108 protein-coding genes, 1 tRNA gene and 1 pseudogene (2 of these 110 cut by a window edge) are annotated in these 115,343 nt (G+C 43.0%); 52 read left to right on the plus strand and 58 right to left on the minus strand.

Going from position 1 to position 115,343, the window contains the following annotated elements; translation table 11 throughout:
- Positions 1 to 944, plus strand: the final stretch of a protein-coding gene (locus tag CYCPU_RS0110425; RefSeq protein ID WP_020162665.1) for a UvrD-helicase domain-containing protein. It extends 1,060 nt beyond the left edge of the window; 944 of the gene's 2,004 nt are visible here — the last part of the coding sequence; the start codon falls outside the window, past its left edge; it ends in the stop codon at positions 942 to 944.
- 1 nt (position 945) lies between these two features.
- On the opposite strand, the gene CYCPU_RS0110430 is transcribed toward CYCPU_RS0110425, so the two are convergent.
- On the minus strand, positions 946 to 1,425 hold the full coding sequence (locus CYCPU_RS0110430; RefSeq protein WP_015006822.1) for a c-type cytochrome: 480 nt from the start codon (positions 1,423 to 1,425) through the stop codon (positions 946 to 948).
- A 122-nt stretch (positions 1,426 to 1,547) separates the two neighbouring features.
- Between CYCPU_RS0110430 and CYCPU_RS0110435 the strand changes: the two genes are divergently transcribed.
- A tRNA-Arg gene (locus CYCPU_RS0110435) sits at positions 1,548 to 1,624 on the plus strand.
- A 257-nt stretch (positions 1,625 to 1,881) separates the two neighbouring features.
- Here CYCPU_RS0110435 and CYCPU_RS0110440 read toward each other — a convergent pair.
- The gene (locus CYCPU_RS0110440; RefSeq protein ID WP_026362668.1) at positions 1,882 to 2,745 is read right to left on the minus strand and encodes an IS3 family transposase; all 864 of its coding nucleotides are present in this window, start codon (positions 2,743 to 2,745) and stop codon (positions 1,882 to 1,884) included.
- On the minus strand, positions 2,742 to 3,053 hold the full coding sequence (locus CYCPU_RS0110445) for a transposase (RefSeq protein ID WP_020162667.1): 312 nt from the start codon (positions 3,051 to 3,053) through the stop codon (positions 2,742 to 2,744). Before CYCPU_RS0110445 ends, CYCPU_RS0110440 begins: the two co-directional genes overlap by 4 nt.
- Positions 3,054 to 3,304: 251 nt before the next feature.
- Between CYCPU_RS0110445 and CYCPU_RS0110450 the strand changes: the two are divergent.
- Positions 3,305 to 3,499 (plus strand): annotated as a pseudogene (locus CYCPU_RS0110450) (IS110-like element ISCARN57 family transposase); the annotation flags it as partial.
- Positions 3,500 to 3,634: 135 nt separating this feature from the next.
- Here CYCPU_RS0110450 and CYCPU_RS12165 read toward each other — a convergent pair.
- The 4 genes from CYCPU_RS12165 to CYCPU_RS0110470 all read right to left on the minus strand — a co-directional run bounded on the left by CYCPU_RS12165 (position 3,635) and on the right by CYCPU_RS0110470 (position 8,879).
- A complete protein-coding gene (locus CYCPU_RS12165) occupies positions 3,635 to 7,672 on the minus strand; it encodes a retention module-containing protein (RefSeq protein ID WP_020162669.1) in 4,038 nt (1,345 codons plus the stop codon).
- Between the two features lie 93 nt (positions 7,673 to 7,765).
- Positions 7,766 to 8,002, minus strand: coding sequence for a type I secretion C-terminal target domain-containing protein (locus CYCPU_RS0110460; protein WP_020162670.1), 237 nt, complete (start codon positions 8,000 to 8,002; stop codon positions 7,766 to 7,768).
- A gap of 9 nt (positions 8,003 to 8,011) precedes the next feature.
- The gene (locus tag CYCPU_RS0110465; RefSeq protein WP_020162671.1) at positions 8,012 to 8,419 is read right to left on the minus strand and encodes a response regulator transcription factor; all 408 of its coding nucleotides are present in this window, start codon (positions 8,417 to 8,419) and stop codon (positions 8,012 to 8,014) included.
- A gap of 121 nt (positions 8,420 to 8,540) precedes the next feature.
- Complete coding sequence (locus tag CYCPU_RS0110470) at positions 8,541 to 8,879, minus strand: hypothetical protein (RefSeq protein ID WP_015006828.1); 339 nt, start codon at positions 8,877 to 8,879, stop codon at positions 8,541 to 8,543.
- Between the two features lie 122 nt (positions 8,880 to 9,001).
- Here CYCPU_RS0110470 and CYCPU_RS0110475 point away from each other — a divergent pair, with 122 nt between their 5' ends.
- The 4 genes from CYCPU_RS0110475 to CYCPU_RS0110490 all read left to right on the plus strand — a co-directional run bounded on the left by CYCPU_RS0110475 (position 9,002) and on the right by CYCPU_RS0110490 (position 14,616).
- Complete coding sequence (locus tag CYCPU_RS0110475) at positions 9,002 to 11,164, plus strand: type I secretion system permease/ATPase (RefSeq protein ID WP_015006829.1); 2,163 nt, start codon at positions 9,002 to 9,004, stop codon at positions 11,162 to 11,164.
- Between the two features lie 2 nt (positions 11,165 to 11,166).
- Positions 11,167 to 12,438 carry an HlyD family type I secretion periplasmic adaptor subunit gene (locus CYCPU_RS0110480; protein WP_015006830.1) on the plus strand — a complete coding sequence of 424 codons (1,272 nt, stop codon included), beginning with the start codon at positions 11,167 to 11,169 and terminating at the stop codon, positions 12,436 to 12,438.
- Between the two features lie 76 nt (positions 12,439 to 12,514).
- Positions 12,515 to 13,144 carry a response regulator transcription factor gene (locus CYCPU_RS0110485; protein WP_015006831.1) on the plus strand — a complete coding sequence of 210 codons (630 nt, stop codon included), beginning with the start codon at positions 12,515 to 12,517 and terminating at the stop codon, positions 13,142 to 13,144.
- An 86-nt stretch (positions 13,145 to 13,230) separates the two neighbouring features.
- Complete coding sequence (locus tag CYCPU_RS0110490; RefSeq protein WP_020162673.1) at positions 13,231 to 14,616, plus strand: TolC family outer membrane protein; 1,386 nt, start codon at positions 13,231 to 13,233, stop codon at positions 14,614 to 14,616.
- 97 nt (positions 14,617 to 14,713) lie between these two features.
- Here CYCPU_RS0110490 and CYCPU_RS0110495 read toward each other — a convergent pair whose 3' ends face one another.
- Positions 14,714 to 15,415: a transglutaminase-like cysteine peptidase gene (locus CYCPU_RS0110495; protein ID WP_020162674.1), complete on the minus strand. Its 702-nt coding sequence runs from the start codon at positions 15,413 to 15,415 to the stop codon at positions 14,714 to 14,716.
- A 24-nt stretch (positions 15,416 to 15,439) separates the two neighbouring features.
- The gene (locus tag CYCPU_RS0110500; protein ID WP_020162675.1) at positions 15,440 to 17,344 is read right to left on the minus strand and encodes a bifunctional diguanylate cyclase/phosphodiesterase; all 1,905 of its coding nucleotides are present in this window, start codon (positions 17,342 to 17,344) and stop codon (positions 15,440 to 15,442) included.
- A gap of 265 nt (positions 17,345 to 17,609) precedes the next feature.
- Between CYCPU_RS0110500 and CYCPU_RS0110505 the strand changes: the two genes are divergently transcribed.
- From CYCPU_RS0110505 to CYCPU_RS0110520, 4 genes are all read left to right on the plus strand, one after another.
- The gene (locus tag CYCPU_RS0110505) at positions 17,610 to 18,872 is read left to right on the plus strand and encodes a 6-phosphofructokinase (protein ID WP_015006835.1); all 1,263 of its coding nucleotides are present in this window, start codon (positions 17,610 to 17,612) and stop codon (positions 18,870 to 18,872) included.
- Between the two features lie 372 nt (positions 18,873 to 19,244).
- Positions 19,245 to 20,192, plus strand: coding sequence for a bile acid:sodium symporter family protein (locus CYCPU_RS0110510; protein WP_020162676.1), 948 nt, complete (start codon positions 19,245 to 19,247; stop codon positions 20,190 to 20,192).
- A 48-nt stretch (positions 20,193 to 20,240) separates the two neighbouring features.
- Positions 20,241 to 20,834 (plus strand): HvfX family Cu-binding RiPP maturation protein, encoded by a 594-nt coding sequence (locus tag CYCPU_RS0110515; RefSeq protein ID WP_020162677.1) that lies wholly within the window; start codon positions 20,241 to 20,243, stop codon positions 20,832 to 20,834.
- A gap of 7 nt (positions 20,835 to 20,841) precedes the next feature.
- Positions 20,842 to 22,365 carry an FMN-binding glutamate synthase family protein gene (locus CYCPU_RS0110520; RefSeq protein WP_026362670.1) on the plus strand — a complete coding sequence of 508 codons (1,524 nt, stop codon included), beginning with the start codon at positions 20,842 to 20,844 and terminating at the stop codon, positions 22,363 to 22,365.
- On the opposite strand, the gene cobB is transcribed toward CYCPU_RS0110520, so the two are convergent.
- From cobB to CYCPU_RS11970, 18 genes are all read right to left on the minus strand, one after another.
- A complete protein-coding gene (cobB, locus tag CYCPU_RS0110525) occupies positions 22,357 to 23,061 on the minus strand; it encodes a Sir2 family NAD+-dependent deacetylase (RefSeq protein ID WP_020162679.1) in 705 nt (234 codons plus the stop codon). The genes CYCPU_RS0110520 and cobB overlap by 9 nt on opposite strands.
- On the minus strand, positions 23,048 to 23,893 hold the full coding sequence (locus CYCPU_RS0110530; protein WP_020162680.1) for an SDR family oxidoreductase: 846 nt from the start codon (positions 23,891 to 23,893) through the stop codon (positions 23,048 to 23,050). Before CYCPU_RS0110530 ends, cobB begins: the two co-directional genes overlap by 14 nt.
- Before the next feature lie 2 nt (positions 23,894 to 23,895).
- The gene (locus CYCPU_RS0110535; RefSeq protein ID WP_020162681.1) at positions 23,896 to 25,134 is read right to left on the minus strand and encodes a glycosyltransferase; all 1,239 of its coding nucleotides are present in this window, start codon (positions 25,132 to 25,134) and stop codon (positions 23,896 to 23,898) included.
- Between the two features lie 73 nt (positions 25,135 to 25,207).
- Positions 25,208 to 27,292, minus strand: a complete 2,085-nt coding sequence (gene fusA / locus CYCPU_RS0110540) for an elongation factor G (protein WP_020162682.1) — start codon at positions 27,290 to 27,292, stop codon at positions 25,208 to 25,210.
- A 133-nt stretch (positions 27,293 to 27,425) separates the two neighbouring features.
- A complete protein-coding gene (locus tag CYCPU_RS0110545) occupies positions 27,426 to 28,049 on the minus strand; it encodes a glutathione S-transferase family protein (RefSeq protein WP_020162683.1) in 624 nt (207 codons plus the stop codon).
- Between the two features lie 86 nt (positions 28,050 to 28,135).
- Entirely contained in the window at positions 28,136 to 29,434 is a 1,299-nt protein-coding gene (locus CYCPU_RS0110550) for an ammonium transporter (RefSeq protein ID WP_020162684.1), read from the minus strand.
- The gene (locus CYCPU_RS0110555; RefSeq protein ID WP_015006845.1) at positions 29,435 to 29,773 is read right to left on the minus strand and encodes a P-II family nitrogen regulator; all 339 of its coding nucleotides are present in this window, start codon (positions 29,771 to 29,773) and stop codon (positions 29,435 to 29,437) included. It lies immediately after the preceding gene.
- Between the two features lie 138 nt (positions 29,774 to 29,911).
- Entirely contained in the window at positions 29,912 to 31,099 is a 1,188-nt protein-coding gene (locus CYCPU_RS0110560) for a hypothetical protein (RefSeq protein ID WP_020162685.1), read from the minus strand.
- A gap of 16 nt (positions 31,100 to 31,115) precedes the next feature.
- Complete coding sequence (locus CYCPU_RS0110565; protein WP_015006847.1) at positions 31,116 to 31,892, minus strand: outer membrane lipoprotein-sorting protein; 777 nt, start codon at positions 31,890 to 31,892, stop codon at positions 31,116 to 31,118.
- Positions 31,889 to 34,186 carry an efflux RND transporter permease subunit gene (locus CYCPU_RS0110570; protein ID WP_020162686.1) on the minus strand — a complete coding sequence of 766 codons (2,298 nt, stop codon included), beginning with the start codon at positions 34,184 to 34,186 and terminating at the stop codon, positions 31,889 to 31,891. The genes CYCPU_RS0110565 and CYCPU_RS0110570 overlap by 4 nt, the downstream gene beginning before the upstream one ends.
- A gap of 34 nt (positions 34,187 to 34,220) precedes the next feature.
- Positions 34,221 to 36,551, minus strand: a complete 2,331-nt coding sequence (locus CYCPU_RS0110575) for an efflux RND transporter permease subunit (protein WP_020162687.1) — start codon at positions 36,549 to 36,551, stop codon at positions 34,221 to 34,223.
- Positions 36,552 to 37,042: 491 nt separating this feature from the next.
- Entirely contained in the window at positions 37,043 to 38,128 is a 1,086-nt protein-coding gene (locus CYCPU_RS0110580; RefSeq protein WP_020162688.1) for an alkane 1-monooxygenase, read from the minus strand.
- Positions 38,129 to 38,426: 298 nt separating this feature from the next.
- Positions 38,427 to 39,128, minus strand: coding sequence for a hypothetical protein (locus CYCPU_RS0110585; protein ID WP_020162689.1), 702 nt, complete (start codon positions 39,126 to 39,128; stop codon positions 38,427 to 38,429).
- 62 nt (positions 39,129 to 39,190) lie between these two features.
- Positions 39,191 to 40,756, minus strand: coding sequence for a vWA domain-containing protein (locus tag CYCPU_RS0110590; RefSeq protein WP_020162690.1), 1,566 nt, complete (start codon positions 40,754 to 40,756; stop codon positions 39,191 to 39,193).
- A gap of 191 nt (positions 40,757 to 40,947) precedes the next feature.
- Entirely contained in the window at positions 40,948 to 42,123 is a 1,176-nt protein-coding gene (locus CYCPU_RS0110595) for a phosphoglycerate kinase (RefSeq protein WP_016390890.1), read from the minus strand.
- Positions 42,124 to 42,142: 19 nt separating this feature from the next.
- On the minus strand, positions 42,143 to 43,114 hold the full coding sequence (locus tag CYCPU_RS0110600; protein ID WP_020162691.1) for a type I glyceraldehyde-3-phosphate dehydrogenase: 972 nt from the start codon (positions 43,112 to 43,114) through the stop codon (positions 42,143 to 42,145).
- A gap of 12 nt (positions 43,115 to 43,126) precedes the next feature.
- Positions 43,127 to 45,130, minus strand: a complete 2,004-nt coding sequence (gene tkt, locus CYCPU_RS0110605) for a transketolase (protein ID WP_020162692.1) — start codon at positions 45,128 to 45,130, stop codon at positions 43,127 to 43,129.
- A gap of 109 nt (positions 45,131 to 45,239) precedes the next feature.
- Positions 45,240 to 45,404: an oxidoreductase-like domain-containing protein gene (locus CYCPU_RS11970; protein ID WP_083923790.1), complete on the minus strand. Its 165-nt coding sequence runs from the start codon at positions 45,402 to 45,404 to the stop codon at positions 45,240 to 45,242.
- A 190-nt stretch (positions 45,405 to 45,594) separates the two neighbouring features.
- On the opposite strand from CYCPU_RS11970, the gene CYCPU_RS0110610 reads away from it, so the two are divergent.
- Both CYCPU_RS0110610 and CYCPU_RS0110615 read left to right on the plus strand, forming a co-directional pair.
- Positions 45,595 to 46,950, plus strand: coding sequence for an aromatic ring-hydroxylating dioxygenase subunit alpha (locus tag CYCPU_RS0110610; RefSeq protein WP_015006858.1), 1,356 nt, complete (start codon positions 45,595 to 45,597; stop codon positions 46,948 to 46,950).
- Complete coding sequence (locus tag CYCPU_RS0110615; RefSeq protein WP_015006859.1) at positions 46,950 to 47,483, plus strand: aromatic-ring-hydroxylating dioxygenase subunit beta; 534 nt, start codon at positions 46,950 to 46,952, stop codon at positions 47,481 to 47,483. The genes CYCPU_RS0110610 and CYCPU_RS0110615 overlap by 1 nt, the downstream gene beginning before the upstream one ends.
- Positions 47,484 to 47,597: 114 nt before the next feature.
- Here the strand turns inward: CYCPU_RS0110615 and CYCPU_RS0110620 are convergent, their stop codons facing one another.
- The 9 genes from CYCPU_RS0110620 to hslV all read right to left on the minus strand — a co-directional run bounded on the left by CYCPU_RS0110620 (position 47,598) and on the right by hslV (position 54,708).
- Positions 47,598 to 48,029: an ester cyclase gene (locus CYCPU_RS0110620; RefSeq protein WP_015006860.1), complete on the minus strand. Its 432-nt coding sequence runs from the start codon at positions 48,027 to 48,029 to the stop codon at positions 47,598 to 47,600.
- A gap of 63 nt (positions 48,030 to 48,092) precedes the next feature.
- Positions 48,093 to 48,455, minus strand: a complete 363-nt coding sequence (locus CYCPU_RS0110625; RefSeq protein WP_020162693.1) for a YajD family HNH nuclease — start codon at positions 48,453 to 48,455, stop codon at positions 48,093 to 48,095.
- Between the two features lie 94 nt (positions 48,456 to 48,549).
- Positions 48,550 to 49,341, minus strand: coding sequence for a DUF429 domain-containing protein (locus CYCPU_RS0110630; RefSeq protein WP_020162694.1), 792 nt, complete (start codon positions 49,339 to 49,341; stop codon positions 48,550 to 48,552).
- A gap of 52 nt (positions 49,342 to 49,393) precedes the next feature.
- The gene (gene ubiB, locus CYCPU_RS0110635) at positions 49,394 to 51,040 is read right to left on the minus strand and encodes a ubiquinone biosynthesis regulatory protein kinase UbiB (RefSeq protein ID WP_015006863.1); all 1,647 of its coding nucleotides are present in this window, start codon (positions 51,038 to 51,040) and stop codon (positions 49,394 to 49,396) included.
- Between the two features lie 13 nt (positions 51,041 to 51,053).
- Positions 51,054 to 51,677: a ubiquinone biosynthesis accessory factor UbiJ gene (locus tag CYCPU_RS0110640; RefSeq protein WP_020162695.1), complete on the minus strand. Its 624-nt coding sequence runs from the start codon at positions 51,675 to 51,677 to the stop codon at positions 51,054 to 51,056.
- A 5-nt stretch (positions 51,678 to 51,682) separates the two neighbouring features.
- The gene (gene ubiE / locus CYCPU_RS0110645; RefSeq protein WP_015006865.1) at positions 51,683 to 52,432 is read right to left on the minus strand and encodes a bifunctional demethylmenaquinone methyltransferase/2-methoxy-6-polyprenyl-1,4-benzoquinol methylase UbiE; all 750 of its coding nucleotides are present in this window, start codon (positions 52,430 to 52,432) and stop codon (positions 51,683 to 51,685) included.
- 26 nt (positions 52,433 to 52,458) lie between these two features.
- Positions 52,459 to 52,815, minus strand: coding sequence for a gamma-butyrobetaine hydroxylase family protein (locus CYCPU_RS0110650; protein ID WP_015006866.1), 357 nt, complete (start codon positions 52,813 to 52,815; stop codon positions 52,459 to 52,461).
- 7 nt (positions 52,816 to 52,822) lie between these two features.
- Positions 52,823 to 54,154: an ATP-dependent protease ATPase subunit HslU gene (gene hslU / locus CYCPU_RS0110655; protein ID WP_020162696.1), complete on the minus strand. Its 1,332-nt coding sequence runs from the start codon at positions 54,152 to 54,154 to the stop codon at positions 52,823 to 52,825.
- Complete coding sequence (gene hslV, locus CYCPU_RS0110660) at positions 54,151 to 54,708, minus strand: ATP-dependent protease subunit HslV (protein WP_033422306.1); 558 nt, start codon at positions 54,706 to 54,708, stop codon at positions 54,151 to 54,153. Before hslV ends, hslU begins: the two co-directional genes overlap by 4 nt.
- 133 nt (positions 54,709 to 54,841) lie before the next feature.
- Here hslV and CYCPU_RS0110665 point away from each other — a divergent pair, with 133 nt between their 5' ends.
- Positions 54,842 to 55,501, plus strand: a complete 660-nt coding sequence (locus CYCPU_RS0110665) for a DUF4126 domain-containing protein (protein WP_016390876.1) — start codon at positions 54,842 to 54,844, stop codon at positions 55,499 to 55,501.
- A gap of 8 nt (positions 55,502 to 55,509) precedes the next feature.
- Here the strand turns inward: CYCPU_RS0110665 and xerC are convergent, their stop codons facing one another.
- Genes xerC through lptM form a run of 5 tightly spaced genes read right to left on the minus strand, consistent with a single transcriptional unit; the run spans position 55,510 to position 59,333 of the window.
- Positions 55,510 to 56,418: a tyrosine recombinase XerC gene (gene xerC, locus CYCPU_RS0110670; RefSeq protein ID WP_020162698.1), complete on the minus strand. Its 909-nt coding sequence runs from the start codon at positions 56,416 to 56,418 to the stop codon at positions 55,510 to 55,512.
- A 2-nt stretch (positions 56,419 to 56,420) separates the two neighbouring features.
- Positions 56,421 to 57,125 (minus strand): DUF484 family protein, encoded by a 705-nt coding sequence (locus tag CYCPU_RS0110675; protein WP_020162699.1) that lies wholly within the window; start codon positions 57,123 to 57,125, stop codon positions 56,421 to 56,423.
- The gene (gene dapF / locus CYCPU_RS0110680; RefSeq protein WP_020162700.1) at positions 57,122 to 57,949 is read right to left on the minus strand and encodes a diaminopimelate epimerase; all 828 of its coding nucleotides are present in this window, start codon (positions 57,947 to 57,949) and stop codon (positions 57,122 to 57,124) included. Before dapF ends, CYCPU_RS0110675 begins: the two co-directional genes overlap by 4 nt.
- On the minus strand, positions 57,943 to 59,214 hold the full coding sequence (gene lysA, locus CYCPU_RS0110685; protein WP_016390873.1) for a diaminopimelate decarboxylase: 1,272 nt from the start codon (positions 59,212 to 59,214) through the stop codon (positions 57,943 to 57,945). The genes dapF and lysA overlap by 7 nt, the downstream gene beginning before the upstream one ends.
- On the minus strand, positions 59,214 to 59,333 hold the full coding sequence (lptM, locus tag CYCPU_RS11975) for an LPS translocon maturation chaperone LptM (protein ID WP_015006874.1): 120 nt from the start codon (positions 59,331 to 59,333) through the stop codon (positions 59,214 to 59,216). The genes lysA and lptM overlap by 1 nt, the downstream gene beginning before the upstream one ends.
- Before the next feature lie 97 nt (positions 59,334 to 59,430).
- Here lptM and CYCPU_RS0110695 point away from each other — a divergent pair, with 97 nt between their 5' ends.
- From CYCPU_RS0110695 to CYCPU_RS0110715, 5 genes are all read left to right on the plus strand, one after another.
- Entirely contained in the window at positions 59,431 to 60,102 is a 672-nt protein-coding gene (locus CYCPU_RS0110695) for an alpha/beta hydrolase (protein WP_015006875.1), read from the plus strand.
- 199 nt (positions 60,103 to 60,301) lie between these two features.
- Entirely contained in the window at positions 60,302 to 61,996 is a 1,695-nt protein-coding gene (cptA, locus tag CYCPU_RS0110700) for a phosphoethanolamine transferase CptA (RefSeq protein ID WP_020162701.1), read from the plus strand.
- 33 nt (positions 61,997 to 62,029) lie between these two features.
- A complete protein-coding gene (locus CYCPU_RS0110705) occupies positions 62,030 to 62,389 on the plus strand; it encodes a diacylglycerol kinase (protein ID WP_015006877.1) in 360 nt (119 codons plus the stop codon).
- Between the two features lie 48 nt (positions 62,390 to 62,437).
- Positions 62,438 to 63,319 (plus strand): LysR substrate-binding domain-containing protein, encoded by an 882-nt coding sequence (locus CYCPU_RS0110710; RefSeq protein WP_020162702.1) that lies wholly within the window; start codon positions 62,438 to 62,440, stop codon positions 63,317 to 63,319.
- A gap of 109 nt (positions 63,320 to 63,428) precedes the next feature.
- Complete coding sequence (locus tag CYCPU_RS0110715) at positions 63,429 to 63,944, plus strand: peroxiredoxin (protein WP_020162703.1); 516 nt, start codon at positions 63,429 to 63,431, stop codon at positions 63,942 to 63,944.
- Positions 63,945 to 64,020: 76 nt separating this feature from the next.
- On the opposite strand, the gene CYCPU_RS0110720 is transcribed toward CYCPU_RS0110715, so the two are convergent.
- The 3 genes from CYCPU_RS0110720 to argH all read right to left on the minus strand — a co-directional run bounded on the left by CYCPU_RS0110720 (position 64,021) and on the right by argH (position 69,137).
- Complete coding sequence (locus tag CYCPU_RS0110720; RefSeq protein ID WP_020162704.1) at positions 64,021 to 66,861, minus strand: class I adenylate cyclase; 2,841 nt, start codon at positions 66,859 to 66,861, stop codon at positions 64,021 to 64,023.
- 3 nt (positions 66,862 to 66,864) lie between these two features.
- Positions 66,865 to 67,662 (minus strand): GGDEF domain-containing protein, encoded by a 798-nt coding sequence (locus tag CYCPU_RS0110725; RefSeq protein ID WP_016390868.1) that lies wholly within the window; start codon positions 67,660 to 67,662, stop codon positions 66,865 to 66,867.
- Between the two features lie 83 nt (positions 67,663 to 67,745).
- Positions 67,746 to 69,137, minus strand: a complete 1,392-nt coding sequence (gene argH, locus CYCPU_RS0110730; RefSeq protein WP_015006882.1) for an argininosuccinate lyase — start codon at positions 69,135 to 69,137, stop codon at positions 67,746 to 67,748.
- A gap of 91 nt (positions 69,138 to 69,228) precedes the next feature.
- Here argH and CYCPU_RS0110735 point away from each other — a divergent pair, with 91 nt between their 5' ends.
- The 6 genes from CYCPU_RS0110735 to CYCPU_RS0110760 all read left to right on the plus strand — a co-directional run bounded on the left by CYCPU_RS0110735 (position 69,229) and on the right by CYCPU_RS0110760 (position 75,357).
- The gene (locus tag CYCPU_RS0110735; protein WP_020162705.1) at positions 69,229 to 70,284 is read left to right on the plus strand and encodes a sensor histidine kinase; all 1,056 of its coding nucleotides are present in this window, start codon (positions 69,229 to 69,231) and stop codon (positions 70,282 to 70,284) included.
- On the plus strand, positions 70,281 to 71,021 hold the full coding sequence (locus CYCPU_RS0110740) for a LytR/AlgR family response regulator transcription factor (protein ID WP_020162706.1): 741 nt from the start codon (positions 70,281 to 70,283) through the stop codon (positions 71,019 to 71,021). Before CYCPU_RS0110735 ends, CYCPU_RS0110740 begins: the two co-directional genes overlap by 4 nt.
- A 65-nt stretch (positions 71,022 to 71,086) precedes the next feature.
- Entirely contained in the window at positions 71,087 to 72,016 is a 930-nt protein-coding gene (gene hemC / locus CYCPU_RS0110745; protein ID WP_020162707.1) for a hydroxymethylbilane synthase, read from the plus strand.
- Complete coding sequence (locus CYCPU_RS0110750) at positions 72,006 to 72,749, plus strand: uroporphyrinogen-III synthase (RefSeq protein ID WP_020162708.1); 744 nt, start codon at positions 72,006 to 72,008, stop codon at positions 72,747 to 72,749. Before hemC ends, CYCPU_RS0110750 begins: the two co-directional genes overlap by 11 nt.
- Positions 72,750 to 72,871: 122 nt before the next feature.
- Positions 72,872 to 74,125 carry a uroporphyrinogen-III C-methyltransferase gene (locus tag CYCPU_RS0110755; protein WP_020162709.1) on the plus strand — a complete coding sequence of 418 codons (1,254 nt, stop codon included), beginning with the start codon at positions 72,872 to 72,874 and terminating at the stop codon, positions 74,123 to 74,125.
- 11 nt (positions 74,126 to 74,136) lie between these two features.
- Positions 74,137 to 75,357 carry a heme biosynthesis HemY N-terminal domain-containing protein gene (locus tag CYCPU_RS0110760; RefSeq protein WP_083923791.1) on the plus strand — a complete coding sequence of 407 codons (1,221 nt, stop codon included), beginning with the start codon at positions 74,137 to 74,139 and terminating at the stop codon, positions 75,355 to 75,357.
- On the opposite strand, the gene ubiD is transcribed toward CYCPU_RS0110760, so the two are convergent.
- A complete protein-coding gene (gene ubiD / locus CYCPU_RS0110765) occupies positions 75,354 to 76,820 on the minus strand; it encodes a 4-hydroxy-3-polyprenylbenzoate decarboxylase (protein WP_015006889.1) in 1,467 nt (488 codons plus the stop codon). The two genes, CYCPU_RS0110760 and ubiD, sit on opposite strands and share 4 nt — an antisense overlap.
- Positions 76,821 to 76,882: 62 nt before the next feature.
- Between ubiD and CYCPU_RS0110770 the strand changes: the two genes are divergently transcribed.
- Positions 76,883 to 77,113 carry a sulfurtransferase TusA family protein gene (locus CYCPU_RS0110770; RefSeq protein WP_020162711.1) on the plus strand — a complete coding sequence of 77 codons (231 nt, stop codon included), beginning with the start codon at positions 76,883 to 76,885 and terminating at the stop codon, positions 77,111 to 77,113.
- Positions 77,114 to 77,183: 70 nt separating this feature from the next.
- On the opposite strand, the gene CYCPU_RS0110775 is transcribed toward CYCPU_RS0110770, so the two are convergent.
- From CYCPU_RS0110775 to CYCPU_RS0110790, 4 genes are all read right to left on the minus strand, one after another.
- Positions 77,184 to 77,819 (minus strand): TIGR04211 family SH3 domain-containing protein, encoded by a 636-nt coding sequence (locus tag CYCPU_RS0110775; RefSeq protein WP_020162712.1) that lies wholly within the window; start codon positions 77,817 to 77,819, stop codon positions 77,184 to 77,186.
- Position 77,820: 1 nt separating this feature from the next.
- Complete coding sequence (prlC, locus tag CYCPU_RS0110780) at positions 77,821 to 79,896, minus strand: oligopeptidase A (protein WP_020162713.1); 2,076 nt, start codon at positions 79,894 to 79,896, stop codon at positions 77,821 to 77,823.
- 101 nt (positions 79,897 to 79,997) lie between these two features.
- Entirely contained in the window at positions 79,998 to 80,936 is a 939-nt protein-coding gene (locus tag CYCPU_RS0110785) for a hypothetical protein (protein ID WP_020162714.1), read from the minus strand.
- A complete protein-coding gene (locus CYCPU_RS0110790; protein ID WP_015006894.1) occupies positions 80,936 to 81,508 on the minus strand; it encodes a LemA family protein in 573 nt (190 codons plus the stop codon). The genes CYCPU_RS0110785 and CYCPU_RS0110790 overlap by 1 nt, the downstream gene beginning before the upstream one ends.
- Positions 81,509 to 81,560: 52 nt before the next feature.
- On the opposite strand from CYCPU_RS0110790, the gene CYCPU_RS0110795 reads away from it, so the two are divergent.
- The gene (locus CYCPU_RS0110795; protein WP_020162715.1) at positions 81,561 to 82,097 is read left to right on the plus strand and encodes a gamma carbonic anhydrase family protein; all 537 of its coding nucleotides are present in this window, start codon (positions 81,561 to 81,563) and stop codon (positions 82,095 to 82,097) included.
- 59 nt (positions 82,098 to 82,156) lie between these two features.
- Complete coding sequence (locus tag CYCPU_RS0110800) at positions 82,157 to 83,329, plus strand: EAL and HDOD domain-containing protein (RefSeq protein WP_016390858.1); 1,173 nt, start codon at positions 82,157 to 82,159, stop codon at positions 83,327 to 83,329.
- Between the two features lie 31 nt (positions 83,330 to 83,360).
- On the opposite strand, the gene aroE is transcribed toward CYCPU_RS0110800, so the two are convergent.
- The gene (gene aroE / locus CYCPU_RS0110805) at positions 83,361 to 84,173 is read right to left on the minus strand and encodes a shikimate dehydrogenase (RefSeq protein WP_020162716.1); all 813 of its coding nucleotides are present in this window, start codon (positions 84,171 to 84,173) and stop codon (positions 83,361 to 83,363) included.
- Positions 84,173 to 85,186: a porphobilinogen synthase gene (gene hemB / locus CYCPU_RS0110810; RefSeq protein WP_016390856.1), complete on the minus strand. Its 1,014-nt coding sequence runs from the start codon at positions 85,184 to 85,186 to the stop codon at positions 84,173 to 84,175. The genes aroE and hemB overlap by 1 nt, the downstream gene beginning before the upstream one ends.
- Before the next feature lie 305 nt (positions 85,187 to 85,491).
- Here hemB and CYCPU_RS0110815 point away from each other — a divergent pair, with 305 nt between their 5' ends.
- Positions 85,492 to 86,157: an MlaC/ttg2D family ABC transporter substrate-binding protein gene (locus CYCPU_RS0110815; protein ID WP_016390855.1), complete on the plus strand. Its 666-nt coding sequence runs from the start codon at positions 85,492 to 85,494 to the stop codon at positions 86,155 to 86,157.
- Positions 86,158 to 86,169: 12 nt separating this feature from the next.
- On the opposite strand, the gene hemF is transcribed toward CYCPU_RS0110815, so the two are convergent.
- From hemF to CYCPU_RS0110850, 7 genes are read right to left on the minus strand one after another with little or no spacing between them, the layout of a single operon-like run.
- Positions 86,170 to 87,084 carry an oxygen-dependent coproporphyrinogen oxidase gene (hemF, locus tag CYCPU_RS0110820; RefSeq protein ID WP_020162717.1) on the minus strand — a complete coding sequence of 305 codons (915 nt, stop codon included), beginning with the start codon at positions 87,082 to 87,084 and terminating at the stop codon, positions 86,170 to 86,172.
- 17 nt (positions 87,085 to 87,101) lie between these two features.
- On the minus strand, positions 87,102 to 87,656 hold the full coding sequence (locus tag CYCPU_RS0110825) for an L-threonylcarbamoyladenylate synthase type 1 TsaC (RefSeq protein ID WP_016390853.1): 555 nt from the start codon (positions 87,654 to 87,656) through the stop codon (positions 87,102 to 87,104).
- A 7-nt stretch (positions 87,657 to 87,663) separates the two neighbouring features.
- Complete coding sequence (gene purE / locus CYCPU_RS0110830) at positions 87,664 to 88,179, minus strand: 5-(carboxyamino)imidazole ribonucleotide mutase (RefSeq protein WP_015006902.1); 516 nt, start codon at positions 88,177 to 88,179, stop codon at positions 87,664 to 87,666.
- Positions 88,180 to 88,197: 18 nt separating this feature from the next.
- Entirely contained in the window at positions 88,198 to 90,489 is a 2,292-nt protein-coding gene (gene topA / locus CYCPU_RS0110835) for a type I DNA topoisomerase (RefSeq protein ID WP_016390852.1), read from the minus strand.
- 8 nt (positions 90,490 to 90,497) lie between these two features.
- Positions 90,498 to 90,974: a Smg family protein gene (locus tag CYCPU_RS0110840; RefSeq protein ID WP_020162718.1), complete on the minus strand. Its 477-nt coding sequence runs from the start codon at positions 90,972 to 90,974 to the stop codon at positions 90,498 to 90,500.
- Between the two features lie 21 nt (positions 90,975 to 90,995).
- Complete coding sequence (gene dprA / locus CYCPU_RS0110845) at positions 90,996 to 92,156, minus strand: DNA-processing protein DprA (RefSeq protein WP_020162719.1); 1,161 nt, start codon at positions 92,154 to 92,156, stop codon at positions 90,996 to 90,998.
- A 2-nt stretch (positions 92,157 to 92,158) separates the two neighbouring features.
- Complete coding sequence (locus CYCPU_RS0110850; RefSeq protein WP_020162720.1) at positions 92,159 to 93,175, minus strand: LysM peptidoglycan-binding domain-containing protein; 1,017 nt, start codon at positions 93,173 to 93,175, stop codon at positions 92,159 to 92,161.
- 140 nt (positions 93,176 to 93,315) lie between these two features.
- On the opposite strand from CYCPU_RS0110850, the gene def reads away from it, so the two are divergent.
- The 23 genes from def to CYCPU_RS11785 all read left to right on the plus strand — a co-directional run.
- A complete protein-coding gene (def, locus tag CYCPU_RS0110855) occupies positions 93,316 to 93,846 on the plus strand; it encodes a peptide deformylase (protein WP_015006907.1) in 531 nt (176 codons plus the stop codon).
- 13 nt (positions 93,847 to 93,859) lie between these two features.
- Positions 93,860 to 94,783: a methionyl-tRNA formyltransferase gene (gene fmt / locus CYCPU_RS0110860; protein ID WP_020162721.1), complete on the plus strand. Its 924-nt coding sequence runs from the start codon at positions 93,860 to 93,862 to the stop codon at positions 94,781 to 94,783.
- A 1-nt stretch (position 94,784) separates the two neighbouring features.
- Complete coding sequence (gene rsmB, locus CYCPU_RS0110865; RefSeq protein ID WP_020162722.1) at positions 94,785 to 96,101, plus strand: 16S rRNA (cytosine(967)-C(5))-methyltransferase RsmB; 1,317 nt, start codon at positions 94,785 to 94,787, stop codon at positions 96,099 to 96,101.
- Entirely contained in the window at positions 96,083 to 96,679 is a 597-nt protein-coding gene (locus CYCPU_RS0110870) for a DUF4390 domain-containing protein (protein ID WP_016390847.1), read from the plus strand. Before rsmB ends, CYCPU_RS0110870 begins: the two co-directional genes overlap by 19 nt.
- Positions 96,661 to 98,808 carry an ATP-binding protein gene (locus CYCPU_RS0110875; protein WP_015006911.1) on the plus strand — a complete coding sequence of 716 codons (2,148 nt, stop codon included), beginning with the start codon at positions 96,661 to 96,663 and terminating at the stop codon, positions 98,806 to 98,808. Before CYCPU_RS0110870 ends, CYCPU_RS0110875 begins: the two co-directional genes overlap by 19 nt.
- A 28-nt stretch (positions 98,809 to 98,836) precedes the next feature.
- A complete protein-coding gene (locus CYCPU_RS0110880) occupies positions 98,837 to 100,204 on the plus strand; it encodes a sigma-54-dependent transcriptional regulator (protein ID WP_015006912.1) in 1,368 nt (455 codons plus the stop codon).
- Between the two features lie 12 nt (positions 100,205 to 100,216).
- The gene (gene trkA, locus CYCPU_RS0110885) at positions 100,217 to 101,617 is read left to right on the plus strand and encodes a Trk system potassium transporter TrkA (RefSeq protein ID WP_287017738.1); all 1,401 of its coding nucleotides are present in this window, start codon (positions 100,217 to 100,219) and stop codon (positions 101,615 to 101,617) included.
- A gap of 2 nt (positions 101,618 to 101,619) precedes the next feature.
- Positions 101,620 to 103,059 carry a TrkH family potassium uptake protein gene (locus tag CYCPU_RS0110890; RefSeq protein WP_015006914.1) on the plus strand — a complete coding sequence of 480 codons (1,440 nt, stop codon included), beginning with the start codon at positions 101,620 to 101,622 and terminating at the stop codon, positions 103,057 to 103,059.
- Positions 103,059 to 103,655: a class I SAM-dependent methyltransferase gene (locus CYCPU_RS0110895; RefSeq protein ID WP_015006915.1), complete on the plus strand. Its 597-nt coding sequence runs from the start codon at positions 103,059 to 103,061 to the stop codon at positions 103,653 to 103,655. The genes CYCPU_RS0110890 and CYCPU_RS0110895 overlap by 1 nt, the downstream gene beginning before the upstream one ends.
- A 46-nt stretch (positions 103,656 to 103,701) precedes the next feature.
- Positions 103,702 to 104,100, plus strand: coding sequence for a rhodanese-like domain-containing protein (locus CYCPU_RS0110900; protein WP_016390842.1), 399 nt, complete (start codon positions 103,702 to 103,704; stop codon positions 104,098 to 104,100).
- Between the two features lie 66 nt (positions 104,101 to 104,166).
- The gene (gene typA, locus CYCPU_RS0110905) at positions 104,167 to 105,987 is read left to right on the plus strand and encodes a translational GTPase TypA (protein WP_015006917.1); all 1,821 of its coding nucleotides are present in this window, start codon (positions 104,167 to 104,169) and stop codon (positions 105,985 to 105,987) included.
- 338 nt (positions 105,988 to 106,325) lie between these two features.
- Positions 106,326 to 108,185 carry an aldehyde ferredoxin oxidoreductase family protein gene (locus tag CYCPU_RS0110910; RefSeq protein WP_015006918.1) on the plus strand — a complete coding sequence of 620 codons (1,860 nt, stop codon included), beginning with the start codon at positions 106,326 to 106,328 and terminating at the stop codon, positions 108,183 to 108,185.
- Positions 108,186 to 108,246: 61 nt separating this feature from the next.
- Complete coding sequence (locus CYCPU_RS0110915; protein ID WP_015006919.1) at positions 108,247 to 108,501, plus strand: MoaD/ThiS family protein; 255 nt, start codon at positions 108,247 to 108,249, stop codon at positions 108,499 to 108,501.
- 86 nt (positions 108,502 to 108,587) lie between these two features.
- Complete coding sequence (gene hisB, locus CYCPU_RS0110920; RefSeq protein WP_015006920.1) at positions 108,588 to 109,181, plus strand: imidazoleglycerol-phosphate dehydratase HisB; 594 nt, start codon at positions 108,588 to 108,590, stop codon at positions 109,179 to 109,181.
- 20 nt (positions 109,182 to 109,201) lie between these two features.
- Positions 109,202 to 109,864 carry an imidazole glycerol phosphate synthase subunit HisH gene (hisH, locus tag CYCPU_RS0110925; RefSeq protein ID WP_020162725.1) on the plus strand — a complete coding sequence of 221 codons (663 nt, stop codon included), beginning with the start codon at positions 109,202 to 109,204 and terminating at the stop codon, positions 109,862 to 109,864.
- Between the two features lie 64 nt (positions 109,865 to 109,928).
- On the plus strand, positions 109,929 to 110,663 hold the full coding sequence (gene hisA / locus CYCPU_RS0110930; protein WP_015006922.1) for a 1-(5-phosphoribosyl)-5-[(5-phosphoribosylamino)methylideneamino]imidazole-4-carboxamide isomerase: 735 nt from the start codon (positions 109,929 to 109,931) through the stop codon (positions 110,661 to 110,663).
- Between the two features lies 1 nt (position 110,664).
- Complete coding sequence (gene hisF, locus CYCPU_RS0110935; protein ID WP_015006923.1) at positions 110,665 to 111,438, plus strand: imidazole glycerol phosphate synthase subunit HisF; 774 nt, start codon at positions 110,665 to 110,667, stop codon at positions 111,436 to 111,438.
- Complete coding sequence (gene hisI / locus CYCPU_RS0110940; protein ID WP_016390840.1) at positions 111,435 to 111,821, plus strand: phosphoribosyl-AMP cyclohydrolase; 387 nt, start codon at positions 111,435 to 111,437, stop codon at positions 111,819 to 111,821. The genes hisF and hisI overlap by 4 nt, the downstream gene beginning before the upstream one ends.
- On the plus strand, positions 111,818 to 112,135 hold the full coding sequence (locus CYCPU_RS0110945; protein WP_015006925.1) for a phosphoribosyl-ATP diphosphatase: 318 nt from the start codon (positions 111,818 to 111,820) through the stop codon (positions 112,133 to 112,135). Before hisI ends, CYCPU_RS0110945 begins: the two co-directional genes overlap by 4 nt.
- Positions 112,136 to 112,171: 36 nt before the next feature.
- On the plus strand, positions 112,172 to 112,384 hold the full coding sequence (gene tatA / locus CYCPU_RS0110950) for a Sec-independent protein translocase subunit TatA (protein ID WP_015006926.1): 213 nt from the start codon (positions 112,172 to 112,174) through the stop codon (positions 112,382 to 112,384).
- A gap of 42 nt (positions 112,385 to 112,426) precedes the next feature.
- Positions 112,427 to 113,167 (plus strand): twin-arginine translocase subunit TatC, encoded by a 741-nt coding sequence (gene tatC / locus CYCPU_RS0110955; RefSeq protein ID WP_020162727.1) that lies wholly within the window; start codon positions 112,427 to 112,429, stop codon positions 113,165 to 113,167.
- A gap of 65 nt (positions 113,168 to 113,232) precedes the next feature.
- Entirely contained in the window at positions 113,233 to 113,595 is a 363-nt protein-coding gene (locus CYCPU_RS0110960; RefSeq protein ID WP_015006928.1) for a DUF1499 domain-containing protein, read from the plus strand.
- Positions 113,595 to 115,343: the 5' portion of a YgiQ family radical SAM protein gene (locus CYCPU_RS11785; protein WP_096910809.1), read on the plus strand. It continues 411 nt past the right edge of the window; 1,749 of the gene's 2,160 nt are visible here — the first part of the coding sequence; it begins with the start codon at positions 113,595 to 113,597; its stop codon lies off the right edge, out of view. Before CYCPU_RS0110960 ends, CYCPU_RS11785 begins: the two co-directional genes overlap by 1 nt.

The raw sequence follows: 115,343 nt of genomic DNA on the forward strand, positions 1-115,343 counted from the left end.
ACCAAGCAAGACTGTTAGAAAAAAGCCTACGGGAACTATCGTTACCGTATGCCATCAGCGGCGGCACTTCATTTTTTTCCCATGCTGAGATAAAAGACACCCTGTGTTATATCAAACTGCTTATTAACCCAGATGACAACAGTGCTTTTCTCCGAGTTATTAATACACCCCGCCGTGAAATTGGCACCAGCACTGTCGAAAAACTCGCCCTTTATGCCAATAGTCGCCACATTAGTTTATTTGATGCTTGTTTTGAAATAGGGCTTGAACAACAGTTAAATGAACGAACCTATTACAAACTGCGCTCTTTCTGCGACTGGATTGTTAGCTTATCTGATAGAACACAACAAGAAGACCCGATTGCCATCCTTCATGAGATGCTTCAACACATTGAGTATTACGATTGGATTAAAACTCACGCCAATAGCGACAAACAGGCAGAAAGAAAAATAAACAATGTATTAGAGCTAATAAAATGGATTGAAAACAGCGCTAAAAAATCACAAGAAGAGCGCAGCTTGGGCGATATTGTGTCACGCATGATGTTGCTCGACAGCTTAGAGCGCAACGAGGAAGAAGAAAAAACTGACCAAATAAAACTCATGACCTTACACGCCGCAAAAGGACTTGAGTTCCCTTACGTCTATTTAATTGGCATGGAAGAAGGCATCCTGCCTCATCAAAACAGCATTGATACTGATCAAATTGAAGAAGAACGACGACTGGCTTACGTTGGCATTACAAGAGCCCAACAACAGCTCACCTTTAGTTATTGCGCGCAACGAAAGAAATACGGTGATGTTTCATCAACAGAACCCAGCCGTTTCTTAACCGAACTGCCCGTCGACGATTTAGATTGGGCCGCCGTCCAAAAGAAAAACCCAGAAGAACAAAAGAAAAAAGGCCAGGAAAGCCTGGCCCTTATGAAAAGTTTATTAAATTAAATTACTGACTTCTCTCAACCATATAATCAATAGCGGCGGTCACATCTGCATCAGATAATTGAGCAGAACCACCTCGTGCAGGCATGCCTTTAAAACCTTTGGTCGCGTGCTCAAAGAGCACTGATTCACCTTGTGCAATACGAGGTGCCCAAGCTGCCACATCACCTGTTTTAGGTGCGCCCGCAACTCCTGTTGAATGGCAAGCCATACACGCCGTATTATAAACTTGCTCTGCGGACATAGGTTCCGTTGCAACCACCACTGGCGGCTCAACAATTGGACTAGCTTTTTTAGCCTCGGCTAACGTCGTTGCTAACTCACCTAAAGGTTTAATTCTATCTAAAACCTTTTTTTCTGCTGCTGCAGACATCGGTTTCTCGTCAACCAGGCCAATCGCTACAAAAGAAATTACAATAGCAATAATAACTAACACACCTATCGTGACACCTAGGTCACTTAAAATTTTCTTATCTTCACTCACGTACTAACTCCAATTTAGTGATATTTTTTCAGGATTATAAACCCTAAGCCTATAAACCCGAAGTAAAAACAGTTCAATATTTCATCAACATATCACGTTATAATACCGCAACAATATACAAAGCGCTCGTAGCTCAGCTGGATAGAGTGTCGCCCTCCGAAGGCGAAGGTCGTGGGTTCGACTCCCGCCGAGCGCGCCAATTTAGCAAACAATATATCCTTAGATAAAAAAGAAAATAGTCACCCCCCCTATTTAAGACTGCGTATCCATGTAAAAACTATCTCCCAAGTATGATGCAATGAACAATTGGTACGCTTATCTAACCAACAAAAATTAGACGCAAATATCTCAATTGACTAATATCAAGCTGGCTAACCGGTTGATACCCTTTATTTAGAACAGGCAAAAAAATAGGCAGGTCACATTGAGGTTCCCCTAAAATAACGGAGGGATTAATTAAAGGGCATTAGCCCGTTCATATTCATCTGGACTAACATAGCCTAGATACGAATGCCTTCGTTGTCGATTGTAAAATACTTCGATATATTCAAATAAGCTTTGTTTAGCTTGTTCTCTAGTCCGGTAATCTTCGTCGTCGACCAATTCAGTTTTAAGTGTACCAAAAAAGCTCTCCGCGACAGCATTATCATAACATTCACCTTTTCGGCTCATGCTCGCTAGCATGTTGTTTTTCCTCAGTAACCGCTGGTAATCACCTGATGCATAGGTGCTTCCTTGATCAGAATGTACGACAACAGATTGTTCACTACAGTCGCGACGAACTGCAGCCATTTGCAAGGCATCAACAACTAACTTTGTGTTGTTACGATCACTCATGCCCCAGCCAATAACTTGACGTGAATATAAGTCGAGTATCATTGCGAGGTATAACCAGCCCTGACGTGTTCGGATAAACGTTGTATCCGACACCCACTTTTGATTTGGTTTCACGGTAAAAAAGTTTCTTTTCAATCGATCAGATGCAGGCGATAACGTATTCTTAGAATTTGTCGTGACAATATATCGTTTTGTCATTTTAGATTGTATGCCTGCTGACTTCATCAGCCTTGCAACGCGGTTAACGCTAACGTGTTCACCTGCCGCTAAGAGATCTTGATGAACCCGAGGTGAGCCATAGGTTTGTCGGCTTGATTGGTGGAAGCAACGTATCTTGGTTAAAAGTCGCTGGTTTGTGCGCTGAGTCTTGCTGACGGGCCTATCTAACCAATCATAATAACCACTAGTCGATACGTTGAGAGTCGAACATAAACGGTTTAACGGATGTTTATGTTGCTGAGACTGAATGAATGCGTACCTCACTTGAGTTCCCTGGCAAAGTACGCTGCGGCCTTTTTTAAAATCTCAACTTCCTCCTTCAGTCGCTCGTTCTCCTGTCGAAGGGTGACTAACTCGCTTTGATTTTCTTTTCGAGGACGCCCAAGATTATTAGAAAAGGCTTTGTCACCTTTATCCTCTAACTGGGCTTTCCATTTATACAGCTGATTACGTCTAACACCTAACTGAGCGGCTAGCTCTGAAGAAGGGATATCTGATGCATTCATGAGTCGAACAGCTTCGACTTTGAACTCTTTCGTGTATGTTTTGTATGGCTTTCTTTTACTATTCATTTGGATACTCCTAAGCAACATTGTCGCTTATTAAATGTATCCGTTAAACTAGGGGAGCCTCAATCTGACCCCTTGATTTCTTTTCTTAGTGAAAAAGAAAATATTCATTCCCCGTTTAAGGCTGCATATCTACGTAAAAACGAAACTATCACCCAAGTATGACGCAATGAACAATTGATAGACTTACCTAGCCAACAAAAAATTAAGCAAAAATATCTCAATTGACTAATATCAAGCTGGCTGACCCCATGATTTTTTCTATGCCCGCTTTAGTCGCCGTTAGGCATAACCCTCTTATGAGGGGTTTTTACGAGCGGCTACAAGCCAAGGGAAAACCTAAAAAAGTAGCTATAGTAGCCGTGATGCGAAAATTACTGGTACTCGCTTATGGGGTGCTAAAGTCAGGTAAACCGTTTGATATTAATTATCAACAACAGGCCATTTAAGCTTGTTTTTTAAGACAGTATCTGACCCCTTGATTTTTAGCAAACATAAAAAGCCCCGACACAATATGCCGAGGCTGAATTATTTAACTGTCAGTTAAAATCATTTGAGTCTGACCTCATTGATTAAACTAGTCATTAACTATCAATATTGATGTGTCCCAAAGAAATCATTTGATCAACAATGTCTGCTTGGGTCGCACCGGTTATACCCAAGTCTACAAAGGTAGTATTTTCTAATGTAATAACTTGTGAATCACCTGCTCCACCCTCCGTGCTTACATTAATCACCACAGCACCACCACTTTCGTTAACGCTTAGGTAATCAGTCAATGTTCCAGATTCTTCTCCGATTAACAAATCAGACAAGTCTAGGACATCAGTTTCGCCAGCGTCATTAAAGTCCGTAATAATATCTGCTGGCGATCCAGCTGCATCACCAGCGTTCCAGACAAATGTATCAGACTCAGTGCCGCCAGACATTGTGTCACTACCTAAACCACCTACGAGTATGTCATTAAGGTCAGCACCATTTAGACTGTCATTACCCGCGTAACCAATCAAGGTAGCAGCCTGCCCTGGAGTAGCATCGAGAGAGTCAACCCCGTCATCATTACCCGGCGTTCCCTCAATAATAACGTGGTCATCTGGGCTAATACTTAGAACAATGGCATCTTCAACAATAACAGTATCGCCATCTCCATCCTCAACTTCCAAGTCTAAATCTATTCTGAGTAGCTCGCCAGGAACAGGAATTGCCGCACCAAATCCAGATAAAAGGAATGGAGTACCAGCAACATACTGATACTCAACAGTGGTTAGACCATCCTCTGTAAACACCTGAACTTGATCACCGTCCCCAATTCCTTCTACTAAAACGCTACCATCAACGTTCCAAGTAACAGAATAACCAGATTTTGTGTCATTACCATCAGCAATTATAAAATTAACTCCGCCGACCACAACTGTAGTTATGACATCTAGGGTACCGTCACTCACCATATCATCGTCATCGTCATCGTCATAGGCTCTAATAGCTACATCTGTAGTACCATTATTAAGAAGAAAACCTGCAGTTGCACCGTTCACAGTCACATTATCACCAAGGGTATGATCAGCTGGTTCAACGTAAGCAAGATTCGACAAAGGCACACCTGATACCGTATCAACATAACTGACACGAATTGTTTCATTAGTACCAATAGACAGACCATTACCGCCACCTTTTATACCAATACCGTTATCGCTCGTATTGATCGATGTGCCATCTCCTGATGGTGTAACTAGCGCGGTTGGATTCACGCCTGTTGTGTCAGTATAAAAGGTGTAATTAGTATTACCACCAGTGATATCAAAGATACTGTCACTCGTATCAAAAGTTGCTGTTGCACCATCAATTTGTTGGAACATAGTGACAGAATAGCTATCTGTCATCGTAGCTAAGTCACTATCTAAATTTAAGTCAACAGTAAAAACTTTGTTACCTACATTATCAGGGTGAATTGCATCAGCATACGTCCCAGCTACTAATGTAGAACCTATAACAATAGTCCCATTTGTGTAGAGGTAAATAATTGAACCGCCTGCTGTTTGGCCACTATCAGTACCACTCACCGCTATATTTGCAAAAGTAACCGTACCTGGTTGATCGGCACCATAATTATCATCAACATTATTATCAAAGTCTAACGGTATAAGTAGAGCTGAAGCAGAACCAGAGTTAGTCACATAAGCAACCTCAGGAGCGATTACTGTAGGACCATCATCTTCAAAGGTAATCTGATCACCAATCGCAACGCTATCTGTCGCTACGTCTAAGTCACCATCGGTCACGGTAACGACCGCTGATAATTCACCCGCTAAATCGACTGCCTCATCATACTCATTAGGACTTTCTGGGTGAACCATCGCCACATTTTGTGTAACGGTTAATACTCCATCACTGTCGATAGACACTGTAAAAGCTGTTTGTAAAACATCATCTCCATCGGTGTATTGACCAATCACTTCACTGTCACTTGAACCTTCAACTAAGGTAATCGGATAACCACCATCGGTGACCTTTAAGCCAGTTGCTGCACTAGTAATGCTTAAGGTCACCACTGTCGTGCCACCATCGGCACCTGCCGCTGCGGCAACAACATAGCTAAAGACAGAAGTTGAACCTGTGACTGCTACACTAAGTTGACTCGTTTCATCTGTCACTACAGCACCTTCAGATGAAACTTCAATATCTACTACTGGAATATCATCCACAATTTCGACCGAAATTGAGCTATTTGCTGAATCACCGTCTGTATCTGTTAATACAACAGGGAATGTTTCAAAAACACTATCTTCTTGATTTGCTGTTGGATGGTCTTCATTGCTTTCCAATGTGTATTGATAGGTCACTTCACCAGTAATAGCGTTATATCCAGTTACAGTAAATGTATTTCCTAGCCCTGTTATAAAACTTGGGCTTGCTACTAATACACCACCACTGATTATTAAATGACCATCAATTGTTACTGAACCTACACCATCTGGTGCATCAATTATGAAGTTCCCTGTTGCTGTAGCACTTTCAGTACTATCTGTTTCTCCTGGACGTGACGCGTCAACTACAGCGCCTTTAAGACCATCTTCATCCACAACAAGATTATCTACACCTCGTATTTCTACACCACTGTCACCACCAAAAATAGTGATGGTTAGTGTTGTTGTTTGTGGCTGATTGTAAGTGTCCGTTACGGTGTATGTGAATTGATCTGTTTCTTCTTGGCCAAACGTGAGCTCTGATGTTGCTGGGCCAGCTACATATTCATAGCTACCATCCGATTGTAAAGTTAACGTGCCCCATTTACCTGCCAATGGGTCACCAATCGAACCAACTGTGTCATCTCCACCGCTCAGCGCACCATCTTCACCGTGAGCAATCACTCCAGTAACAACCAATGCATCACCATCTTCATCAGTATCGGCCATATCTTCAAAGAAGACTTCATCACCATCATCGCCTGGAGTTGGATCAAAAGTGTGGTCAATATTATTTAAGACATTACCTGTTGTTGAACCAAAAAGTGGCATCTCTTGATCTAAGAGCTGAGATTCTTTAACGTAGTAATCTTCACCGCTATCTAAATCAATAAAATTAGTATCCGGGTTTGCCTCTGGCGTGGTGTCATCATCAAAGATTGTAATAAATGCAGTATCTGCAGCAGGGTTGATGGTTACGATACCACCTTCTGATTCAGCCGCTAGCAACACAATATTAAAATTACCATTTCCTTCGTCTAAATGATCTTGCCTAATTAATACACTAACAGGTATTTCAGTGGTTCCTGCTGGAATGAGTATTTGTTGAGGATCAAGCGTGCCATCTACCCAATCTTCTGGGTAATCAGAACCATCGCCGTTTACCACTGGTTGCAACTGATAAGTAACCAGAACATCAGACTCAAACAATTTATCTAGGCTCAAGATGAAAGTGACCTCTCTAAATTCATCACCTGTTTCTTCATCACCATCGTCCGTGCCTTCCAGAACGACGGCCCCATGGCTATTAACAAACACAGACTCGCCATCTTCACCTGGAAAATCATCAGGTATGTATGGTGGCTTTTCATCCGGGTTTGGTTCTTCATCGATATCAACGCCAACCTCCACTTGCACACTGACGGATACAGAAACCGTAACAACTTCTTCAAGTTCAACCGGTGGTAATTCTTCATCTGGCTGTAAGAACGCTTGGCTAATACCAATGGTATCGAAGCCCGCTTCTACTGGTGCTGTTGGATTTAAGTAATCCACACTAACAACCGTATGGCCATTATTACCATCTGTTCCGCCTGCTGCCGGACCGGCTGCTGTGGCCGGTAATGTGGATGGGTCAAAATTTGGGTCATTGGCTAATGCTTCTTGCAGCGCGGCTACTTCGCTTTCAGCCTCTGATCGGCTTTGCGCGGTTTGCTCGCTTTCTTGATTTAGCACATCATCATTTAGCACGATATTTGAGTTGCTGCCCAAGTCTAAGATGGTGCCATCGGTAAAGGCGATAACGATAACGCCATCACCTGTGATAATTTTCTCATTTTCAGCCACTGTATCGCCGACGCTTAATATGCGTTCCGTTCCATCTTCTGCGATTGCTCTTACAAGCCCTGTTACTGATTGTACTGTGCCTACATTAGCCATGATATTTCTCCGATCCGTTGGTTTCTATATTGTTTATGATTCTAAGTATTGCTTACGTTTACTGATTTTTCTATTGTACTAAGGTACTAATTTTTACGATTCTGTCGGCACATCTACCAAACAATGCAAGTCTGTTAATGTCACGCCTGTTAACGTTGATGAATACGTTGCCGGCTGATCTTCCACCGTGGTGACACTAATTTTTGTGCCTTCACTCAATGTTTCTAATGAAATAGACACATAATCACTCAGAATATCATTGCTTTCGTCAACCAACAGATCCAGCAGGTCTAATGCCTCTGGTTCGTTACTAGTTACATCATTTGCCATAATCTTGTCCTATTTATGCGCCCGCAATGTCTCAAGCAATGTGGCGGTCATTCGACGCGTTATCCATGCCTCACCAGCATTCATGGCCGCCAATAATTTATTACTATATTGCTTTAATTCACTTAATGATTGATAGCCTTGCGCACCAGCCAGTAAGCATGCTAATACCGTCTCTTCATCAAGCTTGTCAGCGATAACAACAACCTTGCTTTTTGCGTTAGTGTTAACGATTAACTTTATATATTCTTCAGTTTGCTCTTTTCGTACATTGTAATGCAGCAATACAACGACTGATGCCGCGTTATCAATGACATTCAATGCCTTAACCTCATCATCAATCGTTTGAATGCAAGCATTATCACCTAACAACAATGAGGTGATTTGATCTGTTGTGTCGATTACCAGTGCATCTATCATTGTTGAGGCCAAACGTTTATTGCTGCTAAGTTAACCGGAATTTTAGGTCAGCCGCTTGAGACTGGCTATTGTACTAAGGTACTAATTTTGAGTTTTTATACCTTAAGACCACAAGAAGTGATTACAAGATATTATCGTCATCCCCAATGAGATTACTTAAGGCGTTAACATCATGGCGTAATTTTTTACGTTTATTAAGCTTATCTTGCACCGCCTCTGGCAATTCAGTAAAAACGAATACCTGCTTTTCCATTAACATATCTACCAAATCCTCAACCACACGTACCATTTCACTATCAGAGCGGCTCAAAGATTCCTTAAGCTTATTGGCTTGAGATGGTTTTCTTAGAAACTCAATAACATCCGCATGGCCGACATCAAGCCACTCTCCATTAGCCTTATCGCAGACATCTAATAATTCCGTCACTTCGCCGTGCTCGTTGCGATTAACATAAGGCATATTGGTAGCTCCGATTGCATTTTCTGAAATTTGTTCTAGTATCACTAAATCAAAAACATTAATCAAACTTAGTGCACAAAATACGGATTTTTGTGCCTTATTTCGTATCAAGTGGATAAAAGATGACCGAAGCAACTTTAAAAAAACCGTTGGATAATATGGCAGGCATAACAAACCAGGATGACCCGCTGCTGTTAGCTTTATTGTCAGTCTGCAAACTACTCAACACGCCTCATTCTGCTGACTCGCTAACCGCCGGTTTACCGTTAGTAGACAATAAACTTAATGCGTCACTTTTCATACGAGCTGCTCAACGAGCTGGATTATCAACAGGGCTTATCCGCCGCCCACTGGCTGAAATATCCAATTTAGTTTTACCTGCTATCTTGCTACTAGATGACGATAAAACCTGCGTTTTAATTTCCAAAAATGATGATAACTGCACCATTATTTTACCGGAAACAGACAGCGGTGAAAAAACAGTCCGTCTTAGCGTATTAGACGAAATTTACACTGGTTCTGCTTTTTTTATTCAAGCAGAGCACACCTTTGATAGCAGAACAGCCAACTCTGTTATCCCTAAAGCAAAGCATTGGTTTTGGGATGTTATTTTTAAATCTTGGCCAATATATAGCGAGGCGCTAGCCGCTTCGTTACTCATTAACTTATTCGCTCTGGCGTCTCCACTGTTCATTATGAACGTATACGACCGTGTCGTACCCAATCATGCACTTGAAACACTATGGGTACTGGCGATAGGCGTCGCTATTGTATTTATTTTCGACTTTATTATGAAAGCACTTCGAGGCTATTTCATTGACGTTGCAGGCAAACGATCAGACATTATTCTTTCAGCGACCATCTTCGAAAAAGTTATGGGCATTAAAATGGAAAACCGCCCTAAATCGGTCGGTGCTTTTGCCAACAATCTTAGCGAATTTGAGTCATTCAGAGACTTTCTAACCTCTGCCACACTAACCACTTTAATTGACCTCCCTTTCTTATTTATTTTTATTGCGGTTATTTATATGATCGGTGGTAACTTAGCGTTTGTGCCACTAACTATTTTGCCCTTGGCTATTTTGGGTGGCATAGCTGTGCAAAAACCTCTTAAGAACACTATTAACGAGCTGTTTAAACACTCTGCTCAAAAAGGCGCCACCTTGATTGAGTCGCTTAACAATCTAGACTCGATCAAAAGCGCTGGTGCTGAAGGGCAAATGCAAAGCAAATGGGAACAAAATATTGGGCAGATTTCTCGTCTAGGCCTTAAGTCACGCTTTTACTCATCTATTGCTGTCAATTTAACCACCTTCTTAACTCAGATGGCTTCTGTATCGGTAGTGATTTTTGGTGTATACAAAATATCTGAAGGTGAACTTACAACCGGTGGATTAATTGCTTGCACCATTTTAACAGGTCGTGCATTAGCACCTATAGGACAGGTCGCCTCATTGCTAACCCGTTACCACCAAGCTCGTACATCACTGGATACACTGACTAATATGATGTCGTTACCGGTTGAACGCGAACCGGGTAAAAAATATTTACACCGCCCAACGTTTAAGGGTGATATTGAGTTTAAAAACATCTCATTTAGCTACCCCGAACAACCGGTTAAAGCACTGGATAATATTTCATTCAAAATTAAAGCCGGTGAACGAATCGCCTTTATCGGTCGTATTGGTTCTGGCAAAAGCACTATTGAAAAACTAATGCTCAGCATGTACGAACCTCAAGAAGGGTCCATTTTGATAGACGGAACAGATATTCGGCAAATTGACCCGTCTGACCTTCGTCGCCAAATTGGTTACGTGCCGCAAGACATCTCGCTGATGTTTGGTAGCGTTAAAGACAATATTACAATGGGTTCACGCTACGCTGACGACGCTTCTATTTTACACGCTGCTGAAATCGCCGGTGTTACCCAATTTGTCAATCGTCACCCCGAGGGATTTGATATGCCCGTTGGTGAACGAGGCGCGTCTTTATCTGGCGGACAACGTCAAAGTGTAGCCGTGGCTCGGTCTTTGTTACTATCGCCACCTATTTTCATTATGGATGAACCCAGCAACTCTATGGATAATAGCACCGAGGCGCGCTTCAAAGAGAAACTATCGGAGCAGTTAAACAACCAAACCCTTATTTTAGTAACTCACCGAGCTTCCTTACTATCACTTGTAGATCGCCTTATCGTACTCGATGGCGCTAAAATCATGGCCGACGGCCCGAAAGATAAAGTCCTAGAAGCATTGAAAAAAGGACAAATCAAGGTTTCAAACTAATAATGTTAAATAAAATTTCAACCGTTAAAAAGAAATACAAGCAACACGCCGAAAATCAGACCTACGTAACTGATGTAAATGCAGCCAGCCTCTATGGCGCATCCATTCAAAGCCACTTGATTTTATGGATAAGTTTTATTTTTGTCATCATTGCCCTTATTTGGGCTAATTTTGCCGAACTAGATGAAGTGACTCGTGGCTCGGGCAAAACAACCCCCTCAAGCCATATTCAAGTTATTCAAAATTTAGAGGGAGGTATTCTGGCTGAAATTTTAGTTCGTGAGGGTGAAACCGTCGAAAAAGGCCAAGCCCTGTTACAACTTGATGCAGTTAGGTTTGCCTCCTCTTTAAATGAAACAAAACTCAAATATCACGAATTACTAGCAGCAACAGCTCGGTTAACCGCTGAGGTCAACAATACAACCCTGGTTATTCCTGATGATGTATTAAAAAACGCCCCTGAGATTGCTAAAAATGCAGTGCAACTCTTTAAGTCTCGACGCAAAGAATTAAATGCCGCCACCCAAACAATAAAAGAACAAATAAGCCAATATACACGTGGCTATGCGTTGTTACAGGAAGAGCTGGAAATGTCTGCGCCTTTGGTAGATGAAGGCGCCATGTCTAAAGTAGAACTCCTTCGTATCAAACGAGAAGCGAACAGCCTAAAAGGCCAATTAACAGAGGCCAGAAATAAACTCCATGAAACCAAGGTGCGCTTCCAAACAAAGGCTCTCGAAGAGCTAAACCAGACCAAAGCAGAGCTAGATAGAACCAGCGAATCGACATTTGCGCTAGAAGACCGAGTAACACGCACACGTGTACTTTCACCTGTGAAAGGTGTTATTAAACAACTAAAGGTCACCACTGTTGGTGGTGTCATCCAACCCGGTATGGATTTAGTTGAAATTGTCCCCATTGACGACCAATTGTTAATTGAAGCGCAAATTCGCCCCGCCGACATTGCTTTTCTTCACCCAGGACAAAAAGCCATGGTGAAGCTAACAGCTTATGACTTTTCTATTTATGGTGGACTTGAAGCAGAGCTAGAGCATATTAGCGCCGACAGCATTACCAATGAAGAAGATGGTGAAAATTACTATATGATTCGATTGCGCACTAAAAAGAATTACCTTGAAAGAAATGGTGTAAAGCTAAGCATTATTGCTGGCATGACAGCAGATGTCGATATTTTAACGGGCAAAAAAACTGTGTTAGATTACTTGCTTAAACCCATTTTAAAAGCGAAAGAACGCGCACTCAAGGAACGTTAACATGTGGTTGCCAAGCAACAATCTTATTTATTCCAAGCGACTAGCACTGATCACCGACTCTAAAGAGGCGAGCTAAATGCACCGCATCGCTATTTATTCAGACAACCCTGATATTGTGAAACTCTGGTCTCACGCCTTAATCAGTCATTTTGACATTTTTACGGCCACCAGCAAAAAGGAATTAAGTAACGCTTCAGTTGTCGTCATTGACTCAAAAAAGGTCGACACTGACGCAGATTTAACCTCTACATTAACCTCAACTTCAGCACGCATTTTGGTGGTAGGGAAAAATTGGTCAGAAAATAAGCAAATTAATGCCCTCGTCCATGGCGCTGCCGGGTATTGCGGTGAATCTGAACCCGCAAAGCTTCTAGTGCAGGCCGTCAACAGTATAATAAAGGGAGACATATGGATTCAGCGTCACCTTGTGCCGCGGGTGATAGGTACGTTGGTCAAAATGAAACCTCAGCCACTTGAAGCAGTTAATAACACCGAATCGATTGAATCTTCTGCTCTATTGGCAACATTGTCGTCACGAGAAAATGATGTTGCGAATATGATTCGAGATGGGGAAAGCAACAAGGCTATTGCAACAGCCCTAAACATATCAGAACGTACCGTCAAAGCTCACCTAACATCTATTTTTAAAAAACTTGGTGTCTCTGACAGGTTACACCTCGCCCTATATATTAAAGAATATAGTTGACCTAACTTGGTGCTTACGTTAAATTCAGCCGTATAATTTGGTATAGATACCTATTTTTACACCACATATTAAAGCAAGAGGGAACTATGAGTCTTAAACTAAAAATAGCTGTAAGTGGTCTGTTGGCACTCAGCTTAAGCACAGCAAGTGCTGAGACATTGCAAGATGCAATTCAACACACTATCAATGAAAACCCACAAATTCAATCTGCCAAATCTGAACGTTTAGCCGTTGAGCAGGAAATCAGTCAGGCTAAAGCTGGCTACTTTCCAACTGTAGACATTGCTGTTGGTGCTGGTTGGGAGCGCTCTTTCAACTCTTCAACAAAGGCAGATGGTTCTGAGTCAAAATCTCTTGGTAGAGATGAAGCCTCTATCCAAGTCAGACAGATGATCTACGACGGGTTTGCGACGGCCAGTGAGGTTAACCGCCAAACGGCTAGAACAAACTCTCGTGCTTATACAGTTTTTGGCCAAGCAGAAATTACTGCCCTCAACGCGGTTGAAGCCTATATTAATGTTTTACGTCGCGAAGAACTATTGGCATTAGCTGAAGAAAACTTAGCGGTTCACCAAAGCACCAACGAACAAATTTCCTCACGGAGTAGTCGTGGTGTTGGGCGCAGGGCAGATGTCGAGCAATCAACAGGCCGTTTATCACTAGCGCAAAAAAATGTTTTATCAGAAGTGGGTAATTTAAAAGACGCTCAGACCGCTTATTTAAGAATAGTTGGCCGCTTACCTTCCGAGTTAGAACCCATCACTCCACCTGAAGACGCCTTACCAGCCACCTTCGACCAAGCGGTTGATAGCGCCATTGCTAACCACCCCATTTTAAAGTCAGCAAATTCAGATATTAAATCCGCTATTGCACAGCACGCAACAGCAAAAACAGCCTTTTTACCACGTGTTGATCTTGAGCTCAGCGCTACGCACAACAAAGATATTGATGGTATTGAAGAGGTCAATGAAGATGCCTCTGCAATGCTTCGCTTGCGTTACAACTTATTCAACGGTGGTAAAGATGCTGCTCGTCGTAAAGAAACCGCTCAACTGGTCAATCAGGCAAAAAGTATAAGAGATAACACATACCGCCAAGCCGTAGAAAGTATGCGACTATCATGGATTGCTCATCAAACGGTGAAAAATCAAATGGCGTTTTTTGAAAGCCACCGTGATTCAAGCATTAAAAGTAATGAAGCTTACCAAAAGCAATTTAATATTGGTCGTCGTTCACTATTAGATTTACTAGACTCTGCTAACGAAATGTTTGTTGCTAAAAGTGCTTATACTAATGCGAAATACGACGAGCTATTCTCACAATTCAGAATCCTTGCCAGCGCAGGCGCATTAAATAATTACCTCAACATTTCATTACCTGAAGAGACTGCCATCTTACCCGAGGTTCAACCTTGGATTGGCGCTTCACAAAGAGGAAAAGTAACGCCTACTTATTCAGCAGCCCCTGAGTAGTTACTAACGTAAACAAACTAAAAGACCATTAACTTTTGTTGATGGTCTTTTTTTTGACTTACTTTTAAAACATATAATCCAAATTCCTATTAGAGAACTAGAATTTATTAACTCTCATTCTGCTTTTCAAACCTCCCCATTTATTTAAACGATCCGAACCTCCCAATTTCTTTCCGGTCCCTCGCGACTTTGCCAACCATAGACCCGAACCGTTAAAGCTATAGACAGGTAATAGGTCTCGCCGCATAGATGCCGGAGAAATAGCTGGTTTTAAATTATCTAACACCGCTGGAATACTGCCTGGTTTTTCAAAGTACGTCAGCACCATATGTGCTTGATCCAACTCAATGGCCTTCACATAGGTGATTCGCATCTTGCTGTCTGGGACACCCAACTCAATAAGCGTAAAATACTTAGCAATTGAGTAATCCTCACAATCCCCCGCCCCTTTAGATAAGGCCTCTAATGGTGTTGCCCAATAATCAACTAATCCCCATAACTCATCATCATCCACAAACTCAAGCTGTTGATTAAAGAAGTCATTAACCCGCTCCAGTTTTTCTTTTTCAGGTAGATTTTTTGCCGACTGAATCAGCCCTTGCCAGGCTAACACCCTGTTTGACGCATGCTTACCATATTTCATTTCCACCTTGGCGATAAGCTCTGAACTAAAATTTAGTGCCGCTGGAGAGACCACAACAACCACCAAGCAAAACAAAAAAACGATAAGCTGTAACCAAGCGCTGCACGGACGCTTAGAACCCCTGTTGGCAAACGCTTGTTGGCAGATCGTGTTCATATAGCAGATCAATCGTTTTATAGACTAACGACTAGCGCCTAAAACACCCATTTTTGTTAAACAGGCAATGTCTTCATCGGCCTGAATATTCTCTGCTAACACCTGAATATCTAATAACTCTCCTATTTCAAGCATTGTTTTTACAAACTCACGTTTCTCAACATCCTGCGCAATACCGTTACCAAGGTCTCGGGCTAGACGAATATAGTCAGGCTTTAACTCTTTAACTGCCTGGGGCAACATTGACTGCGTCTCGAATCGCTTAATAAGAACCTTGGCATTATGTTTACGTATAAAGTGAATAAATTCTTTATACACACCGATCTCTTTATTAACGGCATACGCCGACAAGCTAAAAACTAACTGACCTGCAACCGCCTGGTTTTGATTTAACAAAACTGTCAACCAGCCCCTAAAATCACTACTCTTTACCGTTCTGCTAGATAAGTTAATGGCTATTTGATTGGAAATATTACTCTCTTTGATATGATCAATGACTCGAGACACCACCCCTTTATCGAGGTCTACAATCTTTACAAACTTTTCGGCTATCGAAACAAAGGTGCCAATTGAAAGCACATCACCATTCTTATCAAGTGCTTCAGAAAAGGCATCTTGCATCAACACATCCGCCGTTTGGAGGTTCTCCGTTGTGCTGACATAGGAGACTTTAAAGTCATCATTATCAACAATATCAAACACCAACTCCTTCCATTCAGCCATATCCTTCGCTCGATCTTTACCTTTTCGAAGGTAGTAGCTATTAGCACCAATAAGCTGCGCTTGTTCATACGCTTCATTAGCAGCCAACAAAATATTGTTTTTCGGACTAAATGGGTCAAAGGCCGCAACGCCTATATGTGCGATATCTTTTTTATTATATTGCTCGCCCAATTCAGTAAATGAAGTGCTTAATGATCGAGCTAATCTTTCTGACTGATCAACTGTTGCACCGCGCATTAACAACACAAACTCTGAACCAAAAAAACGATATGCGTCGATATCCACCGAAGAGTCAACGCTCGTTTTTGATTTTAATATTTCAGCAAAATCCTTAATAAATTGATCTATCGTATCAGGGCCTAACTCTTTGACTAAACTTGTTAAAGCATCTATTTTTATCATAAAAACAAAAGCCTCTTCATGTGAGCTTTGCACTTCTTTCAGCCTCAGTTCAAAACTGCTTTTTTTACTTAACCCAGTCAACTCATCCAGTTGAAGTTTCTTCCCAATGTTCTCTAGTTTTGTGTTCAGGTTTTGAATGACACGTTCTAACTTTTTAGACATTACATTCATCGACAAAGCCACCTTTCGAACCTCAGTTGTCCAAGGTAAGCGCTTAATCATATCGAAATGCCCTGTCGATATCGTTTCTGCCATGACGCCAATTCTTTTCAGCGAAGACAAGGTTATTTGCAACACCAACAACAACAAAACAATCGATGCAGCAAAAACCATAAGCGAGTAATAGAAACTCGTTTTCACTTGCTCATAAAGTTTAAAATACGCATAGCCAGGGTTAATTGTTACCGAAACAGTACCACTGATACTCCAACCAGAACTAATTTCACTGTCGGCACGAGCTGTTTGCATGGGCACAAAATCAATAAACCACTGAGGCACTGAGGCAAATGTTTTATCATTCCTCAGTGTTACCAAACTCTGCCCTGTCACATCAACCAGCTTAATTTCCTTATAATACCCACGATCAAATATTGCTTTCATCATTGTTTCAAGCACGGGGTCTTGAGTGTCCACCATATAGGGGCTAAGTGATAAGCCCAATGAGGTCGCCGTATCTTGCGCATGAATTTGTGACTCCCCTTCCAAATAGCTTCTTATATTGTTTACACTCAATACAAAATTCACACTGAAAATAATCAGAAATAGCGCAGAGATAAGAATCAGTAATTGTTTAGATAACGACATGCTTATACACCTTCTCAAGTAGGTTTTGATCGACAATGACTCAATCGTTAACGCAAGTCAACGCATCACCGCCAGACGTTCTTAACTATAGCGCAAATCTGGCATTATTCTTAAACGTTAAGCGCCAATTGTTTCTGTTATTCTAAACAAAAGTTCAGGCTAACCCGCATTACATAGCTTATTAATCACCCCTGTTTTTCAAATATGCTGACGATATGATCATTCAGCATTTATAATGCGCCCTCTACAAATTATCTGGTGATATATGACCACTAAAAATGCTTTTTACGCTCAATCTGGCGGTGTCACCGCTGTTATCAATGCAAGCGCCTGCGGGCTCATTGAAACTGCACGTCAACATGGCGATAAAATAGGCAAGGTATACGCAGGCCGTAATGGCATTATTGGCGCCTTGACCGAAGACCTTATAGACACATCGTTAGAGTCTGATGAAGATATTGCCGCCTTACGTTATACCCCTTCAGGTGCATTTGGTTCATGTCGTTATAAATTAAAAAGCTTTGAAGAAAACCGCGCTGAATACGAACGTCTTATTGCTGTTTTCAAAGCTCATAATATTGGTTATTTCTTTTACAATGGCGGCGGTGATTCACAAGACACCACGCATAAACTCTCCCAATTAAGTCAATCATTAGGACATGACTTGCGTTGTATCGGCATTCCAAAAACTGTCGACAACGATTTACCGCTTACTGATAACTGCCCAGGATTTGGCTCCGTTGCCAAATATGTGGCAGTTTCAATACGTGAGGCTGGCTTTGACGTTGCCTCAATGGCACGCACATCAACCAAGGTATTTGTACTTGAAGTAATGGGCCGGCATGCGGGTTGGATTGCCGCAGCTGGTGGCTTGGCAGCTGAAAGAGAAGGTGAGTCACCACATATTATTTTGTTTCCTGAGATTACGTTTGACCAAGAAAAATTTCTAGCCAAAGTTGAGAGCACTGTTAAAAAACATGGCTTCTGCTGCATCGTTGTTTCTGAAGGAGTTAGGAACCCTGACGGAACGTTTTTAGCGGAAGCTGGCACCCGTGATGCCTTTGGTCATGCCCAACTAGGTGGTGTCGCTCCGGTAGTTGCTGACATGATTAAAACTGCCCATGGCTACAAATACCATTGGGCTGTGGCAGATTATTTACAACGTGCCGCACGCCATATCGCCTCTAAAACCGATGTAGACCAAGCCTATGCGATGGGCAAAGCCGCGGTTGAGCTTGCGCTTAACGGAAAAACCGCTGTCATGCCAACCATTGTTCGCACCAGCAATAATCCATACCAATGGGAAATAGGTGTTGGCGAATTAAAAGACGTTGCTAATGTTGAGCAAATGCTTCCTGCGCATTACATCAGTGAAGATGGCTTTGGCATTACCCCTGAATGTGAAGAATACTTGCGACCTTTAATTATGGGTGAAGACTCTCCTCCTTATGTTAATGGCCTCCCTCAATACGTTCGCTTGAAAAACTTACCGGTTGAAAAAATACTTAACGAGCCGTTTGACCTGTAACTAACGCTGCAATACTTAGCTTCTATGAGACGATGACGTTACCTGCCTATTTAAGCAAGCTAATTATTTCTTATTAGGTAGAAAATCACTTAGTCCTCACTTCCCTGTGAGCACTATAAGCACTTACAGCTAGCGACTGGCCGCTCATTAACCATGCGTAATATTGGTTACAGGATGGCGAACCAGCCCGTCAATTGATGAAGGAGGCAGCTAAATTAAGCGATAGTCTTTTAATGCCCTTATCAACCGCTTTACTCTCTATTGCATAAACCACAGTCCACATACAAAATACTATCGAACCCACACTGCTATTGCCGCGTTTAATCCATAAATAGCTGTGTTATTTGCTGCTAAACACTTATCCTTAAGCCCATGAAACTACTTAACCTCATTTCTCGCGGCATGGCGCCACTAACGCTCATATGCGCTGTGATCGCATTTTATCAACCCGCTATTTTTTTAATTTTTAAAGATTATTTTCTCTGGTTTTTTGCCGCCTCTATGTTTGCCTTGGGCGTAGTGTTAAAACCTGATGAATTAAAAACAACAATAAAAACTCCCAAACCGATCTTAATTGGTATCTTAAGCCAATACAGTATTATGCCCCTACTCGGCGCGACCGCCGCTTGGTTGGCGGGTTTACCAGCAGAAATAGCTTTAGGCGTTATTATTGTCGGTTGCGCACCCGGCGCAATGGCCAGTAATGTTATCGTATTCTTGGCCGGCGGAGCCGTCGCTTTCTCTGTCACGCTCACCACCATAGCAACATTCTTATCGCCTGCCTTAACTCCATTATTAGTTGAATGGTTAGGCGGCACTTACCTGCCAATTCCCTTTTGGCCGATGATGAAAACCATCTTACTAACGGTTTTACTGCCACTCACCTTTGGCATGCTGATTAGAAAAACCCTAGGTCAACATGCAAGGCCGCTCATTGAGTTCGCCCCTTCTATGGCTTCACTGGCCATTATTATTATCTGCGCTTATGCCGTTGCTGCTAACCACGACCGTTTAAATAGCATTACCCCTGAGTTGTTTTTAGTTATTATTTCCGTCAATGCACTGGGTTATTTACTCGGTTGGAGCATTGCAAAGTTTTCTCACTTTAGCGGCCCTTATCGCTTAACACTCGCGATAGAAATCGGCATGCAGAATGCTGGCTTAGGCGTGGCACTTGCCCTTAAACACTTTTCCCCCGAAACAGCCTTACCCGGTGCGTTGTTTGCTGTTTGGTGCATCCTAACCGGTGCGGGTGCTAGCGCTTGGCTACGCCACAAACAACGGTTAAACGCGTTAACAGACGAGGCAGAAAGAACTTAGTTTATCAATGGGTCTATTTTACTGACCGAAATAAATTAAGGACTACCCATGATTAAATGTATTAACAAACTTCAATCTGTCTTAGATAGTACTCGCTCAGTGGATTTTTTGGCACCGTTGGCATTAAGGCTCTATCTTGCACCCATTTTTTGGCTCGCTGGCACCCAAAAATTAGCGGCTTTTGATAGCACTGTCGACTGGTTTGGCAATGCTGATTATGGCTTGGGCTTACCTTTCCCCTATTTTATGGCTGCTGCTGCAACTTGGGTAGAAATTATTGGCGCCGTTCTTTTACTTATTGGCCTTGCTGTTAGGTGGGTTTCTATTCCGTTAATGATCACCATGGCTGTTGCTGCTGTGACCGTGCATTTACCCAATGGTTGGTTAGCCATTGCTGAAGGCGGCGGCTTGTTTGCCAATGAGCGAACTCGTGGCGCTGTTGAGCGTCTCAACGTTGCAAAAGAGATTCTTCATGAACACGGGAATTACAACTGGCTCACCGAGAATGGTAGTGTCGTTATCTTGAATAATGGTATTGAATTTGCGAGCACTTATTTCATCATGTTACTTGTACTATTTTTTATGGGTGCGGGAAAATACCTTAGTTTAGATTTTTGGATTGCTAAAAAATTTAAGGGATAATTAAATTATGGATAGTCTATTTTCAATGAATATTGCACTTTATTTATCAAGATCCATTGAGTTCTTAAGTGCTGCCTTTGTCTTTGCGTTGACCGCATTCCTCATACTTTCGGTTATTCTTTACGTCAAAGACCGCACGCAAAAAAAATCGACTATTTTAAGAAACTACCCGCTCATAGGCCGCTTTAGGTTCTTGTTTGAAAAGGGAGGTGAGTTTTTTCGACAATATTTCTTTGCCATGGACCGTGAAGAACTGCCTTTTAACCGCGCTCAACGAAGTTGGGTTTATCGGGCTGCAAAAAATTTAGATGCCACCGTAGCTTTTGGTTCAACCAAAGACCTACGACAGCCCGGTGCTATTATTTTCGTTAATTGCCCCTTTCCAAAACTGGAACATGAAAACGCTGCCTTAGGCCCAATCATGATAGGCCCCTATTGCAACAAACCATATTCAACGTCATCGGTTTTTAATATTTCGGGAATGAGTTTTGGCGCTATTTCCAAGCCTGCAGTACAGGCGCTTTCACACGGCGCTAAAAAAGCCGGCTGTTGGTATAACACCGGCGAAGGTGGCCTGTCCCCTTACCATTTGGAAGGTGATTGTGACCTGGTTTTTCAAATTGGTACCGCTAAATATGGCGTTCGCGATCAGCACGGACAATTAAGTGATGAGAAACTCGAATCGATTGCCCGACACCATCAAGTTAAAATGTTTGAAATTAAGCTCAGCCAAGGGGCTAAACCAGGAAAGGGAGGCATTTTACCCGGTTTAAAAGTCAGCCAAGAAATTGCCGATATTCGTGGCATACCCGCCGGTATGGATTCAATCAGCCCAAACCGTCACGTTGATGTTAATTCAACCACTGAGCTTTTGGATTTAATTGAACATGTCCGCCATGTAACCGGCAAACCGGTTGGCTTTAAAACCGTTGTCAGTTCGTGGCAATGGCTTGAGGAGCTGTGTGAATTAATCTGTTCTCGTGGCGAAGAATCCGCTCCCGACTTTATCACTATTGATGGTGGCGATGGCGGAACCGGTGCAGCGCCTATGTCATTAATTGATAATGTCGGGCTAACGCTTACTGAGTCATTACCAGCGGTTGAGAATACCCTTCTTAAATATGGCCTTCGTAAACGTATTCGTATTATCGCTTCCGGCAAACGTATTAACCCTGCTGAGGTCGCTTGGGCTTTGTGCGCAGGCGCCGACTTTATCACCTCAGCGCGTGGTTTCATGTTTGCTCTCGGCTGCATACAAGCCCTGCAATGCAATAAAAACACCTGTCCAACGGGCATCACTACACACAACCGTGACCTACAACGTGGTCTCGATCCAGCGAATAAAGCAAATCGCGTTGCTAATTATCAAAAGAACTTAGTTAAAGAGGTGTCTACTATTGCTCATTCGTGCGGTGTTTCAGGGCCAAGACGCTTACACCGGCACCACGCTCGTATCGTCATGCCAGATGGCATGTCCGTTCCATTAAACGAGTTACAGCCTTACCCTGACACCGCTATTAAATTACATTAATTGGCGTAAGTAGCTTGCAACGACTTCACTTGCAGGGCCATAGATTTTTTCTTTAAACTCTGACTCAACTTGAGAGGGCTCAAGGTTAAGCTCTACTGTATGGGCTCCGGCTTGATTAGCCATTTCTACAAAACCTGCAGCAGGATATACATTGCCCGATGTCCCTATTGACAGAAACAAGTCACATTCGATAATCGCTCTGTAAATCTCATCCATTTGATAGGGCATTTCGCCAAACCAAACAATATCTGGTCGCAGGGTCTTTTGTTGCCCGCAGCACTCACACACCGAGTCTTCATTTAAATTTTCATAAACTGTAAATCGTTTTTCGCTCTGCTTACAAAAACACTTCAATAACTCGCCGTGCATATGGATAATATTTTTTGTGCCTGCTCGCTCATGTAAATTATCTATATTCTGCGTTACCACTAATACAGACAGTTCATTGTTTTTTTCTAGCTCAGCGATTGCAAGGTGCGCATCATTTGGTTTCACCTTATCACTTAATAACTGCTGCCGACGCATATTATAAAAATGGTGAACCAATGCCGGGGTTCTTGCAAAGCCTTCAGGCGTAGCCACCTCTTCTATTCTATGCTCTTCCCAAAGCCCATCACTGGCTCTAAAGGTTTTAATGCCTGACTCCGCCGATACCCCTGCACCGGTTAATATAACGATTGATTTAGCGTTCTTCATTCATCAAAGCCTCATAGCCTTGTTCATAGCTCGCATACTTAAACTGGTAGCCGCCCTCGGTTAATTGCCGACTATCTATTCGCTTATTACGACTAGCCGTTTTATCTAATATCTTTGCACTACAAGAGGCTAACCCTAGTTTTTTTGTGATATAGCTTGCCACATTCCATTTTTCGGCAGGATCTAGGTCAGAGGCCAAATAAATACGCTCTAAGCCTTCATCATTCAACTGTTTAGTTAGCAAAAATTCAAGTACGCCGATACAGTCTTCTCGATGAATTCGGTTTGTATAATATGGAGGGACTTTTTGAATCTCTGTGCCTCTTTTAAGCTGATTTATAAAGTAGTTTGAACGCCCATAAATTCCAGAAAACCTAATCACTGTTGCATGCTCATTAAACGCTAAAAACTGATCTTCAGCTTGCAATAAAAGCCGCCCTCTTTCATCCATTGGCTCTGTCGCTGACTGCTCACTCACCCACTCCCCTTGTTGCTGAGCATATACCCTTGTGGATGATATAAAAAAAATCGGTAGTGTAGGGTTTTGCTGCTTTAATGCACTCAGCACATGCTCTACCCCTGTTTTGAACACATCTTTATATGCAGAAATGTCTCGCCCTGTAGGAGACAATATATAAACAAGGCCATCAACATTAAAGTCTAACGCACCCACCTGTTCAGCGTTTGTCAGATCCGCCTGAATAAAATGAATATCTGAGGACTGAGTCTGCAAGGTTCTTCTCACCCCAGTAACTTCATGCCCTGTCGCCGCCAGCCTTTCAGCTAACCCCGTACCTACATCACCACACCCCATCACCATGATTTTCGCCATAATTATTCTTTTCTTTTATTTTTTTCTTCTATCCAAAGAGACATGTATTTTGTGCTTTTCATTAAATGATGTTTCAGCATAGCACCTTGAAAGTTTTGCAGGCGATGGTCTGCTAACTGATTTTTCACCGATATAATCCTTTCTATTAGCGGCTGCATAAACCGTGTTGATGAATAACACTGTTGCAATATATCCATACCTTGCGATTGGCATGTTTGCCACATCGACTTATTTGTATACAACTTCACTGCTAAGTCTGCAAACGCCTGCGGCTCATCTTCAACAAAACCGTTCCATGGCAAATCTCCATGCATAGCCTCTGCCCCTACTGATGAGGTAACGCTCGGTGTACCGTTCTCCATCGCATCTAATAATTTGCCTTTCAAGCCCGCTCCAAAACGCAACGGCGCTAAACATACTCGCGCACGTTGCATCACGGTTTCCACATTATCTGCCCGTCCTTTTATATAGAAACCATCTTTTTCTTTATTCAGCTGAAACGCTTTGGGGGGTGGATAGGCACCATAAATGAATAACTCTGCTGCCGATAACTGTTGCCTAATACGCGGCCATATTTCTTGCTTTAAATACTGCACAGAGTCCCAATTTGGCGCGTGCTTAAAATTACCAATACAGATAAAGCCGTTGCGCTCTTCATAGCTAGGCCAATTGTTAGCCTTATTCTGGGCATCTTTAGTATCTACCATAAAGGGGTGGTAATGAATCAAGGACTCATCCACTTTAAATACCGAGCTCAATAACGTCATCTCATAGCTTGAGATAATTAATGTTAGGTCTGTACGCAAAATACTCGCAATCTCTCGATAAGCGACATCGTTCATTAAATCAGCCTGATTAAAATCCCTAGCTTTTTTTACTGCTATCTCACGTGCACTGCGTAAACAGTGTAGGTCTGATGTTTCCAGCATCGACATCGCTGTTGGGCAATGCTTTTCTACCCGCCAGGAGAATTGTTCTTCCACCATAAATCGGTCATACAGAACGATATCTGGCGATAAATTGCTGATAAATACATCAAATTTAGCATCATTAACCGCAATACTTTGTCGTTTAATATTGAGCGATTCAAGCGGGTAACAATGCTCAGATGCCATTGCTGTGCAAGCATAGGTGATGGACCAGCCTTGCGCGTGAAACTGCTTTAATAAATCCATCATTCGCCGGCCCGCTGCAGACGATGTAGGCTCTGGCCAAAGAGCGGCGACAATTAATACCTTCATACGTTTATTTTATAGTGTTGCATAAAAAAGGGCCGGTAAAAACCAGCCCTTTTATTATTTACCGCGTACTAACTTATTTATTAGCTTCACGCTCTTTGGCTTCTTTAATCACTTCTTCAGCCACGTTTTTAGGACAAGGCATATAGTGAACAAACTCCATAGAGAACTGACCACGGCCTGATGTCATCGTACGTAAGTCACCAATGTAACCAAACATTTCGCTAAGTGGTACTTCAGCCTTAATACGTACACCTGTTGCGCCCGCATCTTGAGACTTGATCATGCCACGGCGACGGTTAAGGTCACCAATAACGTCACCGACGTGATCGTCTGGTGTGAACACGTCCACTTTCATGATCGGCTCCATTAACTGCGCGCCCGCTTTAGGCATAGATTGACGGTACGCACCATTCGCTGCTAATTCAAACGCAACGGCTGATGAATCCACTGCATGGAAACCACCATCCATTAAGGTGACTTTAACGTCTACACAAGGGTAGCCCGCTAACACACCTTTTGCCATTTGCTTTTCGAAGCCTTTTTCAACCGCAGGCCAGTATTCACGAGGAACATTACCACCGGTTACTTTTGATTCAAAACTAAAACCTTCGCCTGTTTCAGCTGGCTCAAGAACATAATCAATTTTACCAAATTGGCCTGAACCACCTGATTGTTTCTTATGTGTGTAGCTATCCTCTAAGCGCTTAGTAATGGTTTCGCGGTACGCCACTTGTGGTTTACCCACGCTAACATCAACACCATGTGTACGCTTAAGAATATCAATTTTAATATCCAAGTGAAGCTCACCCATCCCTTTAAGAATAGTTTCACCACTATCTTCGTCAGTTTCAACGCGGAAGGATGGGTCTTCTTTGATCATTTTACCGATCGCGATACCCATTTTTTCTGAACCGCCTTTATCTTTCGGTGATACAGCAATAGAGATAACTGGATCAGGGAATACCATTGGTTCTAAGGTTGCTGGGTTTTTAGGGTCACATAATGTATGACCCGTTTGTACATCTTTCATACCCACCACAGCCACAATATCACCCGCTGTCGCACCTTCTAATTCAATCCGTTCATCGGCGTGCATTTCCACCAATCGACCGATACGCTCTGTTTTACCTGTAAAGGTATTTAGAACCGTATCACCTTTGTTCATCATGCCTGAGTAAACTCGAATAAACGTCAATGCGCCGAAACGGTCATCCATAATTTTAAACGCTAACGCACGTAATGGACCTTTTTCGTCAACGATCGCAAAATTACCTGTTTCTTTACCTTCGTCATCTGTTTCTGGTTGAGGTTTCACTTCTGTTGGATTCGGTAAGAAGTCTACAACTGCATCCAATACTAATTGAATACCTTTGTTTTTAAAGGCAGAACCACAATATGTTGGGAAGAAGTCAAGTGCGATGGTTCCTTTACGGATACAACGTTTGATGTCGTCCATAGAAGGTTCTTCACCTTCAAGGTATGCTTCCATCAAGTCATCGTCTTGCTCAACCGCCATTTCAATCAGTTTTTCGCGGTATTCTTCAACCTTATCAGCCATGTCAGCTGGAGGCTCACTTACTGTGTAGTTTTCAGGCTGACCAGAATCATCCCAAACGTATGCTTTACGTGTTAACAAATCAACAACACCTGTAAAGTCATCTTCAATACCAATCGGTAGCACCATGACTAATGGGTTAGCATCCAACACATTCTCAACCTGATCAACCACACGGTAAAAATCAGCGCCCATACGATCTAGCTTGTTTACAAAAATAACACGCGCTACTTCAGATTCATTCGCATAACGCCAGTTTGTTTCTGACTGGGGCTCAACACCACCAGAGCCACAGAAAACACCCACACCACCATCAAGTACTTTTAATGAACGATACACTTCGATAGTGAAATCAACGTGTCCCGGTGTGTCGATAATATTCATGCGGTGACCGTTCCACTCACAAGATGTTGCTGCAGATTGAATCGTAATTCCACGCTCAGCTTCTTGCTCCATAAAATCAGTTGTCGCTTCACCATCGTGAACCTCACCCGTTTTATGAATTTTGCCGGTTAATTTTAAGATACGTTCAGTCGTGGTGGTTTTACCCGCATCCACGTGGGCGAAAATACCAATATTTCTGTATTTGGATAAGTCAGTCATAAGTCTACGAAGGTTAAGTTAATAAAATGTTATCCAAACATCGCTTCCACGCTTACACCGAAAGTTAAGTAGTTTGAATGAACTCACTATTGTAGCACCTAAGTTAAGTCTAAGAATAGACCAGAATTTATTATTAATTCGCCGCCGTCTCTCTATCCACGACTCTACCAAGTGATGGCCTTGCGCTAATTCGGTCACGGTAAGCGTCTAACTCTTTAGAGCCGGTGGGCATATCAAACGCCTTTGCCCAAAGAAGCGTCTGCGCCACTAGAATATCAATTGCAGAATACGACTCACCTAAGGCAAACGTTTTATTCTCTAAACGCTGCGCCAATACCTTACAAGCTTTTAAAAACTCCCAACGCGCAATCTCAAGAATTTCTGGTACACGCTTCTCTTCAGGAAAAACAAACGTATGCTTTCCAGTCGTCCATAATGGCTGCTCTAACTCTGTGAGCACAAAGAAACACCATTCGTCATATTTTGCCCTTTGCTTGCTATTTGGCATTGGCACTAAGTTTGACGCGGGATACTTATCTCCCAAGTACGTCATAATAGCCGCTGATTCTGTTAGTACAAAACCGTCGTCATCAATCGCAGGCACCTTGCCATCTGCGTGAACCTTTAGATAATCCTCCGCCTGCCCAGCTCCTTTTAACAACTCTATTTTGATGTACTCATAATCGACACCTAACTCTTCCAGCATCCAAACTACACGCGTGCTTCTCGACCTTGGGTAACCATATAATTTAATCATCGTGCTCTCCTAATTTTTCTTATAGCGTGTCCAGACCTCGCATAAAAAACCCGGCTAAGCCGGGCTTTTTATCTCGCTTATTTTGTTTACAGGTTGTAACCCGTTTCCTCATGCGAAACAACATCCAGCCCTTGCTGCTCCGCTTCTTCATCCACTCGCAGACCGCCGGTTAAAGCACCAACAAGTTTCAAAATAATGTAGGTGGAGACAGCTGTAAACACGATGGTTGTTACTACACCAATTGCTTGAACAGATAACTGGCCTGCTATTGATGTAATACCATCGGCAAAACCATAACCGCTAAAAACACCTAACTGGGTGGATGCAAACACAGCGACCACTAAGGACCCCAAAATCCCCCCAACACCATGCACGGGAAAAACGTCTAATGAATCATCAATCTTCAACACACGCTTAATGTACTGTGTGGCGCCAAAACAAACCATTCCCGCCAACAAACCAATGATAAGCGCACCACCTGGGCCCACAAAACCTGACGCAGGTGTAATCGTACCTAACCCTGCAACCATCCCAGTAACGGCACCCAAAGCACTGGGTTTGCCAAATCTTTTCCACTCAATAGCCATCCAGGTAAAGGCCCCCATAGAGGCGGAAATATGCGTCACAATGATGGCCATTGCTGCATCACCACTGGCAGCCAAGGCGCTACCACCATTAAAGCCAAACCAACCCACCCAGAGCATACCTGCACCAGCAATCGTCATTGTTAAATTATGAGGAGGCATTGCTGTTGCTGGGAAGCCTTTCCTAGGGCCAATAACAAGTGCTGCCACTAAGGCCGCAACACCGGCTGTGATATGCACAACAATACCACCGGCAAAGTCATAAACACCCAATGCGCTTAACCAACCACCACCCCAAACCCAATGGGTAACGGGCACATAAACAACCAACAGCCAGATAGCACTGAATAACAGCATCGCAGAAAATTTCATTCTTTCTGCGAAGGCACCCACGATCAATGCAGGAGTAATAACCGCAAAGGTCATCTGGAACATTGCAAATAATGCTTCTGGAATATCGCCCGACAACGTTTCACGGCTAATACCAGAAAACATCACCCTTGATAAATCACCAATCCACGCATTACCTTCGCCAAACGCAAGGCTATAACCGACAATTAACCATAATACAGACGAGACACAGGTAATCATAAAGCACTGCATAAACACAGACAGTACATTCTTAGTACGTACCAGTCCCGCATAAAACATTGATAGGCCGGGGATGGTCATAAAAAGCACAAGTGCTGTAGACGTTAAAATCCATGCGGTATTGGCACCGTTTAATTCCTCAGCACTGGCTAAAGTCGGCAAAAACAACAGACTTAAAAAGAGACAACTATCAATTCCCCTGATCTTCATTTACAAAGCCTCAACGCCTGTTTCTCCGGTACGAATTCGAATCGCTCTTTCTAGATTCGTTACAAAAATTTTGCCGTCGCCAATTTTCCCAGTATTCGCCGCATTAATAATTGCATCAATCGCACTGTCTAACTGCTCTGTCGAAACCGCAATCTCTAACTTTACCTTTGGCAAAAAATCAACGACGTATTCAGCCCCACGATATAATTCTGTATGACCGCGCTGACGGCCAAAACCCTTAACTTCTGTTACAGTAATTCCTTCAAATCCCGCAGCAGATAGAGCCTCTCGCACATCTTCTAATTTAAACGGTTTGATAATGGCTGTTATTAATTTCATACAAAACCTTTTATTATTAATTTAATTTTTCGATTCTGCATCAAAGCCGAGCATTCATCAACCTATTTTGGTGCAAACTGTTGATAGCCGCCTCTTAGCAAAAGCGGCTAGCAATTAAAAATCGGCAACAAGGGTTGATTAAAAGTGGCGTGCAAACTCCAGTTGAATAACATCGTCCTGGCGAAAAGGTGCAAGTGCATCATTGCTAGCAGCGGATATGAATCGCGCCTCTACACTTAATACCCAACTAACACCAATACGCCGGCTTCCCTCAAGGCTATAGAACTGAGTGTTTTGGTCAACATCAGCAATAACGCCAAATAATAGCTCACTTGACGCCGCGTCATTCATTGCTAAACGAGCACCCACAAATATATCATTATCAAAAGCAACGTCTGCACCGCGATCATCGTACAAATATTCCGCTATCAGGCCAACATCAGCAGCAGATTCCATAACACCCACGAAAGTATATTCAAAACCACCTGTAAACGCGTTAAATGTTTCACCTTGTCCACTACGGTGTATCAATTCAACCTTCCAAAGCCACTCATCGAGCGTTGCTTGTACGTCTAGGCCGCTTTGATTAATAAGGTCGTAAAAAGGAACCAACGCGATACCACCCGCGGTCGCTGTAGGAATAATTCTTGGCTCACGGCTCGTGCCATAAAAGTGGGAGACCCCAACATCCCAATCATCAAACGTTTGACTCCAGCGCACAGCATAATCCACATGCTTATCCTTAGAATCAGATTGATAAGCGGTATGATCGTCTATCGCCGGTGTTGGGCGAAAACGCCCCTCTTTGCCTGAAAAAGTTCGCTCTCTAAAACCCGGCAGTACAAACAAATCAACTGTTCCCCAGTCTTTAATAAGCGACAAGTTAAGCATGGTTTGCCCAAGCTTATCTTCACCATCAAAGTTTTCAACCATATCGGACTGATTAATAATATCCACTAAGTGCTGTGATTCGGTCACCCCCCAAAACACTTTGCCAACGCCTAAGCGCACCTCCCAGTCTCGCTCGGCATGAATCCACATCAGCTCACGCAAATCTATATGTGTGCGTTGAGGATCTTGCTCATCCCAACGAAAAAATGAGCTAAAGATAAAAGCATCATCGCCATCATTCCAACTGTGATAAAACTCCGGCGCGGCTGAAAACGATACGCTTGCATCATTAAACTGCTGCTGATCTAGAGCTGACTGCGTGAAATAGCGATACTCCCCCGCTACATACCCAGACCACTCGCTTGCGAAACCGGACGATAAGAAGGCGACCCCGCCTACCAACAGGCCGCCTACCATTGCTTTTTTAAAGCTCATTACTTGTACTCAGTTATTAGCGCGCTCGTTTTAAGCTGCTTTTATTAAAGTCACGATCAGACAAACCTTTTTGAAACTCGTAGTTTGAAAAATCCAAGCGCGTCTCTTTTTTTGTTTGATGGTTTACTGTGTTTAATGAATCAGGGCGCCAATATTTACCCATGTACTGCTGGTAGCCGGTTGCTGTCGTCGTTTTTAACAAGGTATTTTTACGGTCATAATATTCAATTTTTAACGGTTGATACTTTTCTTTACTAATCCAAGCAATTAAACGCGTATATCCTGAATACTTATAGTTAGGCTTAGATTCAACAACAAACACCTCTTCACCATTAATGACTTCATCGCGTAAGTACAAATAGCTGAACTTTGCCACCTCACGGGATGATAAATCTTCAAAGGCAAACTCACTACCCATAAAAGGGCCTGATTTGTTTTTAGATGAAATACGCTTTACTCGTTTTAAAGCTGGCAAATATAACCACTGATCATCTGCCTCTAAAATATGCGTGAAGGATAAAAAAGCAGTGCCTTTAATATCAGCTGGCTCATCAAAAATAGTTAAGCCCTTATCGCCGTCGCCTTCTACCTCAAGGTTTTTAGATCGCATCTTTCTAATACTGACATCACCGTTTGCATTCTTCAGTGTCATCACCATATCTGACGTCATATCGCCAAAACCGGCATCCCTCTTATCGCCTTCTACCGCTATTTCCATACCTTTTTCTTCCGGCGTTTGCGCGCTGGCCATTAACGGCAACAAAAGCACCAATAAACTGACTAATTTTTTCATATTTTTTCCTTATCTAGTTTGAGTAATAAAATAGGTAACAACAGCAAGTCCACCACTAACGCAATCACAATAATCCATGTAGTTAACGTGGCCATGTCTGAATTAAGCGCAAAAGGTGACATCATTAAAACACCAAAGCCAGCACTAAGGATCAGTGTACTAATAGTTAACGCTTTGCCAACGTGGGTAAACGCATAGGTAATCGATTCTTCAGTGCTATAGCCCTTTTCACGCTTGGCACGTAAGTACTTACTTAAAAAATGCACCGTGTCATCTACCACAATACCCAGAGTCATACTGACGACCGATGCCAAGGCCATGTTCACCTCAACATACAATAAGCCCCACAGACCAAAACCAATAATGACGGGGACCAAATTCGGCACCAAACTTAAAAAGCCAATTCTGATAGAACGAAGTGCAAAAACTAGAATCATCGAGATAAGCACTAACGCCAATATAGAACCACTAAGCATGCTTTTGATGTTTTTTTCTGTCAGATGGGCAAATATTAAAATCGCCCCTGAACCTTTTGCTTGCATACTTGCGGGCAAATGGTCCTGCATCCATTGTTGCACACGCTGTTCAAAATCTAACAGCTCAACATTACTCATCTCCTCTACACCCGCTACCAAAAGGGTAGCTGATTTATCAATGTTGACCTGATTATTTAAATCCAAACCATAGGGCAATGACATTTCATATAACAGTAAATACTGCGCAGCCATTTCTCTACTTTCTGGCAACTTATACCAAGCGGTGTCATCCCCATGCATATTCTTATTCAACCGCTTTAAGGTATCGCTTAAAACATACGTATTAATAATTTCTGGCTGTTCTTTAAGCCACTGGGCAAACAGCGCTAAATGCTCTAGATATTGCGGATCACTGATGCCGCCCTTACCTTCAGCTGGTAAAGAGAACGATATTTGAAATAGGCCACCAACGGATTGATTAGCAAAATCAGAATCACCTCTAAACTCTACAGACTCATCAAAATATTTAAGAAATTGCTCTTCTGGTTTATTTAACGTAGCTGCATAAGCTGCAATGAACACAACCACTGCTGACACTAACAAGATAATATTTTGATACCGAATAACAAATTTAGACAAAGATGCTAAACGTTCTACAGCAATATCTTCCCCCGCTTTCACACGGACTGGCAGATAACTCATCATCGCTGGTAAAAACGTTAGCGACAGGCAGAAGGACACAAACACACCTGCTGCCACTAAGTTACCTAGATCATTAAAAGGTGGAGATTCACTAAAGTTTAAGCATAAAAAACCAATCATCGTGGTGGCGCTTGTTAAAAATATAGGTTGTAAATTAATCCGTATACTCTCAAGCAAAGCCTCTTGTTTTGGAACTTTATGCTGCAAGCCATACATAAAAGTAACTAATAAGTGAACACTATTGGCGACCGCTAATACCATAATCATTTGCGCCGATGAAATAGAAGCAGGTGTTAGTTTTATGCCGGCATAACCGCCTAAACCCAAGGCAATTACATCCGAAAAAACAACAATTAATGTAATGCCTATGACTGCACTAAAGCTGCGTAATAACACAAACATAATAACAACCATCAAGAGCAAGCTCACCGGCACTAACAGGGATAAATCATTTTCCCCCGCTTCAACAAAGGCATTATTTAAAAACGCTATGCCGGTAATATAAAAATTAACATTAGGGTAAGCCTTCTCAAACTTAGCCACCATGTCACGTGTGCTAGACACAACGTCTTTTAGCTCTTTATCCGCGTCAACTTTTGGATATTCAATGGTAATATTTAATGCCGTAACTCGGCCATCGGCAGAGACTAACCTCTTCAGTAGTAACGGGTCTGACAAACCGACTTGCTTAATTGTTTCGATATCGACAGCCAGTAAATCTTCGGCTTCCTCATACAAGCTCTCAACAACTAAATCATCGTCTTCTGCATAGGTATTCTGGAAATTTTGCAGCGAATCCACACGTCTAGAATGTGGGGTTTGCCAAGCGGATGTTGTCAGCTCTTCGAGAAGCTTAAGCACCTCTGGCTGAAAAACATCGCCTATTTTTGGCTCAATTAAAATGAAGACGTTATCTGACTTTGTATAGGTATTTTCAACCTTATCGTAAGCCAATAACTCAGGGTTATCATCGGTAAAAAAAGCACGGTAATCATTATCAAACCCTAAATACTGCACACCATTGCCAGCCGCTAGCAACACTAACAGGCTAACAGCAATAATCCATCCACGGTACTTAATAACCCACTGACTAAAATAGCCTTCTAAACGTTCCATCTAACGGTTTCTCTCTAACATCTTTATTAACAAATCAAACACCCTCATTAGCGTCTTGCTGCAACACCTTCGCTTTGTTGTTATCAAACTTTAACAATAGACCCGGCAAGAATAAGAAGTTTGCGGCTAGGGCGGCGACAATAATCCATACCGTTAACAGCGCCATATCGGTGGTCATCGCAAAGTGCGATGCCATCAGCACACCAAAACCAGCTATTAAAACGAGCGTACTAATGCCTAATGCTTTGCCTACATGAGTAAAGGCGTATGTAATGGACTCTTCTGTCGAATAGCCTTTTTCGCGTTTGGCACGCAAATATTTACTTAAGAAATGCACCGAGTCATCCACCACGATACCCAACGTCATACTGACCACTACCGATAAGCCCATATGAACTTCACCGCTGAGCACGCCCCAAAGCCCAAAACCAACCCCTGCGGGCAATATATTGGTCACCAAGCTTAACAGGCCCATTTTAACCGAGCGCAAGGCCACCATTAAAATACCTGAAATAAGAATCAGTGCCAGCACCGACCCAACGATCATGCTGGTGGTATTAGTATCAGCCAAATGCGAGAACATCATCAAGGTGCCGGTACCAATGGTCGTCATTGTGCTGGGAACATTTGCTTTTAGCCAAGCCTGTGCTCTTTCCTCAAGCGCCATCAGTTCGTTATTGGTCATATCCCTGACGGTCGCGACCATCCGCGTGGCTGACTTGTCCACATTAACCTGATTATTCAAATCCAAACCATAAGGTAATGACATCTCATACAGCAGCGTATACTGCGCAGCCAAATCACGACTTTCTGGTAATTTTTGCCAAGCAGGGTCATCCCCATGCATATTTTTATTCAGCCGCAGCATGGTATCGGTAAAAACAAAGACATTGATCGTCTCTGGCTGTTCTCGATACCAATCTGCAAATGCTTTTAAATTCTTAAGATATTCTGGTTCACTCACTCCGCCCTTTTCGTTGGCGGGAAGGGAGTATGTCAGCTGAAACGTGCCACCCATAATATCTAGAGTTGCATCCGAATCAACGCGAAACTGTACGCTATGGTCAAAATACGTAGTGAAATGCTCTTCCGATGTATTTAGCGGTATCGCTGCGGCTGACAAAATGGCCACCACACACATTAACAACAATAATGGACGATGAAATTTAATAGAAAATCTTGAGAATTTCTCTAAATAGGGGACTGCCGCATCCTCCCCCGGCTTAATTCGTACGGGCAAAAAACTCATGATGGCTGGTAAAAAAGTCAGCGAAAAAACCATCGATGCAAAAACACCAACCGCTACCAAATTCCCTAAATCTCTATACGGTGCTGATTCATTAAAATTCATCCCCAAAAAGCCAATCATCGTGGTCACACTGGTCAAGAAAATGGGTACTAAATTAATCCGTAAGCTTTCTTTTAACGCCTCTGTTTTCGCCACATTATGTTGCAAATCAAAAATGAAGGTGACCAGCATATGCACACTATTAGCTACCGCCAACACCATAATCATTTGCCCAGACGCCACTGATGCGGGTGCCAACAGAACCCCAGCATAACCACCCAACCCAAAGGCTACGACGGTTGACATAAAAATAACCAAGGTCACCCCGAACACTGCACTAACACTGCGTAATAATATGGTTAGAAATAAAACCATCACCACAAAACTGATCGGGAAAAGTGTTTCCCCATCCCCTTGACCAGACTCAACGAAGGCATTATTCATAAATGCCATCCCTGTTATATAAAACTTTACTGTGGGGTATTTTTCTTGGTATTTTTTTACCAATTCACGTGCATGAGCCACTACTTCACGTAACTCTTCTTCAGGCTCAATATCGGGGAATTCAATCGTTACATTAACAGCTGTTGCACCACCATCTTTTGAGGTAATCCGCTTATAAAGAAGTGGGTCACTTAGCGCCACCGATTTAACCCGCTGAATATCCCCCTGTTCTAGTGAGCTGGCCTCTGCATACAAATCCTCTACAATAAGGTCATCATCTTCTGCATACGTATTTTGAAAATTCTGAATTGAATCAACCCTTAAAGAATAAGGTATTTGCCATGCCTCTTCCGTCAGGTTCTCAACGAGGGTTAATATTTCCTTTTCAAAAACATCGCCTGTTTCAGGCGCAATAAGAATAAACACATTATCCGATTTAGAATAAGTTGCTTCATTCTCGTTAAATGCCATCAAATGCGGGCTATCGTCTCTAAAATAAACTCTATAATCCGGCGTAAACCCAAGGTATTTAACACCAAGCCCAGAGACAATGACGACTAACACGCTTAACACTATAATCGCTATACGGTAACGTATAACCCATTCACTAAAATTTGTTTCTAAACGATGCATGATTAGTCTCTTACCTTTAAACCTATAATAATTAAATTGAGCACACTGCTCAAGCGTTCTTCTAGCTGCTCTAATATTTGATGATGCATAAAGGTGAGTGCACAAAAATTACCCAAGAAGCCGTAGTCACCAAGCCGCTTTCTATAAATTATCTATAGAGCAGCCATGCTGCTGTTAGTTTTTTAACAAAACTAATGTGCAAATAGATAGTTCATCTTCCTTTTTTATTAACAATTTCCATATTTTTCTCGCATTAGGCCATAACCAAGGCATTAATAGCAGGGTGAGTACCTAGCTGGTCAACTGTTAAAAGCAACAACTTCAATAATATTTAACGTACTTGAAACATAACCATATAAATTGGAAGCAGACGCCCCAAAGTCTTCCGTCATCCTCCCCGTTTTTTTTAAACCCGAACATTAAAAAAACGAAAAATATAAAGCTTACAAAGGGGCGAGCCCATTCCCGCTGTATAGCTCTCTCCCTCTAATTTATACCCAACCAGCTTTAATATTGGCTTTCTCAGCCAACTTTTTCTCAGCTTCATTAGCCATTTTTTCATCCCAAATAGCTAATTGAGGCTTAACTATTTTAGCTTCCCAAATAGGCGGCACAAATGCGCAAATAAAACATAGCGCTATACTCGGTAGCTGTGGTGCTTCTGGGTATGGCTGCAAATCCGTATAAAAACGCGTAGGTTTTAAGTGGTGCTCAGAGTGATTAGATATTTCGAATGAAAGCGCTCGGCTTAATGGCTTTAATTGATTCCATGAATGTCGCGTTTCAATAGGCTCGCCAATAACTCGGATCAGGCCATAATGCTGGGTATAGTTAAAGCCACCTAGCACTAGATAAAAAATAACCATAGTTAATATATACAATGGCAAAGCTTGGATACCTGCAATCGAAAACCAAATAATCAACCAAGTCGACATTAATATAACCGATTGAAAGAAACGGCTTTGAGGCGACCAAAAAGAAGTTTTAGTTTTTTTCAGACGGCCTTTTTCAATCTCAATCGAGTCTTTCATTTGTCCCCATAAAGACCTAAAGGCAAACGTATAAACCGACTCACCTCTGCGAGGTGTATCACTGTCTTCAGAAGTAGCGACCTTCAAATGGTGACCTTTAACATGCCCGAGATCATTCATCGGGAGTAAGAACACTGTGAGATACAAAGTACAGTAAAAGCGATCCAATGTACCATGACGATGCATCAGCTCATGAGCTGGAGGCAAACCGCCCAGCGCAGTTAAAAAGGACAGTGAAAAAATACCACCCATAATTTCCAGCACACTACCACTCGACGTGCTCAACATATCGGCAAACATTAACCAGAGCATGACAATTAATGGTAACTGGCAATAAAGGACGAAATGCTGCAAGCCTGTCGCCCGAACATCATGCAACTGCTCATCACGAGGCAAACTTACATCCAACACAACAAGACAAATAAACGCCGCTGTGCCTAACCAAACCCAAAGGCCACCAAGATAAAACCCTAACACGCCCAACATTAACATTAACGACCCTGAAAAATAGCGTGGGGCAACCACTTTATTTTTTGTTTTTTCCATTTTCAGCTCTCCAACATCTAATGACTTATTAAAAATGGTATTTATATCATTTTTTTCTAATATATGCTCGTAACTAATACTATTGTTTACAAATATCTACTGTCTGGGGCTCTATGCCGCAACAAGTTAAAGGCTATATAGATAACGAAGGTTTATTGGGGATGGGAGGTACCCTATAACACTAACTAAGTAGTATTTAGCCCGCTATTATGAGCGGATTATTTGACGAATTCTTATACAGGGCTAACCTAAGGCGCTGTGTTTCCAATCACTTTTTACGCCAGCTCTAACTGATTATTCAATCTTTTTTTAACTCAGGTTCATCCGAATCTTCCGGTGTATCAGGGCTACGCAACACCTCAACATGTCCGTCAAGCTGACCTATTTCAAGCTCTTCTTCAGCCTCTGGCTCAATGGTTGGTGTCGCCGTATTAACACTCTTTACATCTGACTCTGACTGTTCACCAGCATCTCCGTCAGCACTATCTGAGTCAGCTAGCGCATCGAGATCAAGCGAGACTTCAATATCATCATTTACTTGAACCGATTCTTGTTCGCTACCAACTGTTGTCTGCACAGGTTGAACTGGCTCTACCACTGGAGCAACTGGAACTTGTGTTGATGAAAGAATCTCAGCATTTAATAACCCCACATCCAAGTGCTCTGCTGATAAGCCATAAACGGCTTCGGAAAAGGAAGCAATATCCTTCAGGTCTAAACTAAGTTGCGCTACCGCAAACTTTTTAACACAATTGGCTTCCGCACCCACCAAGCGATCGGCGTTTTGCCCTGCTTGATCAGCTGCAATTCCCTGTGCTTTGAACGTGTTTTCTAGTGTTTCTTTTCTGCCTTGCGCTTCTTTATCGACCTTTTTAACCAGCCCTGCGACCTGACTCTGTAGGGCTTCCTTTTTCTTATAGGCTTTAAACAAAAGCAAGCCAACAATCGCTGTTAAAACAAATACCAACTCAATTAATAAAATTAAAAACGACTCACTCATTTAAATACTCCGTTTATTCATCGCGTTAATATTACTCGCCGCATGGTATGTCACAAGCCGCCTTAAACCCCTAACGTTTTGCTCAACTGCTCATCCTTAACGGTCATTTTCTTCTTAAATAACTTAAAGCCAAAAAAACCAGCCACAGCTAACACTATATTAACAAGCAATACGACCCCGCTGGTTAAGGCCCAATTTGATGTTTCCTCTACTGACTCAACAACAGGTTCAAGCTCACCCTCTCCGCCCGCTACAATACTGGACAAATCTGGACATTGAAAAATCTGCTGCTCTGTGAGCCCCTCTTCAGGCAGCACAATACCGGCTTGCTCAAGTACTTTATCGAACACCGGGTTGATTTCCACATAATTAACTTTAGGCTTTTGTTTGACATAAAAAGACAGCGTTTCTATCCGCTCAAAGGTATTTCCAGCAGCCCTAACTATTAGCTCATAAGGGCCGACCTTAAGGTTTTTTCCAATATCAACAAAAAAATACCCGCCGTTGATCATATCTAACTGCATTGGAAGCACTTCTTTGTCCCCTCGTTGATTTATAATCTCGACCGTCGCATCGATAACATCTAACAGGTTGCTATTTTTCAGAAGCTTACCTTTGTCTGTCATGAGCATTCTAATGCGTGTATCGGAACCCGAAAAAATCTCTTTTGGCATGTTTTCAACAGCCATTTGCAAATTCGTGGTGATGAAGATTTCATTGTCTGGGTCAGCCGCTGCAATCAACCTCCACTCACCAGCCATTGGCTTAGTGACTGTCACAATGTCATATTTCTTTTCACGGTGCCAACTAACACCACTTCTATTACTGCTACGTCCAAAATCCATCCCCTCCGGGTCATCCAACTGCGTAGTACCAAAGCCTTTTTTTCTAAAAACAACTGCGGTGAATTGTCTTACGGTTTCATCAACTGTAAATGTATTCGCAATTAATGGGATACTATTTCTCTCAACCAAGCGTTTACTAACCCTCAGCAATGCTCGTTCTAGCTGTGCAGCTGTTTTGGCCACATCAAACCAACCGAGTGTTTCATTAGCCACTGTTTCTAAAAAAACAAGATCCGCATCATCAGAAAATCCAACCGTATGAACACTAACATCAACTTCCTTTAAACGCGCTACTTGGTAATTGAGTATTCGTTCTTTAGACGCCACATTATCTTTCATGAGTTTTCCTGACGTTACTTTTCCGTCGCTTAAAAGAACAATGTGCCGACGTGTATTCTTGTCTTTTTCTACCCAATCCAGCGAAGCCACCGCAAGCGCTTTTTCAATATCCCCTGTTTTATTAGATGATTGAATTTTTCCTACATTCTTAAGAGCCTGCGTTTTCCACGAAATACCGGATTTACCCACTTTCATGATCTCTGTTGGCATCTCATCAAACATCCAAATACCAACGTTTGCATTATTCGGCAAGAGATTGATGAACAGTTTGAGCGCCGATATTCTATGGTTTTCTGGGTCACTTATTTTCATCCTCTCGGACACATCGACCAAGACGCGAACTTCAATGGAATTATTTTTATTAAAATCTACGGCCTGAACAGATGTGACCATCAAGGCAAAAAGTAATAAACACGTTAGGGAAAAATGCGTAATCTTTTTCATAAATCAGTTAAGCGCTATTTAAGCAGCCGTGAAATTGGTTATGTAGGTAAAGTGTATATCGGCAAGCGTTCAAATAACTTAAATATAAACCGTGCAGCAAGAAATAGGCGCTCGCTAATGGCACCAAAATATAACAAGATTTTCTGAAATAACGTTGTTAAAGGCGCAACAACGCGCCAACGGCTCTGGTTTTAGGCGCTACGTTCAGCTAAAACTGATACAGCAGGCAAGGCCTTACCCTCTAAAAATTCCAAGAAAGCACCGCCACCTGTTGATATATAAGAGACCTGATCGGCAATGTCGTACTTATCCACTGCCGCTAACGTGTCGCCGCCACCTGCAATTGAAAAACCATCACTGTCTGCAATTGCCTGTGATAATACCTTTGTTCCACCTGCAAATTGGTCAAACTCGAACACGCCCAAAGGTCCATTCCAAACAATTGTTCCGGCCGCTTTAACGATACCCGCATATTGGGCAGCTGTTTGAGGGCCAACATCTAGGATTAAGTCATCCTCTTCAACATCTTTGACTGATTTGACTGTCGCTTCTGCTGCTTCTGAAAATGTTTTACCGCAAACCACATCAACCGGAACCGGGATGCTCGCACCATTCTGCTCTGCTTTTAACATTAACGCTTTCGCCTCATCAATCAAGTCTGGCTCATACAACGACTTGCCAACCGAATAACCTTGAGCGGCAATAAAAGTATTCGCTATACCACCGCCAACAATAAGTTGATCAACCTTGTCTAACATCGAGTCCAGCACCGTCAATTTAGTCGACACTTTTGCACCACCTACTATCGCCAGCATCGGCTGAGCCGGTTCAAATAGAGCCTGACCTAAAGCATCTAATTCAGCTGATAATAACGGACCTGCGCATGCAATCGGTGCAAATTTGGCAACGCCATGTGTTGAGGCTTGTGCGCGGTGAGCCGTGCCGAACGCATCCATCACAAACACATCACATAGAGCGGCCATTTTTTTCGACAACACTTCGTCATCTGCTTTTTCACCAACATTGAAACGTACATTTTCACAAAGAATAATATCACCCGGCTGACCACTGACCCCATCCAACCAATCTTTTTCTAAACGCACCGGTTTTCCCAACAAGGTAGACAAATGCTCTGCCACTGGTTTCAAACTAAAGGTCTCATCATACTGCCCTTCAATTGGGCGCCCGATATGTGACATTAACATCACCACCGCACCTGCATTGTGCGCCTGTTGGATGGTTGGCAGACTAGCCCTAATACGCGCATCACTGGTTACTTTCCCTGCCTTAATAGGCACATTCAAATCTTCTCTGATCAGTACGCGTTTGCCAGATAAATTTATATCTTGCATCTTTATAATCGTCATCTGAGTTCCTTTATGTTTCTTAATTCGTCATCATCGCTTGCGCGGTGTCCAGCATTCGATTTGAAAAGCCCCACTCATTATCAAACCAGCCAACGACCTTAACGAGCCGACCTGCTGTCACCTTAGTTTGCGTAGCATCAAAAACACACGAAGCAGGATGAACGCTAAAGTCTGTTGACACTGCATTTTCCTCACTATAGCCAAGCGCCCCTTGCAGACTAGCACTGGCTGCCTGCCGCATTCGCTCATTAACCTCAGCGACTGTTGTCTGATTTTTACTGCTAAAGGTCACATCCAGCATCGCTACATTGATAGTAGATAAGCGAATAGAAAGCCCATCTATTTTTCCTTTCATGTGCGGCAACACTAGGCCAATAGAGTTTGGTGAATTTGTTTTAGTTGGAATCATGGGTATTTGCTCAACCATTGACTCATGCCTATCATCGTAAGCATGTAAAGTTGTGCTTAAACCGTACTCAACGCCCATCGCAGCATCTAAAACACTTACCATGTGGGCTAAACAATTTAATGTGCAAGAGCCATTTGAAACGACTTTATGTTCTGCTTTTAGATCTGCCTGGTTTACACCGTACACTATCGTGGCATCAACCTTATCATCTGATAGGGCAGAAATAAGGACTTTTTTAGCCCCTGCCAAAATATGCATATGGGCGGGTTCTGCTTGAGTAAATTGCCCTGTACACTCGAGCACTACATCAATATTCAGCGATTTCCAAGGCAGTTTTACAGGGTTTGCCTGTGACGAATAATGCACATCCCTACCTGCAATCAGTAGGGTGTTCTTATCAGTAGACAGCTTTATGTTCAGCCCAGACAAATCATTTTTTACATGCTCGGCTACGGTGCTAAATGACTCAATGTCATTAATGGCTACCACCTGAATCTGCTCTTGACGGTTGGACGCATACAGTGCCTTGAGTACACTGCGCCCAATTCGACCAAACCCATTAATGGCTATACGAATACCCATGAGTTTAGAAACTTATATTAAGTTCTTTGCTGCTTCGACTAACTTTTCCGCTGTGATACCAAAGTATTCAAACAATTCTTTAGCCGGAGCCGATTCACCAAAACGGTCTAAGCCAATCACCGCACCTTGCAAGCCCACGTATTTATACCAAAGGCTTGTTGACCCTGCTTCTATCGCTACCCTTGCGGTTACTGAGGCAGGCAATATAGATTCTTTATACGCCATATCTTGTCTATCAAAAAGGTCTGTACACGGCATAGATAGTACGCGAACCTTAACGCCTTCTGCTGCTAATACGTCAGCAGCGGTTGTCGCTAATTCAACTTCAGACCCCGTAGCCATTAAAATAACCTGCGGCTCACCTTCACAATCTTTAAGGATATAACCCCCTTTTGAAATAGCCGCCACTTGGTCAGCTGTGCGTGGCTGGTGCTGTACGTTTTGACGGGTAAAAATTAGCGCTGACGGCGTGCTTTCACTTTCAACCGCATACTTCCATGCAACAGCAGATTCAACCGCATCACACGGACGCCATACATCTAAGTTTGGAATTAACCGTAAACTTGATACATGCTCAACCGATTGGTGTGTTGGTCCGTCTTCACCCAACCCTATCGAGTCATGCGTGAAAACAAAAATATTTCGTAATTTCATCAATGCCGCCATACGCACAGCATTACGAGCATAATCAGAAAATGTTAAAAACGTTGCGCCATAAGGAATAAAGCCGCCATGTAATGCAATGCCATTTTGAATTGCGCTCATGCCAAATTCACGCACGCCGTAATGAAGATAGTTGCCGTTGGCATTCGTCCCATCAACATCCGTACACCCTGACCATTTAGTTAAATTAGAGCCAGTTAAATCAGCTGATCCCCCTAAAAGCTCGGGCAATAAAGGACCGTAACCATTAAGTGTGTTTAATGATGCTTTACGTGAGGCAATGGTTTCACCTGCCTGCTGCGCTGCCTGCACAAATGCCTCTGATTTTTCTGCCCAATCAGCACTTAACTCACCCGATAAACGACGCAATAGTTCATCAGCTAGGTCTGGGTATTCAGCCACATAAGCTTCTAATAACTCTTCCCATTGAGCTTCTGCTTGTTCACCTTTATCGTTTGCATCCCACGCATTCTTTACCTCAGCTGGAATTTCAAAGGCAGGCGCTGTCCAACCTAATGCTTTTCTGGTAGCGGCTATTTCTTCGGCACCCAATGGAGCGCCATGTACATGATGCGTCCCTTCTTTATTAGGCGCACCAGAGCCAATCACTGTTTTACAGCAAATTAACGTGGGTTTATTCGTTTCTTTTTGTGCTTGCTCAATCGCCTGCTTGATGTCATTAGCATTATGCCCATCTACATCACGAACTACTTGCCAACCATAGGCTTCAAAACGTGCTGGCGTATCATCGGTAAACCAACCCTCTACATCGCCATCAATCGAGATACCGTTATCATCCCAAAACGCTATTAATTTGCCTAAGCCAAGCGTACCCGCATAAGAACATGCTTCATGCGAAATGCCCTCCATCAAGCAACCATCCCCCATAAAGGTATACGTGTAATGATCAACCACCTTGAAGTTAGGTTGATTAAATTGTGCAGCTAATACCTTTTCAGCTAAAGCCATACCCACCGCGTTGCTAATACCTTGACCTAAAGGACCTGTCGTTGTTTCTACCCCTGGCGCATATCCGTATTCTGGGTGACCCGGTGTTTTAGAGTGCAGCTGACGAAAATTACGAATGTCTTCAATATCTAAATCGTAACCCGACAAATGCAATAACGAATATAACAACATCGAGCCATGACCGTTCGATAATACGAAGCGATCTCTATTCACCCAGTGTGGATTGGCTGGGTTATGCGACAAAAAGTCATTCCATAGTACTTCTGCAATATCTGCCATTCCCATCGGTGCACCGGGGTGTCCTGAGTTGGCTTGTTGGACAGCATCCATACTAAGGACACGAATAGCATTCGCTAGTGTTTGACGAGAAGGTCTTGGGCTCATGATCTTTGCTTATTGTTAATCGATTGATAATCAGCGCGTAACGCACTAATTTTGAAATGGTGAATTTTACACTGAAGCGTTAAGAAGATATAGCGTTAGTAAGTCTCTCTTATTCTAACGTATTATCAAGTTTTTCCTTAACTTGCTGCTCATTCCATAGATCCAGTTGATTAAAGTAGTCCTCCCAAACGCACGGGCAACAGCTCCCTCCACCACAACAATCATCATTTTCTGGGCGTTTGGGTTTTAGTATTTTTTTTGGTATCACAGCCATCACTTTAATATTATGGCAGCTTAAATTAAGTTATCGATTACTCTTTTTATAAAAAATGCCTTGGATCAATCTTTTGCCCAACCTCATCGCTTTTACCAACCAAGCGTTAGACAAGCATCGGACTATAAATATATACTAGATGGATAGTTATTAATCATCCTTCTCAAATTCAACACATAAGGGGAACATTATGGGTAAAGTGGACGTTAGCCAACTGGTCGACAATACAACTGGTCGACAAAGTAGATCTATTTTTCATGAACAAGACATCTATGAGCAAGAACAAGAAAGAATCTTTGGCAAATGCTGGTTATTTTTAGCGCACGAAAGCCAAATTCCTGATCCAGGTGACTATTTTAGGACCTTTATGGGTGAAGATGAGGTCCTCGTTATTCGCCAAAAAGACCAATCAGTCAAAGCCTTCCTTAACACCTGCACCCATCGCGGCAACCGTGTTTGTAAGGCAGATAAAGGTAATGCCAAGCAGTTTACTTGTAGCTACCATGGGTGGAGCTTTGCCGCAGATGGCACGCTTCAATCTGTCCCGCTGGAGGAGGATGCTTATTACAATGAACTCGATAAATCCAAATTTGGCTTACACCCTGTTTGCAAGGTAGATAGCTATAAAGGATTAATTTTTGGTAACTTTGACCCAGAATCACCGACTTTGGATGATTATTTGGGTGATATGAAATGGTACTTAGATGTTTGGCTCGACGCCATGCCAGAAGGCACCGAGTTAATCGGCTCAACGCAAAAAGTTGAATACCCTGTCAACTGGAAACTACCTGTCGAAAACGCCTGCGGCGATGGCTATCATATTGGCTGGGCTCATGCAGGTGTTATGACTGTTGCTACCTCAATGGACATTGAAAGCCTTTCTCTAGGCAATACTAAAGTAGATAGCTCAACTGCTATGGCTGGTGGTGGCATGAATGGTCACTCGATTATTTCATCTCTTGATGGGCAATCAGGTTATGCGTTCTACCCTGATCCAAGCCTACCTGTTAGCTACCTTGAAGAAAACCGAGAGACTGTTATTTCACGCCTTGGCGAAACGCGTGGTAAGCAATTTTGGGGCTCGCAAATCAACATGACTATTTTCCCCAATGTGCAAATGTTACCGGGGCTTAATTGGTTCCGTGTTTATCATCCAAAAGGTCCAGGAAAAATGGAAATGTGGACGTGGGCGATGGTTGATAAAGAGATGTCAGACGAGTTAAAACAAACTGTGCTCGACAATGTTTGCCGAACATTTGGCGCCGCCGGCATGTTTGATAACGATGATGGTGAAAACTTTGCCGCCTGTACTTCACAAAACAGAGGCCTACAAACCCGCCAAAAAGATGTATACACCAATATGGGCTTAGGCAAAGAGTACTCACACCCTGAAATGCCTGGCGTCGTTAGTGACGGCCTTGTTGGTGAACAAAACCAACGATATTTCTACCGTCGCTGGCAAGAAATGATGGCAGCAAAAGATTGGAGCGCCGTTCCAAACTACAACAGCCTAGAAGAAGCAAATGCAACAAGAGGACAAAACTAATGAGTCAACCATCTCCTTTTAAAAATGCTGTTGATGCGGACACCTACCAAACCTTCCAAACACTTCTGTATAAAGAAGCGCGTCTTCTTGACCATGAAGAGTATGACCAATGGCTAGCGATGCTAACGGACGATATTTATTACTATATGCCCGTACCCGCTCGCTATTTACGTGAAGAAAAAAAGCAGGCTATCAAACCTCTCGACGCAAATATTTTTAATGACTATAAAAAACAATTAGAGCTACGTATTGCTCGCTTTGCGACGAATCTCGTTTGGTCTGAGAACCCTCAAAACATGATAAACCACGCAGTGTCTAATATAGAGGTGTTCCCTACAGAGGTTGAGGGTGAATGGAACGTTCTCTCTGTTGTTACCGTTCTTAGAAGCCGACTGGATGGCGTAGAAAAGCGCATGGTGGTATCGCGCGATGATATTTGGCGCCTTGAAGACAATAGCCTCAAGCTGGCTAAAAGAAGCATGTTGTTTAATCACACTGTCGTCCCAGATAGTAACCTTAACTTCTTCTTCTAATTCACCTAAATAAAAAAACGCCTATTGTTTTAAAACAATAGGCGTTTCTTAGACCAGCTCATTAAGCACTGCAACCGAGCTATCTCCATTACATCATATGTGAACTCTTACTCTTTAATCCCAAGGGCCTTTCGAGTCTTTTGGAATAAAGCCCAGTGCTTTAAGAAAAGGCACAAAATCGACTGCATCCCACTCTTCAATATTCAATCCATCTTTTATTCGCATAATATGAATAGCGTCTAGGTCAACATATTCATTTGTCGGTGCAACACCATTAAACTCGCCAACATGTTTCATGCGTAGTTTCATTCTGCTAACCACCTTGTCACCTTCAGCAATTTGATCATAAAAGTGCCGATCAAAATCTGTCATTGACTCTTGCAGCTTCATATTCATAATCATATGTGCATCTTTATCCAACGGTTCTTTTGCCATCGGCAAGTGGAACAAATGATCTGGGTGCAGTAAATCTCTCATATCATCAAAGCGTTTGCTGTCCATCGCTGCAAAAAACTCCCTAACAATTTTTTTATTAACCTCAGACATTCTCTCTCCTTATTTTCTTATTATTGATTCATTAGCATAAAGTAATAATAGCGTTGGGAGGGGTTATTTATTTAATAAGTCTGCCAGCCCTGCAAAGGGGTGTTGCCTTAACTCTTCTTTAGTTTTATCTTCAGTTAATGAGCCATATTGATGATCAAGTTGCCTTGAATGCTCATTGTCATGGCAGTAAATGCATAACAACTCCCAATTACTCCCGTCCTCAGGGTTATTATCATGATCGTGATCTCGATGGTGTACCGTCAACTCATGCAGCGTCTGTTGAGAAAACTCTCTTGCGCAACGACCACAAATCCAAGGGTACATTTTTAACGCTTTCGCACGGTAACCAGTATCTCGTTGCTCACGATCTTTTCGAGCATTACTAACAACCTGATCCACTGTTTTACTCAACTTATCTGTTGGCATTTATGCCTCCTCAAAAGTTCTCAACAACCGATACCAACACTGTCTTATTGAAAATACTGTTATCACTTTAATTGGTGCTTGAGTATCAGCAAACTCACCGAGGCATTCTCGCCCAAATCCAGCCTTCTTTTTCTGCTAATGCTCGTTCCTGCTTGGTTCGCGGCCCCTCACTTTCAGCACGAATAAAGTGATAACCTGCTAGCACACAAACCACTGCATCCAAAATATCATCATCGGCGATAACTAATTCTTTATCCATTTCTGATACATTCATTAACTGACTAAGACCATCAAAAATCCAGCTTCGTTCTTTGCTGATTTCTTTCTTATAACTTGTTGCCGGAAGAAGCTGGCAAGATTTCAGAGTTACCGCAGGGTAAACCTCTATCGCACTAATAGGGTCAACTAGTTCAGCGGACCAAGCCAAAGGGATTGTCGTCCCTAACTGATCCGTTAACTCATCTATTAACATCAAGGCAGCATGCGCTGTTCTAGCAATACGGTCAGCACCCACATCTAAAGATTGCTTCCCTGCTTTTTCTTTTATAAAAAAGTCTGTTCTGCGGCGAAACATCTGGTGGGCATCGGTACTCAGCGAAGCGCCCGCCATATGGCCGATTAACTCTTCGCCCAGTTTTACTGGCCAGCCTAAGGGGGAATCAAGTGCTATTAAGGTCTTAACATTGCCTTGTTCTTTTATCCAATTGGACACGACATTAGCAACAGATTCGTTTTTAGCTACCTTTCTAGCCTTCTCTATGCTTAATATGCCGTTCGAAACAGAGCCTAACGCAAGACCCACTTTATTTGATTGCGTCGCGCAATCTATACCAATGATTGATACAGAATTATTAGTAGCCGCTAAATGCTCAGAACCTCTCGTCACTAAAACCTCTTTTCGCCAACTTAAGCGCCTTGAGTGAAAATAACGTGAAAGTTTAGTCTAATGCGTTAAACAGTAATATTCCACCCAGCACACCCAAAACCCAAGTAGTTAAAGGCGCATCACCCAGCATTAACGGCGAAAAACCATCTAAGCCTAAAATAACCGCAGCTGAAATCAGTAAACTCCCACCACAAATTGCCATAATACTCTTACGGTGATTTTTAGCCATTTGCTGCTTTATTTCTTCTAGTTGCGCTGATCTCCACTTAACCTCAAGCTCACCTTTTGAAGCATCACTGAGTACTTGGTACATCATCTCTGGCAACTCTGGTAATTTTTCCCCCATCATCGGCAGGTGTTCTTTTAACTTATTGAAGGTCGCTTTTGGCCCTACTTTATTTTTATACCATTCCTCTAAATACGGTTTAGCGGTTTGCCATAAATCCAAATCTGGATAAAGCTGTCGACCTAAGCCTTCAATATTCAATAAAGTTTTTTGTAACAAGACTAGTTGTGGCTGCACTTCCATATCGAAACGACGCGCCGTTTGAAAAAGGCGTAAGAGCAAATGACCGTACGAAATTTCTTTTAACGGCTTTTCGAATATCGGCTCACACACTGCACGAATCGCGCTTTCAAACTCATCAACACGGGTTTCTTTAGGCACCCAGCCCGATTCAATATGCAATTGCGCCACACGGAGGTAGTCACGCTGAAAAAAGGCTAGGAAATTTTCTGCTAAATAGCGCTGGTCTTCAAGCGTCACGCTTCCCATAATACCGAAATCCACCGCAAGGTATTTTGCATCATCAGAGGCGAAAATATTACCCGGATGCATATCGGCATGAAAAAAATTATCCCGAAATACTTGTGCGAAAAATATTTCCACGCCCCGTTCGGCAAGTAACTTTAAGTCAACACCTTTTTCACGCAATTGATCTATTTTGCCTATTGGTGTGCCATAGATTCGCTCCATCACCATCACATTTTGGCGCGTATAATCCCAGTACACATCGGGCACATAAAGGTGCTCTGAATTCTCAAAGTTTCGTCGTAACTGCGAGGCATTCGCGGCTTCTCGAACAAGATCCAACTCATCATGAATGGTATGGTCAAACTCTTTAACCACATCTAAGGGTTTTAACCGTTTGGCCTCACCCCAGTATTTATTAGCAAGTTCCGCCAGGGTATATAACAGACCCACATCTGAATTAATAATTTTTTCAATTCCCGGACGAAGCACTTTGACAACAACATCTTCGCCGGTATGCAATGTTGCTGTATGCACTTGCGCCACAGAGGCTGATGCCAAGGGACTAGGTGAGAAAGTCGAAAACACCTCTTCTATCGGAACCTCTAACGAGCTTTCGATAATCTGGCGCGCTAAATCATCAGCAAAGGGTGGAACATTATCTTGTAAGCGCGACAGCTCTTCGCCAATATCAGGTGGCAATAAATCTTGCCGTGTTGATAAAATTTGGCCAAACTTCACAAAAATAGGCCCCAAATCTTCTAGTGCCTTACGAAGACGTTCACCACGCGAACCCTTTCGTTTACCTAAAAAATAGCTAGGGGATAAATAGGTTAAATAACGTAACGGCCTAAATAAATGTAAATTAAATACAAACTCATCGAGACCATAACGCAACAACACACGCTGAATTCGAATGAGCCGAAAGGCCGTTGTTGGGTTTATCACGTTACTTCCTTTTTCAGTCGTTTTCTAGGTTAAGCTTCGCCGCCATCAAGCGTTGGACTTTTGCCTCTAGCCGCTCAACAGATAATCGTAAGTCATCCACACCCGCTTTAAATTTATTCACTTCAAATTTAGAGGGCAATATATTTTGTTCTTCTCGAACATACTCTGATGCATTAATGGCGGTTGTCTTCGTTGTTTCTCGAACCCAAGCCGATACATCACGAACGAGGTTTCCAAATTGATGAGCCAATACATCACCTGTTATCTTCGATAATGGCTCTTCCCAGTCAACCTCTATCGCCTTAAGAAATGTTTGGAATTGAGCAGCCAACTCAGTATCGCCCTCTATCACCACATCGCCCGACAATAAGCTAGAGGTTGATGACTGTATATTCATCATCGCCAATGCTAATGGTGTGCCTGAAATAGTGGCATCAGCTTTGCCCTCAAATACCTCTCGAATATCAAGCCCATCTGCGCTGATAATCATATAAAGGCTTAACTCTAGTTGCTGAAAATGTAATTCAATAACTCGACCTTCCATCCTAGCTAGCTGCTTAGGAACCTCTGGGTCGTAATCCAAATAACGGTTCACCGCTATTTGCAATGGTTTCAAAAAAGGGCTGACTAATGACACAACAGCTACAGCTTATATCCCGTATGAACTGCCACAATACCACCCGTTAAGTTGTTCACTTGGCAACGCTCAAAGCCAGCTTCTTCCATCATACCTTTCAACGTGGATTGATCTGGATGCATACGAATTGATTCAGCGAGGTACTGGTAGCTATCACCATCTTTCGCAACTAATTCACCAATTTTAGGCAATAATTTGAATGAATACGCATCGTAAATCTTGTCTAAAAGTGGGTTGGTTGGCTTTGAAAACTCTAAAATCAATAAGCGACCACCCGGTTTAAGTACATCAAACATCGAACGCAATGCGGCCTCTTTATCTGTAACATTTCTTAGTCCAAAACCGATACAAACCCGATCAAACTGATTAGAGGCATAGGGCAAACACTCAGCATTTGCCAAATTGTAGGTAATGTTTGAAATATGACCTTTATCGATCATTCGATCACGGCCTACCCGTAGCATTGCTTCATTTATATCTGCTAAAACAACTTTGCCGGTTTTTCCAACTCGTTTAGCAAACAGTGCTGACAGGTCTCCTGTTCCTCCGGCCAGATCAAGCACCACATGTCCCGGCTTTACGTTCGCGATCTCTACGGTGAAGCGTTTCCACAACCGGTGAACACCCATCGACATTAAATCATTCATAATGTCGTACGACGGTGCAACCGAGTCAAAAACTTCTCGAACCTTAGTTACTTTTTCTGCAACGGGAACATCTTTAAAACCAAAATGAGTTGTCGTTTTATCTACCATAGTAAAACCCTTATAACCGCGCTGATTTATGATGTCTGACGTTGATGGCCGGCTGCTTCAAGCCTGTTCAAATAATCCTGCCAGTTTTCTTCTTTATTCTCTGCCAATTCAATAAGAAATGGCCATGAATACAAGCCTGTATCATGCTCATCACTGAATACAAGGCGAACGGCATAATTACCCACTGGCTCTATCGCAACAATATTGACCGATTCTTTGCCAACTTGTAACACTTCTTGCCCAGGGCCATGCCCACGTACTTCTGCTGAGGGTGAAAATACGCGTAAGTATTCGCAACTCAATTTTATTGTTCTACCATCATCAAAACTCAATGACAGCTCCCTGTTTTTTTGGTCTAGCACCAAATCTGTTATCGCTACCATGTTTTACCTACAAAATATAACGCGAAAGATCTTCATCTGAAGCAAGCTCACCTAAGTGCTCGTCTACATACGCCGCGTCGATCACTTCATCTATCGGTGAGCCTGCCGGTGCGCGGAATGAAATCTCATCCAATAAACGCTCCAAAATTGTATGCAGACGACGAGCACCGATATTTTCAGTGCCTTCATTCACTTGCCAGGCCATTTCTGCAATCCGTGCCACCCCATCTTCTGTGAACTGCAAATTAACTTCTTCAGTTGCCAATAGGGCTGAATATTGCTCTGTTAACGAAGCATTTGGTTCTGTCAAAATACGCACAAAATCCGCTGCTACCAACGCATCTAGCTCAACTCGAATAGGGAATCGGCCTTGTAACTCGGGAATAAGATCTGAAGGCTTCGACACGTGAAACGCACCTGAGGCAATAAATAAAATGTGGTCTGTTTTAACAGGGCCATACTTAGTCGTAACGGTACTCCCTTCAACTAAGGGTAACAAATCACGCTGAACGCCATCACGAGAAACATCGGCACCGCCGCTATCACCTCGTTTACACACTTTATCCAGCTCATCTAAAAATACAATCCCCGTTTGCTCTAGGTTTTCTATTGCCTTGTGCTTTAGCTCATCGTCATTAACCAGTTTTGCCGCTTCTTCCTCGACCATCGCCACCAAAGCATGCTTAATGGACATTTTACGTTTCTTCTTTTTATCACCCGACATGTTTTGAAACATCCCTTGCAACTGGTTGGTCATTTCTTCCATACCAGGAGGTGCCATAATTTCCACACCCACGCTAGGCGCACTTATCTCGACTTCAATTTCCTTATCGTCTAATTCACCTTCACGCAGCTTTTTACGAAATTTTTGTCGTGTTGCATCACCCGTTGTATCGCTTGTATCGCTTGTATCTACGCTTTCAGCACGCGGCAATAAAAGGTCTAGCACTCTGTCCTCGGCTGCATCTTCCGCTCTACGTTTGACTTTTCCCATCTCGACTTCACGGGTCATTTTAACGGCAATATCAGCAAGATCACGTATAATAGAATCAACATCTCTACCGACATAACCCACCTCGGTAAATTTAGTTGCTTCAATTTTTATAAATGGCGCTTTGGCTAAGGTTGCTAAACGCCGCGCTATTTCTGTTTTACCAACGCCTGTTGGGCCAATCATTAAAATGTTCTTGGGCGTAATTTCACTGCGTAGATTCTCGGGTACTTGTGAGCGTCTCCACCGGTTTCTTAAGGCAATAGCTACGGCTCGTTTTGCCGCATTCTGCCCTACAATATGCTTATCAAGTTCATGCACAATTTCTTTTGGTGTCATTTGGCTCATATTACTTCTTTCCCCTCGGACGTTAATTCTTCTATCGTTTGGTTATGATTAGTATAAATGCAGATATCGCCGGCAATATTGAGTGATTTTTCTACAATCTCACGGGCACTCAATTCTGTATTTTCTAATAACGCTTTGGCTGCTGATTGTGCAAAGGGGCCACCTGAACCGATGGCAATAAGATCTTGCTCCGGTTGAATCACATCACCATTACCCGAAATAATCAGCGAGTCTTTACTGTCTGCAATTGCCAGTAGCGCTTCCAACTTACGCAGCATCCGGTCTGTTCGCCAATCTTTAGCCATTTCAACCGCCGCGCGGGTTAAATTACCATGATGCTTTTCAAGCATGCCTTCAAAACGCTCAAACAAGGTAAATGCATCGGCTGTTGCACCCGCGAAGCCAGCAATAACATCCCCACTAGCAAGTTTACGAACTTTTCGAGCATTTCCTTTCATAATCGTATTGCCCAAGGTGACTTGCCCATCACCACCTATTACGACACTATCACCTCGTCGCACAGAGACGATTGTTGTTCCTCTAAAATCCACGATAATCTCTCATTTAAACTATTGACCCTTTATTTTACACAATAATCATGCCTTAGCGTGCATCCCTATTTGTTTAGCTAGTATTCATAGTTCTTATGATATTCTTACCCAATGTGTAAAACAGGGAGTGATTATTGTGGATGAATTAAACCAAATTTCTCAAACACTGGCCTTGAGCATGGGCGCAGCGTGGGGGAGCGGTATCAATTTATACGCTACACTCTTAACCCTTGGTTACTTAGCGCATACTGGTCATATTGATTTGCCGCCTGATTTATTGATTGTAGCGGATCCGCTAGTAATGACCGCTGCTGGATTAATGTATGCAGTTGAGTTTTTTGCCGATAAGGTGCCCGGCGTAGATACCGGCTGGGATACCATCCATACTTTCGTGAGAATTCCTGCTGGCGCTATGTTAGCTGCTGGTGCTATTGGTGACATTGGCCCTGCCGCTGAAATTGCAGCAGCCATCGTTGGTGGAAGCTTAGCTGGTGCGACGCATGCCACAAAAACAGGTAGCCGTGCGTTAATAAACACATCACCCGAACCGTTCACCAACTGGACCGCCTCTATTATGGAAGATATCGCCGTTTTTGCAGGTGTTTGGGCGTCCATCCAACATCCGACCTTTTTTATGGTCGGTTTAGTTTTATTTATCCTCTTAATGATTTGGGCACTACCAAAATTATGGCGTGCAATAAAACGCGTATTTACATTTTTAGGCAAGCTATTTGGCCCCTCTAACAATGATATCTTAGAGACACCCTCGGATGGTAAATTGCCAAAGCCAGACTAAACCAAAACTTATTTCTTTTTCGGCTTAGCCTTTGGGTGCGCTTTATCGTAAACCGACGCTAGGTGTTGAAAATCTAAGTGCGTGTATACTTGCGTGGTACTAATATTACTGTGACCTAATAATTCTTGCACCGCTCGAAGGTCTTGGCTTGACTCCAACATATGACTCGCAAATGAGTGTCGTAACATATGTGGGTGCAAGCGCCCTTGCAAGCCTTGGCGTTTTCGCCATCGCTCTAAACGCGACTGAATACTTCTTGTGCTTAAGCGTAAACCTGTCTTTCCGACAAACAACGCCATTTCACCCGTTTTAACCTTATCCATCCGCACTGCTAACCATTTACGAATAGCGTTGACAGCCTTCCGGCCCAACGGTAATAAGCGGGACTTACCTCCTTTTCCGTTGACAACATGAACCGTTCGGCTACTTAAGTCCAAGTCCATTAAATCTATATTCGCTAATTCACTGACCCGTAGACCCGACGAGTAAAGCAGTTCCCACATCGCTACATCACGAATTTCCAGGTCATCATTGGGGACCGCCTCTAACAGACTATTAATCTGGTCGACATCCAACACCTTAGGTAAGGTTTTCGCTGATTTCGGCGCTCGAATACCAGACGCAGGGTTATTCAACAGCACATTGGTTTTAATGAGATAACTAAAAAAGCTCCGACAGGCCGATAATTCGCGCTGCAAACTTCGAGCACTCAAGCCTTTTCGGTGTCGCTGTGCGACAAAACGCCGAACATGGTGTGGATCAAGTTGCGACCATGAAACGAGCTCATTCTCATCACAATAATTAACTAATTGAGATAAGTCACGCGCATAGGCTTGTAACGTATTTAAAGAGAATCTACGCTCAACGTTTAATGCATCTAAAAACTGCTGACGTGCCTCAACAGCCGCTGGTTCCATCGTTACTCTTTTATCTCTTGCAGTGAGTTAAGCCGTTTGGCAACCAGCTCCCCAAGGTGCTCTAAAAACAAGGTACCCATGGTTGTGTGAAAACGGTCTGAATCCTTACTGCCTATGGCCAATATGCCATCTTGTTGGGCGACCTTGAGTGGAATCAGCGCAGCAGACTTAACCTCATCCGCTTGTTGATTAAACAACGCCTTCGCCTGTGCGTGTGTCGGCAAGCCACACTTAATCTTCTGTGACTCAAGCAAGCGTTTAAAATGCTCTAACTGAGGATTATCTTTTTGCCAGAGAACATCACTGATGGGGAAGACACTGTCGCTATTTTCGTCTACTAAGCGAATAGCAAAAAACTCTGCACCGAAACATTCTCGCAGGGTGTCATCAAGTGTTGCGAATACATCTTCCACACAACGAGCATCAATTAATGTGGTTGTTAACTGCTGCATCCGCCCGAATAAGGCATCATTTTCACGCGCAATCGCTAACAGGCCTTCAAGTTGCTTTTGAGACTTTTCGTTTTTATCTCGTAAAATTGCTAGTTGACGCATCGTAAGAGAAACCACGCCACCGTGCTGCTCTACCACTTGAATATCGTCGAGTAACTCTGGATATTGATTAAAAAAATCTGGTGTGGTTAACAAGTATTCACGGACTTGTTCAGCCGTTAACCCTTCTGTTGTTGCAGTTGCTTGTGTACTCATATATCAATCATACCATCAAAAACAAATGTCGCCGGCCCGCTCATCATTACCGGAGCCCCTTCACCTTGCCAATCAATCGTTAATTCGCCACCGGTTAGGGCAACCGTTGTTGGCGTGGTTACTTTACCCAATCGAACTGCGGCAACAACCGCCGCACAAGCACCGCTTCCACAAGCCAAGGTTTCACCGGCGCCGCGCTCATAAACACGTAATGCGAGGCTATCCGGCCCCGTTATTTCACTAAAACCAATATTCGCCCGCTCTGGGAAAAGGCTATGACTTTCCAGCGCGGCGCCCACTGCCTCGACCTCTGCTGTCGCGACATTTTCAACTTGAAGTACTGCATGAGGATTACCCATTGATAACGCTGAAAACGCTACGGTCCTATCCAATACATCAACGCTGTATTGTAATTGTTGTTGCTTCGCTATTAATGGAACATTTGCCGGGTCGAGTTTTGGAACCCCCATATCAACCGTTACCAACTGTTCCTCATTAACCGTTAAAACCAACTCACCGGCGTCTGTTTCCACTCGAATTGAGCGTTTATTGGTTAAGCCTTTTTGTGTCACGAATAGCGCAAAACAACGTGCGCCATTACCACACTGAGAAACCTCACTACCATCTGCGTTATAAATAACATAACGAAAGTCCGCACTCATTTTTGCCGGTTCTACTAAGAGTAGTTGGTCAAAGCCAATACCGTAGTGGCGATCGGCTAAGGCTTTAATTTGCTCGGCCGTTAGCTGAACCGTTTGGTTTATGGCATCAATAACAACAAAGTCATTACCTAAGCCATGCATTTTACTAAAGTTAATTAACAACCTGCGTCCTCAGTTTCATTCGGTAATAGTGCTTCGTTTTGCCATAAGCTTTCTAACCGTTGTCGTGCGCCAATTAAGTGGATCTGCTCTCCATCCACCATAACCTCAGCAGCACTTGGTCTTGAATTGTAATTCGAGCTCATTGTGAACCCATAAGCGCCCGCAGAACGGACCGCTAATAAATCGCCTTCTTCAATAGCCAGCTCACGGTCTTTTCCTAAAAAATCACCTGTTTCACAAACTGGACCAACAATATCATAACAAGCTGTTTTAGCTGTTGACGTTAAATTAACAGGCACAATATTTTGCCACGCTTGATATAGTGCAGGGCGCATCAAGTCATTCATCGCTGCATCTACAATAGCAAACCGCTTACCTTCTACCGGTTTAATATATTCAACCTTAGTCACTAAAATACCTGCATTTCCGGCAATTGCACGGCCTGGTTCTAATAATATTTCATAGGGCAGATCGCCTAGCTTTTGGTACAAGGCTTTTACATAGTCGGCAGGCAATGGTGGTTGCTCGTCTCGATAACAAATACCAAGACCTCCACCTAAATCCAGATGATCAATACGAATACCCACACCTTGTAACCGATCCAATAAACTTAATACCCGATCCAGCGCATCCACAAACGGCGCAACATCCGTTAACTGCGAGCCTATATGGCAATCTAAGCCCGTAATATTCAAATGCGGCAACGCATTCGCGCGTTGATACTCCATAAAGGCTGTTTCAATATCTAAGCCAAATTTATTTTCTTTTAACCCCGTAGAAATATAAGGGTGCGTTTGCGCATCTACATCAGGGTTAACGCGAATAGAAATATTCGCAATATGACCTAACTCACCCGCAATTTCATTGATACGGTCTAACTCTGCAGAGACTTCCACATTAAAACAACGAATACCAACGTCTAACGCCCTGCGTATTTCATCATGCCGTTTACCAACCCCTGAGAAAACAATTTTTTCAGGCTGCCCACCCGCTGTTAACACACGTTCTAACTCACCGATAGACACAATATCAAACCCTGAACCTAAGCGTGCTAGTACATTTAGCACCGCAATGTTCGAGTTCGCTTTAACCGCATAACATATTAAGTGCGGACGTCCTTCAAAGGCTTGATCAAATGCCTTCCAGTGGCGTTCCAATGTCGCCCGGGAATAAATATAGGTGGGGCTAGAGAATTGCTCTACGATTGATTGAACCGAAACATTTTCCGCAAAAAGTTGCTTATCTTGGTACTGAAAATAATCCATTACAAACCTAATTCTTGTGCGATTTGATTACTCGGCATATACAGCGGCCCTTTCTGTCCACAAGCAGCTAGCATGGCCAGTAACCCACAAATTAGCATCATTTTTAATAAACGCGACATTTTGTACCCTTTAATTATTTCAGTAATCGACAGTATAAACGTTTGGCATTTTTTGGCATACTCTAACCCTTTCTAGAAACCAATTGAACCTATCGCCATGCTAGCTACCCGACTTCCTGCCATTATCTCAAACCCAAACACACCTATTCGTTGTTCCGTTATTTGGCTACATGGCCTAGGCGCTAATGGCAATGATTTTGCACCCATCGTATCTGAGCTAGGTATTCAAGATGAACTAGGCATACGGTTCGTCTTTCCTCATGCCCCTTCCATCGCGGTAACTATCAACGGCGGCGCTGTCATGCCCGCTTGGTATGACATTACCGAAATGGACTTAATGAAACGTGCCGACAATGCTGGCATTGTATCGTCAAGCAAAACCATTACTGACATGATCAATGACGAAATCGCGACAGGCATTGAGCCTTCAAAAATTGTTATTGCTGGCTTTTCTCAAGGTGGGGTCATCGCTTTTGACGCAGGCCTACGCTTTCCTGAAACGCTTGCAGGCATTATGGCTCTTTCAACCTATATTCCTATGCAAGATACATTGCCAACCGCTGAACAAAGCGGTCACGCTAAGATTCCAATTTTCTATGGGCACGGTGACTTTGATCCTGTGATACCAATTGAACAAGCAGACTCATCACGCCGCTTTCTTGAAGCGTCAGGCTATTGTGTTGACTGGCATGCTTACCCGATGGAACACTCCGTTTGCCCACAAGAAATTCATCACATTAAAGATTGGTTAACAACCGTGCTGTCTTGACAAGCACTGACTTTTTATCAAAAAAAAATTTCCTTCGATAACAGCACAAGCCCAATAAAGACGGAGACCCTCATTCACCCATTTCATTTGGACATCGCCACACTTTCAAACAAAACCCTAATATGATTTCCCCGTTTAAGGCTTCCTTAATATTACGTCACTACAATGCAAACCATGCATCTACTGATATAGGAACCTTATGTCATCAAACTTTAGTTGGAAATCGTTAGGCAAGCTTTACCTGTATTTTTTTTATTTCTCTGGGTTAAGCCAAATCTTAATTTATGCTGCAGGCATGTCAAATACAGTTGGCATACGGCAAGCTTTATTTATATCGACTATTTGGCTGGTTCCCAATTTAATTTGGCCTCAATATACGCGCAAAATTTCAGCCTTTATTGGCCTATTAATTTGGCCTGCCTCTCTAGTTAGCCTCAGTTATTTTTACATCTACGGGCAAGATTTTTCTCAAAGCGTACTTTTCATCATTTTTGAATCAAATGTCTCAGAAAGTAAGGAATTTATAGAATCATACCTTGATTATAAAATCATTCTCTTGGCTATCACTCATGCTCTCACGGGTATCTACTTATGGCGCCAAATAACGCCCGTTTATCTACCTAGATTAAATAAGCTCATTACTATTTGTATTGTTTCACTGATCTTTGGAGGTGGTTTTTTAAAACCCCTCATCGTTTATGGCAAAAGCTGGGATTATTCTATTAAATCATTTCAAGATAAAATTGAGCCTGCGGCACCTTGGAATATGATTGCTGGTTATTTTAAATACACAAAAGTGTTAGACGCAATGAATGAACAGTTGGCGGAAAGCACTCAAATACCGCCTCTAAGTAACCTTGTTTATTCAAATAATAAGCAAACCATGGTGCTTGTCATAGGAGAGTCAACTAACTCACAAAGAATGAGTTTATATGGGTACTCTCGCCACACAACTCCTCTGTTAGATAATATGCAGCACGAATTACTGACATATACCGATGTGATTAGCCCAAGACCTTCTACAATTGAAGCTTTACAACAAGTGCTAACATTCGCCGACCAGAAAAACCCTGATGTTTACTTAACCAAGCCAACTCTAATAAACATGATGCGTCAAGCTGGTTATAAATCGCTTTGGATTACAAACCAACAAACACAAACAAAGCGCAACACCTTATTACTCACCTTCTCCCAGCAAGCAGATGAGCAAGTATATTTAAACAACAACCGTGTTCAAAACTCTAGTCAGCTTGATGATGGTGTCCTAAAGCCATTCAAAAACGCCTTAAGTAATAGTGATGGCCCAACATTTATTGTCGTACACCTACTTGGGACGCACCGTAAATACAATTATCGTTATCCAGAAAGTTTCAAACAATTTACTGGTCGCGCTGGTATGCCAGACTGGGTACCAGATGAACACGCTGAGGAATACAATGATTATGATAACGCTATCTTATTCAATGACTACGTTGTCTCAAGCTTAATTAACATTCTAAAAGAGACCTCAACAAACAGTTCTTTAGTGTATTTCTCAGATCATGGAGAAGAAGTTTACGACACAAAAGATGATTTATTTTGTGGCAGGAATGAAGGCAAACCAACACCCGCAATGTATACCGTCCCTTTTATTGCCTGGCTATCTCCTGAATGGAAAAAAATGCATCCAACCTCTTCAATTCAAAAAACCCTAAACCACCCTTATCAAACGTCTGACTTTATTTATAGTTGGGCTGACTTGGCAGGCATAGATTTCATAGGTAATAACCCGACTAGAAGTATCTTTAATAAACATTTTATTGCTAGGAAACGTATGATTGGTTCACCATTCACCCCAAAGAAAATGATTGATTTTGTTTCTATCTCTCACAAACAAGAACTTACGCTAAATTAACCGTCAAATACTAACTTTTCTTAGGAAACCACCTTGGCCGGACAAAACTTAAAGGGTATACAACGGCTAAAAGCAGCTTGGAGCAACTCGCTGGCAGGAGTAAAGGCATGTTGGGCACATGAAGAAGCCTTTAGACAGGAGGTAGTACTGACTGTACTAGCCACCCCCTTAGCCTTTTATATCACCGAGATACCTACTGAAAGAGCCTTGCTTATCGGTAGTTTGCTACTTCTCCTTATAATAGAATTAATAAATTCTGCAGTCGAAGCAACGGTAGATAGAATCGGGCTCGAGTACCACGAGTTATCTGGAAAGGCTAAAGATATAGCTTCAGCTGCCGTATTATTCGGCAGCTTATTAGTTGCTTTAACCTGGCTTTTAATTCTACTTTAAATACAATAATCTATTGTTAACTCTCTTCTTTCACTAAACATACAAACCATGAACCTTCGGGATTTAAAATACATTGTTGCTGTCGCAGAAACAAAAAGCTTTGTTAAGGCCGCCGAACAATGCTTTGTTAGCCAACCCACGTTGAGCATGCAAATTAAAAAGCTCGAAAATTCATTAAATATTAAAATTTTTGAACGTAACAACAAACATGTTTTAGTCACCGAGATAGGCAAGCAGGTTATTGAAACGGCAAAGCGTATCTTGCAAGATGCTGAACACATCAGCATTTTAGCAAAACATGAACAAGACCCTTTCGCCGGTGATTTTACATTAGGCGCATTTCCTACCATCGCCCCTTATATTCTTCCCAAACTAATTCCACTTATTAAAAAAAAGCTTCCTAACCTGCGTTTAATCTTAGTAGAAGAAAAAACTGACATCTTGCTCCATAAACTAAAAACGGGGCTCATCGATGCAGCACTACTAGCCGGCCCTATCCATGATGAAAGCTTGATCGCAGAAAATTTATTTGATGACGAATTTAAACTCGCTGTGGCAACGAACCATCCGTTAGCCGAACAAACCATCATTAATCCAGATGAATTAACCAATCAACCCTTGCTCTTATTAGACGAAGGGCACTGTCTAAGAGACCAGGCCTTACAGTTTTGCCAGCTCAGCGGTATAGATGAAGAACAAAATGTAAGGGCCACCAGCCTTGAAACATTGAGACAAATGGTCATTGCTGGCACAGGCATTACGTTTATACCTACGATTGCGATTCAAAACAATGATGACAATATTCGCTACATACCTTTTGAAGAACCTAAACCGAAACGCACTATTTATTTAGTCAGCCGACAAACAAACCCACGCACTGAGCTTATAAAACAGCTCAAAAACCTTTGTGTTAACAAAAATCAACTATAGATAATACCTATTAAATTAATAATAACAATTGATTTTACCTGATAAAACATCAAGACTAAACTATCACTTGTAGCGATAAACCAACCATTTAAACCAATAGGAGATATCTATGACACAATTAGTACCTCAGTGCACGTTCAAAACACGCGTAAGAGATACCAGCATTGAAGGTGACAACCCTTTTCGCTGGCAAGACCTCACAACAGATGACATCTTTGCTGGTAAAAAAATTGTTCTTTTTGCATTACCCGGTGCCTTTACACCCACTTGTTCAAGCACCCATCTACCGGGCTTTGAAGCCAAGCATGCAGAGTTAAAAGCAAAAGGTGTTGACGAAGTTTACTGCTTAAGCGTGAATGACGCCTTTACCATGTACCAATGGAGTAAAAACCTTGGTATTAAAAACGTGAAAATGCTACCCGATGGTAATGGTGAGTTCACACGTTTAATGAACATGCTGGTTAAAAAAGAGAACTTGGGCTTCGGTGAGCGTTCTTGGCGCTACGCTATGATCGTTGATGATGGAAAGATCACTGCTTTATTCAGTGAACCAGGAAAAGAAGACAACTGCGCAGATGACCCTTTTACCTGCAGTGATGTTGATACTGTTCTTAAGCAACTTTAAATTAAGCCTTACAAACCCCCAGCCTTTTTAAAGGCTGGGGGCTCATTTCTTTAGTCGTCGTTAATACCTTAAAGCCTTAAACGTTTAGCTTTTTCTCTATGCGTTGCTTGTAATTTAGATAATGAACCATTTGCAGCGCATCATCACTGCTTGCCCCGAGTTCATAATACGGAACATCGATATCAGTAATATATATTGGGTACTTTTCTGCAGATTTTCGTGCCTGCACGATAAACCGCGATACACTGCTATACAGCTGATCACCCTGCTCAAGGCTTGAGAACACTTGATCGTTGCAATAAATATATGTCCCTTTGGTCTGTTCATCATAAACCACCCGAACATTTATCATATCCGGTTCTACCTTATCGGACACGAACACTTGCTTATGCCCCCAATGTTGGCCAATTTTCTCCAGTTTATAACACATTATTTCCGCATCAAAAGCGGTACTACTTAATTGCTCAGCACCCAGTCCTCGGCGATGAAAAACACTATCAATTAATACCCGATACGATTGCAATAATGACGTTTCGTACACAAATGTCTGCTCGTCAAAAAACATCGAACCGTTCTCATCTAAAATATAAACTTGCGCCTTATTATCACCGAGTTGACTGTAATAAAGGTTTGTATGACCTGCCTTATGATGTCTATAAATAACAGGCAGTAAGCCTTTTGGGTCAATTTTATTATCAAAATATACTGGACTAAAAACTGGCTGAGGCCTTGCTAGCTCTTCAAACAAATGATTTTCCGCTACGCCGGTGGCTGTCATTTTGCCATCGTTAACCTGCATAATATAGAACGAGCGAGCCAGCTGAATAACAAAACGTGGTGACACACCATGCGCATATTGTCTAAAAACAATCGCCACTTCTTTAAACAACGCTTGTATTCGCTTAGCGACACTCATCGCTCTGGGCGAGTTATAACTAGCACTGACCAAACGTGGAAGCACTTGTGCAGGACCGAGTGTTTTATGGTCAAAAATATCACAAAAACAATTCATTAGACCGGTTGCTGACTCGTATTTACCAATAATAACTTCGTTCCAGGAATTGCGTAGCAGCATGTCTACCGTATACACCAAGTTCCGCCGCTGAGAGCCAAAACTTAAGGCATCTGACCGCTCACTGGTTAGGTTCACCCCTTTTTCAGTGAAACTACTCATTGAATCTAAACCTGAATTAATCACTAACAGGACATCTGTCACCACTGACTCATGACAATACGCCTTCAAGTGAACCGGTTTTTTTGGCAGCGCATCAAAAAACGACTGGATCGAATGCAGTGTCTGCGCGACTTCGCGTGAACTTATCTGGCTTGCCCCCGGGTTTAAGGCAACCTTTGTTCTGCTACCGACTACGCCATTATCAACACTCCACGCTATCAAGCCAATTAAGCTAGGGGCCTGTCGTATAAATTGCTCATCGCGCCCCTCTCCCAGCCTATTTAATAGCCAGCTTGTTTGCGTATTTTTCACTACCTGCGTTAATACAACTTTAGTTTCAGGCTGTAACAAGGTGTGTTTGATCGTAGAGCGCTCTAATTTACTAGGACGTTTTTCAAACGTCGCGTTAAGCTTTCTTCCTAATAGCAGGAACTCTTCATTATCACGCCTTGATTTTTCGACTCTCTGTTTTGCAAACTTCACCAACAAGCGATAACTGTATGTCAGCTCATGAGTTAAACGCTGTTTTTCTTGTTGTGCTTGGGAAATATTCCAGCCCTTATTGTCCAACGAATGTTTAATGTAATCAGGCAACGGCTGGCATTTAGCCAGCATGTCACTAAAAACACGTTGTCGCCAATCGGGCGTAGCCGCTATACGCGCATGCTCATTAAGCTTGCTGAAAAAACAATACCGCATTAAGTTCAAACGCTCAGGCTCGTCCCTTCCAATGAAGTACGCTTCAAGCACATCATACAAAATAAGGTAAGCATCGAGTTTATTAGCATCTGACTCACCTGCATACACTCGTTCCTTCATTAATAATGCAGCCCAATGAGAACTGGGGTACTGGTCAACATACGATTCCATTAACATCAGCTTTAATAGCGACTTATAAGGCGAGTCGATCGCCTTGTATAAGTGCCAAAATGAGGCCCCTAAAAACTCTTCGGCAGGAACCTTTTCAAGCCCTCCAAAATCAATGACATCATGCTGATCAATAAAGCGCTGCTTTAATAAATTATCAACAAACACTTGATAGTTGTTTTCTTCTGTTGGTGGTACCAGCCACCACACTGGGTAACGACCAGCAACATACAAGGCGGTACGGTAAAACTCTTCTAATAATAAATGATGCTGCGTACTGCCACTGCTTTCTGAGGACAAGGGCGTTGCTTCACCTTGTTTAAATTTTTCCGCATTCATCAAAAAGAAATGCACTTCAAGGCCTAGCGTTGTTGCCCACTTTTCAATACTACTGGCTTTTTCTTGCAACAGCGCCAAGGCGCTCGTTGATAAAGTTGGCGCATAGCACAGCCATAAATCCATATCACTGTCTTTAACATATGCAATACTGCCAACACTCCCCATCAAAAAAATGGACTCAATGCCGAAAGCACGTTTGGCTCGTTTGCTATAAACAAAGCCTTTACCCAACTTTTTAGCTTTATCAATGGAAAGCTTATCTGGCGAATAATCAGCAATACCGGCAGGCGTTTCGCTGGACACATAACCGGGCAACACAGGGTGATTAACGTGAAATAACAACGGTAATAATTCTAAGAATATTTTCTGCCGAGGGGTAACAGCATCTATAGCCCGTTGCATTTTTAACTTATGAAGGTTTAAAAATCGCTGCTTGACTACTTTTAAATCTTTCTTACTAATATCACCATTCGGGCCGACAAGGCTGATGCATTTTAAATGACGCCCCTGAACAGGTTTTTTTACTGAACCAACCATCCGCTACATGACTGCCGTCAGATCGATATCATCTCGTAGTGCTTGTAACATTGCCTGAGTCGTATCCCCTTTTGACCATTCGGTTAGCCCAACCGAAAAAGAAACTGGGCGGCCATCACCTTTGGCAAACAAGGACAAATGCGGCTCTTCATTAAATTTTTTTAACAATGAAGCAGCAGATTGATAATTGGTCTCGGGCAGTATCACCAGAAAGGTATGAGGATCCAGCATGCCAATTTGATCGGCCCAGCGCAGCTGGTCTTTAAGAAAATAAGCAATGCGTTTGACGCAACGCGAGAATAGTTGGCTATCCATTTGATCTGGAAAAAAATAACTGATTCTTAACAACGATAACGGGTTATCGTAACGACGACTACGACTAATATGCCCATCCAGCATTTCAACAATCACATCATTACTCATCATCCCAGTTGTTGGGTCTTTTAAGTTTAAGCCAGACAAATCATCCTGTAGTCGTCTGCACTCATTACCAATAATGACTAAGTCCGTACAATCATGAAAAAAGTAGATATCGTACTCAGGCGTCTTGATATGTTCGCGTCTGAGCCACCGTTGCTGAGTTTGCTGCGGCGGCACAGGAAAGGGGTTACCGGCGCTCAGTAACAAAGAAGTCAACTCACTACTTTTGAACGTCGTACTATCTTGTATTTCTTCTTGTTGAAGCAAAGATAACAGGTAAGGGTTAAGCCATTGAACGCCTTGCTCATTCATTACCAACACACCAAAATCTGCAACGTCTAGTGCTTGCTGTCCCCACCCTCCTGACAATGAATCAAACATCTTTTAGCTAAAAGTTACTGTTATTAGTCGTACCCTAAGTATTGCTGATTTTTTCAAAAATACTGTTTTTTCTTAGCTTTTCTTCATTCTGCTAACAACGTCTTTGCATCCATTATTGCTTGGCGTACTTGATTTGGCGCTGTTCCACCCAAATGGTTTCGCGCACACACAGAGCCCTCTAGGGTCAGCACCTGAAAGACATCATCGCCGATGTCTTGTGAAAAGCCCTGCAACTCGTCAAGCGACAACTCCGATAAATCACGGCCCGTTTCAGTTCCTAAGCGCACTGCCAACCCTACAATTTCGTGTGCATCTCTAAATGCAATGCCTTTACCTACCAAGTAATCTGCCAAATCTGTTGCTGTGGAAAAGCCTTGTTTAGCGGCCTTCAGCATCGATGCTTTTACTGGCTTAATATTCGGCACCATATCGGCAAACGCACGCAAAGACCCTAAAACCGTATCGACGGTATCAAACAACGGCTCTTTATCTTCTTGGTTATCTTTGTTGTAGGCTAAGGGTTGGGACTTCATCAGCGTTAACAACGACACCAAGTGACCGTTTACGCGCCCTGTTTTACCGCGCACCAATTCAGGCACATCGGGGTTTTTCTTTTGCGGCATGATCGATGAACCGGTACAAAACGCGTCTGGCAAATCAACAAAATTAAATTGCGCGCTCGTCCATAAAACAATTTCTTCTGAAAAGCGAGATAAGTGCGTCATCAACAAGGCAGAGGCCGCACAAAATTCTATTGCAAAATCACGGTCACTAACACCATCTAAAGAATTGGCTGACGGGCGAGAAAAACCCAACAATTCTGCCGTCATAAAGCGGTCAATCGGGTAACTCGTTCCGGCTAACGCGGCTGACCCCAGCGGCATAACATTAACCCGTTTTGCACAATCTGCAAACCGTTCGGCATCACGCTTTAGCATTTCAAACCACGCCATTAAGTGATGCCCAAAGGTGACCGGTTGCGCCACTTGTAGGTGTGTAAAGCCAGGCATAATCGTATCAGTATGCTGTTCGGCCAAACTGACCAGACCTTGTTGTAAACGCTTCAACTCTGATTGAATCATCCCTAGCTGGTCACGCAAAAACAAACGAATATCTGTCGCCACCTGATCATTACGTGAACGCCCTGTATGCAGCTTTTTACCTGCCATACCGATACGTTCGGTTAACGCCGCCTCAATGTTCATGTGCACATCTTCCAATGCAACAGACCATTCAAACTCACCCGCTTGAATACAGCTTAAGATATCCGCTAAGCCTTCCTCTATCTGCTGACATTCTTGCTCAGTTAGAATCCCCACCTTGGTCAACATTTTGGCGTGAGCGACTGAGCCTTGAATATCATACGGTGCTAGACGTTGATCAAAATCAACGGAGGCTGTAAATGCCTGAACAAAGGCGTCGGTGCTTTCAGTGAAGCGGCCGCCCCACAATTTATTTTGTTTATCTAGTGACATGTCTTTAGCTACAAAAGTGAATTTTCGCCTAGTATATCACTTAAGAATCGCTTACTTTAGAACGAATAGAACATAGGCTAGCACTTCCAGCATGGACAAAAGTTCTCTCACACAACAAGCTTATTTTTTGCCGGACATGTGTCTTGCTAAGAATGTCCTGTATCTCACGCTTATTTCTCAATTACTGGCCATTATTCTTGCCTTAAATACCAGCTTTATAAGTGGTGACTTTTGGGTAGCGCTTAGTTTAAATGCCTTGTTTATTTTATGGGTTGCCTTTACATGCGCTGCTATTTTTTGCGCTTTGAAAGAAAAAATAAACCGTTGTTCTTCAACCCAGATATGTCTTCTGATGTTTTTCACCATCAACCTTACAACCTTGTTCATTACCTGGGTCATCTCTTTTTTATTACCCCAGCTAGACCTATTTGCAAGTTCCCCAAATAGCTACCTTAGTATCTATTTAAGAAATACGGGTATCAGTATTATCTTTAGCCTTATTTTATTACGCTTTCTATACATTCAATTTCAATGGCGCAGACAAATAAAGGCAGAAGCCGATGCACAACTTGATGCATTACAGGCCCGTATTCGACCACATTTTTTATTTAATAGCCTAAATACCATTGCCAGCCTAACGCGAATAGACCCACCCTTGGCTGAGTCGCTGACAGAAGACTTAGCTGAATTATTTCGAGCTAATATGCAAACCTCTAAACGACTGATTCCTTTTAGCCAAGAACTTGCTTTCATTCAACAATATTTAAATATCGAGCAAACCCGTTTAGGTGATCGGTTAACCATACGGTTAGATATTTCAAACATCCCAAGCGATGCCCTCATCCCGCCGTTAAGCATTCAACCTATCATTGAAAATGCCGTTTACCATGGTATTGAAACGGTCGGTGACGGCGGCGAGCTGAATATTTCTGGCAGTATGGAAAAAAGTATTATTCGTTTACTCGTCAAAAACCCTATTGGCAATGAACACGCATCAAAGGAGCGAGGCGGAAACAAGATGGCCTTGCATAATATCCGCCTTCGAATGGAGCAATGCTTCCCAGGGCAAAGCCAGTTACTGGTCAGCTCAAGCGATTTAGAATTCCAGACCCAACTTAAATTTCCATACCAAAAGTCCCTCTTATGAAAATCTTAATTGCAGATGATGAACCACTGGCAAGGCAACGTTTAAAAAGACTAGTCGATGCAATTAGCAGCCACCACACTGTCTATGCCGATGCCAGTAATGGGGTTGACGCATTAAAGCAATGCATTGATATTCAACCTGAGCTGGCTTTACTGGATATTCGCATGCCAAAAATGGATGGTTTGCAAACCGCTACTGAAATAGCAAACGCTCAATTAAAAACACGGGTAGTCTTTGTCACCGCCTACGACGAATACGCTATTGAGGCTTTTGATAAAAATGCCATTGATTATTTGCTTAAGCCGGTTAAACAAGCTCGATTAGATCAAGCCATTGATAAAGCAGCGCAATACATGGCGCAGCCCATCGATATCAAACAAGCCGCGCCATTATTATCACGACCACGCCAACACCTTTGCGCTCATACACATCATGGCCTTAAAGTCCTGAACGTCAACGATATCTTATTCTTCAAAGCTGACCATAAATACGTTCTCGCGTCGACTGCAACAGAGTCGATATTAATCGAAGACTCGCTGAAATTACTGGAGGAAGAATTCGGCACACAATTCTTTCGCATTCATCGTAATGCCCTGGTTAATACAACTGCCATACACGCTATTACAAAATCTGCCTCGGGCCAATTCGAGCTGCAGCTTAAAGGCTATAAAGACACCTTGAGCATCAGTCGACGACACCAAGCCGAATTAAACCGTTTTCTGCGACAGAAAGACTGAGTCTCCTTAAACATGTCGTCACCGGCTGATATAATCCGTCTATCTCACAACCCTTTGTTACCGTCATGTCTCTGATTAAAATCGCAACTCGCAAAAGCCCATTAGCCCTTTGGCAAGCTGAACACGTCGCTAAATTGCTAAAAGCATCACACCCTTCACTTGAAATTGAGTTGGTTAAAATGGTCACCCAAGGTGACAAAATTCTTGACACCCCCTTAGCAAAAATTGGTGGTAAAGGCCTTTTTATTAAAGAGCTTGAGCAGGGAATGCTAAATGGTGATGCAGACCTCGCCGTTCACTCGATGAAAGATGTACCCGCTCAAGTACCAGAGGGCTTTGAAATTGGCGCTATTTTGTCACGTGAAGACCCTCGGGATGCCTTTGTTTCCAACGCCTACTCAAGCATTAACGATTTACCCATAGGCGCTGTTGTTGGCACCTCAAGTCTTAGGCGTCAGAGCCAGCTACTTAAAATGCGCCCTGACTTACACATCAAATCACTTCGAGGAAACGTAAATAGTCGCCTGCAAAAGTTAGATAACGGCGATTATGATGCCATTATTCTTGCTGCAGCGGGTCTGATTCGCCTTGGCTTTGAGAACAGAATAAAAATGCCCCTTCCGGTTAACACATTGTTGGCGGCTATTGGCCAAGGCGCTATCGGCATAGAATGTAGGCAGGGCGACACGGCAACACTAGCGCTCATTGAATGCTTACATGACAAGCCTACAGCTATTCGTGTGCAGGCCGAACGCGCCATGAATTTCACACTGGAAGGTGGGTGCCAAGCCCCCATCGCGGGGCACGCAAGGATTAAAGGTGATATTTTACGCCTACATGGTTTGGTCGCAGAACCTGATGGCAGTGTAATGATCACTGAACAACTAGAAGGCCCCCTTGAGGATGCAGAAAAGATTGGCGTTACCGTTGCTAACCGTCTCTTAGCTGCCGGTGCTAAGGAGATTCTAGACAAACTGTACGATCATGCAGAGTAATGAAAAAACTGTCTTAGTCACGCGGCCGGCCCATCAATCAGATCACCTATGTGGCCTGTTAACGGCAGCAGGCTTTACACCAATTCGCTACCCAACCATAGCGATTCAAGCTGTTGAAAATACAGCGCATATTAGCAACACTTTATACCAGCATAGTAACTACGATTACCTGATTTTTATCAGTGCAAATGCAGTTATACAGGCCGATCGCCTAATAGATCATCAATGGCAAAAAACACCTTCTGGCATGATTGCCATTGGGCCTAAAACAGCCGACACGCTGGACCAACTCGGTTTAAAACCTGCCATTACTGCCGCTAAACCCTTTAATTCTGAGCGCCTACTTACACAGCTTCCAAGCGACCTTAAGCAAAAAAAAGGGCTCATCATTAAAGGCAAAGGAGGCCGTACTTTATTGGCTGAACAACTACAAAAACGCGGCATGACCGTTGATACTCTTGACGTATACCAACGCACATTACCTAATAATTACAAGACAAGCCACAACAAGAAACCCGCCTACATCACTATCACTAGTCAACTGGCCTTAGACAACCTATTTCTAATCCCGCCAAGGCCTATTGATGAGCTTAAACAACAGTGTACTTTCGTGGTCTTTAGCGAACGACTTGCCCGCTACGCCAGCAGTCTTGACTGCCAACATCTGCTCATTAGTCATGGGGCTAGCGATAAAGGCTTAGTCTCTGCCATCAACCAAGACAAAAAACGCTAACAAATTTTTTTAAGCATCGTAGCTGTTTCGGCGCTATACTGAAGAGGACCATAACTGACTTTACAACCATTAGGCTCTATGTATTGAAATGACCTAATCTTTATCACTCACGGATATCTGTCATGAATGACTCATCAAAACAGGAAGCGCACACTGAAGACAAACCTAACCCTAAGGCAAGCAGTAAGCAGCCTGAAAAGGTAGTGGCAAAGACATCATCTACTAATCAGCCCAAACAAAAATCAAGAAGTGCGATTGCTTGGCTGGCCATTTTTTTAGTTATTCTGGCCACCATGGCTGGGTACCTCGCCTTTAAGCAACTCACTCAACACATTAGTCAACTGTCGAGCAGCATCGACGCACTTAAAAACGACACGTCCGGAGCTTCAAACGAACTCCAATCTAAAACCCGTCAAGTTAGCAATCAGTTATCAGACCTTAACTCACACGTTGAGCAGCTCGAGCAGTCGGCAGATGAAAGGATCACTTTATTACAACAACAAGTCGGCAAAAATAGGCGTCAATGGCTTATTGCTGAAGCTGAGTATTTAGTGAGTGTGGCCAATACCCGCTTACAATTAGCCGGAGACGTTGATACCGCCATTGTTGCTCTACAGACCGCTGATCAACGACTTAAAGAAAATGGCGACCCCCTAACATTTGCCATTCGTCAACAAATAGCAAAAGAAATAAACCTTCTCAACAGTACCGTCTTACCAGATACGGTAGGTCTTTCGTCGCAACTTTTGGCCCTAGAAGACGCCGTTTCTAACATGGGTATTAAAGCGCCTCATGCCGGTACCGCTCAAGCACCTGAAATTGGTAAAGGTGATACCTCCCCTATTCCAGAAAATATTCAAGACACCCTTAACGATGCTTGGGAGAGCTTCAGTAAATTAATCGTCGTTCGGCGCAGCGATAAACCTTTAGCCGCGTTGATGACACCAGAGCGCATTGAACTGATTAGAAAAAATTTAGCCTTAAAGCTTGAATCAGCCAGGCTAGCCTTAATTAACCAGCAACAAGCCCTTTACACTGCGAACATCGCCATTGCTAAAACTTGGCTAGGTGATTACTTTGATCATAACAACCCTGCTGTAAAAACGGCCCTTAAGCAACTTGATAAGCTTGAAAATACAGTCATCAAAGCTGAGCTTCCCTCTATTGCCTTATCGTTAAAGATGCTGCGCGATTTGCCCCTATTAAGCATGTCAGCCGAAGACAGTACCGCCCCTTCAATCACTATTACTACCCCTGCTTCCATAGAAAAAAAGGATCTCAGCTCACAGCCACCAGCTGAAGAACCAGCCCCCCTCGCAATAGACAATAACATGCCAACTTCGGCAGCTCCGGAACCTACTAAAGCAGAGCAATAGAGGCAAGCACTATGAAACTAATACTTCTTCTCATACTCGCTCTAGTCATCGCTAGTGGACTTGCTTATCAGGTACATCTGGAACCTGGATACGCCCTTTTAACTTATGGGCACGTATCCATTGAGACGTCTCTGGCAGTCCTGTTGTTTGTTACATTGATTATTTTCATTGGTTTTTATTTCTCTTTAAGAGCCCTGCTCACTCTTAAACGTAGTCCCAAAAGCATCAGCAGATGGAACCAAAAACGTAAAACGACCCGCTCACAAAAAGAAATTAATAAGGGCCTGATTAATTCTGCCGAAGGCAATTGGCAGCGCTCTGAAAAACTCTTAGTCAAGCATGCTGAACAAAGTGACACCCCTTTACTGAACTACCTTAGCGCCGCCCATGCCGCCCAGTCTCAAGGCGCTTATAATCGCCGAGATGAATATTTATTTAAGGCAGGCAAGACGTTGCCCGACCAAATACATGCCATTCAACTAACACGTGCTAAGTTACAACTCGCCGCTGGTCAATTTGAACAGGCGCTTGCCACACTGCAACAGCTAAGAACAGCAACACCTAGCCACCCTATTGTTTTAACGTTGTTAATGAAAACACATCTACAGTTAAACGAGTGGGAAGCTCTTTATCATTTACTACCATCAATAAAAAACAACCGAAAAATTGCTTCACAAGAGTGGCTACCGGTTGAAGAAAAAGTGTTAACACAGTTATTTTCAAACAACCTTGAGTCTGGCCAATTAACGCTTAGTATGATTTGGAAGGCACTCGACAAAAAACAGAAGCTAAACCCTCGTTACCTGATCGCTTACACTTCTCAACTGATTCGCACAGGCGATAATGCCACCGCTGAAGAGCTATTGATTAAGGGCCTAAATGCACAAGCAAACCCTGACTTACTGGCTCGGTATATGCAATTAACTATTCCAGCAGAAAAAAAACAGCAGCAGCTAGAAAAATGGTTACGAAAACATGGGGCCAGCAGCGAATTTTTTAATGCACTGGCGCAACTTTGCATAGAGCAAGAGCATTGGAGCAAAGCTAAATCATACCTAGACGACAGTATTTCACTGCAACCGTCTAGCTTAGCCTATCTGCTATTAGGCCAAGTGCAAGAACAGTTAGGCGACCCTAATAACGAGGCAAGCGCCCACTATAAAACGGGGCTTGAGCTGAGCATAAACGCAAACAAACTAAACCTGGCTCCATCAACAAGCCAATCCAGCTAATCTAGCCCTAAGGTTGACCATAGTTCGTCAATCTTAAGCTTAACCGGTACGCTCATTTCAATCGGCTTACCCCATTCTCGCGTGGTTTCCCCTGGCCATTTATTTGTCGCATCCAAACCCATTTTTGAACCTAAGCCAGAAACTGGCGACGCAAAATCTAAATAATCAATCGGCGTGTTTTCAATCAACGTCGTATCTCTGGATGGATCAACACGTGTGGTCATGGCCCAAATAACTGATTCCCAATCACGAATATCCACATCATCATCCGTCACAATAACAAACTTGGTATACATAAATTGCCGTAAAAATGACCAAATACCAAACATGATTCGTTTTGCATGCCCTGGGTATTGCTTTTTAATGCTGACTATCGCCATCCGATAAGAACAGCCTTCTGGTGGTAAGTAAAAGTCTTGAATTTCAGGAAATTGTTTTTTTAAAATCGGCACAAATACTTCATTCAACGAAACACCCAAAATAGCAGGCTCATCAGGTGGCTTGCCCGTATAGGTTGAATGATAGATAGGGTTTTTACGATGCGTTATTTTTTCAATCGTAAAAACAGGAAAGCGTTCAACTTCATTGTAGTAGCCTGTGTGGTCACCAAACGGCCCTTCATCTGCCATTTCATCAGGGTATAAATAGCCCTCCAGAACAATCTCAGCACTAGAAGGAACTTGTAGATCATGCGTTAAGCAATCTGCAATTTCTGTTTTAGAACCACGTAATAACCCTGCAAATGCATATTCTGATAACGCATCCGGCACAGGCGTTACCGCCGCCAAAATGGTGGCAGGGTCAGCGCCCAACACAACGGCTATTGGAAAGGGCTCCCCTGGGTGCTCTGCTTGCCATGCTTTAAAATCTAGCGCTCCGCCTCTATGCGCTAACCACCGCATAATGACTTTATTGCGCCCAATCACCTGTTGGCGATAAATACCTAGGTTCTGCCGTTTTGCTAATGGCCCCTTAGTAATGACTAATGGCCACGTAATCAGTGGCCCCGCATCATCAGGCCAACATGTTTGAATCGGAAAATCAGCCAAATTAACAGCCTCTCCTTCAATAACAACCTGCTGGCACACGGGTTTTTTAACCACCTTTGGCGCCATATTAAGTACTTGCTTATAAACCGGTAATTTTGCCCAAGCATCCTTTACACCTTCTGGTGGCTCAGGTTCTTTAAGTGCTGCCAGCACTTCACCGACATCCCTTAATGCACTAACAGTATCTTGCCCCATCCCTAAAGCAACCCGTTTCGGCGTTCCGAATAAATTAGCTAAAACCGGTATCGAATAACCTTTAGGGTTTTCAAATAGTATTGCTGGTCCTTCCTGTTTCAACACCCGGTCACATATCTCTGTCATCTCAAGATGAGGGTCAACCTCTTGATTGACTCGCTTTAACTCACCTAACTGTTCAAGTTTTGAGATAAAATCACGTAAATCCTTATAATCCATACTTACTTTAGACTGTTCATTATGATGAGATTATAAAGTAACACCAATATAAAAACTAAGATATGAAATACGATATAACACTGGATGCGAAAGGCTTAAACTGCCCGCTACCGTTATTAAGACTCAAGCAACAGCTTCAAAAATCTAGCCCGGGCGACATTATTAAAATGTTAGCAACCGACCCTGCCTCTCATCTTGATGTTGGCGTGTTTATTGATAAATCAAAGCATCAAATGTTAAGACATGAACGCGATGATGATATTCAATGCTTTTACATTAAAGTGGCCGATTAATAGAACTACTGCTTACATCACCAAAATGCAACAAAGGCGCTAATCAAAGCGCCTTTGTTGTTGGAAATGCTTAAATTCTAAACCCACCATGCCGTTTCAGCTGACGGGCATCTTGAAATTTTATACCCAGATACACGCCAATAAGCATACTAAGAACCAATAACAACAGACTTAGTCCTGTAAAAGAAAAGCTGACTGGCTCATTATCTGTTGGTGGCACCGTTTTTGTCACATTGTCTACCAACTGGCGTTGCTCATTCTCTTGCTGTAGCTGTTGAATAGTCTTTTTCGCCTTAGCCAACGCCTCTTGTAGTTCTTCAGTGATACGTTGATCGTTCTTTTGCTCATTCGGCACAACCTCTTCAGTCGGCTGATTTAATTTCGTTAATGTCGCTTCTGCACGATCTAACTTTTCTTGAAGCTGCCTGTATTTACTTTGAAGTGAAAGCAGCCTAACCTTTGCCGGCTTTTCTTCTGATAAAAACCGTTTTTCAACCCACCCCGTTTCACCACCCACCAACTGCACTTTTACAAAGCCCTTAGCCTCACCTATTAATTCAACAGGTGTGCCACTTGGGAGTAACTGTGTAGGTTGTTCACTATTATTAGGTTCAGCATACATGCCAGCTAATAATTTATCGGTTATATGTGCTGCATTCGCCATGGCTGGCAAAAACAACAGCAAAAAGAAAACGTGCTTTAACATCTTATGCTGCAATGCCTGAATGCTTCAAGAGAGCATCTATTGTTGGCTTTCTTCCTCTAAACGCTGTAAATAATTCAAGCGCATCATCGCTCCCTCCCTTTTCTAAAATGTTGTGTAAAAAAGAACGCCCTGTTTGCTCATCAAAGATTCCTTTTTCTTCAAACAACGAAAAAGCATCGCTAGATAGAACCTCCGCCCACTTATAACTGTAATAGCCTGCCGCATAACCTCCTGCAAAAATATGTGAAAAGCTATTCGGAAAACGATTAAATTCTGGTGTTTTAACAACACTAACATCCGCTCTAACTTGTTCCAACACATCATAAATTTGCGAATCGTTTGTTGCGTCATATTCCAAATGAATTCGAAAATCAAATATTGAAAACTCAATCTGCCTCACCATCTGCATACCCGACTGAAAGTTCTTCGCTGCCAACATTTTTTCAAATATTTCCTGTGGCAGTACCTCACCCGTTTTATAGTGACCAGAAATTAACGGCATTACCTCTGCTTGCCAGCACCAGTTTTCCATAAACTGGCTAGGTAACTCAACGGCATCCCATTCCACACCATGTATGCCGGACACACTTAAGTAATCAACTTGTGTCAGCATATGGTGCAAGCCATGTCCAAACTCATGAAAGAGCGTTTCTACTTCGCCATGAGTTAGCAACGATGGGTCTTCACCGATAGGTGGGGTGAAATTACACGTTAGATACGCAACCGGCGTTTGCACCCCGTCTTTCTTTTTAAAACGGGTCACGCACTCATCCATCCAGGCCCCTCCTCGCTTATGCGGACGAGCAAAAAGATCAATAAAGAACCGACCTCGGTGAACACCTTTTTCATCCGTAATGGAAAAAAGCTGCACATCTTTATGCCAGGTATTAACGTCTTTTACTTCTGAAATATTAAGCCCATACAGTTTCTCAACCACCTTAAACATCCCTGTTAATACACGATTTGCAGGAAAATATGGCTTCACTTCTTCTTGAGAAAACTGATACCTCTCTTGACGTAGCTTTTCTGAATAATAAGCGACATCCCACGATTCAACAGCACCTTTATGTCCTTGCTTAGCAGCGAAGTCACATAAGGTCGCATAATCTTTTTTAGCCATTGGCAAAGAGCTATCGGCCAATTGATTTAAAAATGTCAGTACATCCTCAGGCTTATCGGCCATTTTGGTGGCCAACGATAAATGAGCATAACTTTTGTAACCTAACAATTGTGCCTTTTCATGTCGCAAGCCCACGATGTCTTTCATCAACTGTGAATTATCCCAGCTTTCTTTGCCAGTTCCTTGATCAGACGCCCTTGTTACAAAAGCATGATGTATGGCATAGCGTAACTCACGGTTATCTGCATACGTCATAATTGCCATATAGCACGGGAACTCTAACGTCAGCATCCAACCGTCTTGATCCTTTTGCTGCGCTGTTTGACGGAGTAGATCCATCGCCGATGCGGGCAAGCCTTGCAAATCAGCCTCATCTGTCACCAATTGGCTCCAATCATTGGTGGCATCCATTAAATTTTCTTCAAATTGGTTCGTTAATGTCGACAATTGCTGCGATATATCCATATAACGTTGTTTTTTATCACTCGGCAAAGCCACCCCCGACAACTCAAAGTCGCGCAACGCATTATCAATAATCTTTTTTTGTGCCGTGCTCAATACCTTATACTCAGCCCCTTTTTTAATCGAAAGATAAGCAAGGTAGAGCTCTTTATTTTGGCCAATTTCTGTTGAGTATTCGCTGAGCTTAGGTAAACAATTAGAATACGCTTCACGCCACTCGTCATTGTTCATCACCGAGTTTAAGTGACTGACTGGCGACCACACTCGGTTTAAATAATCATCCATCAATTCAATCGGGTGCACCAGGTTTTCCCAACTGTATTCTTTGCCCCCCTCAAGCAAAGAAGTTATTTCTCTTTTGTTTTTTGCTAGCACCTCATTAATAGCTGGCTCAATATCGGCTGCAGTTATTTCACTAAAGTGCGGAAGCTCAAATTCTTCTAATAAAGGGTTTGTCATATTTTTATACAGTTGAAAAATAAAGTATTTTCGCATGCTTCAGTGCAGCTTCCAAGCCTCAACACTTTGCATAACGAATACTTAAACTAAGAAGCCTAGCTGACTGCCAAAGAAAATCGACACTGGTCTTTAGAAAACTAGCCCATACGCACATTCATCATCCACAGCGCCACCCCACTTATCGCAAAAAACAAACACAGCGACACCCAAGATTTATATTGAAACCTCGCGGTAAGCACTGCCTCATTTTTTGTTGAAATTAAAAATGGTTTACGGCTACTCATTGGTCTTTCAATTATATGCTCAACAGGTCCACGATGCTGACGGGCTAACTCCTCTGCCAACTGGTGTTTTGCAATAAGAACAGCCTTTTCCCACTCCGCTGAATCAATGTGCCCATCGCGGTCTTCATCAAAACGGTTTAATAGCATCCGCGGGTTGCTTTTCCATTGCCTTAATATCGCCGCTAAAGACTCATCCTTTGTTGGCAACGCCAGTTCCTTAAACGACTTAAAGTCACCAAGAACATACAATTGATCACCTTCATGAATGCGTTTTTCGCTATAACGGTATCGCTTAGCAAGAGCAAACGCACTTGAACTAAAGCCTTTTGGACCTGTGGTTGGAAAAGGTGAACTGCCATACCAAGTATCAGAAACCGAATGGATTACTTCAGCATCATCTGGGTTAACAATTGCCCGCCCCGTTTTACCATGCAGAGAAAACACGCCGTCACTAATACCAGTTTCAAAAAGGCTCCAACTGGTACGGCTACGCCCCCGCACATAATGCGACTGTTTCTCTTCTACTTTATACCAATACCAAACACAGCTTTGCTTCGTTAAGGGCGCAATAATAGGCTCGCCAGGTAATAATCTAGCGATGCCAGCAAACTCGTTATAACCTTGTGATGCCGACCTGATCAGTGCCGTCGGCGTGTCCTGCATAATGCGATAACGCCACAAATAACGAAAATAAAAATATAGGCAGGCCAAGGAAATTAGGCATGTAGCAATAAAATATACCCAAAACTCATCAGCCGGCAAGCGTTCAATGGCCTCTGCCCACTCATTCATTATTCAAATAATTTTTTAACATTAACATCGGCCGTTTGTGACGCTTCAAACTCTAATAAATCAAAATCATTAAAGTTAAAGAATTTTGCTATCAATACATCTGGAAATTGCTCAATACGGACATTATTTAAATTCACGCTTTCATTATAAAATTCACGTCGGTCCGCGATGTTATTCTCTAGCTGACTTATTCTATTTTGCAGCTCTTTAAACGACTCATTTGCTTTTAGTTCAGGGTAGGCTTCGGCAACGGCAAATAGGTTCATGAGACCTTGCCGCATCTGTGTTTCCGCCTTCCCTAATGCCGCCACATCTGACTCGCCTAGGGCATTTGAAACGCCCGAGCGCGCCAACATAACTTTTTCCAAGGTGTCTTGCTCATGTTTCATGTATTGCCGACACGTTTCAACCAATTTTGGTAACTCATCATGTCGCTGCTTAAGCAACACATCAATGTTTGACCACGCTTTTGATACGCTATGTTTCAAGCTCACTAAGCTGTTATACAACGCTATTCCATAGCCCACTAAGACAACAATAACGGCCAATGCCATAAATCCTGATACACTCATGTCTTTCTCCCTTTAACAAATACTCACTAAAGTATAGAACAGGAAATCGCACATGCACGTTAAATCTTTTGACTCTAAAACACCGCGAACTGAAGACTCTACCTTTATCCACGATACCGCCGTTGTTATTGGCGACGTTGAACTTGCTGCCGATGTGTCTATTTGGCCATTAGCCGTTGTTCGTGGCGACATTCATAGTATTAAAATTGGTCGTCGTTCTAATATTCAAGATGGTAGCGTTATACACGTTACCCATGCCAGTGACTTTAACCCAGGGGGCTACCCTGTTGTGATTGGAGAAGACGTAACCGTTGGGCATAAGGTGACACTGCATGGCTGCACCATTGGTAATCGTTGCCTGATTGGAATGGGCGCTATTGTGATGGATGGCGCTATCGTCAATGACCAAGTGATAATTGGTGCTGGGAGTCTTGTCCCTCCGGGAAAGGTATTAGAAAGTGGCTATTTATATATTGGCTCTCCAGTCAAAAAAGCTCGGCCCATTAATGAAAAAGAAGCCCAGTTTTTAGCCTATTCACCGCAGAACTATGTTCGATTGAAAAATAAATACCTTAACGAGGCAACCTAATGCGTTTCTTCAACTAAACTGAAAGGTATCATTCATTCATTATCCTAAGGGCTACTGTCATGCGTCATTTCTCGTTTGCTCGACAACCCATACTAAACCGCTCCTTAGAGCTTCACGCCTATGAATTTTTGTATCGCCCGATTGAAGATGAAAAGCAACAAACACATTCTCTTACTGCTGAGGTTATCGCTTCTTCTGCCTTAGACTTAGGGTTACAAAAAGCAGCAAACAACCACTTTGTTTTTATCAATATATCGTATGAAGATTTATTTAGCCCTCTGATTGAAGCTCTGCCTTCTGAGCAAGTTATCTTAGAGTTATTAGAAGACATTCAACCTGACGCTAGTCTTATCGAAAGAGCTCAAGAGCTTTCAGAAAAGGGATTTACTTTCGCTCTTGATGACTTCGTGTACAGCCCAAAATGGGACCCTTTAATCGAATTAGCCTCTATTATTAAGTTTGATTTAACCCTCACCTCCATCGAGGTCAACAAAGCCTTAATTGAAAAACTCCAACCTTGTGCTATACAATTTTTAGCTGAAAAAATAGAGACCTTCGACGACTTCAATGCCTATAAGCAAATAGGCTGCGAGCTATTTCAGGGATATTTCTTTTCAAGACCAGAGTTAATAAAAGGGCGTACTGTTAGCGCTAGCACGTTTGCTATCATCCAACTTCTAGCCCATGTTAACCAGGTGGACATTTCAATGTCTGAACTCGAAAGCACCATTGAAAAGGACCCTAATCTTACCCATATGCTTTTAAAGTATTTAAACTCTGCCAGCTTCTCGTTCAAAAACCCCATTGAACGAATTAAACAAGCCATTGTTATCTTAGGTATTGATGAAACAAAGAAGTGGGCGACATTAATTAGCTTGCGCAGCATCCCTTCTAAACCCTTAGAGCTTATAAAGCATGCCTTAGTACGTGCTAAATTGGCAGAAAACATTGCCGTAAAGAACGACAAAGCACACCCAAACAGCTATTTTCTAATGGGGCTGCTGTCTACATTGGATGCCTTATTAGACATGACAATGAAGGAGGCCGTTAAACCCCTACCCTTGAAAAGTGAGATTATAGACGCCTTAGTTGAACAAAAAGGTGAGATGGGTGAGGTCTTAAAAATAATCATTAAACATGAGCAGCAACTTAATTGGCCCATAGGTGATAACTATTCAAACGACTATTTAAAAGCATGCCAATGGGCTGATGATGCTAGCTCATCCATTTAACTTTACAAGCTCAACAGCATTTCAATGCGCTTTACTTTAGCCCCTTTAAGACGGCTGAAGTCTCAGGCATAACTCCACGCCAAAGATGAAACGCATGCGCTGCTTGCTCGACTAACATACCCCGACCATCCACTGATAAGCGGGCGCCTTCTTGCATACCCCAACACACAAATGCTGTCGGCTGCTCACTATACGCCAAATCATAGCAAACCCCGTTCGGCGACAATAAGCCATTTGCTATCTCAGGCAAAGAACCACTTAAACTGGCCGATGTCGCATTAATGATCAAATCAAATTGCTTTCCTGCTAAGTCTTCATAACTTGAAGACTGAATTCGGCCCAATGAAGAAAATAAAACTTCCATTGCTTTTGCTTTTGAGACAGTTCTATTAGCCAAATAAAGTTGCCTAGGCTTTGCCTCGAGCAACGGCCCTAGTATTCCACGAGATGCTCCGCCAGCACCCAACACAAGGACTCGCTGATCATCTATCTCCACCCCTAAATTTGTGCAAAGGTCAGTTAACAGCCCTATACCATCGGTATTATCACCTAATAAAGAACCATCGTCTAAACGCTTAATCGTATTAACCGCCCCACTAAATTTAGCGCGCTGTGTTAATTGGTCTACTGCTTCATATGCGAGCTCTTTCAAAGGTACGGTGCAATTAACACCTTTTCCACCAGCCTTAAAAAAATCAGCAAGCGCTTCATTAAACACGTCGGGCTTCACTTCCTGCGCCTCATAGCTTAATTGCTGCCCAGTCTGATCAGCAAACTGTCGGTGAATAATAGGTGATAAACTGTGCCCAATGGGAAACCCAAATACTGCGTAGCGATCCGTCATTATTTTTCTTCCGTTAGCCAGCGTGCCACATCTTTTGCAAAGTAAGTTAAAACACCCTGCGCACCTGCCCGTTTAAATGCCAGTAAAGACTCTAAAACAACCGCTCGCTCCTCAAGCCAAGCATTTTGCACCGCTGCCTTTATCATTGCGTACTCCCCACTCACCTGATAAGCAAATACGGGGGTGTCAAACGATTCAGCCACCCGACGAACAATATCTAGGTAGGGCATGCCTGGCTTGACCATTACCATGTCAGCACCTTCTTCAATATCTAAGCCGACTTCAATCAATGCCTCATCGGTATTTGCACAGTCCATTTGATAACTGTACTTATTGCCTGCTCCTAACTGAGCCGCAGAACCCACTGCATCCCTAAACGGGCCATAAAAACTGGACGCATATTTCGCCGAATAGGCCAAAATTTTAGTATTCGTATAGCCCTCTACCTCCAGTGCTTCGCGGATTGCACCCACACGACCATCCATCATATCTGAGGGTGCCACCACATCAGCCCCCGCTTCTGCATGGGACAAGGCTTGTTTTACCAACACCTCCACCGTGTCATCGTTTAACACATAACCAGTATCGTCAATCAACCCATCCTGACCATGTGTTGTAAAAGGGTCTAAGGCGACATCGGTAATAACACCTAGCTCCGGCAATGCAGCCTTTAACGCCCGAACTGCTCTTTGCGCCAAACCTTGCGGGTTCCACGCTTCCTCTGCTGAACTTGTTTTAACACTCGCGGGCGTCACAGGAAATAAGGCAATCGCAGGCACCCCTAGTGTCACGAGTTCACGCGCTTCGTCCACCAACAAATCAATACTAAGTCGCTCAACACCCGGCATAGAATCGATTGTTTGACGTTGGCTCTCGCCCTCAATCACAAATACGGGGTAAATCAGATCATCCGTTGTTAACACTGTTTCACGCATTAAACGGCGACTAAACTGGCTTGATCGCATACGTCGTTGCCTTCTGACTAGAATCGAGTTTGTTTTATTGATCTTCATTTTACCCACCATTTCAAGCTATAATCATTTTTGACATTTTAACGACTTAGTCGACAAAACACTGTAGAAAAATTAAACTGATCGACTATACTTTTTACAAACACAGATCAAAGGCCGCTTAATTAAACACCTAATAAACTTTAATTAAGTATTGTATCTTGCCCGACAATGCCTACACTAGCGTCTTTTTACAACCCCTGCCACCAGAGAGGGGCAATGACGATAAATGAAGCTGCAATAGGACAAGAAAATAATCTATTCCAGGGGATAACCCGGCACTACAAAATAAGAACAGGATATAGACAATGAACAAACTAAAAGGTTTTTTAACCGTCGGGCTCTTCGCCTTTGCATTAACAATTAGCTCATTTGCAAGCGCTGAAGACTTAAACCCTCCTCAACAAGTCATCCAAGAAACATCTGACCTGTTACACGACATCCTTCAAAAGGATAAAAGTAAACTCGATGACCTTGATTATGTTTTTCAGTTGGTCAACGAAGTACTTGAACCTCGTGTTGATTTAAATAAAATTTCTAGACTTGTTTTAGGTAAACACTGGCGTAAAGCAAGCGAAGAGCAAAAAACCTCATTCCAAAAAGAGTTCAAGGGCTTATTGGTAAATACTTACGCCACTGCCTTTAAAGAATTTGATGAATGGACCATACATTTCATACCAATGACCTTCGACCCAACAGACACAAGGCTAATGGTTAAAACTGAAATTATTCAACCTTCTCGTCCACCCGTTGCTGTTAATTACCGAATGGCCCTTAACAAAGCTGGCGAATGGAAAGCGTATGATGTGATCATCGAAGGGATTAGCATGGTAACTAATTACAAAGCGAGCTTTTCTAAAACCATCAAAAGCGCCGGTGGACTCGATCAAGTTATTCAACAATTAGCCGAAAAAAACAAGTTATCAGAAACAGACAGCCAACTTGTTCGAGAAGAAACGAGCAACAAGTCTTAATAACAGCTCTGTTTAAGCAAGCCAATCTTTAGGCTTCAAAAAAACATCATACAGTTCGCTTTCAGCTGTCCCTGCTTCTGGGTGCCAGTTATAACGCCAGCTAACCTGTGGTGGCAATGACATTAAAATGGATTCCGTACGGCCACCTGTTTGCAACCCAAACAGGGTCCCTCTGTCATACACCAAGTTAAACTCTACATAGCGGCCTCTCCTATAGAGCTGAAAATCTCGTTCCTTGTCAGTATACGGCAAGCTTTTACGTCGCTCGACAATAGGCTGGTAGGCAGAAATATAGTGGTCACCCACGCTCTTCATCAGCTTGAAACAACGTTCGAACCCCCCTTCATTTAAATCATCAAAGAAAAGCCCTCCGATACCGCGCGGTTCATTACGATGCTTTAAAAAGAAATATTCATCACACCATTTTTTATAATCGTTATAAACATTATCACCAAAAGGTTCGCACGCTTTTTTTGCCTGCCGATGCCAATGCTTTGCATCATCTTCAAAGCCATAATAAGGCGTTAAATCAAAGCCGCCTCCAAACCACCAAATTGGTGCTTCACCGTCTTTTTCTGCGATAAAAAATCGCACATTAGCATGTGATGTCGGTACATAAGGATTACGAGGGTGTATCACCAATGAAACGCCCATTGCTTCAAAATTTCGCCCCGCCAACTTGGGACGATTCTGTGTTGCTGATCCGGGTAAGGCGTCACCTCTTACATGCGAAAAATTAACCCCCGCCTGCTCAAACACCTTGCCATTCTCTATCAGCCTCGTACGCCCTCCGCCTGTATCGCCCCCTCTATCCCATAGGTCTTCTTTAAAACCACCCTCTTCCTCAAGGCCTTCAATACTGCTACAAATGTTGTTTTGCAAAGCCAACAGGTAGTCTTTAACACGCTGGGGATTGGGTGCAGACATCAATAAAATCTCTTAGGTTAACGTAATTGCTTATTTAAAAAGGGGTCGATGATTCGGCTGGGATTCAAAAAGCCACCTACTTGGCCACTTATTGTATAAACATTTTTCGACAAAAACTTTAGACGCGCTTGATACGCCGTTCTTACTGCCTCACAACCCGACATGTTAGCACTAGTAGACACAATCGCTGTACCAGCTAACTGGCACAGCTCTTTAGCTAGGCCATGCTGTGTCAAACGAACCGCTATATTACTCCGCCCACCTGTCAACCATGCTGGCACCGATGTTTTTGCAGGCAGTAACCAAGTTGTTGGCTCCGATACCTGGCCCTTTATTTTTGACATAAGGTCATCAGATAAAGGCTGCACATAAGGTTCAAGTTGACAAAAATCAGATGCGATAAGAATCAAGCCTTTACTAACCGATCGCCCTTTTAAATCTAACAGTCGATAAACTGCCCCTTCGTTCAATGGGTCGCAGCCTAACCCAAACACGGCCTCTGTTGGGTAGGCTACAAGACCACCGGCTTGAAGTTGAGCAACAAACCGTTTTTTTTGCCAAACTGATGGCACAACCGGATTACCCTTGTTGAAGCTTTTCTTGCAGGGCTTGGTTTTTCTTAATAACAGCTTCGCCTGACGCTTTTCTATCTGCACGTACTCGTTGTGCAACGCCCTCATCAAACAAGCCGATAATTTGAGCGGCAAGATAAGCCGCATTTTTTGCACCCGGCTTACCAATCGCTACACTAGCAACAGGGATACCTGCTGGCATTTGTACGGTCGACAATAATGCATCTTGCCCTTGTAAAGAACCCGCATCAAGCGGCACACCAATAACAGGCTTAACGGTATTAGCCGCCACTGCTCCTGCTAAATGAGCAGCCAGACCTGCTGCTGCAATAAAGACCGCGCAACCTCTCTTATCGGCATCGGTAACGTAGGCATGTGTTTCTACTGGCGTTCTATGTGCTGAGGTCACTCTCACCTCATATGGTATGTCTAATCCTTTTAATACATCCAGTGTTGCCTGCATAACAGGAAAGTCAGAGTCAGAGCCCATTAAAACGGCTACAAATGTTTTATTATCTTGCATCATTTACCTTTTAATTTATTAAGTTTTAGCCATTTCTTCGCATGGCGTTACGTAGGAACATTCTTGTTGTGGACAGACTTTTTCAGTGCCACGTCTTTTAGTTGTTTTTAATGTCAAAATAGGCCAATTACAATTTGGGCATGGCTCATTAATCGGCTCATTCCATAATGCATATTTACACTTAGGATAATTAGAGCACGAGTAGAATATTTTACCCTTTCGAGATTTACGTTCAAGTATTGTTCCCTTTTTACAATCAGGACAAACAACATTCGTGTCTTTTGGTTTCTCCAAAGGTTCCATATGCTTACAATCTGGGTAAGCACTACAACCTATAAATTTGCCATATCGACCGGTGCGAATAATTAAATTAGATTCACACTTTGGGCATTTTCTCCCTTCAACAACTTCAGGCTCTGCAGAAGCGGCATCATCATTCAAGTTACGCGTATAACTGCATTCGGGGTAATCCGTACAGCCAATAAACCGTCCATTTCTACCCAAGCGAATCGATAGCTGTTTACCGCACTCTGGACACTTTTCCTCCAGCGCCTCTTGCGTAACATCGCTACGTTGAACACTGACTTCCTTATCATCAATCAGTGTTTTAAATGGCTGCCAAAACGTCTTCATTAATGGCAACCACTGCATTTCACCTCTTGAAACGGCATCCAGGCCATCTTCTAATTTAGCGGTGAAGTCATAATCCACATAATTCGTAAAATGCTGCGTTAAAAATTTATTTACAATTCGCCCAACATCAGTCGGATAAAAGCGTTTCGTTTCTAGCTCTACATAGTCGCGATTTTGTAATGTTGAAATAATCGATGCATAGGTCGATGGCCGGCCAATTCCATGCTCTTCAAGCGCTTTAACTAGGCTTGCCTCACCATAACGAGGGGGCGGTTCAGTAAAATGTTGGTTCGCTATCACCTCTTGCAAATCAACTAGCGCACCTTCTTCCAGAGGTGGTAACATTTTTTCCTTATTGTCATCATCCTCTTTACTGTCATCTTTACCTTCAAGATACACTGACATGAAACCGGGTTTATTTACCGTTGAACCTGTGGCCCGAAAAACATAGCCCTTGCCGCAGGTTAGGTCTGCACTCACCCCATCAATCAACGCATGAACCATTTGGCTGGCCACCACGCGTTTCCAGATCAATAAATAGAGTTTATATTGGTCATTCGACAACGACCCTCTAATTTCATCAGGAATCCTTGCTGCTGAGCTTGGACGAATAGCCTCATGGGCTTCTTGAGCATTTTTTGATTTAGTTTTGTAAACCGGCGCTTGTTTAGGTAGATTCTCTTTACCATAACGCAATTCAATCAATTGACGAATTTCATCAACCGCTTCAGCCGCTAAGTTCACCGAATCTGTTCGCATATACGTTATCAGACCAATTGATTCTGAACCGATGGTTACCCCTTCATAAAGCTGCTGAGCAATCTGCATGGTCTTTTTAGTTGTAAAACCTAACTTTCTAGATGCTTCTTGCTGAAGTGTGGAGGTTGTAAAGGGGGCGGCTGGGTTACGTTTACGCTGTTTTTTTTGTAGCTTTTTAACCAATAATTTATTGGCGGCAACAGCCACAATATCGTCTTTTATTTTATTCGCATCCGCCGCGTTTTCGACACTAAACTGGGTCAGCTTTTCGCCATCCACATGTGTTAGCTTGGCTTTAAAAGATTGGTTAGCCGCCTTAGTTGCCGCTTCAATACTCCAATATTCACGACTATTGAAAGCTTCTATTTCTAATTCACGTTCAACAATTAATCTTAACGCTGGGCTTTGAACCCGCCCAGCAGATAAGCCGCGTCTGATTTTTTTCCATAACAACGGCGACAAATTAAAACCAACCAAATAATCGAGTGCGCGTCTAGCTTGCTGCGCATCAACCATATCCATTGATAATTCACGCGGCTCCTGTATCGCTTTTTGAATTGATTTTTTAGTAATCTCATGAAAAACCACTCGATGTACCGGCTTATCTTTGAGCAGTTTTTTTTCCTTTAATAACTCAGAAACATGCCATGAAATGGCCTCACCCTCTCTATCCGGGTCGGTTGCAAGATAAAGCTCATCGGCTTTTTTCATCGCCTTTGTAATCGCCTGCACATGACGCTGATTCCTTTCGACCAAAGAATACTTCATCGCAAAATCATGGTCCGGGTCTACCGCGCCCTCCTTCGGAACCAAGTCCCTCACGTGGCCATATGACGCTAGAACAGTAAATCCTTTGCCTAAATATTTTTCAATGGTTTTTGCTTTTGCTGGCGATTCAACAATGACAAGAGCTGACATAATAAGACCTAATGAAGTTCGAATGGAGTATCGCCGTAAACCAGCTCCTCCATTTGTGAATAATGACCTTCCATGCCAGATTGACTAAACAGCACCATTAACGCGACCCACTTCACATGATCTACAGAAAGAAGCGCATCACCCAAGGCCATCGCTCTATCAATTATCAGCTCACGGCGTGTTAAGTCGATAATCCCTGTCTGCTCTAAAAACAACAAGAAGCCTTGCGCATCAACATCAAAACGTAATCGTTCTTCGGCTGAATAAACCCGGATCGCACTTTGACCAACATAGTTCTCCATCACCTGCGATGGTTGAGTCGTTAACTCACCCATCCAATCAAAGGCTCGATCAACATAGTTTTCTGTAAACCCTGCTTCCAGCAATTCAGTTTTTAACTTGCCTTGCTCAAGGGCCTTTTCATCGCCCGCATCAATATAATGCTCGAACAAATACACAAGTACTTCAAAAATAGTTTCTTTCATTTATTTTAATTTTATCTCTATTTATTCGGCTGAACACCGATAGAAAAGGCCTCCAGGCGCAGATGACACTAAACCTTGAAGCTCCAATACCAGTAACATAGACGAAATCTCTTCGGCTGTAAAATTAGTTTCTGTTATTAGTTCATCTACGGAGGTGGGGTCAAACGCAATTTTTTCAAGTAAAACAGCATAATCACCCGTTATTGATGTCTTATTCAACCTAAGCTCTTCGTTCTGCCCATCATCTTCATTGAGAGCCGCCAACGATAAGTTACCTAACTCTTCAAGTACATCTTCAGCCGTTTCAACTAATTTAGCCCCTTGTCGGATCAAATGATGGCAGCCTTTTGCAAGCGGATTGTGAATCGACCCGGGGATTGCAAACACTTCCCGGCCTTGCTCCATTGCATGTTTTGCTGTTATCAAGGTTCCACTCTTTATCGCCGCCTCAACCACCAAAACACCCAAGCTTAAGCCGCTAATAATTCTATTCCTTCTCGGAAAATAACCCGGTTTTGGTTGTGTGCCAATTGGAAATTCCGACACCAACGCACCAGATTTAATAATTTCTTCAGCCAACGGCTTGTGACCAGCGGGGTAAACCCTATCGAGCCCTGTAGCAGCGACAGCGATTGTTTTTCCGCCGGCCTCTAAAACACCTTCATGCGCCGCTTGATCAACGCCTAATGCTAAACCACTCGTTACTGTTAAGCCAAAGGTGGCAAAGCTTTTTGAAAATGCATGCGCTGTTTTCATGGCCATTGGTGAAGGGTTTCTTGTTCCTACCATGGCTATTTGCAAAGATCCTAACAAGCTACGATTACCACGAATAAATAAAATAGGCGGCGGGTCTGGAATTTCTTTAAGCAAAAGCGGGTAATCTTCATCGTACCAACACATAAGGTGACAATCTTCACGTTTGAGCCAGTTTAAATCTGGCTCAATTTCACGCTCATCCAGGTTTTTTATTTGCTGAATAACCGCTGAAGAAAGCCCAGCCTGCTTGAGCGATGCTGCGGAGGCGCCAAGAACATTTTCCGGCGTACCAAAGACCTCCAATAACGATAAATATGTTTTAGCACCAACGCCAGTAATTCGCCATAAAGCTAACCAAGGACGATAATCAGAAGCAAGAATGCTCGCTGAAGAAACTCGCCCGTCTTCCCCGTTAGAGCTATCCAATACTAAGGGGTATGAACAACATCGTGGCGGTGTATCACGCGAGAGCTTTCCATCACGAGACCATAGCTGACTCGGTCAAACACCCTAAATACCATTAACACGCCGGCCTTTTCATCCGGTAACGTCACTTCTGCGCCACCACCAGCAATGATGTCTCTAACCGTTTCGCCTGCTCGATCAATTTGTAACACATGACCCACTTCAACGCCGTCTTGTTCGCCACGGTCAATCACCACAACATCATATTTTGCTACTTTCGACACACCATCAACGATTCCAACAATTTGCCCTCTAATATTGCTCTTTGGCGCATGAGGGAAGTAGTTTTGAACAATCGGTCCTTCGATAGCCGGTAATAAACGATCACCTTTTCGTACTTCACGCGTTGATTTAGACAACATCACAGTCGCTGGGTCTCCTTTCAGCTCTACCGTCGACTCTGCAATATAGACCGCCTCGAAACCCAATGACTCCCCAGTTTCTCCATCCAAATATTCTTCGCCTTGTCGCACAATAATGTAGCCATCGGCTATGCCGTCTTGAAATGAACGGACATACGCTTTGTAGCCCGGACTTCCGAGAATATGCTCATCATCAAATGCCACGACATAAGGCGCAGACTCATACTCCTCTTGCGTCATCACTCTTGGACTATTTAAAAAGGGTGCAATGGCATCAATCGGTATTGCAGGAATGGCATCCGCTAAACTAGAACGCCGAATTGAGGGTGATAATTTCCCATCACCTCTTTTTAAAGTCAACCTTGGCACGCCATCTACAAAAGACAACTCAATAATATCGCCGGGGTAAATTAAGTGTGGGTTCGCAATTTGATCATTCGCTTGCCATATATCTGGCCAACGCCATGGCGTTTGTAGGAAACGTGCAGAAATACCCCAAAGTGTATCTCCTTTTACAACCACGTAGCGATCCGGGTGTGATGGGTTCAGCTTAATATCGTTTGCCAGTACACTCCAACTCAACAACACTCCAACCACTAACACTAATAATTTTTTCATGGCCACGATCTTCCTTTTATTGGCGATTTAATAACATTCTAAGTCTAGCTTAAAATATTGACTATTCAAAGTTTAACCTAAATTCGTTAGAATTCACTCTAAACAATTGGCCACCGTCGCATATTTCACCCCCTTCCAATATGACAAAATTAAATATTCTGCATTTTCCTGACAAACGGCTACGAACAAAAGCCACCGATATCACCGTCTTTGATGACGAATTGAGGCAATTTATTCGCGATATGTTTGAAACCATGTACGCAGCGCCCGGTATTGGACTTGCCGCAACGCAGGTGAATTACCATAAACGCCTCATTGTCATTGACGTCTCTGAAGATAAAAACGAACAGCTTTGCCTCATTAACCCAGTTATCACTCATAAAGAAGGCATTGAAGTAATGCAAGAAGGCTGTCTATCGGTCCCTGGATTTTATGAAGACGTAGAAAGAGCAGAGTCAGTAACGATTAGCGCTCAAGATGAACATGGCAAGCCTTTCGAGCTAACAGCTGACGATTTATTGGCCGTATGCATTCAACATGAAATAGATCATTTAGACGGAAAATTATTTGTCGATTACCTGTCTCCTTTAAAACGCAATCGCATTCGAAAGAAGCTAGTGCGAATGGATAAAGAACGAGCCGAACAAACAACTCAATCCAACTCGCTATAGCTGGCCTTTAAACATGAACATTATATTTGCAGGCACGCCTGATTTTTCGGTGCCAACGCTTCAAGCGCTTATAGCTAGTCAGCATCATGTCTGCGCTGTTTATACACAACCAGACCGACCGGCCGGCCGGGGACGAAAAGTTCAACTTAGCCCCGTCAAACAATGCGCATTGGACGCTAATATACCCATTGAACAGCCCGTTAACTTCAAATCAGCAGCATCGATAACAACGCTAGAACAGTATCAGGCAGACCTTATGATTGTTGTCGCCTACGGTATTATTTTGCCAGACCTTGTCTTGAATACACCCAAATTTGGCTGCATTAACATCCATGCCTCCTTATTGCCTCGCTGGCGCGGCGCCGCACCTATTCAACGTGCTATTTTATCGGGCGATAAAGAAACCGGCATTACCTTAATGCAAATGGATACCGGCCTCGACACCGGAGATATGTTGTCAAAAACTGTTCTCCCTATTCAGCCCGAGGACACTTCCAGCAGCCTCCACAATAAATTATCGACCTTAGGCGCCAACGCCTTAATAGATTTACTGCCCCTCGTTGACGCACAACAACTTAGCCCGAGCCGCCAAAACAACAATGAAGCGACCTATGCTCACAAACTCAGTAAGCAAGAAGCCCTGATAGATTGGAGCAAGCCAGCTGCTGACGTTCAACGCAGCATTCAAGGTTACAACCCATGGCCGGTAGCCCACACGCTTCTCAACAACAAACCCTTACGCATTTGGCAGGCAACCGTCACCCAACTTCCCACTTCCGGGCAGCCAGGAGAGGTTAACACTGAGAAAAATAAATTATTTGTTGCCTGTGGCGATTACTTCATTGAAGTTAACGAGCTTCAACCTGCTAATAAACGGCGCATGTCCGCGTCCGACTACCTATCTGCACATCACATCAACGCATTAACATTAGGCTAAGATGAACGCAAAGAAAAACACTAGCCATTCTGCCCGGGAAACGGCTGTTCTTGTTATATGCGCCGTTATCCAACACGGCAAATCACTCACCGATGCCTTAAGTTTAAGTGAAAATTTAGAGCCTCGTGAAAAGGCATTCTGTCGAGAACTTTGCTACGGCACTCTTCGTTGGCACAGTCGTCTCGATGCCATTCTCCACCTTTTATTGAAGAAACCCTTTAAAGCTAAAGACTTGGATATTACTGTACTGGCCTTAATCGGCTTGTACCAAATTATTTATCTCAGCACACCTGACCACGCCGCCGTATCAGAGACTGTAAGCCAATGTAAACGTGGAAAAAAAAGCTGGGCGAACGGTGTGCTTAATGGCGTTTTACGCAACTTTTTACGCAACAGAGAATCACTTGAAAAAACCGTTGACGAACAACTTAACCAACGCTTCTCTCATCCAGATTGGCTCGTCAAAGAAATATCAAAAAGTTGGGGACAGCAAACTAAAAAAATTCTTGCCGCAAACAACCAGTACCCGCCCATGTCCATTCGGGTTAATCAAAAAATAGTCACGCGAGACCACTATCTACAGCAATTAAGCGACAACGCTATTCACGCAACAAAAAACCCTTTCAACACAGTAGGTTTAACACTGGAAAAACCGGTCAATGTTGATCAACTGCCTGACTTCTGGCAGGGTGCCTCTTCAGTACAAGACGGCGCAGCTCAACTGGCGGCTGAACTGTTAGACATTAAAGGCGGACAACGCATATTAGACGTCTGCGCAGCGCCAGGCGGTAAAGCAGCCCATATTTTAGAACAGGCCGCCGGCACCGTTTCTCTGCTAGCGCTTGATATTGATGAAAAGCGCAATCAACGTGTTCTAGAAAACCTTCAACGATTAAAGCTCAACGCTGAGGTCATGACCGTTGATGCACTAGAAGCCGACGAATGGTTTGATGAAAAACCTTTTCAACGCATTCTACTAGATGCACCCTGCTCCGCTACAGGCGTAATCAGACGCCACCCCGACATTAAAATATTACGTCAACCATCCGACATTCCTGCTCTTATCGAACTACAAAGCAAGCTATTAAAAACCATCTGGCCCTTGCTCGATAAAAAGGGTGTGCTTTTATATGCAACCTGCTCTATATTATCAGCTGAAAACAGCCAACAAATATCTACTTTTCTGGCCGAACACCCTGATGCAAAAGAAATTAAAATAAATGCTGAATGGGGTCACACTTGTGAACATGGCCAGCAAATTTTACCGGGTGATAACAATATGGATGGTTTTTATTACGCATGTTTAACAAAAATCTAATGCCGGCGATTCGCTTTTATTGTCGACTCTCCTTCTTCATGCTTTTTTTTGCTTGCCTGCTATTACCAGCAAACCTACTGGCCGATGAAAAACCCAATATCACCATAAAAACAGCCACACTAACGCAGCAAGACAGCACTTTTTTGCTCAACAGTCTTATAGTCTATAACCTCAGCGATGAAGCCATCGAAGCTTTGCACAACGGAGTCACTCTTACCTTCAACATTGACCTTTCAATCACTGAACCTAGAAAATGGCTTTGGAACAAACACCATACAAACCTCACCCTACCCTATCAACTGAGATACCATACTTTAGCTAAAATCTATCAAGTCTCTGATACCACCAATAATATACGACTTAACTTTTCCAGCCTTTCGGCAGCGCTTCACTCATTAGGCACACTGACTGACATCCCTATATACACATTAACAAACAGCCCTCACATTAATGCCAATGCTTCTTTAAACGCCTACCTAAATATTGAAGCATTACCACTTCCAATGCGCCCTTTAGCTTATATAACCCCTGGCTGGCACTTACGTAGCAATACCTTTCAATGGCCACTAGCCCAGTAAAAAAGAGAGCCTATTTTATTCCCGCAGGTGTGTTACTCAGCCTGCTATTTAGCCTGTACTTGATGAGCCATGCAACAGAGTCTAACTCTCAATTCAATGGCTTGTTTTCTGCACTTATTCTGATCAATATCGCAGGCACTATTTTCTTATTCGGACTGCTATTCTCAAACATTCGCTGGCTTTGGCAACAGTTTTCAACTCAAGCCGTTGGTTCACGTATTACGGTACACATTGTGCTGCTTTTTTTTGCCATTTCTGTGATCCCAACTGGCATTGTTTTTTACTTTTCTAGTCAGCTCCTACACCAAAGTATTGACAGTTGGTTTGATGCAAAAATAGACACCGCGATGGAAAGCTCATTAACACTGAGCCGCCGATCCCTAGATAACCGTACTCTTTCCTTAATGAAGGAGACTCGTCAATTAGCTAGTCAGCTAGAAAGCGAACCAGATATCTTTTTATCGCTAACCTTAGCCGGCCTACGCGCACAAACCAATGCCAATGAACTCACCGCCTTTTCAAGACAAGGGCAGATTATTGCCACAACTAACATTGATCCCAGCGTACTCATTCCCAATACGCCTGACAGTTCAACGCTTCTGCTCGCCAAACAAAACCGAGAATTTATTGGCTTCGAACCTAGCTCCGATAAAGGCTTAATTGTCCGCAGCATCGTGGAAATTAAAAACACCAATCCAAGGCGCTACCTACAAGCCATCTATGAGATACCCGAAGATATTAGTCAATTAGCCGACTCGGTAGAAGATGCTTATACGACCTATCAAGAATTCAGTTATTTACGAGACTCTTTAAAGTTTAGTTTCACCCTGACACTCTCTCTTGCTCTACTATTTAGCATTTTAGCTGCTAGCTGGGCAGCCTTTGTGTTTGCAAGAGAACTAGTCGCACCGATTCGCCAATTAGTTAAAGGCACTCAAGCTATTGCCGAAGGGAATTACGAAAAGAAACTAAAAACCAATCGAAAAGACGAACTTGGCTTCCTTATTAATTCTTTTAATGCCATGACATTGCGAATATCTAGCTCTCGACAAGCAGCCTATAACGCCCAACGAGACGCGGAGAACCAACATGCTCATTTAGAAACCATATTAAGCCACCTTTCTAATGGCGTTTTAGGCTTTGACCTTACGTTACGACTTAAAACAACCAATTATGGTGCCAACCAGATTCTCGAACACCCCTTATCGGCCTGTATTGAATACTCACTTGCCGACATTGCCGCTAAATTCCCAGAACTAGAAGCCTTTACCAGTTTACTGATTGATAATTTTTCCGCTAAAGAAAAAGAGTGGCAACGAGAATTCATCTTCTATATTAACCATCAAAAGAAAACTCTACGTCTAAAAGGCACTCCCTTGTATGCCGCCGATAAAACATTATCTGGTTACGTGTTAATTTTTGATGATGTTACCCCCATTATCCAGTCACAAAGAAACGCGGCGTGGAGCGAAGTCGCTCAACGTCTAGCACATGAAATTAAAAACCCCTTAACCCCGATTCAATTATCTGCTGAACGGCTACAAAGAAAACTTCACTCACAGCTCAATGATGATGCCAATAAAGTACTGAAAAAATCGACAGAGACCATCGTACAACAGGTCAGCGCCTTAAAAAGCATGGTCAATGACTTTTCGAATTTCGCACGCCCACCACAGTCCAAACCCCAAGTGATATCAATAAGCCAGCTTATCGATGACATCGCTTCTTTGTATCAAGGCCAAGTTCAACACCTTATAGTAACTATTGATAACGATTTACCCAACGCCTATGCAGACCCAGTTCGATTACGACAAGTTTTCATTAACCTGATAAAAAATGCGCAAGAAGCCATTGCTGACGACGAATTTGGAGAAATCAACATATCGGCCAACTACAATAAAGCCAATGATTCAATCGAGATTTGTATTGCTGATAATGGCCCAGGCGTAGATAATTCCGATATTGAACGCATTTTCGAACCCTATGCGACGACCAAAGAGAAAGGTACTGGGCTTGGACTGGCTATTGTTAAAAAAATCATCGAGGAACATGGCGGCACGATCATTACCAAGCCGGTTACTCCACACGGGGCTAATTTCATTATTCAACTCCCTATTACGACTCCCTAAAAAAACCTAATCATTACGGATACACTTTATGAACAAACCTCATATTCTTGTTATTGACGACGAACCCGATATTCGCAGCCTAATTAGGGATATTCTCGAAGATGAAGACTATGAAGTATCTACTGCTGATAGCGCTGTAACCGCTCAGCAAGCACGTCATGAGTGTCGCCATGACTTAATTTTACTGGATATTTGGATGCCGAATACCGACGGCGTCACCTTATTAAAAGACTGGTCTACATCGGGAGATTTATCTTGCCCGGTCATTATGATGTCTGGGCACGGCACCGTTGAAACCGCTGTGGAAGCCACGCGTTTAGGCGCTTATGACTTTCTAGAAAAGCCATTATCCATTGCCAAACTATTACTGACCATTGAACGCGCACTGGAAGCTGAAAAACTTAAACAAGAGAATATCGACCTTAAACAATATTCAAATACCATTCAGGAGCCTCTTGGCAGCAGCCCACAAATTCAACAACTTCTTGAGCAGGCACGCCGACTCGGACAGCATGACACTCGCATATTATTAACGGGCGAACCTGGTAGCGGTAAAGAAACACTCGCACGATATATTCACGAACATAGCACCAGAAAACAAGGGCCTTTTATAGAGTTGAATACAGGCATTATCACTTCCCATAATGCCTTAGAAGAATTTTTTGGTCGTGAAGACGGCGACTCTATTCACTACGGTTTATTGGAAAAAGCAAACCACGGTACCTTGTTCATCGATGAAATTGGTGACATGGACAGTGAAACCCAACACCGCTTACTGAGTGCATTAGAATCTAAATCATTTCAACGCATTGGCGGCCACGAAGAGGTTAAAGCTGATGTAAGAGTTATCGCCTCGACCCGACGAGACCTGGAAGAAGCCATTCAAAATGGTCAATTTAGAAAAGACTTATACTATTTACTGAATGTCGCCTGCCTTCATTTGCCCTCGTTAAAAGATAGAAAAGAGGATATCCCTTTACTATTAGATTTCTATCTCCAGCACTACATAAAGCGAGAAAACTTACCAAAACGTAAATTCACCATTGCGGCGCAACAATTTTTAAGCGATTATACGTGGTTAGGGAATATACGCGAACTAAGGAATGTGGTTCAACGCCTCTTAATACTAGGCATTGGGGACGAGATCGGTCTAACTGAAGTCAAAACAACGCTCGGTGAATCTGCAAGATCCGTCATAACATCAAACGACATACCAATCTTTTATGATTTACCCCTTAAAGATGCTAGAGCACAATTTGAAAAAGCCTACCTTGATTACCACCTTGATCAGCACAAAGGCAGCGTTACTAAACTGGCTGAAACAACTGGCATGGAAAGAACTCACCTTTACCGCAAACTTCATGCCTTGGGCATTGAGTTTAAAGGAAAACGCTAACTCGCGCTATCGCTGTATCCTATGAGAATTATTATTTTAGGGGCCGGTCGAGTAGGCTCTACTGTTGCCAGCAACTTGTCTAGCGAAAATATCGATATCACACTGATTGATAAAGATCAAAAAGTAATAGACGCTGTCTGTGAAAGGCTTGATGTTTCAGCCATTTGCGGCAATGTCTCTCATCCAGATGTCTTAGAAAGCGCCGGCACCAAGTATGCCGATATCATCATCGCAGCAACAGACAGCGATGAAACAAATATGACCGCTTGCCAAGTCGCTCACTACTTATTTAAGGTCCCGAAAAAAATCGCGCGCGTAAGAGCAAGAACCTTCATTGACGTTCAAGAACAACTTTTTAACCCTAACGCCATCCCAATTGACGTTATTATCAACCCCGAAAATGAGATCGTACAATTTATAAAAAACCTCATTTTGCATCCCGGCTCACAGCAAGTTTTATCCTTCGCTAACGGCGTCCTCAGCCTTGTAGAAACAAAATGCAACCGAGATTGCGCATTAGTCGGAAAATCACTTGATGATTTGACCCGTTTATTACGTGGCGTTTACGCCAGAATAGCGCTCATTTATAGAGATAGCGAAATCATCATTCCCAACTATCACACCATTATTGAAGAACACGATCGCGTTTTCTTTATTGCGCCATCTAAGGATATTCAGCAAGTACTGAGCGTACTCTTCAATCAAGATAAAGCCTATAAACGATTAATTATTGCAGGTGGTGGCCGTATTGGTCTTGGTTTAGCTAAAGAGCTTGAGAACACCTTACAAGTTAAAATCATCACTAAAAGCAGCGAAAAAGCCTACGAGCTATCAGAACAGTTAGACCATAGTATCGTACTGTCCGGCGACACTACAGACGAAGCCTTTTTGCTGGATGAAAACATTGACAGAACCGATGTCTTTTGCACGCTGACAAGCGACGATGAAACGAATATTCTATGTTCCATGTTGGCCAAAAGCCTTGGCGCAAAGGTTGTCATGAGCTTAGTCGATAGAAATGCCTATATGAGCATGGTAGATAACGGGGCCATTGATAATGTCATTTACCCTCAACACACCACCATTGGAAAAATATTATCGCATATCAGACAAGGCGCTATTGCGAGTGTCCATTCTTTATTGCGGGGCAAAGCCGAAGCATTTGAAGCGATTGTCTCAAGTAGGGGACAAAAGAATAACCTCGATGGTCAAGCCATACGGGATGTTAAGCTACCTAACGGCAGCATGATTATTGGTTTAGTAAGAGAGAATATTTCCATTCCAGCAAGACAGGATGTCATTATTAAAAGTGGTGACCACCTGATTATTTTTGTTGCAGATAAGTCTTTAATTCACCAGGTAGAGGCGCTTTTTCAGCCGCCAAAATCCTTCCTTCGCCGATTTATTAATTAAACATGCATTACAACGTTATTAGACGCGTATCAGGTCTATTATTAGGCCTATTTAGCATCACCATGCTACCACCCATAGCCGTGTCTTTTATTTACGACGAACAAAACCACCAACCGTTTTTGATCGGTTTTTTTACTATTTTCCTAACCGGCTTTGTGCTCTGGTTAAGCGCCAAAAATGCTAAAGGAGATTTAAGAACACGAGATGGCTTCGTTATTGCTACTCTTTTCTGGGTTAGCCTTGGACTGTCCGGAGCCATCCCACTATATTTCTCTAGTCTGCCTTCCTTGTCATTAACCGATTCTATATTTGAATCCATTTCAGGCTTAACCACTACTGGGGCAACAGTTATTACAGGGCTCGATACGCTGCCAAAGTCTATTCTTTTTTACCGTCAACAACTCCAGTGGTTTGGTGGCATGGGTATTGTCGTACTCGCCGTTGCCGTCTTACCTATGCTGGGCATCGGTGGAATGCAGCTTTATAAAACTGAGATGCCTGGGCCCGTTAAAGATGCAAAATTGACACCCCGTATCACCGAAACAGCCAAAGCACTATGGGAGATCTATCTTGGCTTAACCATCGCATGTACACTGGCCTATTGGATCGGTGGCATGACATTTTTTGACGCACTAACACATAGTTTTAGTACCGTTTCTATTGGAGGCTTTTCAACCCATGACCTGAGCTTTGCTTTTTTTGACAGTACCGCCTTAAATTATATTTGCATTGTATTTATGCTTGTTGCGGGTATAAATTTCGCACTTCACTTTAGAGCAGCCAAATCACTCAGCCTTAAAGTTTATACTCATAATAATGAGTTTCAAACCTATCTCAGCATTCTCGTTGTACACACTCTGTTGATATCGGGAGTCCTACTTTTTTTAGGTCATGTTGATATTATTGAACAAACCCTATTTCAAGTCGTCTCATTCGCCACAACGACAGGGTTTACTTCCTCCAACCACGCCAACTGGCCTTTATTCATCCCGGTGTTACTTCTTTTTATGAGTTTCTATGGTGGTTGCGGCGGATCTACAGCAGGCGGGATTAAGGTTATCCGCATTTTAATTTTGCTCAAACAGCTTGGCAAAGAGATAACACATTTGATCCATCCACATGCCGACATGCCAATAAAACTTGATCAACGTGTCGTTTCAAGGCCGGTTATCAATGCAGTTTGGAGTTTCTTTTCTGCCTATATTTTATCTTTTGGTCTGTTAATGATTTTAATGATGATGACAGGACTAGACCAAATCACCGCTTTTTCAGCCGTTGCAGCAACCCTTAACAATCTCGGACCGGGGCTAGGCGATATTAGTAGTAGCTACGCAACCCTTCCAGACACAAGCAAGTGGATTGCCTGCTTTTCCATGCTGCTTGGCCGACTAGAAATTTTCACCTTGCTGGTCTTATTTAGCCCTGTTTTTTGGCGCGATTAGTGTCGGATTTACAACACAAGTGGGACCGTATCTATAGTCAGCGAGAAGCAGCTGATCCTAAACCGGCTGCTATGTTATCTCAATATTCACACCTATTGCCCAAGCAAGGACGTGCCCTCGATCTAGCTTGTGGCGTGGGCGGCAATACGTTCTTTTTAGCTCAACGAGGACTAACTGTCGATGCTTGGGATATTTCACCGGTTGCTATCAGTCAGATCGATCAGCGCAAAGGGCCTGCAGACAATATACGCACCTCGGTTGTTAATATTAACGATGGTGTGTTTGCAAAAAATTACTACGATATTGTTACGGTCTCATACTTTCTAGACCGACAACACATTGACGACATCATCACCACACTAAAGCCACAAGGGCTGCTTTTTTATCAAACATTTACGCGTGAAAAAGCGCAACCGGGCGGGCCAAGCAACCCTGATTTTTTGCTGAAAAAAGGAGAGTTATTATCCCTTTTTTCTCAACTAACACCTATTATTTATCATGAGGAGGGCCTTATTGGCGACGCTAGTAAAGGCCTTCGAAATGAAGCCATTCTCATTGCTCAAAAGCCCGCAATGCTGAAACCCCCACTCAACTAGAAATATCATTGTATAATAAGCGGCTAACGTTAATTTAGGTCAATCCATGACTAGCATCAAAAGCACCTCGCCTACCCAGGCTTACGAAATTCTTAACAACGACTCTCATGCCGTATTGATCGACACCCGTACATTTATTGAATTTTCTTTTGTAGGCCACCCCATTGGCGCTATCCACGTACCGCTTAAAAGACCACCTAACTGGAAACCTTTACCCGATTTTGTTGAACAGGTTGAAAAGCACGTCCCTTCAAAGTCAACAACCATTGTTTTAATGTGCCGCAGTGGCGCACGCTCAATGGAAGCGGCTAAATTATTAGAAGAGGCTGGCTACCAGTCCTTATACAACATGAATGAAGGCTTTGAAGGCGATAAAGATAAAAACAACCATCGAGGCAAGCTGGGGGGCTGGCGCTATCATCAACTCCCTTGGGAACAAAGCTAACGTCGCTCTATACATAACTCATATTCATATCAACCGATACTCACCCAATCAAAGGAACCTAATTTCGTGAAACAGAACCTCCGTAATATCGCCATTATCGCCCACGTTGACCATGGCAAAACCACCCTCGTTGACAAATTACTAGAACAATCCGGCACATTAGACCGTAAAAACTCTGGTACAGAAAGAATCATGGATTCTAACGACCAAGAAAAAGAGCGCGGCATTACCATCCTCGCAAAAAACACAGCGATTGAGTGGCAAGGTCTTCATATTAATATTGTGGACACCCCGGGCCATGCCGATTTTGGTGGCGAAGTCGAGCGAGTTCTTTCAATGGTTGATTGTGTCCTATTATTGGTTGATGCAGTTGATGGCCCAATGCCACAAACACGCTTTGTAACCTCTAAAGCTTTTGAACAAGGCTTAAAGCCCATTGTTGTTATCAACAAAGTTGACAGGCCAGGCGCACGCCCTGACTGGGTTATTGACCAGGTTTTTGACCTGTTCGACAAACTTGGCGCCACCGATGAACAGCTCGATTTTCCTGTTATTTATGCCTCTGCCATTAATGGTATTGCTGGCCCAGAAGCAGATGAGCTAGCCGATGATATGACCCCATTATTTGAAATTATTAGAGACAACGTTCCCACGCCTGTTGTTGATGTAAACGCCCCATTCCAAATGCAAATTTCATCACTGGCCTACGATAGCTATGTGGGTGTTATTGGTGTTGGTCGCATTACTCGTGGCAGCTTAAAACCAGGGCAAACCGTTACTATTATTGATAGCAATGACAAACAGCGTAAAGGCAAAGTACTAAACGTAAAAGGTCATTTAGGCCTTGAACGTATAGACGTTGACGAAGCATTCGCTGGCGACATCGTTTGCATTAACGGCATCGACGGTCTTGGAATTTCTGACACACTCTGCGACCCTGATCATGTTGAAGCCATGCCTGCGCTGTCTGTAGACGAACCAACCGTTAGCATGACCTTTTCTGTTAACAACTCACCTTTTGCTGGACAAGATGGCAAGTTTGTCACTTCGCGAAATATTAAAGACCGTCTTAACCAAGAACTTATCCATAACGTTGCTCTGCGTGTTGAGCCCGGCGACTCACCTGACAAATTCATCGTATCTGGTCGAGGCGAATTGCACTTATCTGTGCTGATAGAAACCATGCGACGTGAAGGCTTTGAACTAGGTGTTGCTCGCCCTGAAGTCATCCAAAAAGAAATTGATGGCAAAATGCAGGAACCGTTCGAAATGGTTGTAATTGACATTGAAGAACAGCACCAAGGACCCATTATGGAAGAAATGGGTTTACGTAAAGCCGAGCTAACCAATATGGAGCCTGACGGTAAAGGACGCATACGACTTGAATTTATGAGCCCCTCGCGTGGTTTAATCGGCTTCCGCGGTCACTTCCTAACGCTGACGTCTGGCTCGGGTATCATGACCAGTGTCTTTGATCATTATGGTCAAGTGAAAGACGGCGAAATCACCTCTCGACAAAACGGCGTTTTAGTTTCTATGGTCAAAGGCAAAACATTGGCTTTCGGCTTATTCAACCTGCAAGAAAGAGGTAAATTATTCTTAGGTCATGCCGAAGAAGTCTACGAAGGACAAATCGTGGGGCTTCATTCACGCGGTAATGATTTAGTCGTCAACCCGACCAAAGGCAAACAGCTTACTAACGTGCGTGCATCGGGCACAGATGAAGCCTTAACACTCGTTCCTCCCGTCGTCATGACGCTAGAACAAGCGCTTGAGTTTATTGAAGATGACGAGTTAGTTGAAGTCACACCTCACCATATTCGTCTAAGGAAAAAATTACTAACCGAAAACGAACGTAAACGTGCCTCACGCGCACCAAAGTCTTAATATCAGGCACAAAAAAACCGGCGGAGTAAACTCCGCCGGTTAAGTGGTCGCATTGCTTGGTTGGCAAAAAATTTGATCCTTACCAGCATCCATACTGATTGTGTAATCCTTTACACTTCCCTAGCAAACAATCCTTGTTTGGTGAGATCCTTCTCATAAATTTTCTAGCGACGTTAAAAGTATAGACCTGACATCCCTAGTAAATAATCATCTACAACCTCAATCAGGGTAAGCATATCCTTACACCCTACAACGTTTATTTCATCAAAACATATTGTCTTTCATCCACATCAGACTTACTATACTAAACCAATTCTAATATATTCAGGGTGTAGATCATGAGCTGGACTAAAAAAGTATTACGCATAAATCTAACAAACAGGACATCTTCTGAAGAACCTCTCAATATGGAGTGGGCAGAACTTTATCTAGGCCAGAGAGGGCTAGCGACAAAGTACCTTACAGAAGAAGTGGACCCAACCGTCGAGCCTCTAGCGCCAGAAAACAAGCTGTATATGGTAACAGGCCCACTAACAGGCACCATGGCTTCAACGGGTGGTCGTTACTCTTGTGTCACTAAAAGCCCCTTAACCAATGCTCTGGCTTGCTCAAATTCAGGTGGTTTTTTTGGCAACGAAATGAAATGTGCTGGCTGGGATATGATTATCCTAGAAGGCAAAGCAAGCTCCCCAGTTTATATCAGCATCGTTGATGAAAAATGCGAGATCCTGCCGGCGGATGAGATTTGGGGCAAATCTGTTTGGGAAGCCGATGAATGGCTTCATAATAAACACCAAGACCCTCAACTAAGAATCGCTGCTATTGGCCTACCTGGTGAAAAGGGCAACCTATATTCTGCTATCGTTAATGACTTACATCGTGCTGCTGGGCGTTCCGGCGTAGGCGCTGTTATGGGTTCAAAAAATGTCAAAGCGGTGACCCTTAGAGGCAGCAAAGGTGTTGGCAATATAAAAGATCCAAAACGTTTCTTCGAAGCCACCAACAAAGCTAAAAAAATTATCGCTGACAGTGAAATGACTCAAGGCCTCAGCGCCTTAGGTACCAATGTCATGATGAACCATATGAACGAAGTGGGTGCTTTACCGGCTAGAAACTGGCAAGACAGCACCTTTGACAATGCACCTAAACTGTCAAGTGAGGCAATGGCCGTACCAAGGGAAAGTGACGGTAAGCCAAACTTAACACGAAATGCCGGCTGCTTTGCCTGCACTATATCTTGTGGACGTATCTCAACAATCGACCCAGAGCATTTCAGCATTAAAAACCGTGATGACATCCATAAGCACTTTAAAGGTAATTCTGGTGGTAATGAATATGAAGCTGCATGGGCATTAGGTTGCGATACCGGTGTAGATGATTTAGACGCCGTGACCTATGCTAACTTTGTCTGTAATGAGCAAGCTCTTGACCCCATCTCAGCAGGCGCCACTATTGCTGCAGCCATGGAGTTATATGAGCTAGGCATCCTTACAAAAGAAGATACTGGCGGCATTGAAATGAACTTTGGCAATGCTGAGGCGATGGTGGAATGTATTGAACTGATTGCAAAACATGAAGGCTTTGGACAAGAACTCGCTCAAAGTTCACTTCGTTTTTGTGAAAAATACGGCCGCCCAGACCTCGCTATTGTTGTTAAAGGGCAAGAGTTTCCAGCCTATGATGCTCGTGCTGTAAAAGGCATGGGTCTTGGATATGCCACATCAAACCGTGGCGCCTGTCACGTACGTGGTTACACTAACGGCTCAGAAACAGCCGGGATACCTTTCAAAACAGATCCATTAGCCTATGAAGGAAAAGCAGAACTACTGATGGCATTCCAAGATACAACTAGTGTGTTTGATTCTGCCGGCATCTGCACCTTCTCATCATTCGCACAAGGCATTGAAGAAGTGGCAGAACAAATTGATGCTGCCTGCGAAGGCGACTGGACAGCTGAAAGACTCGGCCAATTAGGCGAGCGCGTTTGGAACCTTGAGCGTGAGTTCAACAACAATGCTGGTTTCACTGCTGCCGATGACACGCTTCCACCTCGCTTATTAAGTGAGCCTGTCAAAGCAGGCCCTGCAAAAGGTGAAGTTTGTGAGTTAGATAGAATGTTGCCCGAATACTACGAAGTTCGTGGTTGGAATCAAGACGGCACACTTAAAGAAGCAACAAAACAACGCCTAAGTTTGTAAATTATCACTTTGTATCCGACAGAGCAGTCGTTGTGACTGCTCTGTCTTTACCATATAGAACATGCCTACAATCACCCTCAAACTTTTCGCCTCTTTAGCTAAAATAGCACCTGAAAATATAGGCGGAGAAATTAGAACGGTTCCTATTCAAGCTGGTGATACCATCACCAGCATTGCCGATCGTGAAAATTTATCACATAAGACTCTACATTTAGTTATTTTAAATGGCACTTATATCGACAAAGACAAACGTGACTCCACACTGCTTAAAGATGGCGACACGTTAAGTCTCTGGCCTCCGGTTGTTGGCGGCTAACAGATAAACGCCTATTTCCTGCTTGCTATCCTTTCTCGTTATTGGGAAAATGCCAGCTTACTCGCAACATAGCATATACTTTAAAAATGGATAGCAGAACAGCAACTGTTAATCGCGACACCCTAGAAACCCAAATCTCAGTTTCTATCAACTTAGACGGTAACGGTAAAACAAACTTTTCTACGGGAATCCCCTTTCTCGAACATATGCTTGACCAGATTGCTCGTCACGGCATGATAGATTTGGACATTAATGCCAAGGGCGATTTGCATATCGACGCTCATCACACCGTTGAGGACCTAGGCATTACATTAGGCAAAGCTGTTACTGACGCGCTGGGCGACCGCAAAGGCATTTATCGTTATGGTCATGCCTACGTACCACTAGACGAAGCTTTATCTCGGGTTGTAATCGATTTTTCTGGCCGCCCGGGACTTGTTTACGATGTCGAATTCCCTCGCGCAAGAATTGGAGATTTTGACGTTGATTTATTTCGTGAATTTTTCCAAGGTTTCGTAAACCATGCCAACATCTCTTTACATATAGATAATTTAAAAGGCCTTAATGCACACCACGTTGCTGAAACTATCTTTAAAGCGTTTGGCCGGGCTCTTCGTTTTTCATTAGAAAGAGACCCCCGTATGGAAGGCATCGTCCCTTCAACAAAAGGTTGCTTGTAACACTAAACGAGATCTAAATTATGGCCACCGTTGCCGTTATTGACTATGGGATGGGGAACTTACACTCCATCGAAAAAGCACTAAAAACCGCTTCCCCAAACGCTACTGTTATTGTAACGGCCGATAAAAATATTATTTTATCTGCTGATCACGTTGTTTTCCCTGGCGTAGGCGCTATTCGTGACTGTATGGCTGCACTACAAAAAACAGGTTTAGATGACATCATTAAACAAGTCGCACAGAACAAACCTTTACTCGGTATTTGTCTTGGTATGCAAGCGTTATTGCAACATAGCGATGAGAACAATGGGGTTACATGCTTAGGCATTATCCCTGGAAATGTTATAAAGTTTCCATCAGGAACATATGATGAACAGGGAAATACTATTAAAATTCCACACATGGGGTGGAATGAAGTTAATTACACAAACAAAAACCCACTTTTTAATAATATAGCTCAAAACGAACGATTTTATTTTGTTCATGGCTATCATGCTAGCGAAGTGGGCGAAGAACACACCTCTGCTACCACAAACTACCCAGCCCCCTTTCCCTGTGCGCTTATGTGGAAAAATATAGTCGCTGTACAATTCCACCCTGAAAAAAGCCAACATGCAGGATTGCAGTTACTTAGAAACTTCTTAAAATGGGATGGTACAGCTGAATCAAATGGACATGCTTAACTATTTTTCCAATCAAACAGATACCCTTTAAACGCAACCCTTAACACCACCAGGAACAACTAACATGATTCTTATTCCCGCCATTGATCTTAAAGAAGGTAAGTGCGTTCGCTTACGCCAAGGCCGCATGGATGATGAAACTATTTTTTCAGACAACCCTGTAGAGGTTGCTTCACGCTGGGTAAATGAAGGCGCTAAGCGGCTACACCTCGTTGACTTGGACGGTGCTTTTGCTGGCAAGCCTGTAAACGCAGGTGTTGTTCACGATATTGCCCAGGCTCACCCCGATTTAATCATCCAAGTTGGCGGTGGTATCCGTGACGAAGATACTATTCAGACCTACCTTAATGCTGGCGTACAATACGTCATTATCGGCACAAAGGCAGTCAGCGCCCCCCACTTTGTTGGTGATGTCTGCGCAGAGTTCCCTGGCCATATTATCGTTGGCCTAGATGCAAAGGATGGCAAAGTCGCTATTGATGGCTGGTCAAAACTATCTAATCACGATGTTATCGACCTAGCACAGCATTTTGAAAATGACGGTGTTGAGTCTATTATTTATACAGATATCGGTCGAGATGGCATGATGAAAGGCGTCAATGTTGAAGCCACCGCCAAACTCGCCCGCTCTATTCGTATTCCAGTTATTGCCTCTGGCGGTATTACCAATATGGATGACATTTATGCCCTAGGTAAGGTGGCCGATGATGGCATCATGGGCGCCATAACCGGTAGGGCTATTTACGAAGGCACGCTTGATTTTGCTGAAGGTGAAAAACTAGCCGAGACGTTTGCTTAATATGGCACTGGCCAAACGTATTATTCCTTGCCTAGATGTAGACAATGGCCGTGTTGTTAAGGGCGTCAAATTCGTTGATATTCGAGATGCTGGCGACCCCGTTGAAGTTGCCAGACGTTATGACCAAGAAGGAGCGGATGAAATCACCTTTCTTGATATTACCGCCACCTCGGATAACCGCGAAACCATTGTGCACGTTATAGAACAAGTTGCCGATGAAGTCTTTATTCCCCTAACCGTCGGTGGAGGTATTCGCGAATTAGCCGATATTAGCCGCATGCTAAAAGCAGGGGCAGACAAAGTTGGCATTAATAGCGCAGCTATTTTTAACCCTAACTTTGTTAAGGAAGCCGCCGAGAGATTTGGTTCACAATGCATTGTTGTCGCTATTGACGCTAAATGCGTTAGCGCCAACGGCGAACCCAAACGCTGGGAAATATTCACCCATGGTGGCCGAAAAGAAACCGGTATCGATGCCATCGAATGGGCAAAAAAAATGGTTGCCTTAGGCGCCGGTGAAATTTTACTCACCAGTATGGACCGTGATGGTACTAAAATTGGGTTTGATCTTGAACTCACCCGCGCCATCAGCGAAGCGGTTGAAGTACCCGTTATTGCCTCTGGCGGTGTTGGCACCTTAGACCATTTAGTCGATGGCGTCACTAAAGGTAAAGCCGATGCAGTCCTCGCTGCTAGCATATTTCACTTTGCAGAGTTTAGTATTGGTGAAGCAAAACAGCACATGCAAGATAATGGTATAGAGGTTCGATTATGAGCACCTGGCTTGACGAAATAAAATGGGATGAAAAAGGCCTTCTCCCTGCTATAGCTCAAGACCACAAAACAGGCAAAATACTTATGTTTGCTTGGATGAACCAACAAGCTTTACAGCTTACCGTTGAACAAGGGCACGCTGTTTATTGGTCGCGTTCTCGCAATAAACTTTGGCATAAAGGTGAAGAATCTGGTCACCAACAAATCATCAACGATATTCGCTTAGACTGCGATGGAGATGTTATCCTACTGTCTGTTGAACAAAAAGGCGGTATTGCTTGTCATACTGGCCGGGAACGTTGCTTTTATCGGCAATTAGTCGATGAACAATGGCAAGACACAGACCCTGTTTTAAAAGACCCCAAAAATATTTATTCAAAATGAGTAACATACTGAAGCGACTTGAAACCATCTTGCAGCAGCGCAAGCAAGATGACCCCACAGCATCCTATGTTGCCAGTTTATATGATAAAGGGCTTGATACCATTCTTAAGAAAATTGGCGAAGAGGCAACAGAAACGGTCATTGCCGCTAAGTCTGGCGATAAAACACAAATTATTTACGAAACGGCAGATCTGTGGTTTCATTCACTGGTCTTATTAGCACAACAAGACTTAAGTGCTGACGATGTGCTGAAGGAACTTGAGCGCCGCTTTGGGCTATCTGGGCTAGATGAAAAAGCCAATAGAACCAAGTAGAATGATTCTTACTACAACTTTCAATTAGAGGTTACCATGGGTGGCATCGGCATTTGGCAATTAATTATTATTCTCGTTATTGTGCTTTTATTATTTGGCACAAAACGCTTACGTAACCTTGGTGGCGACTTAGGTGGCGCAATCAAAGGCTTCAAAGGCGCGATGAAGGAAGGCGAAAAAGAAAAAGACACTGATCATCAAAAATCAGTTGCTAACGACGATACTAAAAAAGACGACTCGACGCAGTAATTAACGCTTTATTGGCGTTCATTGCTGATAACGTTTTACCTTATGTCAGACATTGACCCTAACGACCAAGAAACCAGCTTCGTTTCGCACTTAGTTGAATTGCGCACGCGTCTTATTCACGCGATCATTGGTCTGCTCGTCGTTTTTTTGCCACTGGCTCCTTTCGCGAATAACATCTACTCATTGGTCGCTCAACCGCTGCTAACCCATATGCCAGAAGGCACTAGCATGGTGGCAATTGAAGTAATTTCACCCTTCCTAACACCGCTAAAGCTAACCCTAATGTTGTCCGTTTTTATTAGCATTCCATGGGTTTTCTACCAAGTCTGGCTGTTTGTGTCTCCCGGTCTTTATCAACATGAACAACGCATCGCCTTACCGTTAATTAGCGCTGCTACTTTCCTGTTTTATGGTGGTATGCTGTTCGCTTATTTTGTCGTCATGCCGCTGATCTTCAAGTTTCTGACAGCAACCGCGCCCGAAGGCGTTGCCGTGATGACTGATATCAGCAAATATTTAGATTTCATCCTAACGCTATTTTTTGCTTTCGGCATGGCCTTCCAAGTACCTATTGCAACGTTTTTGTTGGTTAAAACTGGCGTGTCAACACCACAAAGCTTGGCTGAAAAGCGCCCTTATATCATCGTTGGCGCCTTTGTTATTGGCATGTTATTAACACCACCTGATATTATCTCTCAAACCTTATTAGCTTTACCCATGTGGTTACTTTTTGAAATAGGCCTTTTAATGTCAAAAAGGTTTGCTCGACCAACCGAACACTAAACAGCCCAATGAAAACACTATTTTTACTCCTAATTATTACTATGTGCTCACCAGCATACGCAAACATGCCTTCTTTAAAACCTTGCCCAGATAAACCCAATTGCGTCTCCAGTAAAGCAGATGACGAACATGCTATTGCACCCTTTAAATTAAAACAAAATCAGCCAGTTGATCAACAGCGATTGCTAGAGGTGCTTAACCAGCTCGACAACAATATCGCTGTTATCCATGATGAAAACCATATTCATGCAGAAATCACCAGTCGTGTTTTTGGTTTTGTTGATGATCTCGATTTAATCATAAATATAGAGCAACAAATTATTCATGTACGCTCAGCGTCCCGTACAGGTTATTACGATTTTGGTGTTAACCGACGTCGCGTTGAAAGACTTCGTTCATTATTAAAACAACATGGCATTATTCTGTGATCCCTACGGCTGAACCTTTATCCTCATACCCAAAATATTGGGCGGAGTGCTATGGCGTAGCACCTTTCTTACCGACAAGCCGCGCAGAAATGGATGCGCTAGGTTGGGATAGTTGCGATATTATCGTCGTCACCGGCGATGCCTATGTAGACCACCCAAGCTTTGGCATGGCCGTTATTGGCCGACTACTGGAAAAACAAGGCTTTCGTGTTGGCATTATCGACCAACCTGACTGGCAAAGTACCAAAGATTTTTCGGCACTAGGAAAACCAAACTTATTCTTTGGTATTGCTGCCGGCAATATGGACTCAATGATTAACCGCTATACTGCGGATAAACGCGCCCGCTCAGACGATGCATATACACCTGGTGATCAGGCAGGTCGTCGTCCAGATCGCGCCGTTATTGTGTATACACAGCGATGTAAAGAGGCCTTCCCTGATGTCCCCACAGTACTCGGAAGCATTGAAGCCAGCCTACGAAGGATAGCCCACTACGATTACTGGGATGATGCTGTTAGGCGCTCCATTTTAATTGACTCTCAAGCCGATATTTTACTCTATGGTAATGCGGAGAGAGCTATTGCGGAGTTAGCACACCGACTATCCCAAAATGAAGCCATCGCCAATATTAAGGATATTCGCGGCACGGCGTTCGTCCGCGATACATTACCGGATGGTTGGACACTCATTGACTCCACTCGCATTGACCGGCCAGGTAAAATTGACCCACACAATAACCCTTATCAGTCAGATGAAGAATTAGCCGCAGCAACCGGCGGAAAATGTCAGGTCAACAATACAAATGATTCCGACGATGGCAGCCAAGTCGTCACACTCAGTTTTTTACCTAAGCACAGCAAAACTGATCGCGCTAAAACGGTTATACGTTTACCTTCATACAAAAAGGTAAAAAGCGACCCTGTTTTATACGCCCATGCTTCACGGGTTTTACACTTAGAAACCAACCCCGGCAATGCGCGTGCATTAGTACAAAACCACGACGGCAAAGACGTTTGGTTAAATCCACCACCGATTCCTTTATCCACCGAAGAAATGGACGAGGTATTTGGCTTGCCCTTTCAACGCGTCCCTCACCCAAAATATGATGGCCAGCGTATTCCCGCTTATGAAATGATCCGTTTCTCTATCAACATCATGCGCGGTTGTTTTGGTGGCTGTACTTTTTGCTCCATTACCGAACACGAAGGGCGTATCATTCAAAATCGTTCAGAACAATCCATCTTGAACGAGATTGAAGACATTCGCGACAAAACACCGGGGTTTACCGGCACAATCTCTGATCTTGGCGGCCCAACAGCTAATATGTATCGTCTTGCTTGTAAAGACCCCAAGATTGAAGCTGCCTGTAGACGACCTTCTTGCGTGTACCCTGGCATTTGCGACAACTTAAATACAGACCACGACCCGTTAATTAAGTTATATAAAAAAGCGCGAAAAATTAAAGGTGTTAAACGGATTTTAATAGCCTCCGGCCTACGGTATGACCTTGCAGTAGAATCACCTGAATACGTTGAAGAACTGGTAACGCATCATGTCGGAGGTTATTTGAAAATTGCCCCCGAACATACTGAGCAAGCGCCTTTATCGAAAATGATGAAACCGGGTATTGGCACTTACGATCGCTTTAAAACCATGTTCGAGAAATTCACCAAAAAAGCCGGGAAAAAACAGTATCTCATTCCGTACTTTATTGCCGCTCATCCTGGCACCGAAGACGAAGACATG

The sequence above is a fragment of the Cycloclasticus pugetii PS-1 genome (assembly GCF_000384415.1).
Taxonomy (GTDB): Bacteria; Pseudomonadota; Gammaproteobacteria; order Methylococcales; family Cycloclasticaceae; genus Cycloclasticus; species Cycloclasticus pugetii.

Excerpts from the sequence above, each read along its gene's own strand:
- CYCPU_RS0110750 (WP_020162708.1), top strand. The coding sequence starts at position 72,006 with ATGCAGAGTAATGAAAAAACTGTCTTAGTCACGCGGCCGGCCCATCAA.
- hisI (WP_016390840.1), top strand. The coding sequence starts at position 111,435 with ATGAGCACCTGGCTTGACGAAATAAAATGGGATGAAAAAGGCCTTCTC.
- CYCPU_RS0110500 (WP_020162675.1), bottom strand. The coding sequence starts at position 17,344 with ATGTCGTTATCTAAACAATTACTGATTCTTATCTCTGCGCTATTTCTG.
- CYCPU_RS11970 (WP_083923790.1), bottom strand. The coding sequence starts at position 45,404 with ATGGCTGTGATACCAAAAAAAATACTAAAACCCAAACGCCCAGAAAAT.
- xerC (WP_020162698.1), bottom strand. The coding sequence starts at position 56,418 with ATGGAACCAGCGGCTGTTGAGGCACGTCAGCAGTTTTTAGATGCATTA.
- CYCPU_RS0110575 (WP_020162687.1), bottom strand. The coding sequence starts at position 36,551 with ATGCATCGTTTAGAAACAAATTTTAGTGAATGGGTTATACGTTACCGT.
- hemC (WP_020162707.1), top strand. The coding sequence starts at position 71,087 with ATGTCTCTGATTAAAATCGCAACTCGCAAAAGCCCATTAGCCCTTTGG.
- hisB (WP_015006920.1), top strand. The coding sequence starts at position 108,588 with ATGGATAGCAGAACAGCAACTGTTAATCGCGACACCCTAGAAACCCAA.
- CYCPU_RS0110490 (WP_020162673.1), top strand. The coding sequence starts at position 13,231 with ATGAGTCTTAAACTAAAAATAGCTGTAAGTGGTCTGTTGGCACTCAGC.
- fmt (WP_020162721.1), top strand. The coding sequence starts at position 93,860 with ATGAACATTATATTTGCAGGCACGCCTGATTTTTCGGTGCCAACGCTT.
- tkt (WP_020162692.1), bottom strand. The coding sequence starts at position 45,130 with ATGAGCCCAAGACCTTCTCGTCAAACACTAGCGAATGCTATTCGTGTC.
- CYCPU_RS0110900 (WP_016390842.1), top strand. The coding sequence starts at position 103,702 with ATGACTAGCATCAAAAGCACCTCGCCTACCCAGGCTTACGAAATTCTT.
- CYCPU_RS0110615 (WP_015006859.1), top strand. The coding sequence starts at position 46,950 with ATGAGTCAACCATCTCCTTTTAAAAATGCTGTTGATGCGGACACCTAC.
- argH (WP_015006882.1), bottom strand. The coding sequence starts at position 69,137 with ATGTCACTAGATAAACAAAATAAATTGTGGGGCGGCCGCTTCACTGAA.
- CYCPU_RS0110520 (WP_026362670.1), top strand. The coding sequence starts at position 20,842 with ATGGATAGTCTATTTTCAATGAATATTGCACTTTATTTATCAAGATCC.
- rsmB (WP_020162722.1), top strand. The coding sequence starts at position 94,785 with ATGAACGCAAAGAAAAACACTAGCCATTCTGCCCGGGAAACGGCTGTT.
- CYCPU_RS0110555 (WP_015006845.1), bottom strand. The coding sequence starts at position 29,773 with ATGAAATTAATAACAGCCATTATCAAACCGTTTAAATTAGAAGATGTG.
- CYCPU_RS0110580 (WP_020162688.1), bottom strand. The coding sequence starts at position 38,128 with ATGGAAAAAACAAAAAATAAAGTGGTTGCCCCACGCTATTTTTCAGGG.
- cobB (WP_020162679.1), bottom strand. The coding sequence starts at position 23,061 with ATGAAGAACGCTAAATCAATCGTTATATTAACCGGTGCAGGGGTATCG.
- CYCPU_RS0110740 (WP_020162706.1), top strand. The coding sequence starts at position 70,281 with ATGAAAATCTTAATTGCAGATGATGAACCACTGGCAAGGCAACGTTTA.
- CYCPU_RS0110610 (WP_015006858.1), top strand. The coding sequence starts at position 45,595 with ATGGGTAAAGTGGACGTTAGCCAACTGGTCGACAATACAACTGGTCGA.
- CYCPU_RS0110710 (WP_020162702.1), top strand. The coding sequence starts at position 62,438 with ATGAACCTTCGGGATTTAAAATACATTGTTGCTGTCGCAGAAACAAAA.
- ubiD (WP_015006889.1), bottom strand. The coding sequence starts at position 76,820 with ATGGATTATAAGGATTTACGTGATTTTATCTCAAAACTTGAACAGTTA.
- CYCPU_RS0110735 (WP_020162705.1), top strand. The coding sequence starts at position 69,229 with ATGGACAAAAGTTCTCTCACACAACAAGCTTATTTTTTGCCGGACATG.
- CYCPU_RS0110755 (WP_020162709.1), top strand. The coding sequence starts at position 72,872 with ATGAATGACTCATCAAAACAGGAAGCGCACACTGAAGACAAACCTAAC.
- CYCPU_RS0110945 (WP_015006925.1), top strand. The coding sequence starts at position 111,818 with ATGAGTAACATACTGAAGCGACTTGAAACCATCTTGCAGCAGCGCAAG.
- CYCPU_RS0110725 (WP_016390868.1), bottom strand. The coding sequence starts at position 67,662 with ATGTTTGATTCATTGTCAGGAGGGTGGGGACAGCAAGCACTAGACGTT.
- CYCPU_RS12165 (WP_020162669.1), bottom strand. The coding sequence starts at position 7,672 with ATGGCTAATGTAGGCACAGTACAATCAGTAACAGGGCTTGTAAGAGCA.
- fusA (WP_020162682.1), bottom strand. The coding sequence starts at position 27,292 with ATGACTGACTTATCCAAATACAGAAATATTGGTATTTTCGCCCACGTG.
- topA (WP_016390852.1), bottom strand. The coding sequence starts at position 90,489 with ATGTCAGCTCTTGTCATTGTTGAATCGCCAGCAAAAGCAAAAACCATT.
- CYCPU_RS0110600 (WP_020162691.1), bottom strand. The coding sequence starts at position 43,114 with ATGGGTATTCGTATAGCCATTAATGGGTTTGGTCGAATTGGGCGCAGT.
- CYCPU_RS0110840 (WP_020162718.1), bottom strand. The coding sequence starts at position 90,974 with ATGAAAGAAACTATTTTTGAAGTACTTGTGTATTTGTTCGAGCATTAT.
- CYCPU_RS0110910 (WP_015006918.1), top strand. The coding sequence starts at position 106,326 with ATGAGCTGGACTAAAAAAGTATTACGCATAAATCTAACAAACAGGACA.
- CYCPU_RS0110715 (WP_020162703.1), top strand. The coding sequence starts at position 63,429 with ATGACACAATTAGTACCTCAGTGCACGTTCAAAACACGCGTAAGAGAT.
- CYCPU_RS0110775 (WP_020162712.1), bottom strand. The coding sequence starts at position 77,819 with ATGTTAAAGCACGTTTTCTTTTTGCTGTTGTTTTTGCCAGCCATGGCG.
- CYCPU_RS0110485 (WP_015006831.1), top strand. The coding sequence starts at position 12,515 with ATGCACCGCATCGCTATTTATTCAGACAACCCTGATATTGTGAAACTC.
- tatA (WP_015006926.1), top strand. The coding sequence starts at position 112,172 with ATGGGTGGCATCGGCATTTGGCAATTAATTATTATTCTCGTTATTGTG.
- CYCPU_RS0110870 (WP_016390847.1), top strand. The coding sequence starts at position 96,083 with ATGTTTAACAAAAATCTAATGCCGGCGATTCGCTTTTATTGTCGACTC.
- CYCPU_RS0110465 (WP_020162671.1), bottom strand. The coding sequence starts at position 8,419 with ATGATAGATGCACTGGTAATCGACACAACAGATCAAATCACCTCATTG.
- CYCPU_RS0110785 (WP_020162714.1), bottom strand. The coding sequence starts at position 80,936 with ATGAATGAGTGGGCAGAGGCCATTGAACGCTTGCCGGCTGATGAGTTT.
- ubiE (WP_015006865.1), bottom strand. The coding sequence starts at position 52,432 with ATGGTAGATAAAACGACAACTCATTTTGGTTTTAAAGATGTTCCCGTT.
- CYCPU_RS0110760 (WP_083923791.1), top strand. The coding sequence starts at position 74,137 with ATGAAACTAATACTTCTTCTCATACTCGCTCTAGTCATCGCTAGTGGA.
- CYCPU_RS0110505 (WP_015006835.1), top strand. The coding sequence starts at position 17,610 with ATGACCACTAAAAATGCTTTTTACGCTCAATCTGGCGGTGTCACCGCT.
- lysA (WP_016390873.1), bottom strand. The coding sequence starts at position 59,214 with ATGGATTATTTTCAGTACCAAGATAAGCAACTTTTTGCGGAAAATGTT.
- CYCPU_RS0110625 (WP_020162693.1), bottom strand. The coding sequence starts at position 48,455 with ATGCCAACAGATAAGTTGAGTAAAACAGTGGATCAGGTTGTTAGTAAT.
- CYCPU_RS0110650 (WP_015006866.1), bottom strand. The coding sequence starts at position 52,815 with ATGGTAGCGATAACAGATTTGGTGCTAGACCAAAAAAACAGGGAGCTG.
- purE (WP_015006902.1), bottom strand. The coding sequence starts at position 88,179 with ATGCAAGATAATAAAACATTTGTAGCCGTTTTAATGGGCTCTGACTCT.
- lptM (WP_015006874.1), bottom strand. The coding sequence starts at position 59,333 with ATGTCGCGTTTATTAAAAATGATGCTAATTTGTGGGTTACTGGCCATG.
- CYCPU_RS0110620 (WP_015006860.1), bottom strand. The coding sequence starts at position 48,029 with ATGTCTGAGGTTAATAAAAAAATTGTTAGGGAGTTTTTTGCAGCGATG.
- CYCPU_RS0110565 (WP_015006847.1), bottom strand. The coding sequence starts at position 31,892 with ATGAAAAAATTAGTCAGTTTATTGGTGCTTTTGTTGCCGTTAATGGCC.
- CYCPU_RS0110495 (WP_020162674.1), bottom strand. The coding sequence starts at position 15,415 with ATGAACACGATCTGCCAACAAGCGTTTGCCAACAGGGGTTCTAAGCGT.
- CYCPU_RS0110960 (WP_015006928.1), top strand. The coding sequence starts at position 113,233 with ATGCCTTCTTTAAAACCTTGCCCAGATAAACCCAATTGCGTCTCCAGT.
- CYCPU_RS0110475 (WP_015006829.1), top strand. The coding sequence starts at position 9,002 with ATGACCGAAGCAACTTTAAAAAAACCGTTGGATAATATGGCAGGCATA.
- hslU (WP_020162696.1), bottom strand. The coding sequence starts at position 54,154 with ATGAGCCAAATGACACCAAAAGAAATTGTGCATGAACTTGATAAGCAT.
- CYCPU_RS0110770 (WP_020162711.1), top strand. The coding sequence starts at position 76,883 with ATGAAATACGATATAACACTGGATGCGAAAGGCTTAAACTGCCCGCTA.
- CYCPU_RS0110675 (WP_020162699.1), bottom strand. The coding sequence starts at position 57,125 with ATGAGTACACAAGCAACTGCAACAACAGAAGGGTTAACGGCTGAACAA.
- CYCPU_RS0110850 (WP_020162720.1), bottom strand. The coding sequence starts at position 93,175 with ATGAAAAAATTATTAGTGTTAGTGGTTGGAGTGTTGTTGAGTTGGAGT.
- CYCPU_RS0110545 (WP_020162683.1), bottom strand. The coding sequence starts at position 28,049 with ATGATTAAATTATATGGTTACCCAAGGTCGAGAAGCACGCGTGTAGTT.
- hisF (WP_015006923.1), top strand. The coding sequence starts at position 110,665 with ATGGCACTGGCCAAACGTATTATTCCTTGCCTAGATGTAGACAATGGC.
- CYCPU_RS0110445 (WP_020162667.1), bottom strand. The coding sequence starts at position 3,053 with ATGAATAGTAAAAGAAAGCCATACAAAACATACACGAAAGAGTTCAAA.
- CYCPU_RS0110515 (WP_020162677.1), top strand. The coding sequence starts at position 20,241 with ATGATTAAATGTATTAACAAACTTCAATCTGTCTTAGATAGTACTCGC.
- hisH (WP_020162725.1), top strand. The coding sequence starts at position 109,202 with ATGGCCACCGTTGCCGTTATTGACTATGGGATGGGGAACTTACACTCC.
- CYCPU_RS0110480 (WP_015006830.1), top strand. The coding sequence starts at position 11,167 with ATGTTAAATAAAATTTCAACCGTTAAAAAGAAATACAAGCAACACGCC.
- hemB (WP_016390856.1), bottom strand. The coding sequence starts at position 85,186 with ATGAAGATCAATAAAACAAACTCGATTCTAGTCAGAAGGCAACGACGT.
- CYCPU_RS0110890 (WP_015006914.1), top strand. The coding sequence starts at position 101,620 with ATGCATTACAACGTTATTAGACGCGTATCAGGTCTATTATTAGGCCTA.
- CYCPU_RS0110585 (WP_020162689.1), bottom strand. The coding sequence starts at position 39,128 with ATGAGTGAGTCGTTTTTAATTTTATTAATTGAGTTGGTATTTGTTTTA.
- CYCPU_RS0110915 (WP_015006919.1), top strand. The coding sequence starts at position 108,247 with ATGCCTACAATCACCCTCAAACTTTTCGCCTCTTTAGCTAAAATAGCA.
- CYCPU_RS0110550 (WP_020162684.1), bottom strand. The coding sequence starts at position 29,434 with ATGAAGATCAGGGGAATTGATAGTTGTCTCTTTTTAAGTCTGTTGTTT.
- aroE (WP_020162716.1), bottom strand. The coding sequence starts at position 84,173 with ATGACGGATCGCTACGCAGTATTTGGGTTTCCCATTGGGCACAGTTTA.
- CYCPU_RS0110815 (WP_016390855.1), top strand. The coding sequence starts at position 85,492 with ATGAACAAACTAAAAGGTTTTTTAACCGTCGGGCTCTTCGCCTTTGCA.
- CYCPU_RS0110800 (WP_016390858.1), top strand. The coding sequence starts at position 82,157 with ATGCGTCATTTCTCGTTTGCTCGACAACCCATACTAAACCGCTCCTTA.
- CYCPU_RS0110795 (WP_020162715.1), top strand. The coding sequence starts at position 81,561 with ATGCACGTTAAATCTTTTGACTCTAAAACACCGCGAACTGAAGACTCT.
- CYCPU_RS0110595 (WP_016390890.1), bottom strand. The coding sequence starts at position 42,123 with ATGACGATTATAAAGATGCAAGATATAAATTTATCTGGCAAACGCGTA.
- CYCPU_RS0110470 (WP_015006828.1), bottom strand. The coding sequence starts at position 8,879 with ATGCCTTATGTTAATCGCAACGAGCACGGCGAAGTGACGGAATTATTA.
- CYCPU_RS0110510 (WP_020162676.1), top strand. The coding sequence starts at position 19,245 with ATGAAACTACTTAACCTCATTTCTCGCGGCATGGCGCCACTAACGCTC.
- CYCPU_RS0110590 (WP_020162690.1), bottom strand. The coding sequence starts at position 40,756 with ATGAAAAAGATTACGCATTTTTCCCTAACGTGTTTATTACTTTTTGCC.
- CYCPU_RS0110560 (WP_020162685.1), bottom strand. The coding sequence starts at position 31,099 with ATGAGCTTTAAAAAAGCAATGGTAGGCGGCCTGTTGGTAGGCGGGGTC.
- CYCPU_RS0110695 (WP_015006875.1), top strand. The coding sequence starts at position 59,431 with ATGCTAGCTACCCGACTTCCTGCCATTATCTCAAACCCAAACACACCT.
- CYCPU_RS0110460 (WP_020162670.1), bottom strand. The coding sequence starts at position 8,002 with ATGGCAAATGATGTAACTAGTAACGAACCAGAGGCATTAGACCTGCTG.
- hisA (WP_015006922.1), top strand. The coding sequence starts at position 109,929 with ATGATTCTTATTCCCGCCATTGATCTTAAAGAAGGTAAGTGCGTTCGC.
- def (WP_015006907.1), top strand. The coding sequence starts at position 93,316 with ATGACAAAATTAAATATTCTGCATTTTCCTGACAAACGGCTACGAACA.
- CYCPU_RS0110530 (WP_020162680.1), bottom strand. The coding sequence starts at position 23,893 with ATGGCGAAAATCATGGTGATGGGGTGTGGTGATGTAGGTACGGGGTTA.
- CYCPU_RS0110880 (WP_015006912.1), top strand. The coding sequence starts at position 98,837 with ATGAACAAACCTCATATTCTTGTTATTGACGACGAACCCGATATTCGC.
- cptA (WP_020162701.1), top strand. The coding sequence starts at position 60,302 with ATGTCATCAAACTTTAGTTGGAAATCGTTAGGCAAGCTTTACCTGTAT.
- CYCPU_RS0110875 (WP_015006911.1), top strand. The coding sequence starts at position 96,661 with ATGGCCACTAGCCCAGTAAAAAAGAGAGCCTATTTTATTCCCGCAGGT.
- CYCPU_RS0110570 (WP_020162686.1), bottom strand. The coding sequence starts at position 34,186 with ATGGAACGTTTAGAAGGCTATTTTAGTCAGTGGGTTATTAAGTACCGT.
- CYCPU_RS0110790 (WP_015006894.1), bottom strand. The coding sequence starts at position 81,508 with ATGAGTGTATCAGGATTTATGGCATTGGCCGTTATTGTTGTCTTAGTG.
- CYCPU_RS0110535 (WP_020162681.1), bottom strand. The coding sequence starts at position 25,134 with ATGAAGGTATTAATTGTCGCCGCTCTTTGGCCAGAGCCTACATCGTCT.
- prlC (WP_020162713.1), bottom strand. The coding sequence starts at position 79,896 with ATGCGAAAATACTTTATTTTTCAACTGTATAAAAATATGACAAACCCT.
- hemF (WP_020162717.1), bottom strand. The coding sequence starts at position 87,084 with ATGTCTGCACCCAATCCCCAGCGTGTTAAAGACTACCTGTTGGCTTTG.
- CYCPU_RS0110720 (WP_020162704.1), bottom strand. The coding sequence starts at position 66,861 with ATGGTTGGTTCAGTAAAAAAACCTGTTCAGGGGCGTCATTTAAAATGC.
- tatC (WP_020162727.1), top strand. The coding sequence starts at position 112,427 with ATGTCAGACATTGACCCTAACGACCAAGAAACCAGCTTCGTTTCGCAC.